The 115,343-nt window shown below is 71.5% G+C and carries 92 protein-coding genes, 2 tRNA genes and 1 riboswitch (2 of these 95 cut by a window edge); of the genes, 53 read left to right on the top strand and 41 right to left on the bottom strand.

Translation table 11 applies throughout. The features are described 5' to 3' along the window. Together rsmA and IE206_RS09130 are read left to right on the top strand one after the other, a co-directional pair. Positions 1-434, top strand: partial view of a 16S rRNA (adenine(1518)-N(6)/adenine(1519)-N(6))-dimethyltransferase RsmA gene (gene rsmA / locus IE206_RS09135; protein ID WP_189961546.1) — the 3' portion only. The gene continues 430 nt to the left of window position 1, outside the view; 434 of the gene's 864 nt are visible here — the last part of the coding sequence; the start codon falls outside the window, past its left edge; its stop codon occupies positions 432-434. Between the two features lie 344 nt (positions 435-778). Beyond that, positions 779-1,681, top strand: coding sequence for a 4-(cytidine 5'-diphospho)-2-C-methyl-D-erythritol kinase (locus IE206_RS09130; RefSeq protein ID WP_189961545.1), 903 nt, complete (start codon positions 779-781; stop codon positions 1,679-1,681). Positions 1,682-1,683: 2 nt separating this feature from the next. Here the strand turns inward: IE206_RS09130 and IE206_RS09125 are convergent, their stop codons facing one another. From IE206_RS09125 to IE206_RS09115, 3 genes are all read right to left on the bottom strand, one after another. Beyond that, a complete protein-coding gene (locus IE206_RS09125; protein ID WP_189961544.1) occupies positions 1,684-1,926 on the bottom strand; it encodes a DUF397 domain-containing protein in 243 nt (80 codons plus the stop codon). Beyond that, positions 1,923-2,759 (bottom strand): helix-turn-helix domain-containing protein, encoded by an 837-nt coding sequence (locus tag IE206_RS09120; protein WP_189961543.1) that lies wholly within the window; start codon positions 2,757-2,759, stop codon positions 1,923-1,925. Before IE206_RS09120 ends, IE206_RS09125 begins: the two co-directional genes overlap by 4 nt. A gap of 108 nt (positions 2,760-2,867) precedes the next feature. Then, positions 2,868-3,560 (bottom strand): lipoprotein, encoded by a 693-nt coding sequence (locus IE206_RS09115; RefSeq protein ID WP_264198160.1) that lies wholly within the window; start codon positions 3,558-3,560, stop codon positions 2,868-2,870. Between the two features lie 176 nt (positions 3,561-3,736). Between IE206_RS09115 and IE206_RS09110 the strand changes: the two genes are divergently transcribed. The 4 genes from IE206_RS09110 to IE206_RS09095 all read left to right on the top strand — a co-directional run bounded on the left by IE206_RS09110 (position 3,737) and on the right by IE206_RS09095 (position 10,499). Then, complete coding sequence (locus tag IE206_RS09110; RefSeq protein WP_189961542.1) at positions 3,737-5,542, top strand: ABC-F family ATP-binding cassette domain-containing protein; 1,806 nt, start codon at positions 3,737-3,739, stop codon at positions 5,540-5,542. Between the two features lie 347 nt (positions 5,543-5,889). Beyond that, positions 5,890-7,578: an outer membrane protein assembly factor BamB family protein gene (locus IE206_RS09105; RefSeq protein WP_226598887.1), complete on the top strand. Its 1,689-nt coding sequence runs from the start codon at positions 5,890-5,892 to the stop codon at positions 7,576-7,578. Between the two features lie 46 nt (positions 7,579-7,624). Next, positions 7,625-9,460 carry an outer membrane protein assembly factor BamB family protein gene (locus IE206_RS09100; protein WP_189961540.1) on the top strand — a complete coding sequence of 612 codons (1,836 nt, stop codon included), beginning with the start codon at positions 7,625-7,627 and terminating at the stop codon, positions 9,458-9,460. 346 nt (positions 9,461-9,806) lie between these two features. Next, positions 9,807-10,499 carry a helix-turn-helix transcriptional regulator gene (locus tag IE206_RS09095; protein WP_189961877.1) on the top strand — a complete coding sequence of 231 codons (693 nt, stop codon included), beginning with the start codon at positions 9,807-9,809 and terminating at the stop codon, positions 10,497-10,499. Between the two features lie 125 nt (positions 10,500-10,624). Here IE206_RS09095 and IE206_RS09090 read toward each other — a convergent pair whose 3' ends face one another. Continuing rightward, positions 10,625-10,897, bottom strand: a complete 273-nt coding sequence (locus IE206_RS09090) for a hypothetical protein (protein WP_189961539.1) — start codon at positions 10,895-10,897, stop codon at positions 10,625-10,627. 17 nt (positions 10,898-10,914) lie between these two features. Then, on the bottom strand, positions 10,915-12,585 hold the full coding sequence (locus tag IE206_RS09085; RefSeq protein ID WP_189961538.1) for a sodium:solute symporter family protein: 1,671 nt from the start codon (positions 12,583-12,585) through the stop codon (positions 10,915-10,917). Positions 12,586-12,830: 245 nt separating this feature from the next. Here IE206_RS09085 and galT point away from each other — a divergent pair, with 245 nt between their 5' ends. The 3 genes from galT to galK are packed head-to-tail and all read left to right on the top strand — an operon-like array spanning position 12,831 to position 15,989. After that, positions 12,831-13,886, top strand: coding sequence for a galactose-1-phosphate uridylyltransferase (gene galT, locus IE206_RS09080; protein ID WP_189961537.1), 1,056 nt, complete (start codon positions 12,831-12,833; stop codon positions 13,884-13,886). Further along, on the top strand, positions 13,883-14,851 hold the full coding sequence (gene galE / locus IE206_RS09075) for a UDP-glucose 4-epimerase GalE (protein ID WP_189961536.1): 969 nt from the start codon (positions 13,883-13,885) through the stop codon (positions 14,849-14,851). The genes galT and galE overlap by 4 nt, the downstream gene beginning before the upstream one ends. Continuing rightward, positions 14,844-15,989: a galactokinase gene (gene galK, locus IE206_RS09070; protein ID WP_189961535.1), complete on the top strand. Its 1,146-nt coding sequence runs from the start codon at positions 14,844-14,846 to the stop codon at positions 15,987-15,989. Before galE ends, galK begins: the two co-directional genes overlap by 8 nt. 261 nt (positions 15,990-16,250) lie before the next feature. Here galK and IE206_RS09065 read toward each other — a convergent pair whose 3' ends face one another. Beyond that, positions 16,251-16,742 carry a GNAT family N-acetyltransferase gene (locus IE206_RS09065; RefSeq protein ID WP_189961534.1) on the bottom strand — a complete coding sequence of 164 codons (492 nt, stop codon included), beginning with the start codon at positions 16,740-16,742 and terminating at the stop codon, positions 16,251-16,253. A 263-nt stretch (positions 16,743-17,005) separates the two neighbouring features. On the opposite strand from IE206_RS09065, the gene IE206_RS09060 reads away from it, so the two are divergent. Then, complete coding sequence (locus tag IE206_RS09060) at positions 17,006-17,770, top strand: LuxR C-terminal-related transcriptional regulator (protein ID WP_053724555.1); 765 nt, start codon at positions 17,006-17,008, stop codon at positions 17,768-17,770. Here the strand turns inward: IE206_RS09060 and tamR are convergent. Then, the gene (gene tamR / locus IE206_RS09055) at positions 17,729-18,226 is read right to left on the bottom strand and encodes a MarR family transcriptional regulator TamR (RefSeq protein WP_189961533.1); all 498 of its coding nucleotides are present in this window, start codon (positions 18,224-18,226) and stop codon (positions 17,729-17,731) included. The two genes, IE206_RS09060 and tamR, sit on opposite strands and share 42 nt — an antisense overlap. Before the next feature lie 131 nt (positions 18,227-18,357). Here tamR and IE206_RS09050 point away from each other — a divergent pair, with 131 nt between their 5' ends. Further along, positions 18,358-19,209: a trans-aconitate 2-methyltransferase gene (locus tag IE206_RS09050; protein WP_189961532.1), complete on the top strand. Its 852-nt coding sequence runs from the start codon at positions 18,358-18,360 to the stop codon at positions 19,207-19,209. A gap of 13 nt (positions 19,210-19,222) precedes the next feature. Beyond that, positions 19,223-19,594 carry a VOC family protein gene (locus IE206_RS09045; RefSeq protein WP_189961531.1) on the top strand — a complete coding sequence of 124 codons (372 nt, stop codon included), beginning with the start codon at positions 19,223-19,225 and terminating at the stop codon, positions 19,592-19,594. Between the two features lie 56 nt (positions 19,595-19,650). On the opposite strand, the gene IE206_RS09040 is transcribed toward IE206_RS09045, so the two are convergent. The 3 genes from IE206_RS09040 to IE206_RS09030 all read right to left on the bottom strand — a co-directional run bounded on the left by IE206_RS09040 (position 19,651) and on the right by IE206_RS09030 (position 23,397). Beyond that, complete coding sequence (locus IE206_RS09040; protein WP_226598886.1) at positions 19,651-21,381, bottom strand: FG-GAP repeat domain-containing protein; 1,731 nt, start codon at positions 21,379-21,381, stop codon at positions 19,651-19,653. A gap of 298 nt (positions 21,382-21,679) precedes the next feature. After that, complete coding sequence (locus tag IE206_RS09035; protein ID WP_189961530.1) at positions 21,680-22,402, bottom strand: TetR/AcrR family transcriptional regulator; 723 nt, start codon at positions 22,400-22,402, stop codon at positions 21,680-21,682. Continuing rightward, complete coding sequence (locus tag IE206_RS09030) at positions 22,399-23,397, bottom strand: acyl-CoA desaturase (RefSeq protein ID WP_189961529.1); 999 nt, start codon at positions 23,395-23,397, stop codon at positions 22,399-22,401. Before IE206_RS09030 ends, IE206_RS09035 begins: the two co-directional genes overlap by 4 nt. 217 nt (positions 23,398-23,614) lie before the next feature. On the opposite strand from IE206_RS09030, the gene ppc reads away from it, so the two are divergent. Continuing rightward, complete coding sequence (ppc, locus tag IE206_RS09025) at positions 23,615-26,344, top strand: phosphoenolpyruvate carboxylase (RefSeq protein ID WP_189961528.1); 2,730 nt, start codon at positions 23,615-23,617, stop codon at positions 26,342-26,344. Positions 26,345-26,478: 134 nt separating this feature from the next. Here the strand turns inward: ppc and IE206_RS09020 are convergent, their stop codons facing one another. The 3 genes from IE206_RS09020 to IE206_RS09010 form a co-directional block, all read right to left on the bottom strand. Continuing rightward, positions 26,479-26,946 (bottom strand): hypothetical protein, encoded by a 468-nt coding sequence (locus tag IE206_RS09020; RefSeq protein ID WP_189961527.1) that lies wholly within the window; start codon positions 26,944-26,946, stop codon positions 26,479-26,481. 76 nt (positions 26,947-27,022) lie between these two features. Then, complete coding sequence (gene pth / locus IE206_RS09015; RefSeq protein ID WP_189961526.1) at positions 27,023-27,619, bottom strand: aminoacyl-tRNA hydrolase; 597 nt, start codon at positions 27,617-27,619, stop codon at positions 27,023-27,025. Positions 27,620-27,734: 115 nt separating this feature from the next. Continuing rightward, the gene (locus tag IE206_RS09010; RefSeq protein WP_189961525.1) at positions 27,735-28,319 is read right to left on the bottom strand and encodes a 50S ribosomal protein L25/general stress protein Ctc; all 585 of its coding nucleotides are present in this window, start codon (positions 28,317-28,319) and stop codon (positions 27,735-27,737) included. Positions 28,320-28,544: 225 nt separating this feature from the next. Here IE206_RS09010 and IE206_RS09005 point away from each other — a divergent pair, with 225 nt between their 5' ends. Together IE206_RS09005 and IE206_RS09000 are read left to right on the top strand one after the other, a co-directional pair. After that, positions 28,545-29,495 carry a LysR family transcriptional regulator gene (locus IE206_RS09005; RefSeq protein WP_189961524.1) on the top strand — a complete coding sequence of 317 codons (951 nt, stop codon included), beginning with the start codon at positions 28,545-28,547 and terminating at the stop codon, positions 29,493-29,495. Then, a complete protein-coding gene (locus tag IE206_RS09000) occupies positions 29,492-30,370 on the top strand; it encodes a serine hydrolase (RefSeq protein WP_189961523.1) in 879 nt (292 codons plus the stop codon). The genes IE206_RS09005 and IE206_RS09000 overlap by 4 nt, the downstream gene beginning before the upstream one ends. 76 nt (positions 30,371-30,446) lie before the next feature. Here IE206_RS09000 and IE206_RS08995 read toward each other — a convergent pair whose 3' ends face one another. From IE206_RS08995 to IE206_RS08980, 4 genes are all read right to left on the bottom strand, one after another. After that, positions 30,447-31,421 (bottom strand): ribose-phosphate diphosphokinase, encoded by a 975-nt coding sequence (locus IE206_RS08995; RefSeq protein ID WP_053725021.1) that lies wholly within the window; start codon positions 31,419-31,421, stop codon positions 30,447-30,449. 127 nt (positions 31,422-31,548) lie between these two features. Continuing rightward, positions 31,549-32,997: a bifunctional UDP-N-acetylglucosamine diphosphorylase/glucosamine-1-phosphate N-acetyltransferase GlmU gene (gene glmU, locus IE206_RS08990; protein ID WP_189961522.1), complete on the bottom strand. Its 1,449-nt coding sequence runs from the start codon at positions 32,995-32,997 to the stop codon at positions 31,549-31,551. A gap of 131 nt (positions 32,998-33,128) precedes the next feature. Then, a tRNA-Gln gene (locus IE206_RS08985) sits at positions 33,129-33,200 on the bottom strand. Positions 33,201-33,229: 29 nt separating this feature from the next. After that, positions 33,230-34,090 (bottom strand): hypothetical protein, encoded by an 861-nt coding sequence (locus tag IE206_RS08980; RefSeq protein ID WP_189961521.1) that lies wholly within the window; start codon positions 34,088-34,090, stop codon positions 33,230-33,232. Between the two features lie 154 nt (positions 34,091-34,244). On the opposite strand from IE206_RS08980, the gene IE206_RS08975 reads away from it, so the two are divergent. Beyond that, entirely contained in the window at positions 34,245-35,564 is a 1,320-nt protein-coding gene (locus IE206_RS08975) for a sensor histidine kinase (protein ID WP_189961520.1), read from the top strand. A gap of 190 nt (positions 35,565-35,754) precedes the next feature. On the opposite strand, the gene IE206_RS08970 is transcribed toward IE206_RS08975, so the two are convergent. Continuing rightward, the gene (locus IE206_RS08970; protein WP_189961519.1) at positions 35,755-36,243 is read right to left on the bottom strand and encodes an SUKH-3 domain-containing protein; all 489 of its coding nucleotides are present in this window, start codon (positions 36,241-36,243) and stop codon (positions 35,755-35,757) included. Between the two features lie 40 nt (positions 36,244-36,283). Continuing rightward, positions 36,284-36,799, bottom strand: coding sequence for a YwqJ-related putative deaminase (locus IE206_RS08965; protein ID WP_189961518.1), 516 nt, complete (start codon positions 36,797-36,799; stop codon positions 36,284-36,286). Between the two features lie 249 nt (positions 36,800-37,048). Between IE206_RS08965 and IE206_RS08960 the strand changes: the two genes are divergently transcribed. From IE206_RS08960 to IE206_RS08950, 3 genes are all read left to right on the top strand, one after another. Next, a complete protein-coding gene (locus tag IE206_RS08960; protein WP_189961517.1) occupies positions 37,049-38,035 on the top strand; it encodes an SMI1/KNR4 family protein in 987 nt (328 codons plus the stop codon). A gap of 8 nt (positions 38,036-38,043) precedes the next feature. Further along, positions 38,044-40,722 (top strand): SUKH-4 family immunity protein, encoded by a 2,679-nt coding sequence (locus IE206_RS08955; RefSeq protein ID WP_189961516.1) that lies wholly within the window; start codon positions 38,044-38,046, stop codon positions 40,720-40,722. A 249-nt stretch (positions 40,723-40,971) separates the two neighbouring features. Continuing rightward, positions 40,972-41,913 (top strand): coiled-coil domain-containing protein, encoded by a 942-nt coding sequence (locus tag IE206_RS08950; RefSeq protein WP_226598885.1) that lies wholly within the window; start codon positions 40,972-40,974, stop codon positions 41,911-41,913. On the opposite strand, the gene IE206_RS08945 is transcribed toward IE206_RS08950, so the two are convergent. Further along, a complete protein-coding gene (locus IE206_RS08945) occupies positions 41,910-43,508 on the bottom strand; it encodes an MFS transporter (RefSeq protein WP_189961515.1) in 1,599 nt (532 codons plus the stop codon). The two genes, IE206_RS08950 and IE206_RS08945, sit on opposite strands and share 4 nt — an antisense overlap. Positions 43,509-43,823: 315 nt before the next feature. On the opposite strand from IE206_RS08945, the gene IE206_RS08940 reads away from it, so the two are divergent. Together IE206_RS08940 and IE206_RS08935 are read left to right on the top strand one after the other, a co-directional pair. Then, positions 43,824-44,612, top strand: coding sequence for an ABC transporter ATP-binding protein (locus IE206_RS08940; RefSeq protein ID WP_189961514.1), 789 nt, complete (start codon positions 43,824-43,826; stop codon positions 44,610-44,612). Further along, a complete protein-coding gene (locus IE206_RS08935) occupies positions 44,609-47,188 on the top strand; it encodes an ABC transporter permease (protein WP_189961513.1) in 2,580 nt (859 codons plus the stop codon). The genes IE206_RS08940 and IE206_RS08935 overlap by 4 nt, the downstream gene beginning before the upstream one ends. A 6-nt stretch (positions 47,189-47,194) precedes the next feature. Here IE206_RS08935 and IE206_RS08930 read toward each other — a convergent pair whose 3' ends face one another. Genes IE206_RS08930 through IE206_RS08920 form a run of 3 tightly spaced genes read right to left on the bottom strand, consistent with a single transcriptional unit; the run spans position 47,195 to position 49,569 of the window. Next, entirely contained in the window at positions 47,195-48,634 is a 1,440-nt protein-coding gene (locus IE206_RS08930) for a DUF2079 domain-containing protein (protein WP_373300892.1), read from the bottom strand. 16 nt (positions 48,635-48,650) lie between these two features. Beyond that, on the bottom strand, positions 48,651-49,085 hold the full coding sequence (locus tag IE206_RS08925) for a hypothetical protein (RefSeq protein ID WP_189961512.1): 435 nt from the start codon (positions 49,083-49,085) through the stop codon (positions 48,651-48,653). Continuing rightward, positions 49,078-49,569 (bottom strand): SigE family RNA polymerase sigma factor, encoded by a 492-nt coding sequence (locus tag IE206_RS08920; RefSeq protein WP_189961511.1) that lies wholly within the window; start codon positions 49,567-49,569, stop codon positions 49,078-49,080. The genes IE206_RS08925 and IE206_RS08920 overlap by 8 nt, the downstream gene beginning before the upstream one ends. 437 nt (positions 49,570-50,006) lie before the next feature. Here IE206_RS08920 and mfd point away from each other — a divergent pair, with 437 nt between their 5' ends. Continuing rightward, positions 50,007-53,540, top strand: coding sequence for a transcription-repair coupling factor (mfd, locus tag IE206_RS08915; RefSeq protein ID WP_189961510.1), 3,534 nt, complete (start codon positions 50,007-50,009; stop codon positions 53,538-53,540). 118 nt (positions 53,541-53,658) lie between these two features. Here the strand turns inward: mfd and IE206_RS08910 are convergent, their stop codons facing one another. After that, positions 53,659-54,438: a hypothetical protein gene (locus tag IE206_RS08910; protein ID WP_189961509.1), complete on the bottom strand. Its 780-nt coding sequence runs from the start codon at positions 54,436-54,438 to the stop codon at positions 53,659-53,661. Positions 54,439-54,563: 125 nt separating this feature from the next. On the opposite strand from IE206_RS08910, the gene IE206_RS08905 reads away from it, so the two are divergent. From IE206_RS08905 to IE206_RS08895, 3 genes are all read left to right on the top strand, one after another. Further along, on the top strand, positions 54,564-56,633 hold the full coding sequence (locus tag IE206_RS08905) for an N-6 DNA methylase (RefSeq protein WP_189961508.1): 2,070 nt from the start codon (positions 54,564-54,566) through the stop codon (positions 56,631-56,633). 110 nt (positions 56,634-56,743) lie between these two features. After that, positions 56,744-57,340: a hypothetical protein gene (locus IE206_RS08900; protein ID WP_189961507.1), complete on the top strand. Its 597-nt coding sequence runs from the start codon at positions 56,744-56,746 to the stop codon at positions 57,338-57,340. Then, positions 57,337-58,881: a serine/threonine-protein kinase gene (locus IE206_RS08895; protein WP_226598883.1), complete on the top strand. Its 1,545-nt coding sequence runs from the start codon at positions 57,337-57,339 to the stop codon at positions 58,879-58,881. Before IE206_RS08900 ends, IE206_RS08895 begins: the two co-directional genes overlap by 4 nt. A gap of 107 nt (positions 58,882-58,988) precedes the next feature. Here IE206_RS08895 and IE206_RS08890 read toward each other — a convergent pair whose 3' ends face one another. Continuing rightward, positions 58,989-61,448: a YfhO family protein gene (locus IE206_RS08890; RefSeq protein ID WP_189961506.1), complete on the bottom strand. Its 2,460-nt coding sequence runs from the start codon at positions 61,446-61,448 to the stop codon at positions 58,989-58,991. 248 nt (positions 61,449-61,696) lie between these two features. Here IE206_RS08890 and IE206_RS08885 point away from each other — a divergent pair, with 248 nt between their 5' ends. Next, complete coding sequence (locus tag IE206_RS08885) at positions 61,697-62,374, top strand: SurA N-terminal domain-containing protein (RefSeq protein WP_189961505.1); 678 nt, start codon at positions 61,697-61,699, stop codon at positions 62,372-62,374. A gap of 21 nt (positions 62,375-62,395) precedes the next feature. Beyond that, complete coding sequence (locus IE206_RS08880) at positions 62,396-63,355, top strand: nucleoside triphosphate pyrophosphohydrolase (protein WP_189961504.1); 960 nt, start codon at positions 62,396-62,398, stop codon at positions 63,353-63,355. Positions 63,356-63,705: 350 nt separating this feature from the next. On the opposite strand, the gene IE206_RS08875 is transcribed toward IE206_RS08880, so the two are convergent. Next, positions 63,706-64,923 carry a globin domain-containing protein gene (locus tag IE206_RS08875; RefSeq protein WP_226598882.1) on the bottom strand — a complete coding sequence of 406 codons (1,218 nt, stop codon included), beginning with the start codon at positions 64,921-64,923 and terminating at the stop codon, positions 63,706-63,708. Positions 64,924-64,962: 39 nt separating this feature from the next. Here IE206_RS08875 and IE206_RS08870 point away from each other — a divergent pair, with 39 nt between their 5' ends. From IE206_RS08870 to IE206_RS08830, 9 genes are all read left to right on the top strand, one after another. Continuing rightward, positions 64,963-66,222, top strand: a complete 1,260-nt coding sequence (locus IE206_RS08870; RefSeq protein ID WP_189961503.1) for a cytochrome P450 family protein — start codon at positions 64,963-64,965, stop codon at positions 66,220-66,222. Positions 66,223-66,354: 132 nt separating this feature from the next. Next, on the top strand, positions 66,355-67,371 hold the full coding sequence (locus IE206_RS08865) for a LysM peptidoglycan-binding domain-containing protein (protein WP_189961502.1): 1,017 nt from the start codon (positions 66,355-66,357) through the stop codon (positions 67,369-67,371). Between the two features lie 257 nt (positions 67,372-67,628). Then, a riboswitch (cyclic di-AMP (ydaO/yuaA leader) is annotated at positions 67,629-67,797 on the top strand. Between the two features lie 3 nt (positions 67,798-67,800). Then, entirely contained in the window at positions 67,801-68,505 is a 705-nt protein-coding gene (locus tag IE206_RS08860) for a LysM peptidoglycan-binding domain-containing protein (RefSeq protein WP_189961501.1), read from the top strand. A gap of 270 nt (positions 68,506-68,775) precedes the next feature. Further along, positions 68,776-70,062: a phosphopyruvate hydratase gene (eno, locus tag IE206_RS08855; RefSeq protein ID WP_189961500.1), complete on the top strand. Its 1,287-nt coding sequence runs from the start codon at positions 68,776-68,778 to the stop codon at positions 70,060-70,062. An 85-nt stretch (positions 70,063-70,147) separates the two neighbouring features. After that, on the top strand, positions 70,148-70,636 hold the full coding sequence (locus IE206_RS08850) for an FtsB family cell division protein (RefSeq protein WP_189961499.1): 489 nt from the start codon (positions 70,148-70,150) through the stop codon (positions 70,634-70,636). A 31-nt stretch (positions 70,637-70,667) separates the two neighbouring features. Further along, positions 70,668-71,201, top strand: coding sequence for a DUF501 domain-containing protein (locus tag IE206_RS08845; protein ID WP_189961498.1), 534 nt, complete (start codon positions 70,668-70,670; stop codon positions 71,199-71,201). Next, positions 71,198-72,112 (top strand): Ppx/GppA phosphatase family protein, encoded by a 915-nt coding sequence (locus IE206_RS08840; RefSeq protein ID WP_189961497.1) that lies wholly within the window; start codon positions 71,198-71,200, stop codon positions 72,110-72,112. Before IE206_RS08845 ends, IE206_RS08840 begins: the two co-directional genes overlap by 4 nt. A gap of 369 nt (positions 72,113-72,481) precedes the next feature. Next, positions 72,482-73,879, top strand: a complete 1,398-nt coding sequence (locus IE206_RS08835; RefSeq protein WP_189961496.1) for an NAD(P)/FAD-dependent oxidoreductase — start codon at positions 72,482-72,484, stop codon at positions 73,877-73,879. A gap of 218 nt (positions 73,880-74,097) precedes the next feature. Then, positions 74,098-75,390, top strand: coding sequence for a class I SAM-dependent methyltransferase (locus IE206_RS08830; RefSeq protein ID WP_189961495.1), 1,293 nt, complete (start codon positions 74,098-74,100; stop codon positions 75,388-75,390). Positions 75,391-75,476: 86 nt separating this feature from the next. Here IE206_RS08830 and IE206_RS08825 read toward each other — a convergent pair whose 3' ends face one another. After that, positions 75,477-78,008: an ABC transporter permease gene (locus tag IE206_RS08825; protein WP_189961494.1), complete on the bottom strand. Its 2,532-nt coding sequence runs from the start codon at positions 78,006-78,008 to the stop codon at positions 75,477-75,479. 210 nt (positions 78,009-78,218) lie between these two features. Beyond that, positions 78,219-78,989, bottom strand: a complete 771-nt coding sequence (locus IE206_RS08820; protein WP_189961493.1) for an ABC transporter ATP-binding protein — start codon at positions 78,987-78,989, stop codon at positions 78,219-78,221. Between the two features lie 444 nt (positions 78,990-79,433). Between IE206_RS08820 and IE206_RS08815 the strand changes: the two genes are divergently transcribed. Together IE206_RS08815 and IE206_RS08810 are read left to right on the top strand one after the other, a co-directional pair. Next, positions 79,434-79,515: transfer RNA gene (locus IE206_RS08815), tRNA-Leu, on the top strand. Between the two features lie 155 nt (positions 79,516-79,670). Beyond that, a complete protein-coding gene (locus tag IE206_RS08810) occupies positions 79,671-80,546 on the top strand; it encodes a Bax inhibitor-1/YccA family protein (protein WP_189961492.1) in 876 nt (291 codons plus the stop codon). Positions 80,547-80,674: 128 nt separating this feature from the next. Here the strand turns inward: IE206_RS08810 and IE206_RS08805 are convergent, their stop codons facing one another. Together IE206_RS08805 and IE206_RS08800 are read right to left on the bottom strand one after the other, a co-directional pair. Then, positions 80,675-82,063 (bottom strand): glycoside hydrolase family 16 protein, encoded by a 1,389-nt coding sequence (locus tag IE206_RS08805; protein WP_189961491.1) that lies wholly within the window; start codon positions 82,061-82,063, stop codon positions 80,675-80,677. A gap of 287 nt (positions 82,064-82,350) precedes the next feature. After that, positions 82,351-82,581: a DUF4287 domain-containing protein gene (locus IE206_RS08800; RefSeq protein WP_053725101.1), complete on the bottom strand. Its 231-nt coding sequence runs from the start codon at positions 82,579-82,581 to the stop codon at positions 82,351-82,353. 100 nt (positions 82,582-82,681) lie between these two features. Between IE206_RS08800 and IE206_RS08795 the strand changes: the two genes are divergently transcribed. Next, the gene (locus tag IE206_RS08795; RefSeq protein ID WP_189961490.1) at positions 82,682-83,008 is read left to right on the top strand and encodes a hypothetical protein; all 327 of its coding nucleotides are present in this window, start codon (positions 82,682-82,684) and stop codon (positions 83,006-83,008) included. Positions 83,009-83,043: 35 nt separating this feature from the next. Here the strand turns inward: IE206_RS08795 and IE206_RS08790 are convergent, their stop codons facing one another. The 3 genes from IE206_RS08790 to IE206_RS08780 all read right to left on the bottom strand — a co-directional run bounded on the left by IE206_RS08790 (position 83,044) and on the right by IE206_RS08780 (position 86,608). Continuing rightward, a complete protein-coding gene (locus tag IE206_RS08790) occupies positions 83,044-83,847 on the bottom strand; it encodes a hypothetical protein (protein ID WP_189961871.1) in 804 nt (267 codons plus the stop codon). 423 nt (positions 83,848-84,270) lie between these two features. Further along, on the bottom strand, positions 84,271-85,491 hold the full coding sequence (locus IE206_RS08785) for an acetyl-CoA C-acetyltransferase (protein WP_189961489.1): 1,221 nt from the start codon (positions 85,489-85,491) through the stop codon (positions 84,271-84,273). A gap of 130 nt (positions 85,492-85,621) precedes the next feature. Continuing rightward, positions 85,622-86,608, bottom strand: a complete 987-nt coding sequence (locus IE206_RS08780; RefSeq protein WP_189961870.1) for an SGNH/GDSL hydrolase family protein — start codon at positions 86,606-86,608, stop codon at positions 85,622-85,624. A 164-nt stretch (positions 86,609-86,772) separates the two neighbouring features. On the opposite strand from IE206_RS08780, the gene IE206_RS08775 reads away from it, so the two are divergent. Next, positions 86,773-88,161, top strand: coding sequence for a cystathionine beta-synthase (locus IE206_RS08775; protein WP_189961488.1), 1,389 nt, complete (start codon positions 86,773-86,775; stop codon positions 88,159-88,161). A gap of 407 nt (positions 88,162-88,568) precedes the next feature. On the opposite strand, the gene IE206_RS08770 is transcribed toward IE206_RS08775, so the two are convergent. Beyond that, positions 88,569-89,012, bottom strand: coding sequence for a hypothetical protein (locus IE206_RS08770; RefSeq protein ID WP_189961487.1), 444 nt, complete (start codon positions 89,010-89,012; stop codon positions 88,569-88,571). Then, positions 88,999-90,444 carry a purine-cytosine permease family protein gene (locus tag IE206_RS08765; RefSeq protein WP_189961486.1) on the bottom strand — a complete coding sequence of 482 codons (1,446 nt, stop codon included), beginning with the start codon at positions 90,442-90,444 and terminating at the stop codon, positions 88,999-89,001. Before IE206_RS08765 ends, IE206_RS08770 begins: the two co-directional genes overlap by 14 nt. A 142-nt stretch (positions 90,445-90,586) precedes the next feature. Here IE206_RS08765 and IE206_RS08760 point away from each other — a divergent pair, with 142 nt between their 5' ends. The 3 genes from IE206_RS08760 to IE206_RS08750 all read left to right on the top strand — a co-directional run bounded on the left by IE206_RS08760 (position 90,587) and on the right by IE206_RS08750 (position 93,608). Continuing rightward, on the top strand, positions 90,587-92,086 hold the full coding sequence (locus IE206_RS08760) for an aromatic amino acid ammonia-lyase (RefSeq protein ID WP_189961485.1): 1,500 nt from the start codon (positions 90,587-90,589) through the stop codon (positions 92,084-92,086). Between the two features lie 31 nt (positions 92,087-92,117). Continuing rightward, positions 92,118-92,957, top strand: coding sequence for a MurR/RpiR family transcriptional regulator (locus IE206_RS08755; RefSeq protein WP_189961484.1), 840 nt, complete (start codon positions 92,118-92,120; stop codon positions 92,955-92,957). 84 nt (positions 92,958-93,041) lie between these two features. Beyond that, complete coding sequence (locus IE206_RS08750) at positions 93,042-93,608, top strand: hypothetical protein (RefSeq protein WP_189961483.1); 567 nt, start codon at positions 93,042-93,044, stop codon at positions 93,606-93,608. A gap of 18 nt (positions 93,609-93,626) precedes the next feature. Here IE206_RS08750 and IE206_RS08745 read toward each other — a convergent pair whose 3' ends face one another. Then, on the bottom strand, positions 93,627-95,006 hold the full coding sequence (locus IE206_RS08745; protein WP_189961482.1) for a type III PLP-dependent enzyme domain-containing protein: 1,380 nt from the start codon (positions 95,004-95,006) through the stop codon (positions 93,627-93,629). Positions 95,007-95,121: 115 nt separating this feature from the next. Here IE206_RS08745 and hutU point away from each other — a divergent pair, with 115 nt between their 5' ends. The 4 genes from hutU to hutI all read left to right on the top strand — a co-directional run bounded on the left by hutU (position 95,122) and on the right by hutI (position 101,221). Beyond that, complete coding sequence (gene hutU, locus IE206_RS08740) at positions 95,122-96,780, top strand: urocanate hydratase (RefSeq protein ID WP_189961481.1); 1,659 nt, start codon at positions 95,122-95,124, stop codon at positions 96,778-96,780. Between the two features lie 326 nt (positions 96,781-97,106). Then, the gene (locus IE206_RS08735; RefSeq protein WP_189961869.1) at positions 97,107-98,297 is read left to right on the top strand and encodes an allantoate amidohydrolase; all 1,191 of its coding nucleotides are present in this window, start codon (positions 97,107-97,109) and stop codon (positions 98,295-98,297) included. After that, entirely contained in the window at positions 98,288-99,625 is a 1,338-nt protein-coding gene (locus IE206_RS08730) for a formimidoylglutamate deiminase (RefSeq protein ID WP_189961480.1), read from the top strand. Before IE206_RS08735 ends, IE206_RS08730 begins: the two co-directional genes overlap by 10 nt. Positions 99,626-100,054: 429 nt before the next feature. Then, on the top strand, positions 100,055-101,221 hold the full coding sequence (gene hutI / locus IE206_RS08725) for an imidazolonepropionase (protein ID WP_189961479.1): 1,167 nt from the start codon (positions 100,055-100,057) through the stop codon (positions 101,219-101,221). Positions 101,222-101,233: 12 nt separating this feature from the next. On the opposite strand, the gene IE206_RS08720 is transcribed toward hutI, so the two are convergent. Together IE206_RS08720 and IE206_RS08715 are read right to left on the bottom strand one after the other, a co-directional pair. Beyond that, a complete protein-coding gene (locus IE206_RS08720; RefSeq protein ID WP_189961478.1) occupies positions 101,234-103,387 on the bottom strand; it encodes an FGLLP motif-containing membrane protein in 2,154 nt (717 codons plus the stop codon). A 161-nt stretch (positions 103,388-103,548) separates the two neighbouring features. Beyond that, positions 103,549-103,860 (bottom strand): hypothetical protein, encoded by a 312-nt coding sequence (locus IE206_RS08715; RefSeq protein WP_189961477.1) that lies wholly within the window; start codon positions 103,858-103,860, stop codon positions 103,549-103,551. A 258-nt stretch (positions 103,861-104,118) separates the two neighbouring features. Between IE206_RS08715 and IE206_RS08710 the strand changes: the two genes are divergently transcribed. The 6 genes from IE206_RS08710 (at position 104,119) to IE206_RS08685 (ending at position 111,171) form a co-directional block, all read left to right on the top strand. Then, a complete protein-coding gene (locus IE206_RS08710; protein ID WP_373300902.1) occupies positions 104,119-105,195 on the top strand; it encodes a GNAT family N-acetyltransferase in 1,077 nt (358 codons plus the stop codon). Between the two features lie 131 nt (positions 105,196-105,326). Then, on the top strand, positions 105,327-106,580 hold the full coding sequence (locus IE206_RS08705; RefSeq protein WP_373300901.1) for a glycosyltransferase family 2 protein: 1,254 nt from the start codon (positions 105,327-105,329) through the stop codon (positions 106,578-106,580). After that, complete coding sequence (locus tag IE206_RS08700; protein ID WP_226599032.1) at positions 106,577-107,389, top strand: polysaccharide deacetylase family protein; 813 nt, start codon at positions 106,577-106,579, stop codon at positions 107,387-107,389. Before IE206_RS08705 ends, IE206_RS08700 begins: the two co-directional genes overlap by 4 nt. A gap of 151 nt (positions 107,390-107,540) precedes the next feature. Beyond that, entirely contained in the window at positions 107,541-109,457 is a 1,917-nt protein-coding gene (locus IE206_RS08695) for a hypothetical protein (RefSeq protein ID WP_226599031.1), read from the top strand. A gap of 233 nt (positions 109,458-109,690) precedes the next feature. Then, a complete protein-coding gene (locus tag IE206_RS08690; RefSeq protein WP_189961475.1) occupies positions 109,691-110,092 on the top strand; it encodes a hypothetical protein in 402 nt (133 codons plus the stop codon). Continuing rightward, positions 110,089-111,171, top strand: a complete 1,083-nt coding sequence (locus tag IE206_RS08685; protein ID WP_226599030.1) for a glycoside hydrolase family 26 protein — start codon at positions 110,089-110,091, stop codon at positions 111,169-111,171. Before IE206_RS08690 ends, IE206_RS08685 begins: the two co-directional genes overlap by 4 nt. On the opposite strand, the gene IE206_RS08680 is transcribed toward IE206_RS08685, so the two are convergent. From IE206_RS08680 to IE206_RS08670, 3 genes are all read right to left on the bottom strand, one after another. Continuing rightward, a complete protein-coding gene (locus IE206_RS08680) occupies positions 111,146-113,230 on the bottom strand; it encodes a lipopolysaccharide biosynthesis protein (RefSeq protein WP_189961864.1) in 2,085 nt (694 codons plus the stop codon). The two genes, IE206_RS08685 and IE206_RS08680, sit on opposite strands and share 26 nt — an antisense overlap. Before the next feature lie 91 nt (positions 113,231-113,321). Then, complete coding sequence (locus IE206_RS08675; RefSeq protein WP_189961474.1) at positions 113,322-114,494, bottom strand: DegT/DnrJ/EryC1/StrS family aminotransferase; 1,173 nt, start codon at positions 114,492-114,494, stop codon at positions 113,322-113,324. Positions 114,495-114,618: 124 nt separating this feature from the next. Beyond that, positions 114,619-115,343 carry the 3' portion of an RNA polymerase sigma factor SigF gene (locus IE206_RS08670; protein ID WP_189961473.1) on the bottom strand. It continues 178 nt past the right edge of the window, so the window shows 725 of its 903 coding nt (coding positions 179-903); its start codon lies off the right edge, out of view — the gene reads right to left on this strand; it ends in the stop codon at positions 114,619-114,621.

Below are 115,343 nucleotides of genomic sequence, written 5' to 3'. Positions count from 1 at the left end.
ACCGCTTCCCGAGCATCGAGCGCACGCTGGTGATGGTCCAGGCGGAGGTGGCGGACCGCCTCGCGGCGAAGCCGGGCAACAAGGTGTACGGGGTGCCTTCGGTGAAGGCGAACTGGTACGCGGACGTGAAGCGGGCGGGCTCGATCGGCCGCAACGTGTTCTGGCCGGCGCCGAACGTGGACTCGGGTCTCGTGTCACTGGTGCGGCGCACCGTGCCGGTGGACACGACGGCCTCCAAGGCGGAGGTGTTCGCGGTCGTGGACGCGGCGTTCGCGCAGCGCCGCAAGACGTTGCGGGCGGCGCTGTCGGGCTGGGCGGGCTCGCCCGCCGCCGCGGAGGCGGCCCTGGTCGCGGCGGGAGTCTCCCCCCAGGCGCGCGGCGAGGCGCTGACGGTGGAGGAGTTCGCGTCGATCGCGGAGAACCGGCCGGCTTAGCGCCCGCCTGGTCAGGGTGCGCCGGGGCTCCGCCCCAGACCCCGGGAGGCCCCTCCCCGCCCCTTCCCGAAACCCGCCGGGGGCGCTTCGCGCTCATGGTTCGACTGCGGACCGTGCGTGGCTGGTCGCGCAGTTCCCCGCGCCCCTAACAGGGTCGTCCTTGGCAGGGTGCCCATGCAGGCACCTCCAGCCCGTCCGGCGTTTGAGGACGAGCGCCCTTCAGGCGCGATACGGGGTCTGGGGCGGAGCCCCAGGGGTCCAGCTCAGCACACCCCCACCCCCGGCGGGTCTCGGGAAGGGGCGGGGTGGGGGAAAATGAAGCCGCCCGCACCTGAAGGAGCCACGTGACCCCCCGCACCGTCACCGTCCGCGTCCCCGCCAAGGTCAACGCCCAGCTGGCCGTGGGCCCCGCCCGCCCCGACGGGTTCCACGACCTGGCCAACGTCTTCCTCGCCGTCGCCCTCTACGACACCGTCACGGTGACCCCCGCCGACGAGCTCCGCATCACCTGCACGGGCCCGGACGCGGCACAGGTCCCCCTGGACCGTACGAACCTGGCCGCCCGCGCGGCGGAACTCCTCGCGGCCCGCCACGGCATCGAGCCCAACGTCCACATCCACATCGACAAGGACATCCCCGTCGCGGGCGGCATGGCAGGCGGCAGCGCGGACGGCGCGGGCGCGCTCCTCGCCTGCGACGCGCTCTGGGGCACGGACGCCTCTCAGTCCCAACTCCTCGACATCTGCGCCGAGTTGGGCAGCGACGTGCCCTTCAGTCTGGTCGGCGGAGCAGCCCTCGGAACGGGACGCGGCGAGAAACTCACCCCGCTGGAAGTGGGCGGCACCTTCCACTGGGTGTTCGCGGTGGCGGACGGCGGCCTCTCCACCCCGGCGGTGTACCGCGAGTTCGACCGCCTCACCCCGGACGCCTCCGAACCCGTCGCCTCCCCGGCCCTCCTTGACGCACTGCGCACCGGCGACCCGAAGGCCCTCGCGGCCGCCCTCACCAACGACCTCCAGCCCGCCGCGCTCTCCCTGCGCCCCTCCCTCGCGGACACCCTGGAAACGGGCAGGCAGGCGGGCGCCCTGGCCACCCTGGTCTCGGGCTCGGGCCCGACGACGGCCTTCCTGTGCGCCGACCCGGAGTCGGCCCAGCAGGTAGCGGCAGCCCTCACCGCCTCCGGCACCTGCCGCACCGCCAGGATCACCTCGTCACCGGCCCCGGGGGCCACGGTGCTGCCTGTCTGAGTTCAGACGCCGCACGCAGTGACGAACGCGGTCCACGCCTCCGCCGAGACGGCGAACTGCGGACCCTGCTTGTCCTTGGAGTCGCGTACGTGGACGGTGGCGGGGCAGACGGCGACCTCTACGCAGTTGTCGCCCTGGCCGCTGCTGTAGCTCGACTTGTGCCAGGCGAGGGCGACTTCTACGCAGCTGTCGCCCTGGGGGCTGCTGTAACTGGACTTGAACCAGGCGAGTTCACTGGCGCTCATAGGGCTCCTCGGATTCGCTCCAGCAGGCCCCTTGACTTAGCAGGGGTGAGAGCCTGCGAGCGCAGTGTCGCATACAGGCGGTAGAGCAGCGCCACCTCATTTGGGTCGGAGATCAGGCGGCCGTTCAACTGGCCCTCGGAATAAGCGTGTCGACGGCCGTCGGGTAGCTCCACCAGCTGCACTGGGCCCGCGAGCCCGGCGTGCTCCGTGGATTCCAACGGCATGATCTGCAACACCACATTGCGAGGCTCGGTGAGAGTCAGCACATGGTCCAACAGGCCGCGTGTGATCTCCGGTCCGCCGAGGCCGCGTCGGAAGACGTGCTCCTCGACGACGAAGCTGTACGAGGCGTGGGGGCGGGCGCACAGGAGCCGCTGTCGCTCCATGCGGGCCACCACCTTGGCCTCCAACTCCTCGTCGGTCAGCGGGGGAAGGGCGCTGCCGAAGGTTACGCGCGCGTACGCCTCCGACTGCAACAGGCCTGGCACCAACCGACACTCGTACGTGTCCAGGCTGTCCGCGAGCCGCTCATACCTCGCCCACTGCCGGAACCACGCCGCCAACCCAGGATGCCGGGTCAGATGCCGGTACGCCCTCCTCAGCGCCCCCGTCCCGCCCAGCGCAGGCTCCGCCCGGTCCACGAAGTCCAGGTCCGGCATGCGGCGGCCCAACTCGATTGATTCCACGGTGTGTTTGGAGAAGCGGACCACCGCTGCGAGTTCCTCGCGGGTGAGGCCGGCGTGTTCGCGCAGGCCCTGGACGAACGCCCCGAACGTCTTCAGGCTGTCGGACGAAACGGGCTCGCCCGCGCCGTACTCCCAGTCCTCGGTCATGTGCGGCCACCTTCCGGTGAGTTGATCTCCCCGCTCAACTCACCCAGGGTGACCGCTCGCGACCGTACCGTCCACCCTCCGTGTCCGTACGCTCGCTCAGCGTACGGATTACGAGGTGGCCCGCATGCTGGTCTTCGCCAGCTCGTACGCCGGGAGCATCTCCTGGTGTTCCTCGGTGTCCCAGCCGCCCAGGTGCAGGACGAGCGTGCCCTTCGGGGTGACGACCGCCAGGGCGGTCTCGCGCTTCGACCTGTCAAGGAGCTTGCTGTACGTCTCGTAAGTGACCTCGGCGGCGGGAAGCGTGCCCGCCTTGATCTCCTTGTACGTCGCCTTGCTCGCCGTCTTGTCGGCGCCCACGTATGCCTCCAGGGCCGCGCGGGGCGTGCCGGACTTGGCGTCCTCGGTCCAGGCGCGCAGGAAGCCGATGTTCCCCGCGGGCTTCGCGTCGATCTCGCAGGCCATCGTGAACGGGCCCTTCTTGGCGAGCCCGGCCACGGGCGAGTCCGCCTCGACGTGGACCGGCTTCGGCTTCCACTGGGGCGCCAGGTCGAAGGACGCGGGCAGGGTGCAGGCCGAACCCGCCGCCCCCACCTTGCCGTCCTTCGCTGTCGAGTCCCCGCCCTGAGAGGGGGACGGTTTTTCGGACGGCTTCGCCGAGGCCGACGGGCTCTGCGACGGGACCTGCGCCGGGCTCTGTGACGGGCCCTGCGCTGCCGTCGACTCCTTCTCCTCCCCGCACCCCGTCAATACCGCCGCCACCAGCGCCGCCGCGACCGCGCCCCGCACCGCATTCCGCATCATGAGCCCCCGCCCCTTTTAATCTTCGTAAACGTAGCAATCCGCGCAAAGCGTGGATTTGACCATCGTATTACCTCTCGCGCGCCCCCTTGATCGGACCCTCGCTCACCACCGATCGCCGTCCGGCCCCCCGCGGCGACTACCCTGGACGACGATCCATCCCCCTGCTCAGGAGTGAAATGGCCGTCAACCTGGTCAATGTCGAGGCAGTCAGCAAGGTGTACGGGACCCGTGCCCTGCTCGACGGTGTTTCCCTCGGCGTCTCCGAAGGGGACCGGATCGGTGTCGTCGGGCGCAACGGCGACGGCAAGACCACCCTCATCCGGATGCTCGCCCAGCTGGAGGAGCCGGACACCGGGCGCGTCACGCACGTGGGCGGGCTGCGCCTCGGCGTGCTCACCCAGCACGACTCGCTCGACCCCCAGGCCACCATCCGCCACGAGGTCATCGGCGACCTCGCCGACCACGAGTGGGCCGGCAACGCCAAGATCCGCGACGTACTGACGGGCCTGTTCGGCGGGCTCGACCTGCCCGGCTTCGCCCAGGGCCTCGACACCGTCATCGCGCCCCTCTCCGGCGGCGAGCGGCGCCGCATCGCGCTCGCCAAGCTGCTCATCGGCGAGCCGGACCTGATCGTGCTCGACGAGCCGACCAACCATCTGGATGTCGAGGGCATCTCGTGGCTGGCCCGGCACCTCCAGGCCCGGCGGTCCGCGCTCGTCTGCGTCACCCACGACCGCTGGTTCCTCGACCAGGTCTGCACCCGCATGTGGGACGTCCAGCGGGGTTCCGTCTTCGAGTACGAGGGCGGCTACTCCGACTACGTCTTCGCGCGGGCCGAGCGCGAGCGCATCGCCGCCACCGAAGAGGTCAAGCGGCAGAACCTCATGCGCAAGGAGCTCGCCTGGCTGCGCCGCGGCGCCCCGGCCCGCACCTCCAAGCCGCGCTACCGCATCGAGGCCGCCAACGAGCTCATCGCCGACGTGCCGCCGCCGCGCGACACCAGCGAGCTGATGAAGTTCGCCAATGCCCGGCTCGGCAAGACCGTCTTCGACCTGGAGGACGTGACCGTCCAGGCGGGCGAGAAGCTGCTGCTCAAGCACCTCACCTGGCAGCTCGGCCCCGGCGACCGCATCGGCCTGGTCGGCGTGAACGGCGCGGGCAAGACCTCGCTCCTTCGCGCCCTCACCGAGGCCTGGCGCACCGCGGGCGAGGCGCAGCCCGCCGCGGGCAAGGTCGTCGTCGGCAAGACCGTGAAGCTCGCCTACCTCTCCCAGGACGTCGCCGAACTCCCGCCCGCCCTGCGGGTGCTGGAGGCCGTCCAGCAGATCCGCGACCGCGTCGACCTCGGCAAGGGCCGCGAGATGACCGCCGGCCAGCTCTGCGAGCAGTTCGGATTCTCCAAGGAGAAGCAGTGGACGCCGGTCGGCGACCTCTCCGGTGGTGAGCGGCGGCGGCTCCAGCTGCTCCGGCTCCTCATGGACGAGCCCAACGTCCTCTTCCTCGACGAGCCCACCAACGACCTCGACATCGAGACCCTGACCCAGCTCGAAGACCTCCTCGACGGCTGGCCCGGCTCCATGGTCGTCATCTCCCACGACCGGTTCTTCATCGAGCGCACCACCGACCACGTGTGGGCGCTGCTCGGCGACGCCACGCTGCGGATGCTGCCGCGCGGCATCGACGAGTACCTGGAGCGCAGGCAGCGGATGATCGAGTCCGCGCCGGCCCCGGTCGCGGCCCCCGCCGCCAGGCCCGCGAACGCGGTGTCGGCCCAGGACGCCCGCGCCGCGAAGAAGGAACTCCAGAAGGTCGAGCGGCAGCTCAACAAGATCTCCGACCGCGAGACCAATCTGCATGCGCAAATCGCCGATAACGCCACGGATTTCGGGAAGGTGGCGAAACTGGATGCCGAACTGCGTGAACTGATCGTCGAGCGCGACGAGTTGGAGATGCGCTGGCTCGAACTGGCCGAAGAGGCCTGAGGCAGACGCGTACGAACGTCTTGCGGCGCTTGCGTAGAGACCGCGTACAGAGTCAGTAACGGCGGCATTACGGGCCGGTTCTCCCTTGGGAACAGGGGCGACCGGCCCGTGGCGTGTACTGCTCCGAGTGATAGAAAGTAGCTTCGTTCGACTGGCGTAAAGACGCAAAGACGCAAATTCGGGGGTATCTCGCTGTGACTCAGCCGCCCAGTTCGCAGCCGCCGCAGGGGGGCTTCGGAGCACCGCAGGACAAGCCGCAGGGACCGCCTGCCCAGCCGCAGGGGCCGCCGCCCCAGCCGCCGCAGATGCCGGCCGCTCCGCCCTCCCCGCCCGCGCAGCCGCCGCAGATGCCTCCCACGCCGCCGGCCGGAGCACCCGGCTACGGCTACCCGCAGGCGGCCCCGCAGCAGCCGGGTTACGGCTATCCGCAAACCCCTGGGCAGCAGCCCGGCTACGGCTACCCGGGCCAGCCCCCGACGGGCCCCAACCCGTATGCGCAGACCCAGCAGGGCGGCTACGGCTACCCCGGTCAGCCGCAGTACCCGGGCGCCCCGGTTCCTTCGCAGGGCAGCGGCAAGAACCCGTTCAAGGGCAAGCCCGCAATGATCGTGGCCGCGGCGGTCGCGGGCCTCCTGGTCATCGGCGGCGGCGCGTACTTCATGTTCAGCGGCAGCGGCGACGACGACAAGAAGCCCGTCGCCGACAAGAGCCACGGCGCACTTCCCTCCGGCTCGCCCTCCGTCGACAAGGGCGACGGCAAGGGCAACGGCGGCAGCGACTCCAACGACATCAACGCCGGGATCAAGGACGGCGAGGCGCGGGTCTGGCTGCACGAGAACGAGACCCCGCTGACCCAGAACGGCGCCGAGCAGCACGGCCCCTGGCGCCTGGGCGACGTCGTCGTCAAGGCCATGTACAAGGAGGTCGTCGGCTACGCCGTGGCGGACGGCAAGGAGAAGTGGAAGGTGTCCCTGGACACCCCCATCTGCGGCGCCCCGCACGACACCACCGCGGACGGAAAGATCGTCTTCGGCGTCCAGGAGAACAACACCAAGGACGCCAAGTGCAACCAGCTCCAGATGGTCGACCTGTCCGCGGGCAAGGCGGGCTGGAAGGCTCCGGTGCCGTCGGAGGGCCTCTTCGACAGCATGGTCGGCGCCGACATGGCGATCAGCGGTAACACCGTGACGCTGGCCCGCATGGGCGGCGCGAGCGGCTTCTCCATCGCCGACGGCAAGAAGCTGTACGGCACCCCGAAGACCGGCAACTGCAGCTCCGACGCGTTCGCGGGCGGCCCCAAGCTGATCTCCGTGGGCACCTGCAGCGACCCGAACAACACCAGCATGGACGCCCCGCAGTCGGAGCTCCTGCAGGAGCTGGACCCGGCCACCGGCAAGCCCAAGTGGAACTACCAGTACGACAAGGGCTGGTCGATCCGACGCGTCTACTCGATGGACCCGCTGGTCGTCTACGCCACCAACAAGGACAAGAAGACGTGGAACATCTCCACCTTCAACCCTGACGGCAAGATCCGCTCGCAGGTCGACTCCAAGTCGCAGCTCACCGCGAACTGCAGTGGCTTCGGCATCGTCGACCGCCAGCTCCAGGACTGCTCGGGCACGGCCGCCGACGCCAACACCCTCTACATCTCCACCGAAGGCAAGGACAGCGGCGACCTCGGGGTCGGCCGCAGCAACGACGTGGTCGCCATCGACCTCGGCACCGGCAAGGAGAAGTGGCACGCGGCCGCGCCCAAGGGCCGCATGATGCAGCCGCTGGCCGTCGAGGGCGGCAAGGTCGTGGTCTACATCGAGCCCGGCATCGACGACGAGGGGGCCGCGATCGCGACCCTGCCGCCGACCGGCGGCACCCCGACGATCACCCTGCAGAGCCCGTCGGCCGCCGCCAGCACCGAGGAAGCCTTCTTCAGCCCCCGCATCGCGTACGCGGGCGGGCGCGTCTTCCTGCTCAACGGGCGAGTGAACAGCCCCAAGGCCGACAAGAAGGACAACTCGATCCTGTCCTTCGGCAAGTGACGCCCCAACTCCCTGTTCCCGCCTTCCAGTCAGAGGTCCCTCCGGCATGAGCCAGCCACCCCAGCAGCCCCCGCAGCCCGAGGACGCGCCGAAGGGCTTCGGCGCCCCGCAGCAGCCCCCGGCCTCCGGCTTCGGCGCGCCCCAGGAGCCGGCCGCGCCCGGCTTCGGCGCGCCCACCCCGCCGCCGCCCGCCGGTCCGCCGAGCACCCCGCCGCCCGCGACCCCGCCCGGCTACGGCTACCCGCAGACGCCCGGCACCCCGCCGCCCGCGGCGTACGGCTATCCGCAGGCCCCGCCTCCGCAGCAGCCGGGCTACGGCTACCCGGGCCAGCCGCAGCAGCCCGGCTACGGATACCCGACGCCGCAGCCCGCCACCCAGCCGATGCAGCCGCAGTACGGAACGCCCGGCGCGCCCGTCCCCGGCGGCCAGGGCGGCGGCAAGAAGCTCAACACCCAGATGACGATCATCATCGCGGCGGTCGTCGCGGTGGGCCTGATCGTCGGCGGCGGCATCTGGTACGCCGGCAAGGACGACGGCAAGAGCGACGCCAAGCAGGGCGACACCGGCGGCGCCCAGGGCGGCGGCAGCGCGACCGGAGGCGGCGGCAAGGAGAAGGCCCCTGCCAACACTTCCGCCAAGGTGCTCTTCCAGACCCCCCAGCCCAAGGTCACCGACCTCACCGCGGTGCACGGCTCCTGGCTCACCGACAAGGTGTACGTCAAGTCCGGCGTCAAGGAGATCGTCGGCTACGACCCCGCCAAGGGCACCCAGCTCTGGAAGCTCCCGCTGACCGGCAACGTCTGCGAGTCGACCACGCACGTCTCGGCCGACGGCAAGACCGCGTTCGCCTTCGAGAGCCAGGAGAACGGCGCCAAGATCGCCTCCTGCACGGAGGTCGCCGGCCTCGACCTGAACACCGGCAAGCTCCTGTGGCAGGCGAACGTCAAGGGCGCCAGCGGCGACCGCAAGACCCGCTTCGACGAGGTCACCCTGGGCGCGGGGACCGTCGCCGCGGGCGGCCTCGACGGCGGCGCCGCCTGGGACCTGAACACCGGCAAGGAACTCTGGAAGCCCACCACCACCGCCGACCAGTGCAAGGACGTCGGCTACGGCGGCGGTGACGCACTCGTGGCGGTCCGCAAGTGCGGCGACTACGACAAGCCCACCGTCAACATCCAGACCCTCGACCCCAAGACGGGCCAGCCGACCTCGACGTACAAGATGCTGCCCGGCATCCAGTACGCCCACATCGTCTCCACCAGCCCGCTGGTGCTCGCCGCCGACGTCGGCGAGAGCGCGGGCGACGGCAGCGGCATCTCGGACTTCTTCTCCGTCGACGCCAAGACGGGCAAGCTGCTCGCCCGCATCCCGGCGCCCGGCGACAAGTACGCGGCCAGCTGCGACAGCACCTCCGTCGAGAAGTGCAAGATGGTCACGGCCGGCAACGGCAGGCTGTACGTGCCGACCGAGCAGCACGAGAACGCCGCGAGCGGCCAGAGCTCGCTCGGCCGCACCAACGAGATCGTCGCCTTCGACCTCGCCACCGGCCAGCCCGTGCCCGGCAAGGTGGACGCGGGCGACGGCTACACGCTGTACCCGATGCGCATGGACGGCAACAACGTCATCGCGTACAAGGACGCCCCGTACGACAAGGGCACGCAGGTCGTCAGCATCGACGGCGGCAGCCTCAAGTCGACGCTGCTCCTGGAGAACCCGGCCGACCGCGCGGTCCGCGACGCGATCACGTCGTTCTCGCCGAAGTACTCCGAGATGCTCTACGGCAGTGGCCGCCTGTACCTGGGTGCGGTGCTCCTGAGCAAGCCGTACTCGGCGAGCGACGCCGACAAGAAGTTCCTGTTCATGGCGACCGGCACGAGCTGAGGCGCGGATGAGGGGAAGGCCCCGGCGGCGGAGTACGAACTCCGCCGCCGGGGCCTTTCGCCTTTTCCCGCACACTCTTTCGGCCACCTGTTCCCTCGCAGGTCGGGGGCGTGCGGGGTGTTCGGAACGGGCCGAGTTCGCTCCTTCTGTGTCCCCTCCTTCTTCCTCAACCGGGCCTGAATGCCGGAGAATTCGGCATTCTGGGGGCTTCTTACCGGTAAGGGGCGCGCGGCGTCGAACAAGCGTGTAGCTTGCCGGGGCAAGAGGGGCCGGGGACCGGGGGGTCCGAGTGGGCTGCCCTCAGCTCGTAGAGCTGGGGAGGGCCCAGGGGATGGGGGGTAGCTCGATGGGCGTGCGGCTCATGGTGGTCGACGACCACCGGCTGCTCGCCGAGGCACTCGCCTCGGCGCTGAAACTGCGGGGCCACCGGGTGCTCGCCGCGGCGGCTCCGGTCGCCGGGGCCGCCGAACTGGTGGTGAGCCGGGCGCCCGAGGTGTGCCTGCTCGGCACGGCCTCGCCCGCCGAACCGGGGGTGTTCGACCCGATCGTACGGATCAAACGAGAGCGGCCGCAGGTGGCCGTGGTGGTGCTCGGCCCGGTGCCGAGCCCGCGCGGAATCGCGGCGGCGTTCGCGGCGGGCGCGTCGGGCTACGTGCGCCACGACGAGCGCATCGAGGGTGTCGAGCGGGCGATGGTGAAGGCCCGGGCGGGGGAGGCGGCGGTGGCCCCGCAGCTGTTGCAGGGTGCGTTCGCCGAACTCCTCAACCCGGCGGCCCAGCCCGACGACGAGGGCCAGAGGCTGTTGCAACTGCTGACCCCGCGCGAGGTGGAGGTGCTGGTCAGGGTGGCGGACGGCGAGGACACCCGGCTGATCGCGGCGGGCATGGGGATAGCTCCCTCGACGGCCCGGACCCACGTCCAGCGAGTCCTGATGAAACTGGGCGTCGGCTCCCGCCTGGAGGCGGCGGCCCTGGCCGCGCGAACGGGCCTCCTGGACCGCGCGGCTTCCGGGGGCGGGGTGCCGGTCCCGCCGACCTGACAGGCCGAAGATGCTCGCCCCGGCCGGCACCGACGCTGTCCGGGGCGCGGGGAACTGCGCGGCCAGCCACGCACACAGCCGCACCCAACCCACCGGCACCCAACCCACCCGCACCCCCAGACCCCTTACTCCCCAGGCGTAGGCGGAGCCGTGGGCCGCAGCTTCAGCCAGACCAGGAAGAACAGCCCCAGGGCCAGCATCCCCAACCCCGTCCAGAGGTTGATGTTCACACCCTGCGCCTTCTTCAGATCCGCGGAGGACGCGAAAACCCCCGCCCCGCCCACAATCACCCCGTACAGGGTGAACAGCCCCCCGATGATCCGGCGGATGTCGAACAACCGGGCCGCCGACGCCGACTTGCGCTCCAACTCGGTTACTTCTCGCTGCAGTTCGGACATGTGAGGTGACCTCCGAGTCAGAAGGAGTAGGGGACGTAGCAGAGCGCGGCCAGTGCGATCGCGCCCCAGCCGAGGAGGGCGGGCCGGCGGTACCAGGCCGCGTCACCCTCGGCGGGCGGCTCCTCGACGCCGGGGGACTTCGTCCCGTAGACGAGGCCCGCGAGCTCGGAGGCCGGCTTCGGCGCTGTGAACAGGGTGACCAGCACCATCACCACCGCACCCGCCACGAAGCCCACGATCGCCGAGACGAAGTTCGCGCCCTGGTCGGTCGGGATGGACACGACACCCTGCTTGTAGATCCAGAAGTAGTTGACCATCGCCGCCGTGGTGCCCGCGAAGAGACCCCACACCCCCGACTTCACCGACGCCCGCTTCCAGAACATCCCGATCACGAACACCACGAACATCGGCACGTTGAAGAAGGAGAACAGGGTCTGGAGGTAGCCCATGATGTTGGAGAAGGAGGAGGCGATGAACGCCGTACCGATCGAGGCGAGCACCCCGATCGCGGTGATCAGACGGCCGAACTTCAGGTAGTAGCCGTCCGGCTGGTCCTTCTTCACGTACTTGGCCCAGATGTCGTACGTGAACACGGTGTTGAAGGACGACACGTTCGCCGCCATGCCCGCCATGAACGCCGCGAGCAGACCGGTCACCGCGATGCCGAGCACGCCGTTGGGCAGCAGCTCCTGCATGAGCATCGGGATCGCGTCGTTGTACGTCAGGTCCGAGCCCGGCGTGCCGATCTTGGGCACGAGCACGGCCGCGACCAGGCCCGGGATCATCACCAGGAACACGATGAACATCTTCGGGAACGCGGCGATCAGCGGCGTGCGCCGGGCCGCGCTGAGGTTCTTCGCGGACAGCGCCCGCTGCACCTCGGCGAAGTTGGTCGTCCAGTACCCGAAGGACAGCACGAAGCCGAGCCCGAGCACGATGGTCAGCCAGTTCGCGCCCAGCGGGTTGGCCTGGCCGATGCCGGTGCCGCCCCACGCGGACAGGAAGTTGTCACCGTGGCTGGTCTTGAGCGAGCTCGTCAGGCCGTCCCAGCCGCCGACCCGCTTCAGACCCAGGATGGTCAGCGGTATGAGCGCGGCCAGGATCACGAAGAACTGGAGCACCTCGTTGTAGATCGCCGAGGACAGGCCGCCGATGGTGATGTACGCGAGCACGAAGAGCCCGGCGACGACGATCGCCACCCACTGCGGCCACCCGAGCAGCGCCTCCACGACGATCGACAGGGCGTACAGGTTGACCCCCGCGATCAGCACCGCGGCGAACGCGAAGAGCACCGAGGCCAGCAGGTGCGCCGATTTGTCGAAGCGCTGGAGCAGGAATTCCGGTACGGAGCGGACCTTCGAGCCGTAGTAGAAGGGCATCATCACGAGCCCGAGGAAGACCATCGCCGGGATCGCGCCGATCCAGTACCAGTGCACGACCGCGACGCCGTACTGGGCGCCCGTCGCGGACATGCCCAGGATCTCGGTGGCGCCGAGGTTGGCGGCGACGAAGGCGAGCCCGGTCACCCAGGCCGGCAGCGACCGGCCCGACAGGAAGAAGTCGAGGCTGGTCTTCACGCTGGCGCGGGCGGCGAAGCCGATGCCCAGTACGACGATGAAGTAGATCGCCAGAATCGTGTAGTCGAGCCCGTTGGTGGGGAGCCGAAGCCCCGCGGCCAGGTATTGCATGCGTACTCGCTTCGTCGCGCTTACTGATCCGGGACGGGAACCTACGCCTCCATGTTCAGAAACTGAACAGTTTTGATGAGATTGTTTGTTTGATTGTGATCGAGCCTGGATCCCGGCCGGCCTGCCTTCCCACTTCGGCGCCGTACTTGATCAACCATGGCAACCGCTTGCATGCCCATTGACGGAGCCTGTTGGCTTGTGGTTTGTTGTGTGCGGTTCTGTTGGATGGTGGAGGTTGGTTGCAGGTGAAGAAGACGTCGACCCGGCTCGCCGACGGTCGTGAGCTGCTCTACTACGACTCGCGGGACGACCTCGTACGGGACGAGACGGACCGCCGCCCCCTCGACCCGGTCTCGACCGCGTCCGAGATCCGCCGCGACCCGCTGCTCGGCGACGCCGTCGCCATCGCCTCCCACCGCCAGGCCCGCACCTACCACCCGCCGGCCGACGAATGCCCGCTCTGCCCGTCCCGCGACGGGCGCCTCAGCGAGATCCCGGCCGCCGACTACGACGTCGTCGTCTTCGAGAACCGCTTCCCCTCGCTCGCCGGCGACTCCGGCCGCTGCGAGGTCGTCTGCTTCACCTCCGACCACGACGCGTCCTTCGCCGACCTCACCGAGGAACAGGCCGCGCTCGTCCTGGAGGCCTGGACCGACCGCACCGCCGAAGTCGCCGAACTCCCGCAGGTCCAGCAGGTGTTCTGCTTCGAGAACCGGGGCGCCGAGATAGGCGTCACCCTCGGCCACCCGCACGGCCAGATCTACGGCTACCCCTTCACCACCCCGCGCACCGCCCTCATGCTCCGCTCGCTCGCCGAGCACCGCGAGCGCACCGGCGGCCGCAACCTCTTCGACGACGTGGTCGAGCGGGAGCTCGCCGACGGCGACCGGGTGGTCATCGAAAGCGAACACTGGGTGGCGTTCGTGCCGTACGCGGCCCACTGGCCGTACGAGGTCCATCTGCACCCCAAGCGGCGCGTCCCGGACCTGCGGGCGCTCGACGACGGCGCGCGCACAGAGTTCCCACGGATCTATCTGGAACTCTTGAGGCGCTTCGACCGGATCTTCGGCCCCGACGAGCCGCCCACCCCCTACATCGCCGCCTGGCACCAGGCGCCGTTCCGGGGCGAGGGCGCCGTCGACCGCGCGGAGTTCGGGCTCCATCTCGAGCTTTTCACCATCCGACGCACTTCCGGCAAGCTGAAGTACCTCGCGGGTTCCGAGTCCGGCATGAGCGTGTTCATCAACGACGTGCCGCCGGAGGCCGCGGCCGAACGACTGCGAGAGGTGGCCAGTAAGTGAGCAAGTACCTGGTGACGGGCGGTGCGGGGTACGTGGGCAGCGTGGTGGCGGCCCACCTGGTCGAGGCCGGCCACGAGGTGACCGTCCTGGACGACCTCTCCACGGGCTTTCGCGAGGCGGTCCCGGCCGGCGCCGAGTTCATCGAGGGCCGCATCCAGGACGCGGCCGAATGGCTCAACCCTTCCTTCGACGCCGTCCTCCATTTCGCGGCGTTCTCGCAGGTGGGCGAGTCGGTGGTGAACCCCGAGAAGTACTGGTCGAACAACGTGGGCGGCACGATGGCCCTGCTCGCGGCGATGCGGGACGCGGACGTCCGCACCCTGGTCTTCTCCTCCACGGCCGCGACCTACGGCGAACCGGTCTCGACCCCGATCACCGAGACCGACCCGACGGCCCCGACCAGCCCGTACGGCGCCTCCAAGCTGGCGGTCGACCACATGATCGCGGGCGAGTGCGCGGCCCACGGCCTGGCCGCGGTGTCGCTGCGCTACTTCAACGTGGCGGGCGCGTACGGAAACCGCGGCGAACGCCACGACCCGGAGTCGCACCTGATCCCGCTGGTCCTCCAAGTGGCGCTGGGGGAGCGGGAGTTCATCTCGGTCTACGGCGACGACTACCCGACGCCGGACGGCACCTGCGTACGGGACTACATCCACGTGGCCGACCTGGCGGAGGCACACCTGCTCGCGCTGGATGCGGCGACGGCGGGCGAGCACCTGGTGTGCAACCTGGGCAACGGCAACGGGTTCTCGGTCCGCGAGGTCGTGGAGACCGTGCGCAAGGTGACCGGACACCCGATCCCCGAGGTGATCGCGGCCCGGCGCGGCGGCGACCCGGCGGTCCTGGTGGCCTCCGCGGCGCGCGCCCACGAGCGCCTGGGCTGGCAGCCCTCACGCGCCGACCTCGCCGGAATCGTGGCGGACGCCTGGGCGTTCGCGCGGCGGACGGAGCACGCGGGTGAGTGAAGTGGCCGCCGCCTTCCGGGAGTTGTACGGGCACGAGCCCGACGGGGTGTGGGCGGCGCCGGGCCGGGTCAACCTGATCGGCGAGTACACCGACTTCAACGAGGGCTTCGTCATGCCGCTCGCCCTGCCGCACACGGCGGTGGCGGCGGTGTCCCGGCGCACGGACGGGGTCCTGCGCATCCACTCGGCGGACATCGGGGGCCCGGTCGTGGAACTCCGGGCGGACGACCTGGAGCCGCTGTCCGGCGCGGGCTGGGCGGCATACCCGGCGGGCGTGGTGTGGGCACTGCGACAGGCGGGCCACGAGGTGCCGGGCGCCGACATCCACCTGACGTCGACGGTGCCGACGGGCGCGGGCCTGTCGTCGTCGGCGGCGCTGGAGGTGGTGACGGGCCTTGCGCTGCGTGACATATTCCAACTCCCCTTGTCCATGGAGGAGTTGGCGTCGATCGCACAACGGGCGGAGAACGATTTCGTAGGCGTCCCGTGCGGAATCATGGACCAGACGGCGTCGGCGTGCTGCACGGAGGGGCATGTGCTGCACCTGGACGCCCGGGACCTGAGCAGACGCCAGATCCCCTTCGATCTGCCGGCGCACGGTCTGCGACTCCTGGTCGTGGACACCCGCGTGAAGCACGCGCTGGGGGACGGCGCGTACGCCGAACGGCGCGCCGGCTGCGAGCAGGGCGCGCGGGAGCTGGGTGTACGGACCCTGCGCGAGGTCCCGTTCGCACAACTCCACTCTGCGCTGGGTCGGTTGTCGTCCCCGACCGTACGGGACTACGTACGGCATGTGGTGAGCGACAACGAGCGGGTGGAGCGGGTGGCGGCGCTGCTGTCGGCGGGGGGCGTCCGGGGTGTCGGCCCCGTCCTGACCGAGGGCCACGCCTCCCTGCGGGACGATCTGCGGGTGTCCTGCGCGGAGCTGGACCTGGTGGTGTCGACAGCGGTGTCCTCGGGGGCGCTGGGCGCGCGCATGACGGGCGGGGGTTTCGGCGGCTCGGCGATCGTGCTGGTGGAGGAGGCGGGGGTGGACCCCGTGACGAAGGCCCTGATGACGGCCTTCGAGGAAGCCGGCCTGGCCCGCCCGAGGGTGTTCGAGGCGGTGCCGTCGCAGGGGGCGCGGCGGGTGGGGTGAGGGGGGCGGTGGGGTGCGCTGGGGCTCCGCCCCAGACCCCGTCGGTTCCTCCCCGAGGGCGGTGTGTGGTGGGTGGTCATTCGGCTGCGGACCGTGGGTGGCCGGTCGCGCAGTTCCCCGCGCCCCTGGCAGGGCTGATCCCGGCCGGGGCGACATCTTCAGCCCGTCCGGCGTTTGAGGACGAGCGCCCTTCAGGCGCGATCGGGGGTCAGGGGGCGGAGCCCCCGCAGGGGTCCGGGGCTCAGCCCCGGGCATGCCGGGTCAGCTCGCATCCCGGACCACGTCCCCGCTCGCACCCCCGTCCGCGGCGCAGCCCAGCCGCTTGGTCAGGGTGTACTCCGTCACCCCCGGCGGATAGTCGGGGATCGCGCACACCACCTCGTACCCTCGCTTGCGGTAGAACCCGGGCGCCTGGAAGTCCCACGTCTCCACCCGGGCGAAGCCGCAACCTCGTTCGGAGCGCGCCAACTCCTCCGCCGCGGTGAGGAGTTGAGAGCCCAGGCCCCCCGAGCGGAGCCCCTCGTCGATCCAGAGGAGGTCCACGTGCAGCCACCCCGCCCACGTGCGCCCCACCAGGCCCCCCGCAAGCAGCCCCTCCTCGTTCAACCCCCAGACGTGCAAAGGGACTTCCTTCTCCGACGGCGTTCCGCGCAGGGCGCGCAGCACCGGGGACCGCTCCGTATTCGTGTCCCGCAGCCGCCGATGCAGCTGCACCTGCCGGTCCTTGTCCACTTCTGTCTCGATACGAAACATGGAACCCACCCTAAACATTCGCGCACGCCAAGTAGCCGTACGGGTTCAATCAGTTCTGCAAAGTGCCTTCCGCTCACAGCTCACGGCCCTACGCTGATGCACAACACCGGTGGGGGCCGGTGTTGATCAGGGGGCGAGACAGTCGGGTACGTCGCCCGGGGTGGGGTAGTGCTCAGTGCACGGCGGCGGCCGTGCGACTGCGGTGAACCCGGCTCCGGGCGCCGTACCCGTACCGGTCCGTCCCCCGACCCTGGGGGTGTCACTTGGTACGTATCCGAGTTCTGGTGGTGGACGACCATCGCATCTTCGCCGAGTCGCTCGCCGCGGCCCTGGCGGCGGAGCCCGACGTGGACGTCGCCGCCGCAGGCAGCGGTCCCGCGGCGCTGCGCTGCCTGGAGCGGGGCGCCGCCGAGGGCCGCAGATTCGATGTGATGCTCGTCGACGCGGACTTGGGCACATCGGCGACGGTCCCGGTGGCCCGCGCGGTGCCCGACAGCGGCGCCGACGGCCTGGTGGACGGCATCTCCCTGGTCGCGGGCGTGCGTTCGGGCCAGCCCGCGGTGCGCACCGTCGTACTCGCGGAGAAGGACGACCCGCGCCGGGCCGCCCTCGCCCTGCAGGCCGGCGCCTGCGGCTGGGTCGCCAAGGACTGCTCCCTGCAACGGCTGCTCGCCGTGATCCGGGGCGTCCTGCGCGACGAGACGCATCTGCCGCCCGCCTTGCTCACGGGCGTCCTGCGCGAGCTGACCGCCGCCCGCAAGCACCGCACCGAGTCCGAGCGGCTCGTCGAGTCGCTCACCCCGCGCGAGCGCGAGGTGCTGCGCTGCATGGTGGCCGGGCTCGGCCGCAAGGCGGTCGCCGAGCGCCTGTTCCTGTCCCCGCACACGGTGCGCACCCACATGCAGAACGTGCTCGGCAAGCTCGGCGTGCACTCCACGCTCGCGGCCGTCGCCCTGGCCCGCCGGGCGGGCGTCGGCCCGGTCGACCTAGCCGGGGATGTTGTCGAACGGGGCGGTCAACTGGCGTAGCAGGGCCGCCAGTTCGCCCCGCTGGCCCCGGCTGAGTTCGCCGAGGATGGCCCGCTCCTGCTCAAGGAGCCCGGCGAGCGCCTGGTCGGCCCGGTCGCGACCCTCGGGCGTGAGCCGCACCAGGACCCCGCGCCGGTCGCTGGGGTCGGGCAGCCGCTCGACCAGGCCCTTCTTGGCGAGCCGGTCGATCCGGTTGGTCATCGTGCCCGAGGTGACAAGGGTCTGCGTCAGAAGCTGCCCGGGCGAGAGCTGGTAGGGGGCGCCCGCGCGGCGCAGCGACGTCAGTACGTCGAACTCCCAGGGCTCCAGGCTGTGCTCGGCGAACGCGAGCCTGCGGGCCCGGTCGAGATGGCGGGCCAGCCTGCTGACCCGGCTGAGCACCTCGAGTGGTTCCACGTCGAGGTCCGGGCGCTCTCGGCGCCATGCTGCGACCAGTCGGTCGACCTCGTCCTCCATGGCGATCAGTGTAGAGGGTCTGTCGACGTGAAGTCTCTTGACGTCAAGATATATATCGAGCCACCATTGGGCATGGAGGGGCCGGGACCCTGTTCCGCTTCGGCCAGCCGTACCTGCAAGGGGGCTCGAACATGCATTCCGATTCATCGACGACCACCACACAGACCGAGCCACCGGTCTGGGATCCGCAGCAGTATCTGCGTCACGCCGGGCACCGCACCCGCCCGTTCCTCGACCTGCTCAGCCGCATTCCGGAACTCCCCGCGATCGGCGGCCTCTCGCCGCGGATCGCCGACCTCGGCTGCGGCCCCGGCAATGTCACCGCCCGCCTCGCCGACCGCTGGCCCGACGCCCGCATCACCGGCTTCGACCTGTCGCCGCAGATGCTCGCCCAGGCCGACAAGGACCACGCCGGAACCACCGCCGGCGGCGGCTGGCTCGACTTCCAGATCGCCGACGCCGCGCACTGGGTACCGGGCGAACCGTACGACCTGATCGTCTCCAACGCGGCCCTGCAGTGGGTCCCCAACCACCCCGAGTCGTTCCCCGCCTGGATCGACGGCCTGAGCCCCGGTGGCACCTTCGCCTTCCAGGTGCCCGGCAATTTCACCTCGCCCAGCCATGCGATCCTCGCCGAACTCTGCGAGTCCCCGCGATGGCGCCGACGCCTCGATGATCACGGCCGCCGCTACGTCCATATCCTCGAACCCGCCGACTACCTGACCCGCCTCGCCGACCTCGGCTGCGTGGCCGATGTCTGGGAAACCGTCTACTGCCAGCTGCTCACCGGCACCGACCCCGTACTCGACTGGGTGAAGGGCACCGCCCTGCGCCCCGTGCTCACCGCCCTCGACGGGGACCAGAAAGCCATGGACGCCCTGCTCACCGAATACCGCGACCGGCTCCGCGAGGCCTACCCGCCGGGCCCGCACGGCACGGTCTTCCCGTTCCGCCGCATTTTCGCCGTGGCCAGGAAGAAATAGGGGAATCCCGCCGATGCTCGCCGCCGTCGACCATGTGCAACTCGCCGCCCCGCCGGGCAGCGAGCCGCAGTTGAGGACGTACTACGCAGACATACTCGGCATGACCGAAATCCCCAAGCCCCCGGCCCTCGCGGCCCGCGGCGGCTGCTGGTTCCAGTACGGGCCGGTCCAGCTCCACCTCGGCATCGAGGAGGACTTCCGCCCCGCGAGGAAGGCCCACCCGGGGCTGCGCGTCACCTCGATCGAGGCGTACGCGCGCCGCCTGGAGGAGCGCGGCGCGAAGGTCGTCCGGGACGACACCCTGCCGGGCCACCGGCGCTTCTACTCCGAGGACCCGGTGGGCAACCGCCTGGAATTCCTGGAGCCGGTCCCCGCTTCCGGATGAACGCGGAATGCCCCGCCCCTCCATCGACCGAAGGGGCGGGGCACTCGCGTATCGGCCTAGTAGATGCCGTTGTACGTGTTCCAGCCGGCGCCCAGGCCCACGCGCTCCTTGAAGGTGCCCGTGCCGTTGGCGTCGTAGCGCCAGGCCTTGCCGGAGCTGTCGACGCCGATCACGTCGGCACGGCCGTCACCGGTCATGTCGCCCGGGGTGGCCAGCTTGTTGTAGCCGTTCCAGCCGCCGCCGAGGTCGATGCGGTTGCCGAAGCCGGGGGTGGACTTGCCCGGGTACATGAACAGGTGGCCGTTGCCGTCACGGGCCAGCAGGTCCGCGATGCCGTCACCGTTGACGTCACCGGCACCGATGAGCTTGTTGAACCCGTTCCAGCCGGCGCCGAGGTCGACCCGGTTGTAGAACCCGGTCCCCTGGCCGTTGCCCGGGTAGAGGTACATGTGCCCGTTGTTGCCCCGCGCGAGCAGGTCGCCGTTGCCCTCACCCGTGAGGTCCCCGACCCCGGCGAGCCCGTTGAACGCGTCCCAGCCGGCGCCGAGGTCGTTCTGCCCGACGTGCAGGTGGCCGTCGGGGAAGACCGCGATCAGGTCGCCCCAGCGGCTGTTGCTGGACAGCGAGGACGTGTACGCCAGTGCGTTGGCCGGCGCACCTGCCCAGCCGCCCGGGTCGCCGACCTGCTGCCGGTCGGAGAGGGTGCCGTCGCCCTTGGCCCAGTAGTAGTAGAGCGAACCCTGGCCGTCCAGGGCCATCAGGTCGGCCTTGCCGAAGGTGGGGTTGCCGCCGGTGTTGGCCAGGGTGACGGCGCTCCAGCCCGTCCCCATCTGCGAGCGCGCACCGAGGCCGCCCGTACCGTTGGGCGCGTAGAACCAGAACGTGCCCGCGGCGTCGCGTGCCATCAGGTCGCCGTAGCCGGTGGTGTCGTCCTGGCCGAGGATCTGGTTGTAGATCCCCCAACCGGTGCCGATCTTGACCCGGTCCTTCAGCGGGGCCGCGGCGTTGCCGGAACCCGGGTAGAAGAACAGGTCGCCGCCCGGCGTGCGCGCCACGACGTCGGCGTTGCCGTCGGCGTCCATGTCGCTGGCGCCCACGAGCTGGTCGTAGATGCCCCAGCCGCTGCCGACCTTGATCCGGTCGCCGTACGGGCTGCCGGTGACCGAGCCGGTGCCCGGGTACAGGTACAGGTCGCCGGAGGGCGTGCGTGCCATCAGGTCGGTCTTGCCGTCACCGGTGACGTCGCCGGGCGAGAACAGCTTGTTGTAGGCGTTCCAGCCGTTGCTCGACCAGGACAGCGAGCCGCTGTTGACGGAGAGCTGGTCCTTGCCGGCCGAGTCCGTGTAGTGCGTGGCGGACAGGCCGGTGTACAGCGAGAGCTTGCCGGTCGCGGACAGGACGAGCAGCTCGGGGTTGGTGTCGCCGTCGATGTCGCCGGGCTCGATCAGGTCCTTGAAGGCGCCGTAGCTGTTCGCGACCGTCGGGTTCGGGACGTTCTTCCCGGTCTCCAGGGTGAGCGAGTCGTCCGGCTCCCGGACGAGGAGGTCGCTCCTGCCGTCCTTGTCCAGGTCGAAGCGGGGCTTCGAGGGGACGCCCGTCGTGGCGGCGTACGCCGACTTGCGCTGCGGGATCTGCAGCGAAGGCTGGGCGAACTTCTTCGCCGGCTTCGCGGCGGCATGCGGACCCGCCGGGTTGCTGTCGGCCGAGGCCGGGCCGGCGAGGAGCATGCCCGCCGACAGGACGATGGCGGTGCAGGCCGCGAGGCGGCTCGCGCGCTTGGTGCGCACAGAGGACAAAATTCCCCCCATGGGAATAAACGGGTAGATCCGGGGGGAATGGGAATCGCTGCGTATTCGTCGTCGCATGGGCGCGCGGAAAAAGGCGCGGCACGCACGCCGTGGCGGCACTGCAGGGCAGTCACGGGTGATTGCACGCGAGGAATGGCGAAAATCCCCCCCGGGATTGTGCGTGAAGACTACAGCGGATTCTTGTGTAGTTGAAGTGAAAATTGTGGCCGATGTTGTCCGCTGTTGCCCGGAGGGAGTCCGGAGGAGTCCGCTGTTGGCCGGAGGGAGGGAGGGAGGATCAGTTTTTGCGGTGTCCTATCAGGCGCGGTTTCGGTTCAAGGCCGTCCAAACCGTGCCAGGCCAGATTCACCAGATGCGCGGCGACTTCCGCCTTCTTGGGCTTGCGCACGTCCAGCCACCACTGCCCGGTGAGGGCCACCATGCCGACCAGCGCCTGCGCGTACAGCGGCGCCAGTTTCGCGTCGAAACCGCGGGCCTTGAACTCCAGGCCCAGAATGTCCTCGACCTGGGTCGCGATGTCGGAGATCAGCGAGGCGAACGTTCCGGTCGACTGGGCGACGGGGGAGTCGCGCACCAGAATGCGGAATCCGTCCGTGTACGTCTCGATGTAGTCGAGCAGGGCGAATGCGGCCTGCTCCAGGAGTTCCCGCGGATGCCCCGCGGTCAGCGCGCCCGTCACGCCGTCGAGCAGTGAGCGCATTTCCCGGTCCACGACGACCGCGTACAGGCCTTCCTTGCCGCCGAAGTGCTCGTACACCACCGGCTTGGACACGCCCGCCTTCGCCGCGATCTCCTCGACCGAGGTGCCCTCGAAGCCCTTCTCCGCGAAGAGTGTGCGACCGATGTCCAGCAGTTGCTCCCGGCGCTCGGCGCCGGTCATCCGGGTCCGGCGGGTGCGCCGGGGCTTGTCTGCGGAGCCTGGGGCCCCGGCCGAGCGGGAGGAGCCAGAGGTGCTGGTGGTACGGGTGGTGCTGGAGTCGGTCGCCACGTCGTCCATCATGCCGCCTCGGCGGCCTTTTCCTTGCGCCGGGACCGGCCGCCGTCCTCGTTCCGCTTGGAGTCGATACGGGCCGCACTCGGCCAGCGCACGTCATGGGCCAGGCCCAGCTGCTCGCACCAGCGGATGATCCGGGCACTGGAGTCGATCTGCCCGCGCATCACACCGTGCCGCGCCGACGTCGGGTCCGCGTGGTGCAGGTTGTGCCACGACTCGCCGCACGAGAGCACCGCCAGCCACCACACGTTGCCGCTGCGGTCACGTGACTTGAAGGGCCGCTTGCCCACCGCGTGACAGATCGAGTTGATCGACCACGTCACATGGTGCAGCAGCGCGACCCGCACCAGGGAACCCCAGAAGAACGCCGTGAACGCGCCCCACCACGACATCGTCACCAGACCGCCCACCAGCGGCGGAATCGCGAGCGACAGCGCCGTCCAGAACACGAAGTCGCGCGAGATGCGGCGGATCGCCGGGTCGGCGAGCAGATCCGGGGCGTACTTCTCCTGCGAGGTCTGCTCCTCGTCGAACATCCAGGCGATGTGCGCCCACCACAGGCCCTTCAGCAGCGCCGGCAGCGTCTCGCCGAACCGCCACGGCGAATGCGGATCGCCCTGAGCGTCCGAGAACTTGTGGTGCCTGCGATGGTCGGCCACCCAGCGCACCAGCGGCCCTTCCACCGCCATCGAGCCCGCGACCGCGAGCGCGATCCGCAGCGGCCGCTTCGCCTTGAACGAGCCGTGCGTGAAATAGCGGTGGAAACCGATCGTCACGCCATGGCAGCCCAGGTAGTACATGAAGACCAGGAGGCCGAGATCGAGCCAGCTCACCCCCCAGCCCCAGGCGAGCGGCACCGCCGCGAGGAGCGCCACGAAGGGCACCGTGATGAAGAGCAGCAGAGCGACCTGCTCGATGGAGCGTTTGCTCTCGCCGCCCAGCGTCGCGGACGGCATCGGAGGCTCGTCCGGGGACTTGAGCAGATCGGGACTGGTGGTCATGGGGAGTACCCCCGGCAGGGTGAGGAATTCGAGAGGGATTGCCTGGCTACGGTTGCGTAACCTACGGCAACGTAAGTATGGCAGTGCCGTGGCCGGGGACAAGAGCCCGTGACGGCGGGGCGGAACGGGACACCTATCCTGTGTCTCGTCGGACAGCGCGGTCCGCAAGCCTCCAGAACCCTCCAGACGTGCTCAAACACTGCAAGGAGCCGCACCTGTGAGCAGTGCCGACCAGACCCCCTCCGCCAGCCACGAGCTGCGCGCCGACATCCGCCGACTGGGTGACCTCCTGGGCGAGACCCTCGTCCGACAGGAGGGCCCCGAGCTCCTTGAGCTCGTCGAGCGGGTCCGGGCGCTGACCCGGAGCGACGGCGAAGCCGCCGCCGAACTCCTCGGCGGCACCGAAGTCGAGACCGCCGCCAAGCTGGTGCGCGCGTTCTCCACCTATTTCCACCTCGCGAACGTGACCGAGCAGGTCCACCGCGGCCGTGAGCTGCGCGCCCACCGCGCCGCCGAGGGCAGCCTCCTCGCCCGCACCGCCGACATGCTCAAGGACGGCGACCCCGAGCACGTCCGCGAGAGCGTCAAGAACCTCAACGTGCGGCCGGTCTTCACCGCCCACCCCACCGAGGCCGCGCGCCGCTCCGTCCTCAACAAGCTGCGCCGCATCGCCGAGCTCCTGGAAACCCCGGTCGTCGACTCCGACCGGCGCCGTCACGACCTGCGCCTGGCCGAGAACATCGACCTGATCTGGCAGACCGACGAGCTCCGCGTCGTACGCCCCGAACCGGCCGACGAGGCCCGCAACGCCATCTACTACCTCGACGAGCTGCACGCCGGCGCCGTCGGGGACGTCCTGGAGGACCTCGCGGCAGAACTGGAGCGCGTCGGCGTCGAGCTGCCCCCGGGCACCCGGCCGCTCACCTTCGGCACCTGGATCGGCGGCGACCGCGACGGCAACCCCAACGTGACCCCCAAGGTCACCTGGGACGTGCTGATCCTCCAGCACGAGCACGGCATCAACGACGCGCTCGAAATGATCGACTTCCTGCGCGGGCTGCTCTCCAACTCCATCCGCTACGCCGGAGCCACCGAAGAGCTGCTCTCCTCCCTCCAGGCCGACCTCGAAGCCCTGCCCGAGATCAGCCCCCGCTACAAGCGGCTCAACGCCGAGGAGCCCTACCGGCTCAAGGCCACCGCGATCCGCCAGAAGCTCGTCCACACCAAGGACCGGCTCGCCAAGGGCACCCCGCACCAGCCGGGCCGCGACTACCTCGGCACCGCCGAGCTCATCGCCGACCTCACCCTCATCCAGACCTCCCTGCGCGACCACCGCGGCGCCCTGTTCGCCGACGGCCGCATGGACCGTACGATCCGCACCCTCGCGGCGTTCGGCCTCCAGCTCGCCACCATGGACGTACGCGAACACGCGGATGCCCACCACCACGCGCTCGGCCAGCTCTTCGACCGGCTCGGCGAGGAGTCCTGGCGCTACGCCGACATGCCGCGCGACTACCGGCAGAAGCTCCTCGCCAAGGAGCTGAGGTCCCGGCGCCCGCTCGCGCCCACCCCGGCCCCGCTGGACGCGGCCGGACAGAAGACCCTCGGCGTCTTCGGCACCATCAAGGAAGCCTTCGAGCGGTTCGGCCCCGAGGTCATCGAGTCGTACATCATTTCGATGTGCCAGGGCGCCGACGACGTCTTCGCCGCCGCCGTCCTCGCCCGCGAGGCCGGCCTCATCGACCTGCACGGCGGCTGGGCCAAGATCGGCATCGTGCCGCTCCTGGAGACCACGGACGAGCTGCGCGCCGCCGACGTCATCCTCGACGAGATGCTGGCCGACCCGTCCTACCGGCGGCTCGTCTCGCTGCGCGGGGACGTCCAGGAGGTCATGCTCGGCTACTCGGACTCCTCCAAGTTCGGCGGCATCACCACCTCCCAGTGGGAGATCCACCGCGCCCAGCGCCGGCTGCGCGACGTCGCACACCGGTACGGGGTGCGGCTCCGCCTCTTCCACGGCCGCGGCGGCACCGTCGGCCGCGGCGGCGGCCCCTCGCACGACGCCATCCTCGCCCAGCCCTGGGGCACCCTGGAGGGCGAGATCAAGGTGACCGAGCAGGGCGAGGTCATCTCCGACAAGTACCTCATCCCGTCGCTGGCCAGGGAGAACCTGGAGCTCACGGTGGCGGCCACCCTCCAGGCGTCCGCCCTGCACACCGCGCCCCGCCAGTCCGACGAGGCGCTCGCCCGCTGGGACGCGGCCATGGACACGGTGTCCGACGCGGCGCACTCGGCCTATCGCAAGCTGGTCGAGGACCCGGACCTGCCTGCCTACTTCTTCGCCTCCACCCCCGTCGACCAGCTCGCCGAGCTGCACCTGGGCTCGCGCCCCTCGCGCCGGCCCGACTCGGGGGCGGGCCTCGACGGTCTTCGCGCGATCCCGTGGGTGTTCGGCTGGACCCAGTCCCGGCAGATCGTGCCCGGCTGGTACGGCGTCGGCTCGGGCCTCAAGGCGCTGCGCGAGGCCGGGCTCGACACGGTGCTCGACGAGATGAGCGAGCAGTGGCACTTCTTCCGCAACTTCCTCTCCAACGTGGAGATGACGCTCGCGAAGACGGACCTCAGGATCGCCCGGCACTACGTCGACACGCTCGTGCCGGACGAGCTGAAGCACGTGTTCGCGGCGATCGAGGCGGAGCACGAGCTGACGGTGCGGGAGGTCCTGCGGATCACCGGGGGTGAGGAACTGCTCGGTGCGAACCCGGTGCTGCAGCAGACCTTCGCGATCCGGGACGCGTATCTGGACCCGATCTCCTACCTTCAGGTCGCCCTGCTGGCCCGCCAGCGGGCGGCCGCCGACCGGGGCGAGGCCCCGGATCCCCTGCTGTCCCGTGCCCTTCTCCTCACGGTGAACGGAGTAGCAGCGGGCCTGCGCAACACGGGCTGATCCTTTCCCCACCCCGCCCCTTCCCTCTGTGGCACTCTGCGGCTCCGCCGCGTGGGCTCAGGGGGGGCGGGGTGCCGGGAACGGCGCGAGCGGGCGTTCACCCGCTGCGGGGTCGGGGGCACAGCCCCCGGGAGTCACAGGGCGATGAATGCCGCGGCCATCGTCGCCGCGCCCAGCACCCCCGCCACCCACCCCGTCCGCGGCATCCGCAACCCCCCACCGATCACCAGCGCCGCGAGCAGCAGCGCTCCCGCCAGGGGGAGCCAGGCGTACAGGAGGCCCGCCGGCCCGCTGCGTACCGCCTGGGTCGTGCCCGGTTTCACGACCACCGGTATCCGGGCGCCCCGACGGACCGCCACCGACTCGGCGATCGTCATGCCGGGGTGTGCCGACGAGCCCGCCGAGGGCCGGTACGGGCCGGTGCACACGTCGTCCGCGCACTTCGTCACCGTCAGCGTGCCGTGGTCGCGGCCCTTGGCCAGGACCACGTGCTGGGCGGTGCCCCAGGACGACCAGAACCCGGCGACCAGGAGCAGCGCGGCGACCAGGGCCATCGCGGCCCGCCGCACGTACAGCAGGAAGGTACGGCTCCGTTTCGTCATGGGGCGCGATCCTGGCGGGTGACGATACGTTCGGTCAACCTCTCCCCAGGGAAGCGACGGTGCTTCGCCGCCCTTGTCAGGAGTTGTACGTCGACTGGGCCCGCTCCAGGCCCTCGATGACCAGGGCCTCCGCCGCGTCCGCCGCGCGGTCCACGAAGTAACCCAGCTCCTTGCGCTCCGTCGAGGAGAAGTCCTTCAGGACGAAGTCCGCCACCTGCATCCGGCCCGGCGGCCGCCCGATCCCGAACCGCACCCGGTGATAGTCCGCCCCCAGCGACTTCGTGATCGACTTCAGGCCGTTGTGCCCGTTGTCCCCGCCGCCCAGCTTCAGCCGCAGCACCCCGTAATCGATGTCCAACTCGTCATGAATCGCAACGATATTGGCCACCGGAACCTTGTAGAAGTCGCGCAGCGCCGTCACCGGGCCACCCGAAAGGTTCATGTACGACAGCGGCTTGGCCAGCACCACGCGGCGGTTCAGCGGACCCGGCGGACCGATCCGCCCCTCCACGACCTGCGCCCGCGCCTTGTGCGCCTTGAACCGGCCCCCCATCCGCTCGGCGAGCAGATCGACGGTCATGAACCCGACGTTGTGCCGGTTCGCGGCGTACTCCGGACCCGGATTGCCCAGGCCCACGATCAGCCAGGGTGCGTTCGCGTCGTCGGTCGTCATGCGGGCTGCGTCTCCTCACGTACGTAGAGCAAGAAAAAACGGGGCGGCGGGCCATTGTGGCCCGCCGCCCCGTCGGAGTCCGTGCCCGGCACGGATCTCAGGCAGAGCGTGCGGCTCAGGCCTCGGCGCCTTCGGCCTCGGTCTCGGCGGCCGGCTCCTCGGCCTGCGCGGCCAGGATCTGGATGACGACGGCCTCGGGGTCGGTGGCCAGGGTGGTGCCGGCCGGGAGCTTGATGTCCTTGGCGTGGATGGCCGCGCCGGCCTCAAGACCCTCGATGGAGACCGAGACGGAGGTCGGGATGTGGGTGGCCTCGGCCTCGACGGAGAGCGTGTTCAGCACGTTCTCGACCAGGAAGCTGCCCGGGGCCAGGTTGCCCTCGGTCTCGACCGCGATCTCGACCGTGACCTTCTCGCCCTTCTTGACGAGCAGCAGGTCGACGTGGACCAGGTAGCCCTTGATGGCGTCGCGCTGGACGGCCTTCGGGATGGCGAGCTCGGTCTTGCCGTCGATGTCCAGGGACAGCAGGACGTTCGGCGTACGCAGCGCGAGCAGCAGGTCGTGGCCCGGCAGGGTCACGTGGACCGGCTCGGTGCCGTGACCGTAGATGACACCGGGAACCTTGTTCTCACGGCGGATGCTGCGGGCGGCGCCCTTGCCGAAGCTGGTACGGACGTCGGCGGCGAGCTTGACCTCGGACATGTGCACTCCTCGTAGAAGGTGAACCAAAAACTGGCGGTCACCCGGCCACGACTGGCCTGCTACGAAGAGCGCGTCGATAACGGACCGCCGTACCTCAGGTACGGCCTCCCTCGCCGAGCAACTTCCCCAGACTACCCGGCCACCCCCCACCCGCCCAATTGGATCAATGGGAGCTGCCCGGCTATCGGATCGCGCTCCATAGGCGTTCGCCTATTCTTGCTGCTCATGGACCTGCTGCTGCACCTCAGGTACTTCCGCACCGTCGCCGAAGAAGAACACTTCGGCCGCGCCGCCGAACGCCTGCGCGTCGCCCAGCCCTCCCTCTCCCAGCGCATCCAGCGCCTCGAACGCGAACTCGGCGTCCGCCTCCTCGACCGCGGCCGCACCGGCGCCACCCTCACCCCCGCCGGACGCCTCGTCCTCGCCGAGGCCGACACCCTCCTCGACGCCGCCGACCGCCTGCGCACCCTCGTCGGCCGCGTCCAGGGAGGCGCCGCCGGCACCCTGCGCGCCGCCGTCCCGCCCCAGCTCGGCGGCGCCACCGTCGCCGCCCTCCTCACCGCCTACCGCGAACGCAGCCCCGGCGGCGAACTCGACCTCCGCGAACTCGACACCGCCGACCAGACCGCCGAACTCACCGCGGGCACCCTCGACGCCGGCATCGTCCGCCACCCCTGCCCCACGACCGGCCTCGGCTTCGGCCCCCAGCTCCACCAGCCCCTCGGCGCCCTCCTCGCCGACCAGGACCCCCTCGCCGCCCACCCCGAGATCGACGTACGCGAACTCGACGGCCGCGAACTCGTCCTCTTCCCCCGCGCCGGCGCCCCCGCCCTCCACGACGAAACCCTCACCGCCTGCGCCCGCCACGGCTGCACCCCCAGCGCCGTCCGCGAAGTCGCCGGCATCGAATTCACCCGCGCCCTCATCCTGTCCGGCACCCAGGTCGTCGCCCTCCTGCCCCGGCCCGCCCCCGAACCCGGCACCACCTGGCGCCCCCTGCGCGCCAACCCCCTCACCTGGCGCACCTCCACCGCCTGGCCCGCCGGACGCGACGGCCCCGCCGTCCGCCTCTTCACCGAAGCCGCCCACGACGTCCTGCGCGAAACCGCGGGCCTCGTCCCCACCGCCCCCCAACGGCGCCTCTTCCCCCGCCCCGCATCGGAGTTCCCGCTGTGAACACCCCCGTACGCAGCCGCATCACCGCCGCCTTCACCGACGCCGGCACCACCGGATCCCTCTGCGCCACCGACATCGACACCGGCGCCGCCATCACCCTGGGCGCCGACACCCCCGTCTCCACCGCCAGCGTCCACAAGCTGTGCCTCGTCGCCACCCTCTACCGCGAAGCCGCCGCCGGACGCATCGACCCCACCACCCCCCTCGACATCCCCGCAGGCGGGCGCGCCCCCGGCCCCACCGGCCTCGCCGTCATGCGCGACGCGGCCCGCCTCTCCCTGCGCGACCTCGCCTCCCTCGCCATCGCCGTCAGCGACAACGCCGCCGCCGACGTCCTCTGGGACCACCTCGGCCTCGACACCGTCAACGCCACCATGAAGGCCCTCGGACTGACCCGCACCATCGCCGTCCACAACCAGGCCGGCCTCTACGCCACGATGGTCACCGACACCGGCCGCAGCGGCCCCGCAGCCCTCGTCGACCCCGCCGCCGTCGCCCGCCTCACCGTCCTCGACCCCACCCGCACCAACCGCTCCACCCCCCGCGACATGGCCGCCCTCCTCGCCGCCATCTGGCGCGACGAAGTCTGCGAAGGCCCCTGGGCCGACGAACTCCGCGCCGTCCTCGGCGTCCAGGCCTGGAGCCACCGCCTCGCCTCCGGCTTCCCCTTCGACGACGTCCACGTCAGCGGAAAAACCGGCACACTGCCCACGCTCCGCCACGAAGCCGGCGTCGTCGAATACCCCGACGGCGGCCGCTACGCCGTCGCCGTCTTCACCCGCGCCGCCTCCACCGCCGCCACCCTGCCCGCCGCCGACGCCGCCATCGGACGCGCCGCCAGAATCGCCGTCGACGCACTGAGGGCCGGCACATGAGTCCTGTCCGGCCCCGGGCATGAAGAAGGGGCCGCGCCCGAAACCGGACGCGGCCCCAACTCCGTACAGCTACAAGCTAGTTCTCCTCGAAGAGACTCGTCACCGAGCCGTCCTCGAAGACCTCACGCACCGCGCGGGCGATCGACGGAGCGATCGAAAGCACCGTGATCTTGTCGAGCTCCAGATCCGACGGATCCGGCAGCGTGTTCGTGAACACGAACTCGCTCACCTTGGAGTTCTTCAGACGGTCCGCCGCCGGACCCGACAGGATGCCGTGCGTCGCCGTCACGATGACGTCCTCCGCACCGTGCGCGAACAGCGCATCGGCGGCGGCGCAGATCGTGCCACCCGTGTCGATCATGTCGTCCACCAGGACACAGACGCGGCCCTTGACGTCACCGACGACCTCATGGACGGTCACCGTGTTCGCGACGTCCTTGTCACGGCGCTTGTGCACGATGGCCAGCGGCGCGTCCAGACGGTCGCACCAGCGGTCGGCGACGCGCACGCGGCCCGCGTCCGGAGACACGATCGTCAGCTTCGAGCGGTCGACCTTCGCACCCACGTAGTCCGCAAGGACCGGCAGCGCCGTGAGGTGGTCCACCGGGCCGTCGAAGAAGCCCTGGATCTGGTCCGTGTGCAGGTCGACGGTGAGAATGCGGTCCGCGCCCGCCGTCTTCAGCAGATCGGCCACCAGACGCGCCGAGATCGGCTCGCGGCCCTTGTGCTTCTTGTCCTGACGGGCATAGCCGTAGGACGGAACGATCACGGTGATGGATCGCGCCGACGCCCGCTTCAGGGCGTCGATCATGATCAGCTGCTCCATGATCCACTTATTGATCGGAGCCGTGTGGCTCTGGATCAGGAAGCAGTCCGCACCACGCGCCGACTCCTGGAAACGAACGTAGATCTCACCGTTCGCGAAGTCGAAGGCCTTCGTCGGCACGAGGCCCACACCCAACTGGTGCGCAACCTCCTCGGCCAGCTCGGGGTGGGCGCGGCCGGAGAAGAGCATCAGCTTCTTCTCGCCGGTCGTCTTGATCCCGGTCACAGCACAGTCTCCTCAGACGTGTTCGATGCCGCCGAACCCACCGCGGTCCCTGTCGCGGCGAGCCGGCCGAATATGTGCACCTGTCGCATCTATCACGGTACGCCGTGAAAGACGCCCCCGAATCCGGTCAGTTCTCCCCGCCCGACTGCTCGGCCGCAGCCTGAGCAGCCTGCGCGGCAGCACTTCCCGGACGCTTGCGCTCCACCCAACCCTCGATATTCCGCTGCTGGCCACGGGCGACGGCCAACGAACCCGGCGGCACATCCTTCGTGATCACCGAACCCGCAGCGGTGTAAGCACCGTCCCCCACTGTGACAGGAGCAACAAACATGTTGTCCGAACCCGTCTTGCAGTGTGAGCCGATCGTCGTGTGGTGCTTGGCCTCACCGTCGTAATTCACGAACACACTGGCCGCGCCGATGTTCGTGAACTCACCGATCGTCGCGTCCCCCACGTACGACAGATGCGGAACCTTCGTCCCCTCACCGATCGTCGCGTTCTTCGTCTCGACGTACGTACCGATCTTGGCCTTCACACCGAGCCGCGTACCCGGCCGCAGATAGGCGTACGGGCCGACCGTCGCCCCCTCACCCACCTCGGAGTCGTACGACACCGCATTGTCGACCCGGGCATCCCGGCCCACGATCGTGTTCGTCAGACGCGAATGGGGACCCACCTCGGCACCCGAAGACAAGTGCGTCGAACCGAGCAGCTGAGTGCCGGGCAACACCACGGCATCCTGCTCGAACGTCACCTGAACATCGACGAACGTCGTCGCCGGATCCACCACCGTCACACCGGCCAGCATCGCCCGCTCAAGGAGACGGTCATTCAGCAGACGACGCGCCTCGGCCAACTGCACCCGATTGTTGATCCCCAGAATCTCCCGGAAATCCCCCGCCAACGACGCACCGACCCGATGCCCCGCCTCACGCAGAATTCCCAGCACATCAGTCAGGTACTCCTCACCCTGACTGTTGTCCGTCCGCACCTTGCCCAACGCATCCGCCAGCAACGCGCCGTCGAACGCGAACACACCGGAATTGATCTCGCGAATCGCGCGCTGCGCCTCGCTCGCGTCCTTGTGCTCGACGATCGCGGTCACCGCACCCGAGACGTTGTCCCGCACGATGCGGCCGTAGCCGGTGGAGTCGGCGACCTCGGCGGTCAGCACGGTGACCGCGTTGCGGTCCGCCTCGTGCGTACGGGTCAGCTCCGCCAGCGTCGCGCCGGTCAGCAGCGGGGTGTCGCCGCACACCACGACGACCGTGCCCTCGATGGTCTGGCCCAGCTCCTCCAGCGCCATCCGGACGGCGTGGCCGGTGCCGTTCTGCTCGTACTGGACCGCGGTGCGCACACCGGCGTCGATGGCGCCGAGGTGGGCGGACACCTGCTCGCGGGCATGGCCCACGACCACGACGAGGTGCTCGGGCTCCAGCTCACGAGCGGCCGCCACGACATGGCCGACGAGCGAGCGCCCGCAGATCTCGTGCAGAACCTTGGGAGTGGCCGACTTCATGCGGGTGCCCTCACCCGCGGCGAGGACGACGACGGCGGCCGGGCGGGTTGCGCTCACGGAGGTGCCCTTCGGCTTCGGGGGGTGGACACCCGAAGGATACCGGGGGGTTTCGCGGATGAAATCGGGGTGGGGGCGGGGGAAAACACGGCGGGTCCTGACTGGGACAGTCAGGACCCGAACCCAATAAGCTCCCCTGCCAGGACTCGAACCTGGAACAAAGCATCCAAAGTGCCACGTGTTGCCGATTACACCACAGGGGATGGCTAACTGGGCCAAAACGGACAATTTCCTAGTTGGTTCCAGCTGCGGCCCCTACTATGCCGCACCACCACCCTTCGATGCGACGGTAGAGATCAGCACTTTGCTGGATATCGATGACGAGGCAACCCCGGTACGTTTCGCCCACGTTCTTGCGGACCGTCTTCGGGTTGTGCCGCTTCAGGGTTGTCTTGCCGAAGAGGGCCACGTCGGCCCGGACGAGATCCGCCCAGTACTGCTCGGCTCCTCGGATGTCGGCCGACTCGTGGATCATGAGGCGGAACTTCAGGTGGTGGGCCTCGACGCCGACCAGGCGCAGCCAGCGCAGGTAGACGGTGATCATGTTGGGGTCGCTGTTCACGAAGGTCACCCGCTCCCTGCGGGCGTGCGGCTTGTCCTTGGTGCCCTCCGCCCAGTAGAGGCCGACGCCGAACAGGAACAATTCGCGGTCGGTCATGGTGCCGATGTCGGCTGCGGCGTCCTGCTTCGTCATTCGGCGCTCTTCCTCGCGGCGCTGAAGTGTGACCTCCCAGCCGCGCTTGGCGATGGCCGACGCCTCCTCCGGGGTGCGGGTGCGGTCCGGCTTCGGCAGATCTCGTATCCAGAGGGATATCGAGCTCTTCGAGCAGCCCAGCTCGACCTGGATCTGGTCGTACGTCATGCCCTGCGAGCGGAGCTCCCGCGCGCGGTCGCGGAGGTCGTCCTTGGCGTTGGGGCGTTTGGTCCACTCCGGGGGCGGCTCGCCCTTCACCAGCCGGTGGAGGAGGTCGTTGTTGTCGACGTGCAGTCGGTCGCGGATCTGGCGCAGGCTGAGCCCCTCGCGGCGCAGAGCGATCGCCTGCTCGCGCAGGCCCTCGAAGTCGGCGTATTTGCCGGGTGTGGCTGATGTCATACGGACACGCTCGTCCGGAATGCGGATGTCCGCTCGAATAAGCGGTCGATTCACTGCATCGAGGGATGATCCCCGATTTCTGGCGTGTTCGATGCGATTTCGTGCTGCGTATGCCGACGGAAAAACGTTCGCGCCCGCCCGTAGTCTGGGAGCTATGACCGCAACGGGGGCTTACCAGGAAGCCACGGGGTTGACCTCCCGTGGCTGGTGGTGGTGGGAACGCAGGCGCAGCGCGGTGCTGGATGTGCTGCTCGGGGTGATCTCCGCGCTGGAGTGTGCGCTGGAGGGTGTGAGTTTCGCGGGGGCCTCGGGGCTGCCCGTGCCGGCCGGGGTGTTGCTCGGCCTTGTCGCGGGGGCGTCGTTGGTGCTGCGGCGCCGGTGGCCGATCGCCGTGGTGCTGGTGTCGGTGGCGGTGACGCCGGCCAGCATGGGCTTCGTCCTGAGCGTGGTGGGTCTTTACACGCTGGCCGCGTCGGATGTGCCGCGCCGGATCACGGCGGCGCTGGCGGGGATGTCGGTGGCGGGGACGTTCATCGTCACGTTCGTACGGATGCATCAGAGTGTGGAGCGGGGTGATTACGACCCGGGGCGCTGGTATGTGCCGCTGCTGTCGGTGGTGATGTCGCTCGGGATCGCGGGCCCGCCGCTGTTGTACGGGCTGTATATAGGGGCGCGGCGGCGGTTGATGGAGTCGTTGCGGGAGCGGGCGGATTCGCTGGAGCGGGAGTTGTCGCTGCTCGCGGACCGGGCCGAGGAGCGGGCGGAGTGGGCGCGTACGGAGGAGCGGACGCGGATCGCCCGGGAGATGCATGACGTGGTGGCGCACCGGGTGTCGTTGATGGTGGTGCACGCTGCGGCGTTGCAGGCGGTGGCCCGTAAGGATCCGGAGAAGGCGGTCAAGAACGCGGCGCTGGTCGGTGACATGGGCCGGCAGGCGTTGACGGAGTTGCGGGAGATGCTCGGGGTGTTGCGGGCCGCTGATCAGCAGCCGGTGGCGGTGCGGGTGGATCCGGTGCCGTTGGCTGCGGTGGGGGTGGCTGCCGCGGTGGCCGCCGCGGCAGCGGAGGAGGGGCCCTGTCTGGCGGACATCGAGGCTCTGGTGGGGCAGTCCCGGGAGGCCGGGATGGTGGTGGAGCTGATGGTGCAGGGGGAGGTGCGGGGGTATGACGCGCTGGTGGAGCAGACGGCGTACCGGGTGATCCAGGAGGCGCTGACCAATGTGCACAAGCATGCGGCGGGCGCGAAGGTGATGGTGCGGCTCGCCCGTCGGGAGGCCGAGGTGGCGATGCAGGTGGAGAACGGTCCTGCGGACGGGGTCACGGCCGATGCGGGGTTGCCGTCCGGTGGTAATGGGCTGGTGGGGATGCGGGAGCGGGTGACGGCGCTGGGTGGGGTGTTTGTGTCGGGGGCGACGGACGCGGGTGGGTTCCGGGTGTCGGCGGTGCTGCCGGACCGGGCTCCGGTGGTGTCGTAGCGTCCCTGGCGCTCCGCCCCCAGACCCCATCAAACGCTGGACAGGCTGGGTATGCCTGCAGGGGGCGCCCTGCCAAGGACGGCCCTGCCAGGGGCGCGGGGAACCGCGTGACCGGCCATGCACGGTCCGCAGCCGAGAACCCGCAGCGTACGTACGGCCCGTGGGCATGGGCGGGGTTGAGGGGTTCGGGTCAGCCCGAGGTCAGGCGGATGGGCTGGGTGCCGGTGATCAGGGTGTTCAGGGCGGTGTCGATGTCGGGGCCGAGGTACCAGTCGCCGGTGTGGTCCAGGGCGTAGACGCGGCCGTGCGTGTCGATGGCGAGTACGGCCTGCTGGTCGCCTTCTTCGCCGAGGGGGGCGATGTCGGTTTCGAGGGCGCGGCCGAGGTCGGCGAGGGTGCGGGCGAGGTGGAGCCCGGCGAGCGGGTCGAAGCGCAGGGCCGCGGGGGCGTTGCGGCGGCCGGGGCCGGTTGCGGTGAGGGTGAGGCCGCCGAATTCGGCCCAGGCTTCGACGGCGGCGGGGAAGACGGTGTGGCGGTGTCCTGCGGGTGAGGTGTGGCCGCGCAGGACGTCGGCCCAGGCTTCGGCCTGGCGGATGTCCCAGCGGCCGGGCTGCCAGCCGGCGGTGCGCAGGGCGGCGTCGACGGGGACGGGGAAGCGGGTGGTGGAGATGTCCGGCATCGGCCGCGGCCTTTCCGTGCGGATGGGGTGTGGGGTCGGCTCAGGGTTCGACGCTGCGGACGCCGAAGTGGTCGAGCAGGGCGGTGCAGGAGCGGCAGGGGGGCGCGTAGCTGCCGTGGAGGGGGTCGCCGTCCTCGCGTATGCGGCGGGCGGTGAGTTTGGCGTGCTTGAGGGCGCGGCGGGCCTCGCCGTGGGTGAGGGGTTTGCGCTGGGCGCGTTTGGAGCGTCCTGCTTCGACGGCGGTCAGGTGTCTGGAGAGCAGGATCGCTTCGGGGCAGCGGCCGGTGAAGCGTTCGCGCTGGCCGCTGGTGAGGGTGTCGAGGTAATCCTGTACGAGGGTGTGCAGGACTGGTGGCTGTTCGCCTTTGCCTGCGGTGCAGGTGAGGGTTTCGCCGCGCACGGAGAGGGCGGCGGCGATGGCGGGGAGGATGCCGTCGCGGCGGTGGCGGAGTAAGGGTGTGGCGGTGGTGGCCGTGGCGCTCCACCCCAGGCGTGGGTCGCCCGGTGTCTCATTTATCGCGCTTGTTGCCGATGTTTCGCCTGGTGCGGTGTGCATGGTGCTGTGTTCCTCCCACTGGCCGCGGCTTCAGCCGCACGTGTCAGCGCCCCCGAGTTGCGGGGACAGCCTGCCAAATGTGCGTACTGGTACGGAAGCTGGGGCGTGATAAGCCGCGCGTCGCGGGCGCAGGGTGATGCGGGTGTGACGGTTGGTGACCGAAGTGCGGGGCCGGGGCCCGGTATTGCCTCACCGCATAGTCTGGTCCTCACCAGCCAGACGCAGAGCACGCAGCAGGGGGCAACCGCCATGACGACAGGTCGGCTCGGGCAGCATGCCGCGCCACCGAACGCGGCCTATGCCGGGCAGGTCGTGCAGTTCCCGGATCCGGTCCGGGCCTCCCGGCATCCCAGAGGGGTGCGGGTGGACGAGAACGGCTTCCCGGTGTTCTCGGCGTACGCCCGTGCGGCGGCGGAGATCGCGGATCCGCCCGAGGGTTTCGGGGTGGACGAGCTCCGCCTGACCGACTACGTGTCGGCGAACGCGGCGCTGGCCGCGGCGGGTCACGAGCTGTGGGACACGATCGCTCCGGTGGCGACGCCGCACGGCTGGACGTGGCATCACGTGCCGGGCGGCCGCCGTCTGGAGCTGGTGCCGGTCGAGGTGAAGGCGCTGCTGCGGCATTACGGCGGTCTTGCGACGGCGCAGGTCGAGCACGGCAAGCGGGGTACGCGGCCGTTGCAGGAGACGCGGCCCGCGCATTTCGGTCTGCCGAAGGGCTCGGTGTCGGTGACGGAGTCCCAACTCCTCGGTGTCGAGGAGGACTTGGGGTACCGGCTGCCGGGTTCCTACCGGTCGTTCCTGAAGGCGGCGGGGGGTTGTGCCCCGGTGGGCGCGGCGCTCGACGCCGAGCTGGGGCTCCTGGTGGACCAGCCGTTCTTCACGGTGCGGGACGAGGCCGGGGTCAATGACCTGGTGTACATCAACAAGTGTCTGCGGGATCACCTCACCAAGGACTATCTGGGCGTCGCGTTCGTCCAGGGCGGGATTCTCGCGGTGAAGGTGAAGGGTTCGGCGGTCGGTTCGGTGTGGTTCTGCGCGTACGACGACGCGCGGGACCGGGACGGGCTGAGCGTGCAGGAGCGGGTGGAGCAGCTGCTGCTGCCCTGCGGGGACGATTTCGACGCGTTCCTGGCGCGGCTCGCGGGCAATCCGCCGGAGCTGGAGACCGTGGCGAACCTGATGGTGGACGGCGGCTTCGCGCGCGCCGTCGAGACGACCTCGGTAGGGGAGTGAGCCGGCCGATGGTGACTTTCGCTCAGGCGCAGGAGCGCGCGGAAGAGTGGATCAACGGCGATGTGCCCGCGTATCAGCACCGTGAGGTGCGGGTGCGGGAGTTCGAGCTGGGTTTCGTGGTGTGGGCCGAGGACCGTGAGAACGGGCCGTCCGGCGGTGGCGGCGCGCAGCGCCTGGTGATCGCCCGGGACAGCGGCGAGGCGTCGCTGTGGCCGGCCCTGCCGGTGGGTGAGGTGATCCGCCGGTACGAGGAGGAGTACGGGGTGCCCGAGGACGCGCCGCCCGCGCCGGAGCCCCCGGCGCGGATCGATCTGAACCAGACGTCGTTCCTGCTGAGCCCGCCGGAGTGGCTGCAGGAGGCCGCGGACAAGCTGGGGATTCCGGACCGGCGGGGCGAGGGCTCCGCCTCGGGTGCCTCTCAGGGGGCTGGTTCCGGTGCGTCGCAGGGTGCCGGTGTGCCGGGTGCCGGCGCGTCTCATGGCGCCCCCGCCCCCGCTCCGGCCGCCCCCGAGCCTTCCGCGCCCGCGTGGCCGGCGCCCGCCGCCCCCTCGCAGGGCGATGCGGCGTCCGGGACTCCTACCGGGGGTACGCCCTGGGCGGGGACGGACACCAACGCGGGTTCGGACGACGGTTCGGTGCCGCTGCCCGCGACGGTGTTCGCGCCCTCCCTTTCCGGTACGGACGGTGAGGACGCGGCGGCGCCGAGGGTGCTGCCCGAGGCGAAGACGGCGCTGATGGCGGGGGGCAGCCAGCTTCCGCCGACGGCGCTTGCGCCGGCGCTCGACCCGCAGGCCGCGCCGCCGGGGTCGACCCCGCCGCCGGTCGCGCCCGCGCCCGTCCGGCCCACCGGTCCCGCCGCCGCTTCGGGTGCCGGGGACATCGCGGATGCCGCCACCAGCAAGGCAGTCGGTCCGCCGCCGGGTGCGCGCGCTGCGCGGGGCGGGATCTCGGCGACTCCGCCGCCGCCCGGTGCGCCGGGTACTCCGGGTGCCCGTCCGGGTCCGCCGGCGCCGCCGCCAGCACCGGGTTCGACGCCGCCGCCGGGTGCGCCCGCCGGTGGTTACCTGCCGACGCAGCTGGTCTCGCACCTCGGCCCCGAGGGCGCGCAGCCGCCCGCGGTTCCGGGTGCGCCCGGTGCTCCCGGTGGCGGTGTGCACCAGGCCGCCACGATGTTCGCGGACCCGAGCCAGATGGGCCCGCCCAGCCAGGGTGGCCAGGGCGCGCCGATGCCTCCGGGCCCGCCCGGAGCGCCGGGTGGTCCCGGCGCCCCGATGCCGCCCGGTCCTCCCGGCGCTCCGCCCGGCGGGGTGCACTATGCCGCGACGATGTTCGCCGACCCGAGCCAGATGGGCCCCGGCGGTCCCGGTGGCCCGGGTGCTCCGGCGCCGCCCGGTCCTCCTGGCGCGCCCGGCGCTCCTGGTGCGCCGATGCCGCCCGGTCCGCCCGGAGCCCCGGGTGGTCCCGGCGCGCCCATGCCGCCCGGTCCGCCCGGAGCCCCGCAGCCGCCCGCGGTTCCGGGTGCGCCCGGTGCCCCCGGTGGCGGTGTGCACCAGGCGGCGACGATGCTGGCGGGTCCCGCGCAGATGGGTCCCGGCAGCCAGGGTGGTCCGGGTGTCCCGATGCCGCCCGGCCCGCCCGGCATGCCGCCGGGTGGTCCCGTGCCGCAGGCGCCGCCCGCGTACGGCTATCCGCAGCAGCCCCCGGCGGGGCTGCCGACGGTCGGCCCGGGGTATCAGGCGGTGCTGCGCTACCGCGCGCCCGACGGTTCCGAGCAGCAGCTCATCCGCCGTTCGGCGCCGGGCATTCCGCACCCGGAGTGGCAGATCTTCCATGAGCTGCGGGCGATGAACGTGCCCGCCGACCATGTGCTCGAACTGCACACGGAGCTGGAGTCGTGCGAGCTGCCGGGTGGTTACTGTGCGCGGATGATCCGCGAGCAGTGGCCGCAGGTGCGGATCACGCATGTGGCTCCGTACGGCAAGGACCACGGCTCGCGCCGGCAGGGTGTGCAGCATCTGCTCACCCACCAGGGCGAGTTGGCGCAGGTCGCGGACGGTCCGGCCAGGCCGCAGCCGGTGCGGGCGCCGATTCCGGCGGTGCAGCCGGTGCCGCCGCTGCCGCCGGAGGGTGTGGCGCACGAGCTGGCGGGCGCGTTCGGTCCGCAGGGCGTGTTCCGCTTCGACCAGCGCGCGGTGTCGCGTCAGGGTGTGCCGGAGGTCGTCGCGGTCACGCTGGTGTGGGCGGGCCTTCCGGTGGACTTCGGGCCGTTCTTCTGGGCGCAGGCCGCGCCCGGGCAGCCGGTGCCGACGCTGGCGGAGCTCGCGCAGCAGCGTGGTGTGCAGCCGGCCGCGGACGCGGGTTCGTACCTGGTGATGGGCTCGGACTTCGGGCGGGCGATCTGTGTCCAGTACGGGACCGCGAACATCGTGGCGGTGCCGGTGGAGGCGGGGCCCGGCGGGCAGTCGGTGCCGCCGCAGTTCGTGAACTCGGGGCTGCCCGAGTTCGTACGCTCCCTGGCGCTGCTCGGCCGGATGTGGCGGCTGCGGTTCGGGCTCAACCCCGAGCAGGCGGGCCGCTGGACGGTCGACTTCCAGGCGCAGCTCGCGGCCCTTGACCCGGCGGCGCTCGCGTCGCCGGAGAGCTGGTGGTCGGTGCTCCTGGAGCAGATGTGGGACGGGCTGCTCTGACCGCTGCTTTTTGCCGCTCCGAGGCGCTCACCGTGCGGGTCGCGGTGGGCGCCTCTGGCATGTGCCACCTGGGGGATTCCGGCTTCTGACGCCAATTGGCGCATCCTTGAGCGGGCGATGTGGGCGGAGTGTCGCGTTATGACCGCTTCGCTTCGATCGGTCAGGATGCGATCGGTCAGGGTGAGTGAGCGCCGGCCAGCCAGGACGGGCACGCCGGGCCGCCCGTGGGTGCCAAGGAGAGGCTTCAGGATGAGCGCAGCATCGATGTCACCACCGCCGCGGCCGACGGTGGAGCCGTTCGGTTTCGGCTGGGGCCGTGGCTACCGTCCCGATCAGGTCGACCGGACGCTGGCCGTGATCTCGCAGGAGCGGGACGCGGCCTGGGAGCGGGCGGCGCGGCTCACCGTGCTCGCCAAGGAGATGTCCGCCCGGGCGGCCGTCCTCGCCGAGCGGGTCGCGGCCCTCGGCCCGCAGACGTACGACGCGCTCGGCGGGCGCGCCGGGGTGCTGTTCGCGCTGACCGTCGAGGAGGCGGATGCCATGCGGGCCGGCGCCGAGGAGGCGGCGGCCGAGACGGCACGGGCCGCCGAGGAGGCGGGCCGGGCGATCCGGGACGCGGCGCGGGCGCACAGCGAGGAGGTGCTCGCGGCGGCCGAGGCGCACGTGCAGCAGACGCTGCTCGCGGCCCGTACCGAGGCGGACGAGATGCGGCTCGCGGCCCGTACCGAGGCCAAGGAGCAGCGCGAGGAGGCGGCCGCCTCCCTCGACGAGATGCGCCGGCGCTGCGAGGCGTTCCTGGCCGGGCAGGAGCAGCAGCGGACCGAGGCGTTCGAGGCCGCCGAGCGTGAACAGGCCCTGAGGGAGGCCGAGTTGGACACCAGCGTCGCCGAGCTGACGGCGGCCGCGGAGGAGTCTTTGGAGGAGGCGCGGCGCGCGTTCGCCGGGGTCGAGGAGGAGGCGCGCCGTGCCCAGCAGGACGCGGAGGCGCGGGCGGCCGAACTGCTGGCCGGGGCGCGGGCCGCCGCGGAGCGGATCGCGGCGGAGTCGGAGCGGCTGCTGCGCGAGCACGCCGGGGCCCGTGAGGAGCTGCAGGCACACATGGCACATGTACGCAACAGCCTGGCGACGTTGACGGGCCGGCCGGCGGAGGAGGACTCGCCGGACAACTCCCCGTCGGAGCAAGGGAGTTAGGGGGTTTCCTCTTGGCCCTTGCTGTGCTCGGCGAGGACCGGGAAGCGGCGCGGGGCCAGGAGGAGCAGGACGAGCAGGGACAGGACGGCGGCGATCGCGGCGCCGATGTAGACGTGGCCGACCGCGCTCGCCACGGCTCGGCGCAGGTAGTCGGCGGCGTCGGCGGTCAGGGCCGCCGGGTGTTGCAGGGCGTGCGACACGGAGTCGAGGTCGCCGGGCAGGCCCGGCATCGGGGCGTGGGTGAGGCGTGCTGCGAGGGTGGCGTTGGCGATGGCGCCGAACAGGGCGGCGCCGACCGACTGGCCGACCTGGCGGCAGAACAGGACGGACGCGGTCGTGGTGCCGCGCTCGGCCCAGCCGACCGTCGACTGGACGCCGATGATCAGCGGAAGCTGGAACAGGCCGAGCGCGCCGCCGAGCAGCAGCATGAGCAGCGCGGGCTGCCAGGCCTGGCCGGGGAAGGGCAGCAGCGGGAAGACGGCGAGGATCAGCGCCGCGAGCGCGATGCCGGTGATGGCGCTGTTGCGGAAGCCGATGCGGGTGTAGACGTGGCTGGAGAGTGCGGCCGACAGGGGCCAGCTCAGCGTCATCACGGACAGGACGAATCCGGCGGCGGTGGGGTTGAGGCCGAGGACGGACTGGGCGTACGTGGGCAGGAACACGGTCGGGGCGACCATGAGCAGGCCGAGTCCGCCGAGCGCGAGGTTGACCGCGGCGATGGTGCGCCGGCGCCACACCCAGCCGGGTATGACGGGTTCGGCGGCCCGGCGCTCCACGTACACGGTGAGGGCCGCGAGTGCGGCGCTGCCCGCGAGCAGGGCGAGTGAGGGCGCCGAGAGCCAGGGCCAGGCGACACCGCCCTGGACGAGCGCGGTGAGCAGCAGGGCGCCGGTGGCGAAGACGCACAGCGCGCCGGCCCAGTCGATGCGGGGCCGGGTGGCGGGCTCGGGGCGGGCGGGTTCGGTGAAGTGCCGGACGACGAGGTACAGGGCGACCGCGCCGACCGGCACGTTGATGAGGAAGATCCAGCGCCAGTCCGCGTAGGTGGCGAGGAGGCCGCCCAGTGCGGGGCCGGCGACCGCGGAGACCGCCCACACGGTCGACAACTTGGCCTGGATCTTGGGGCGTTCCTTGAGCGGGTAGAGGTCGGCGGCGATCGTCTGGACGGTGCCCTGGAGGGCGCCGCCGCCCAGGCCCTGCACGATGCGGAAGGCGATGAGCGCGGCCATGTTCCAGGCGAACGCGCAGAGCACGGAGCCGGTGAGGAAGACGATGACGCCGGCGACGAGGACGGGCTTGCGGCCGAAGGTGTCGGAGAGCTTGCCGTAGACGGGCAGGGTGACGGTCACGGCGAGCAGATAGCCGGAGAACAGCCAGGAGAAGACGGCGAATCCGCCGAGGTCGCCGACGATCTGGGGGACGGCGGTCGACACGATGGTGCCGTCGAGGGCGGCGAGGGCCATGCCCATCATGAGGGCCGCGACGACCGGGCCGCGCCCGCGCGTGGGGGCGGTGTCCGGGGTCGCGCCGGGTATCGCGGCTTCGGTGCCGGGTGCTTCGTCGGAGACGCTCACCGAGATCCCTTCACTGTGCATGCATCTGGGGGACTCACCTTCTCACCCTGGCCTGGAGTCGCGGCAGGGGTGGAGGCGTCCCCGAGACGTCCTCCGCCCGCGGGTGGAGACCCCTAAGGGGCGGTCCCTACTTGGGGGCAGGGGGTGTTCGTCCCGGCGGAGGAGGTGGCGGCATCCCATCGGTCCTTACCGTGGTTTTACGTCGAGGAGCGCGGCCGGGGGTGGGGAAAGCCCCACCTCAAGACTGCGCCTGGCACCAGGGCGCGGGGGCCCTGCCGTGCCGGACACTCGACGGGTACGTCAGCGACTGGCTGAAATTGACCTAGGAGAATTACCGTGACAACGGCTGTGACCATTCCCAGGCACGGGGACACTGGAGGGCGTACGGCGGTCGCGGCCCGGGCGCGGCAGGTCGTGAAGGCGTACGGATCGGGTGAGACCCGGGTGGTGGCCCTCGACCATGTCGATGTCGACATAGCCCGCGGCCGGTTCACCGCGATCATGGGCCCCTCGGGTTCCGGCAAGTCCACGCTGATGCACTGCCTGGCGGGGCTCGACACGGTGACCGGCGGCCAGATCTATCTGGACGAGACCGAGATCACCGGGCTCAAGGACAAGAAGCTGACCCAGCTGCGCCGGGACCGGATCGGGTTCATCTTCCAGGCGTTCAACCTGCTGCCGACGCTGAACGCGCTGGAGAACATCACGCTGCCGATGGACATCGCGGGCCGCAAGCCGGACGCGAAGTGGCTGGAGCGCGTGGTGGAGACGGTGGGCCTGGCGGGGCGGTTGAGGCACCGGCCGACGCAGCTCTCCGGCGGCCAGCAGCAACGCGTCGCCGTCGCGCGGGCGTTGGCGGCCCGGCCGGAGATCATCTTCGGTGACGAGCCGACCGGAAACCTGGACTCCCGGGCGGGCGCCGAAGTGCTGGGCTTCCTGCGCCAGTCGGTCGACGAGCTGGGCCAGACCATCGTGATGGTCACCCACGACCCGGTCGCCGCCTCCTACGCGGACCGGGTGCTCTACCTCGCGGACGGCCGCATCGTGGACGAGATGTTCCGCCCGACCGCGGACGCCGTCCTGGACCGTATGAAGGACTTCGACGCGCGGGGGCGGACCTCGTGAGCGTGCTCAGGACCTCGATGCGCAACTTCCTCGCGCACAAGGGACGGATGGCGCTCTCCGCCGTCGCGGTCCTGCTGTCGGTGGCGTTCGTGTGCGGCACGCTCGTCTTCACCGACACCATGAACACCACCTTCGACAAGCTGTTCGCGGCGACCTCGTCGGACGTGACCGTCAGCCCCAAGTCGGCCTCCGCCGACGGCGCGCCCTCCCGGACCGGCAAGCCCGACGCGCTGCCCGCCTCCCTGATCCAGCGGGTCGAGAAGGCGCCCGGCGTGGGCAGGGCCGAGGGCGGCGTCGGCAGCACCAGCGTCACGGTCGTCAACGCCGAGAACGAGAACATGGGCTCCTCCACCGGCGCCCCGACCATCGCCGGCAACTGGACGGACAACGACCTCAAGGCGATGGAGATCACCTCCGGGCACGCCCCGCGCGGGCCGACCGAGATGATGGTCGACGCCGACACCGCCGACAAGCACCACCTCAAGATCGGCGACTCGCTGCGCACCATCGCCGTCACCGGCGACTTCACCGCCAAGATCACCGGCATCGCCACCTTCAAGGTGACCAACCCGGGCGCGGCCGTCGTCTACTTCGACACCGCGACCGCCCAGAAGGAACTCCTGGGCGCCACCGGCCGGTTCACCCAGATCAACGTCACCGCCGCGAGCGGGGTGAGCGACACCCAGCTCAAGCAGAACGTGGCGGCCGCGCTCGGCTCGGGCCCGTACAAGCTCCAGACGGCGAAGGAAGCCGCGGACGCCGGCCGGGACAGCGTCGGCTCGTTCCTCGACGTGATGAAGTACGCGATGCTCGGCTTCGCCGGGATCGCCTTCCTCGTCGGCATCTTCCTGATCATCAACACGTTCTCGATGCTGGTCGCCCAGCGCACCCGCGAGATCGGCCTGATGCGCGCCATCGGTTCCAGCCGCAAGCAGGTCAACCGCTCGGTGCTCCTGGAGGCGCTGCTGCTCGGCGTGTTCGGCTCGATCCTCGGCGTGGGCGCGGGAGTCGGCCTCGCGGTCGGCCTGATGAAGCTGATGGGCTCCATCGGGATGGAGCTGTCCACCGGTGACCTCACCGTCAGGTGGACGACGCCCGTGACCGGCCTGGTCCTCGGTGTCGTGGTGACCGTCGTCGCCGCCTACGTCCCGGCCCGGCGGGCCGGGAAGATCTCGCCGATGGCCGCGCTGCGCGACGCCGGCACCCCGGCCGACGGCAAGGCCGGCGTCATCCGGGCCGTCATCGGCCTGGTCCTGACCGGCGCGGGCACCGCGGCCCTGTTCGCCAGCGCCAACTCCTCGAAGGCGGCATCCGGTTCGGGCCTGCTCGGCCTCGGCGTCGTCCTCACCCTGATCGGCTTCGTCGTCGTCGGCCCGCTGCTCGCGGGCGGTGTGGTGCGGGTGATCAGCGCCCTGGTGCTGCGGATGTTCGGCCCCGTGGGGCGGATGGCCGAGCGCAACGCGCTGCGCAACCCGCGGCGTACGGGGGCGACCGGCGCGGCCCTCATGATCGGCCTCGCCCTGGTGGCGTGCCTCTCGGTGGTCGGCTCCTCGATGGTCGCCTCGGCCACCAGCGAGCTCGACAAGTCGGTCGGCGCGGACTTCATCGTCTCCTCCGGCACCGGCCAGCCGATCGTGCCGCAGGCCGCCGACGCCCTGAAGAAGACCCCGGGGATCGCGCACGTCACCAACTACAAGGACATGGACGCGAAGGTGACCGCCCCCGACGGCGGCACCTCCAAGAACGAGAACCTGATCGCCGCCGACCCGACGTACCAGCAGGACCTACGGCGCAAGGTGGTCTCCGGCGACCTGGCCGCCGCGTACGGCAAGAACGCGATGTCGGTCGGCGAGACCTACGCCACCGCGCACCACGTCAAGGTCGGCGACTCGATGACCGTCGCCTTCAAGGACGGCGGGACCGCCCGGCTGAAGGTCGCGGCGATCACCTCGGACGACACCAACGTCGACAAGGCCGCGATGTACACCAACATCACGACGGCCGCGAGCTACGTCCCCGCCGACCGGATGCCCAAGAACATGATCATGTTCGCGAAGGCGGACGACGGCAAGGCCAAGGAGGCGTACGCGTCCCTGAAGGACTCGCTGAAGCCGTACCCGCAGTACAAGGTGCAGAACCAGGCCGACTTCAAGCAGGACCTGAAGGACCAGATCGGCCAGCTACTGAACATCGTGTACGGCCTGCTCGCCCTCGCGATCATCGTGGCGGTGCTCGGCGTGGTGAACACGCTGGCCCTGTCGGTGGTCGAGCGGACCCGGGAGATCGGCCTGATGCGGGCGATCGGCCTCTCGCGCCGTCAGCTGCGCCGGATGATCCGCCTGGAGTCGGTGGTGATCGCCCTGTTCGGCGCGCTGCTCGGCCTCGGGCTCGGCATGGGCTGGGGCACGACCGCGCAGAAGCTGCTCGCCCTGGAGGGCATGGGCGTCCTGGAAATCCCCTGGCCGACCATCATCACGGTATTCGTGGCCTCGGCCTTCGTGGGCCTGTTCGCGGCGCTGATCCCGGCGTACAGGGCGGGCCGGATGAACGTCCTGAACGCGATCGCCACGGACTGACTCCCTTTATTCCAGGCCCAGTTGGAGCAGTACGTAACCCCCTGCCACCCCGGTGACCGTGTAGACGGCGCCGGGGTGCAGCGCTGTGGCGTACTGGACGGGGTCGCCCGCCCAGCCGTCGGAGTTGTCGAGCGCGATGTAGCGCGGGATGACGGGGCGCGCCGCGCCGACCCAGAAGACCCGGCAGCGGGAGGTGAGCCGGGCGATGGGCCCGATGTTCGCCTCGACGGTCGCCCCGTCCGGGATCCGCCCCAACAGCCGCTCGTGGGCCTCGACCTGGGGGCTCTTGCGGTACGTGGCCGGGTCGGTCAGCGCGGCCAGCGGCAGCGAGGGGGTGAGGGCGAGGGCCGCCGCGGCCGCGCAGAACGGCACGTTGCGGGCGTACGAGCGCAGCCGGCGGCGGGGGCTGTGCTTGGCGGTGGCCACCGCGTCGGCGAGGGCGAGCGCGAGGACCGGCATCAGGACCGCGCTGTAGTGCCAGTCCGTCGACCAGTAGTGGTCGTCCGAGGACAGGAAGCGCCAGCCGAGGGTGGGCAGCGCGGCGAGCAGCAGCGGGGAGCGCAGCGCGAGGAGCCCGGTGGTGGGCAGCAGGACCCACAGGACGGTCCGGACCTTGACGCCCCAGCCGGCCAGGGGACCCGGACCGCCCATCTTCCCCCAGTAGTCGTACGTGCCCGAGGAGTTGAAGGCAGGGATGACGACGGTGAGGGTGACCAGGGCGGCGACCGCCCCGAACGCGGCCACGGCGACGGCGTACCGCACGGCGCGGGGCGAGGTGCGGCGGGCGCGGAACGCGACGACGGCGGCGAGCGCGGCCGTCGTCAGGCCGAGGTCCTCCTTCACGAGGACGAGCGGCAGCGCGTACAGGAGGGCCGCGCGCCACCGTCCGCGCAGCACGGCCTCCAGGGCGAAGGCGATCAGCGGGACGGCGAAGCAGATCTCGTGGAAGTCGAAGTCGGCGGCCCGCTGGATCCCCCACGAAAGCCCGAACGCGACTCCGACCGCGAGCCCCGGCCCCCGCCCCAGCAGCCGGGCCGAGGCGCGGGTCACCGGGACCGCGGCCAGCGCGAACAGGGCGGACTGGGCGACGAGCAGGGTGACGGGGGTGGGGAACAGCCGGTAGGCGGGGGCGAGCAGCGCGGTCACCGGACTGAAGTGATCCCCGAGGATGTCGGCGCCGGGCCCCTTGAGATCGGCGACGGGCGCCTGGAAGTGGGCGTAGGCGCGTACGACCTGCTCGAAGATCCCGAGATCCCAGGAGAGGGTCTCCATCCGCCGGTAGCGCAGGACGCCGACGGTCGCGTAGGCGAGGAAGAGGGCGGCGGCGAGGAGGTGGGGGTCGGCGGCGGGGGGCGGGGGTATTCGGCGCGGAGGTTTGTCTTGATCATGATGCTTTGTTGCCTTTCGGTTCCTGTTTTCGGGCAGGGCGAGGAGAGCTCCGGACACGGTGGGGTTCCTTGGATCAGTGGGGGCGGGCGGTCGGGGTGACGGATCCGGAGGCTTCGGGCGGGGAGAAGGAGGGGGACGAGGGCGGGGACGGTGAGCCGAAGGGCGGCGAGGGGGTGGCGGAGGCGGTCGGCGGCGGGGCGGGGTAGGAGGGGCTGGGCCGCTCGGACGGCGTGCCCGAGCCCTGCGGGACGGAGGACGTGCGGGTGTCCGGGGTGGATGCGGGCAGCGCCGGCGGGCTCTGCTGGAGGCGCAGGCCGAGCGCGGCGCCGGACCCGGCGAGCAGGCACACCGCGCAGGCGGCGAGCGCGGCCGTGGTGCGGCGCCGGCGCCGCAGACCGCGTGCGGCGACGCGTTCGGCGGGCTCGGGGACGATGCCGCGGCCGCCCGCGTCGGCGGCCCGCTTCAGGGCGCGGGCCAGGGACTCCTCGTCCCGGTCGAAGTCAGACACCGTGTTCTTCCTCCAGGAGGCGGGGCGCGAGGGCGGCCCGGGCGCGCGAAAGGTGGGTCTTGACGGTGCCGGCGGTGATGCCGGTCTCGTGGGCGACCTGGTCCACGCTCAGATCGCACACGTAATGCAGTACGGCGACTCGGCGCTGGCGGTCGGAGAGGCCGCGCAGGGCGTCGATGAGGGCGACGGTGCCGGGGTCGGGTTCGGGGGCCTCGGTGCTGTGCACCTGGTTGTGGCGGCGCCACGCCTCCGCGGCTCTGCGGCCGCGGCGCCAGCGGCTCACCGCGAGCCGCCAGGCCACGGTCCGCACCCAGGCCTCGGGGCCGGCCCCCGCGTCGAGGCGGTTGCGGCGGCCCCAGGCCCGCACGAACGCCTCCTGGACCACGTCCTGGGCCTCGTGGAGGTCGCCGGTCATCAGGTAGACCTGGCCGACCAGCGGTTTCACGGAGTGAGCGTAGAACTCCTCGAACTCCTCGTCGGTCAAGGCGGCGCTCCTGTGGGGGTGGGTAGGTCTCACGGGGTATACGCGCCGGGGGGTGCGGCCGGTTGACACGCGGGGCCGACTTTTTCGCGCGGCGGGGCGGGGTGTACCGGGGCTCCGCCCCGGACCCCGTTCAGCCGGATCCTGCTCAGGGGCGCGGGGAACCGCGCGACCAGCCGCCCGCGGTCCGCAGGGTGAAAGGGGGGAGGTTCGGGGCGCAGCCCAGGGATGCCCTGTACCGGATCCTGCCAGGGGCGCGGGGAACCGCGCGACCAGCCCTCCACGGTCCGCAGGGTGAAAGGGGGGGTGGGGCGCGGCCCCAGGGGGCTGGGGGTGCGGCGGGCGGCGGGTGTCGGTGGGGCGTCGTACGCTGGAAGCCCCCGGCCCGTAACACGTGTCGGGCGGTTCGCGTTGCCCACTCCCCGGGATGGATGCCCTTCATGAGCCTGCACGGTCTGCTGGACGCCGTTGTACGAGACCCCGCGCTCGCCGAAGCGGTGAAGGCCGCCACCGACGGCCACCGGATGCACGTCGACCTGGTCGGCCCCCCGGCCGCCCGCCCCTTCGCCATCGCGGGCCTCGCGCGCGAGGCGGGGCGCCCCGTGCTCGCCGTGACCGCCACCGGCCGGGAGGCCGAGGACCTGGCGGCGGCGCTCCGCTCCATGCTGCCCGCCGAGGAGGTCGTCGAGTATCCGTCGTGGGAGACGCTGCCGCACGAGCGGCTCTCGCCCCGCAGCGACACCGTGGGCCGAAGGCTCGCCGTCCTGCGCCGCCTCGCCCACCCCAGCAAGGACGATCCCTCCGCCGGCCCCGTCAGCGTCGTCGTCGCGCCCATCAGGTCCGTACTGCAGCCCCAGGTCAAGGGGCTGGGGGATCTGGAGCCCGTCGCGCTGCGTATCGGGCAGGCCGCCGATCTCGCCGAGATCGTGGAGGGGCTCGCCGCCGCCGCTTACGCCCGCGTCGAACTCGTCGAGAAGCGCGGGGAGTTCGCCGTACGGGGTGGCATTCTCGATGTCTTCCCGCCTACCGAGGAACACCCTCTCCGCGTCGAGTTCTGGGGCGACGACGTCGAGGAGATCCGGTACTTCAAGGTCGCCGACCAGCGCTCGCTCGAAATCGCCGAGCACGGACTCTGGGCGCCGCCCTGCCGCGAGCTGCTGCTCACCGACGACGTACGTACCCGCGCCGCCGCCCTCGCCGAGGAACACCCCGAGCTCGGCGAGCTGCTCGGGAAGATCGCCGAGGGGATCGCGGTGGAGGGCATGGAGTCCCTCGCGCCGGTCCTCGTCGACGACATGGAGCTGCTCATCGACGTCCTGCCCAAGGGCTCGATGGCGGTCGTGTGCGACCCGGAGCGGGTGCGGACCAGAGCCGCCGACCTGGTCGCCACCAGCCAGGAGTTCCTCCAGGCGTCCTGGGCGGCGAGCGCCGGCGGAGGTCAGGCGCCCATCGACGTCGACGCCGCCTCCCTGTGGGGCATCGCGGACGTCCGCGACCGGGCGCGCGAGCTCGGCATGATGTGGTGGTCGGTGTCCCCGTTCGCCGCCGACGAGGCGGACTCCGACCCTGACACCCTCAAGCTCGGCATGCACGCTCCCGAGACGTACCGCGGCGACACCCAGCGCGCGCTCGCCGACACCAAGCAGTGGCTCGCCGACGGCTGGCGCACCGTGTACGTGACGGAGGGCCACGGCCCGGCCTCGCGCACCGTAGAGGTCCTCGGCGGCGAAGGCATCGCGGCCCGACTGGCCGTGGACCTGGCCGAGTTGACGCCGTCCGTCGTGCAGGTGGCCTGCGGCGCCATCGACTACGGCTTCATCGATCCGGCGCTCAAGCTCGCCGTCCTGACCGAGACCGACCTCACCGGCCAGCGCACCGCCACCAAGGACCTGGGCCGCATGCCGGCCCGCCGCCGCAAGACCATCGACCCGCTCACCCTGGAGGTGGGCGACTACATCGTGCACGAGCAGCACGGCGTGGGCCGCTACATCGAGATGGTGCAGCGCACCGTGCAGAACGCGACCCGCGAGTACCTGCTCGTCGAGTACGCGCCCGCCAAGCGCGGCCAGCCCGGCGACCGGCTCTACATTCCCACCGATCAGCTGGAGCAGGTCACCAAGTACGTCGGTGGCGAGGCCCCGACGCTGCACCGGCTCGGCGGCGCCGACTGGACCAAGACCAAGGCGCGGGCCAAGAAGGCCGTCAAGGAGATCGCCGCCGACCTCATCAGGCTGTACAGCGCGCGCATGGCCGCGCCCGGGCACGCCTTCGGTGCCGACACGCCCTGGCAGCGCGAGCTGGAGGACGCGTTCCCGTACGCGGAGACTCCCGACCAGCTGTCCACGATCGCCGAGGTCAAGGAGGACATGGAGAAGACGGTCCCGATGGACCGGCTGATCTGCGGCGACGTCGGCTACGGCAAGACCGAGATCGCGGTACGGGCCGCCTTCAAGGCAGTCCAGGACGGCAAGCAGGTCGCCGTCCTCGTTCCCACCACGCTCCTCGTCCAGCAGCACTTCGGCACCTTCACCGAGCGGTACGCCCAATTCCCGGTCAACGTACGGGCGTTGAGCCGATTCCAGACCGACGCCGAGGCCAAGGCCACGCTCGAAGGGCTCAAGGACGGCTCCGTCGACCTCGTCATCGGCACGCACCGGCTGTTCTCGTCCGAGACCAAGTTCAAGGACCTGGGCCTGGTCATCGTGGACGAGGAACAGCGCTTCGGCGTCGAGCACAAGGAGCAGCTGAAGAAGCTCCGTGCCAACGTGGACGTCCTGACCATGTCCGCCACGCCCATTCCCCGTACGCTCGAAATGGCGGTCACCGGCATCCGCGAGATGTCGACGATCACCACGCCCCCCGAGGAGCGCCACCCCGTCCTCACCTTCGTCGGGCCGTACGAGGAGAAGCAGATCGGCGCCGCCATCCGGCGCGAGCTGCTGCGCGAGGGGCAGGTCTTCTACATCCACAACCGGGTCGAGTCCATCGACCGGGCGGCCGCCCGGCTGCGCGAGATCGTTCCCGAGGCGCGCATCCAGACCGCGCACGGGCAGATGGGCGAGAGCCAGCTCGAACAGGTCGTGGTCGACTTCTGGGAGAAGAAGTTCGACGTGCTGGTCTCCACGACGATCGTCGAGTCGGGCATCGACATCTCGAACGCCAACACCCTGATCGTCGAGCGCGGCGACAACTTCGGCCTCTCCCAGCTGCACCAGCTGCGCGGCCGGGTGGGCCGTGGCCGCGAGCGCGGCTACTCCTACTTCCTGTACCCGCCGGAGAAGCCGCTGACCGAGACCGCGCACGAGCGGCTCGCCACCATCGCCCAGCACACCGAGATGGGCGCGGGCATGTACGTGGCGATGAAGGACCTCGAAATCCGCGGCGCGGGCAACCTGCTCGGCGGCGAGCAGTCCGGGCACATCGCGGGCGTCGGCTTCGACCTGTACGTCCGCATGGTCGGCGAGGCCGTCGCCGACTACCGGGCGCAGATGGAGGGCGGCGAGCAGGAGGAGGCCCCGCTCGAAGTCAAGATCGAGCTGCCGGTCGACGCCCACGTCCCGCACGACTACGCGCCGGGCGAGCGGCTGCGCCTCCAGGCCTACCGCGCGATCGCCTCGGCCAACTCCGAGGACGACATCAAGGCCGTACGCGAGGAGCTCACCGACCGGTACGGCAAGCTGCCCGAGCCCGTCGAGAACCTGCTCCTGGTGGCCGGCCTGCGCATGCTGGCCCGGGCCTGCGGCGTCGGCGAGATCGTGCTGCAAGGAGCCAACATCCGCTTCGCACCGGTGGAGTTGCGGGAGTCCCAGGAGCTCCGCCTCAAGCGGCTCTACCCCCGTACGGTCATCAAGGCGCCCACCCGGCAGATCCTGGTGCCCCGCCCGACCGCCGGGAAGATCGGCGGGAAGCCGGTGGTGGGGCGGGAACTGCTCGCGTGGACGGGCGAGTTCCTGACCACGATCCTGGGGTCCTGAGCCGTAGGGGACACGGGTGAGGGCGGGCGGTGCCACGCGGCGCCGCCCGCCCTTTTTGTCGGTCCTGGCCGAATGCCCGGACAGGAGCTCCCAGCCGCACGGGAGCTGTGACGATGCGTCAGGCCGCGATCGAGGTCCGCGTCGGGGCGACCGCGTGGACCGGCTCGCCGAAGTGCGAGAAGGAGAGCGTGCCGGGGCTGTCGCCGCCCACGGTGACCATCTTCAGGAGGTACGGCTTGCCCGAGGTGGCCACGTCCATCGTGTAGCTCTCGGCGCCGTCCTTCTCGGTCAGGACGATCGCGGGGCGACCGTCGACCTTGGTGGTCGCACCCTTCTTGGCCTCGGTGTCCTCGCCCTGGAAGCCGCCGAGGAAGTTGTTCAGGTCGCAGACCGAGGCGAGGTCCTTGCCGTCGGCGGAGTCGGTGTTCGTCTTCGTCCACTTGCTGGTGCCCTGCGGCCGCAGGTAGACGGTCTTGCCGATCTTGATGATGCCGATGGTGTCCTTGCCCTGCGCGATGGTGCCGGTGCAGTCGCCCTTGGCGTCCAGGAGAGGTCCAGCTTGCTGGCGCCCTCCTTGGGGTCGGAGACGTCCGCCTTGAGGTGCAGCGAGGTGGCGTGGCGGGTGGCCTTGAGCGAGTTGGTGAGTATCTGACCGCCGGTCAGATCCGCGTCCGGGCCCTTCGGCGCGGCCGCGGCCGGGCTCACGGCGGCGGGCGTCTGGGGCGCGGCCGAGTCCTTGGCGGCCGTGGCGGAGCCGGAGCCCGAACAGGCCGTCAGGGCCGTGGTGGCGCAGACGAAGAGGACGGTGCTGGTGGCGATGGTGCGGCGGCGCATGGCGTGAACTCCCCCTGAGGGTGATGGCGCGGGGCGGGACGGCGGGTGTGGCAGGGCCGGGCACATCAGAGCAGGTGACTGTGAACCGAGTCAACACGAGAACATGAATCGTGATTGTTCACGGCGTGTATGGAGTGCCGCGGTGCCCTTCGGTAGGGTCGGTACTTCGCGGACGAGGGGAGCGATCAGGTGCCGGAGCACGCAGCGGAGGTGACCGCGGCCACCATCGCCCGGCTCGCGGGAGTGGGCCGTGCGGCCGTCAGCAACTGGCGCCGCCGGCATGCCGACTTCCCCAAACCGGTCGGCGGCACCGAGACCAGCCCCTCCTTCGCGCTCCACGAAGTCGAGCAATGGCTGCGCGCCCAGGGCAAGTTGGCCGAGGTCCCGCTGCGCGAACGCGTCTGGCAGCAGCTCTCGGCCCACCCCGCGGGCGCGGTCACGGCCCTGGTCCACGCGGGCTGCGCCCTGCTGGCCGTACGGGACCACCCCGCCAAGTGGCGCAAGCTGGCCGCGCTTTCGGACGCGGGACTCGCCGAGGGGCTGCCGGGACTTCTCGGGGAGGTGCTGGGGGAGCGGTTCAAAGAGGCGGACCCCGCGCATGCTGGTCACGGCCGCTCTGTGAACCCCCCCGACGCCGCCGAGCTCGCCCCCTCCCTGCCCCTGCTGCGCGGGGTCGCCGAGCTCGCCGCCGAAGCCGGAGCCCGGGAGGCCTTCGAGTTTCTGCTCGGGCGGCATCTCGACGCCAACCCCCGTCAGTACACGCTCACTCCGCAGGGGCCCGCGGAGCTCATGGCCGCGCTCGCCGGGCCCGCGGGCAGCGTTCTGGACCCGGCCTGCGGCACCGGCACCCTGCTGTGCGCGCTGCCGGACGCCGTCGCCCTGCACGGCCAGGACGCCGACCCCGACCTCGCCGCGCTCACCGGGCTCCGGCTCGCCCTCGCCGGGTCCGCCGCCATCCGTACCGCGGCCGCCGACTCGCTGCGCGCGGACGCCTTCGGGTCCCTCGCCGCCGACGCCGTGCTGTGCCACCCGCCGTTCAACGAGCGGGCCTGGGGTCACGACGAACTCGCCTACGACCCGCGCTGGGAGTACGGCCTCCCGGCCCGTACCGAGTCCGAACTCGCCTGGGTGCAGCATGCGTTGGCCCGGCTGCGCGAGGGCGGCACCGCCGTGCTTCTGATGCCGCCCGCCGCCGCCTCGCGCCGCTCCGGACGCCGGATCCGCGCCGACCTGCTGCGCCGCGGCGCCCTGCGCGCGGTCGTCGCGCTGCCCGCCGGGGCCGCGCCGCCCTACGGCATCCCGCTGCACCTGTGGGTGCTGCGCAGGCCGGACGGCGCCACCCGGCCCGCGCCCGAGCTGCTCCTCGTCGACACCGGCGGGGTCGAGGGCGTGGCGGTGGACGGCGGCCGCGACCGGCTGCCCTGGCCCGCACTCCAGTCCGCGGTGCTCGACGCCTGGACCCCCTTCGACCGCGACGGCACGGCCGTCGAACAGCCCGGGGTCAGCCGGTCGGTGCCGGTCATCGAACTCCTCGACGACGACGTCGACCTCGCACCGGCCCGCCATCTGCCGCCGCCCGCGGCCGAAGGCGGCACCGCCGCGCTCGACGGGGTACGCGAACGCCTCGACGCCGCTCTGCGCCTCGCCGCCGAACTTACGCCGCCGCCCGCCGCACCCGCCCCCGCACAGGGCGCCCGCTGGTCGCCCACCACCGTCGGCGAACTCGCCCGCGCGGGCGCCCTGGTGCTGCGTGCGGGCGGCGCCGGAAGCGGGCCGGACGGGCCCGCCGTCCTCACCGAGCACGACGTACTGGCCGGCACCGCCCCTTCGGGCACCCTGCCCGAAGGGCCCGCAGAAGAGCCGGTGCTGACCCGGCCCGGCGACGTCGTGGTGCCCGTGCTCGGCGGCGGCACCGCCGCCCGGGTCGTCGACGAGGCGAGCGCGGGCGCCGCCCTCGGCCGCAACCTCCAGCTCCTGCGGCCCGAACCGGCCGCCCTGGACCCCTGGTTCCTCGCCGGATTCCTGCGCGGCACCGCCAACAACCGCCAGGCCAGCAGCTACGCCACCACCGCGTCCCGGCTCGACGTCCGCAGGCTGCACCTGCCCCGGCTCCCGCTCGCCGAACAGCGGCGCTACGGAGAGCGGTTCCGGGCCCTGGCCGCGTTCGAGGACACGCTGCGGCTCGCGGGCCGGCTCGGCGAGCAGCTCGTACAGGGCCTGCACGACGGCCTGACGGACGGTTCCGTCGGGCCCGGGTGACGGTTGGATACCGGCCGGGGGATCGCCCGGGCCGTTGTCAGTGGCGGTGTATACGCTCGTATCCCTGACCCGTCCCGGTCCTCGTACCCGTCCCAGTTCCAGGAGCAGCGATGCACGGCCCCGGCTATGGACCGCCGCAGCCCCGCCCCTCGGGCGCGGGGGCGATCGCGCTGCGCGTGCTGTTCGCGCTGCTGCCGCTGCTCAGCATCGGGATGCTGTCGTGGACCGCGCTGCTGCGGCTCGCGATCGTGACCCGGCGTGGGGCGCACTGGGCGCTGTTCTGGGTCCAACTGGCCGTGTTCGTCTTCTTCTTCACCTTCATCGTGGCCGCGCCCGACGAGAACGACTGGCGGATGGACGTCGGGATGATCGGCCTGCTCGCGCTCGCCGTGGCCACCACCGCGTACTTCCTGTACGCCGACATCCGCCACGCGGCGCAGGCACCGTTCGTCGTGCACCCGTTCGGCCAGTACGGGGCGCCCGCCGGTTACGGGCCGCCGCACCTACCGGGAACGCACATACCGGGCACCACGGCCCCGCAGTTCGGCCCGTACGTGAACCCGTACGCCGACACCCCCGTGCCCAGCGGGCCCCCGGCCCCCGTGCCCCCGCACCTTCCGGCCGCGCCCAGGATCGAGCAGGTCAGAGCCGAGCTCGACGAGCTGTCGCAGTACCTGCGCAAGGGGACCGAGGGCGAGGCCAGGTGACCGAGGGGCGGGTCGTCGCCGGGCGCTACGAGCTGGCGGCGCTCCTCGGCCAGGGCGGCATGGGCCAGGTGTGGACGGCGTACGACCAGCGCCTGGACCGCCGGGTCGCGGTGAAGCTGCTCCGGCCGGACCGGGTCGCGGCCGTCGGGTCGGCCGAGGACGTCGACGAGCTGCGGCGCCGGTTCGTGCGCGAGTGCCGGGTGACCGCGCAGGTCGACCACACCGGGCTCGTCACGGTGCACGACGCGGGCAGCGACGGCGACGACCTGTACCTCGTCATGCAGTACGTCGAGGGCGCCGACCTCGCCGACCACCTCGCCGAGCACGAGCCGTACCCCTGGCGGTGGGCGGTGGCGGTCGCCGCGCAGCTGTGCGCGGTGCTCTCGGCCGTGCACGCCGTGCCGATCGTCCACCGCGACCTCAAGCCGCGCAATGTGATGGTGCGTCCCGACGGCACGGTGACCGTGCTCGACCTGGGCGTCGCCTCCGTCCTCGACTCCGACACGACCCGGCTCACACACACCGGTTCACCCATCGGCTCGCCCGCCTACATGGCGCCCGAGCAGGCGATGGGCGGCGCGGTCGGCCCGTACACCGATCTGTACGCGCTCGGGGTGCTGCTGCACGAACTGCTCAGCGGGGACGTCCCGTTCGCGGGGTCCACCGCGCTGGGTGTCCTGCACCGCCACCTGTACGAACCGCCGGTCCCGGTCCGGCGACTGCGCCCCGAGGTCCCCGAACCCCTGGAAGCCCTGGTCCTGCGCCTCCTCGCCAAGGACCCGCAATCCAGGCCGAGGTGTGCGCAGGAGGTGTACGAGGCGCTGGTGCCGCTGCTTCCGGTGCCGGGCGGTCCTGGACCTGCGGGGCCCCTGGACCCGACCCGGCCGTTCCTGCGTCCGCACGCGCCCTGGCCGGACCGGGCCACGGCCCCCGCGTCCGGGCCGGTCGTCCCGCCGGTGCCGCCGGTACCCCCGCGGCCCGATGTGGCGGGCGCGGTCGACGAGGTCAAGCGGCTGCTCGGCGAGGGCCGCATCACCCAGGCCGTCGACATCCTCGGCTCGATCCTGCCCGCCGCGGCGGCCGAACACGGCGAACGCTCGCCGGTGGTGCGCATCCTGCGCAAGCAGTACGCGGCGACGCTGATGGACGACGGGCAGTACCGGCGAGCCCTGCCCGAACTGCGCCAGCTCGCCGCCGACCGCGCGGCCGAGGCGAGCCCCGCCGACCCGCAGGCCCTGGACTTCCGGCACGACGTGGCCCAGTGCCTGGAGGAACTGGGCGAGGCGGGCGCGGCGCTGGCGGAGTACAGGGCGGTGCTGCCCGGCTTCGAGGCGCGGTACGGGGCCGCCGACCCGTCCCGGGTGTTCGCCATCCGGCATCGGATCGGGCACCTGCTGCTTGCGGTGGGCGACCACGGGGCGGGGCATCAGCAGTTGCAGGCACTGCTGTGGGATGCGGAACGGGTGTACGGCGTGCAGCACCCCTACCCCGCGGAGCTGCGCCGCGCCCTCGCCCACCAGCGGGAACTCCGGGGAGGCTGAACTGCCCGCCCCGGGCATTTCAGCCTGTCCGGCGTTTGAGGACGAGCGACCTCAAGGCGCGAACGGGGTCTGGGGCGGAGCCCCAGTGCACCCTGCCGCACCCCCAGCTACACCCCGCGGACGCGGAACCGGCGGCGCGCCGGCCCCCACGCCCCCACCCCCACCAGCGCGAGCAGCGCCCCCACCCCCACCGCCGAACCCGACCGCAGGCCCGGCGGGCGGAAGTCGCAGGACACCGAGTGCGCCCCGGCCGGCAGCGGCACGGCGACCAGGCCCAAGTAGTCGCCCGCGGGAGCGGCGCCCGCACCGTTCACCGCACAGGTCCACCCCGAGATCCGCGGCACCGCGAACACCGCCGTTCCGCTCGCCCCCGCCGGGAGCTCCGCGTGCACCGAGCTCGACGACACCGAGACCGAGGCGGCCCCCGTCGCCCGCAGACGGTCCACCGCCCGCGCCAGCGCCCCCCGGTCCAGACAGCCCAGCTCCGCGTGGCGATCCGCGGGAGTCAGGGTGATGTGGGAGGCGCGGCCCGGCCCCGCCGAGGGGCCGAAGGGGATCAGCGGCGCCCGCCGGCTGGGCGCGCCGCCGCGCATGTCGACGACCGGGCCGTCGTCGAGGCGCGCGGACCCGAAGTGTTCGGGCGCCCAGAGGAAGATGTCGGTCCCGGCCGGACAGCCCTGAGCCAGGGTGCGGGTCGTATAGACCCGGGCGCCGAGCAGGAGCTCCTGGTTGCGGAACGGGTTGCTGCCGTACACCGGCGGGGGCCCGGCCGGCCGCAAGGTGACCAGCGGCGGAGTCGCGGCGGCCCTGATCAGGACGGGGTCGCCGCCCTTCTGGGCGACCCGCACCCGCGCGCCGACGGAGAAGATCGCGTCGGTCACCGGGTTGTCGAGGCTCTGGATCGCCCGCCCCCGAGAGGTCCAGCCGCCGCCGAGCGCGGTCATCGTACGGTTCAGGACCTCCGGGGTGAGGCTGGAGTAGTAGGCGCCGCCCTCGCCGCCGAGCAGCAGCGGGTCGTTGTTGGTGATCTGGCGCTGGCCGGGATCGGTGCGGTAGCCGGGCCAGCCCGAGGCGTCCGACTCCAGGGCGGCGCGGGCCGAGTGCTCGGCGCCCCAGGCGGGATAGCCGTCCATGCGGGCCGCCCGCTGCTGGTCCCCGTACGCCGTCGTCACGCCCGCCTGCGCGATCTGCGCCCCGGCCAGCAGGGCGAGCGCGAGGAGGGAAAGTCCCCGCCGGCCCCGGCGGGCCAGGAGCAGGCCGCCGACCATGGCCGCCAGACCCAGGGCGAACAGCGGATACGTCCAGGCCGAGATCAGCTCGCTGAAGGCCGCGCCCGCCGCGACCAGGGCGAGTACGCCGCCCCCGCCGAGCAGCGCGCGGCGCCCGGGAATCCCGTACGACAGGGAGATCCAGGCGGCGATCACGAGGATGCCGCACAGGACGAAGGTCTGCCGGTAGGGGCTGCCGTTGGGGGTGACGAAGGCGTGCCAGGCCAGATGGGTCGGCTTCCACTGGAAGGACAGCGCGACGGCGAGCGCGAGCCCGCTCCACGCGTACCGCTCGCGGCGCGGGACCGCGCGGTGGAAGGCGAGGGTGCAGGCGAGCAGCAGCGCGCCGGTGCCGAGGAAGACGGCGGGGGAGGAGAAGGAGTACGTGCCGGGCAGGGTGCGGGCCAGATAGTCCGGCCAGGACACCGGCGCGAACTCCCGCACCCAGCCCGGATGCGCGTGCTTCGTGCCCAGATAGATGGTGAACAGGAGCGGCGCCGAGAGGCCGATGCCGATCACGAACGAGCGCGTGGCGAGCAGAACCGCCCGTACCCGGCCGCGCCGGTCCGTGTCGCGGTCCACGTGGAGAAGGAGGAGCAGGACGAGTCCGGCGCCGATCGTCGCCATGTAGGCGGTGTAGAAGTTGGCGATCCAGGCGAGCGCCACGACCAGCGGGCCGAGCACCGCCCGCCGACCGGTCCTGGCCCAGTGGCCGGCCAGGCAGAGCAGCGGGAAGGCGATCAGGCCGTCCAGCCACATCGGGTTGTAGATCGACTCCAGGACCGACCAGCCGCACAGCGCGTACGAGGCCCCGAGCACCCCCGCCACCCAGCGGTGCCGGGCCGCCGGGCGCAGCGCGAGAAGCAGCACCGTCATGGCGACGGCGGCGGCCGCCATCTTCAGGACGGTGATCACATACACCGCGAGGTCGATCCGGTCGCGCGGGAAGAGAGCGACGAGCAGTGCGAACGGGCTGCTGAGGTACGTACCGAGGTCGGGCAGGAACGAAGTCCCGTACCCCGACTGCCAGTTGAGGAGGAGGCCGCCCTCGGCCCGCCCGTGCAGCAGGTCCCACAGGTGCTCGTGGAAGGGGACGAACTGGTTGCCCAGGTCGTTGATGCTGCGGGTGTGCCGCTGGAGCGGGCCGAGCGGGACGACCCCGGCGACCGCGTCCGCGCCGCACACCGCGATCAGGGTGATCAGTGCGGAGAGGGCGGCGGGCCGGGCGGCCGGGCGTCGGCCGGCAGCGATCCGCACCGGGGCCACCGGTGGGGCGGGGGCGGCTTCGAGGGTCGGCATCGAGGTCCTTTGCTGTGCGCTGCCGTCGAATATGCCGGACCCTTCGGGACAACGCAGTGGGCCGGGACCTCAGTTCACGCAATGGACGGCGCGGCTTCACCCGGCTTCACCCCCGCGACCGATGGGGGTCGCGAATCGTTGGGCGAATCAGTGGCCCCGGCCACGCCGACTGCCTAACATCGATCACCGCAAGGTCTTAGCAAGGTTCGTCGCCACGCCGCACGTATCTGCTCCGCCGGGAGGCTCCTTTGCACCGCCGCCGTCGTACCGCGCTCTCCGTCTCCGTCGTCCTGCTCGCCGCGGGCCCGCTCCTCGCGGCCTGCGGCAGTACGGCCCACCCGGGGGCCGCGGCCGTCGTCGGGGGGCAGCGGATCGAGGTGTCCGCACTCCAGGCCGAGGTCAAGGACGTACGGACGGCGCAGGAGAAGTCCCCGCAGTCCGCGCAGCTGATCAAGGACTCGGGGCAGCTCGGCAAGGTGAAGCTGAGCAACATGATCTTCGACCGGGTCCTCGCGCGCGCCGCCGAACAGGCCGGGGTGAGCGTCAGCCGCAAGGAGATCGAGGCCGCGCGGGCCGCGATGGTCCAGCAGGCCGGGGGCGAGGACCAGCTGCGCGAGCAGGCCCTCACCAACGGCGGGCTCGCCCCGAACCAGATCGACGCCTACGTCCAGCGACAGGTCACCGAGCAGAAGCTGGCCGCCGCGATCGGCGCCCGCACCCAGCAGGACCTGCTGCCCGCGCTGGTCAAGGCGTCCAAGACCCTCGACGTGGACGTGAACCCGCGCTACGGAACCTGGAACGCGAGCCAGATCCAGCTCGCCGACTACCAGGCCCCCTGGCTCGCCAAGCCCAAGCAGCCCGCGGCCCCGCAGGCCGCCCCCGAGGACCAGCAGGGCGACCCCGGGGACTCCGTCTCGACCGGCTGAGCCAGCGGGTAGGTTCGACGGGTGACTGCTGTTGAAGAACCCGGCCGAATCGTTCTGCTCACCGCGAGCCACCGGGTCGCCCCGGGCCTGCTCTCCTGGCCCGCGTGGCAGACCCTGCGCGCCGCCGACCTCGTGCTGTGCCCCGACGCCGGGCACCCGCAGCTGCCTTATCTGCGCGAGGCCGGCGTGCCGGTGGAGATCTCGGCGCCGGACGCGCAGGAGCTGGTCGAGGCCTGTGCCGGGGGCCGGACCGTCGTCGTCCTCCCCTCCGGCGAGGGCGACCGCCGCCTCACCGACGGCCTGGCCCGCCTGGCCGGCTCCGGCCGCGTCCAGATGCCGGACCTGGAGCTGCTCCCCGGCTCCTACGACCTGCCGGGCGCCCGCCTGCTCGACCTGGTCCAGGTCATGGACCGCATCCGCCGCGAATGCCCGTGGTCCTCGCAGCAGACCCACAAGGGCCTGGCCAAGTACGCCCTTGAGGAGGCGTACGAGCTGGTCGAGGCGGTGGAGGAGGGGGACCGGGACGAGCTGCGCGAGGAGCTGGGGGACGTGCTGCTGCAAGTCGTCTTCCATGCCCGTATCGCGGAGGAGGACGCGGAGGCTCCCTTCTCGGTGGACGAGGTGGCGGGCGGGATCGTCGAGAAGCTGATCCACCGCCACCCGCACGTGTTCGGCTCCGAGACGGCCTCGACGCCGGAGGAAGTGAAATCGCACTGGCTGCGGATGAAGGCGGTCGAGAAGCAGCGTTCCTCCGTGACGGACGGGGTGCCGCTGGGCCAGCCGGCCCTGGCCCTGGCCGCCAAGCTGTCCGCGCGCGCCCGGACGGCGGGCCTGTCGGTGCCGCTGCCCTCCGGGGAGGGCATGGGGTATCGGCTCCTCGCGCTGGCGGTGGAGGCGGAGTCGGCGGGGGTCGACCCGGAGGCGGCGCTGCGGGCCGCGGCGCGCGCCTACCGGGAGGCGATCCGCTCGGCGGAGGCCTGATTCCCCACCCGGGCTTCCTCCGGGGGCGCCGCCCCCGGGCCCCCGCTCCTCAAACGCCGGAGGGGCTGGATAGGAGTACGGCTGCGGACCGGTGGGGGCTGGTCGCGCAGTTCCCCGCGCCCCTAGCAGGGGTGATGCTGGCCCGTACCGGGGCATTTCAGCCCGTCCGGTGGCTCGCAGATGACAGCCCGCATCAGGCACCTCCAGCCCGTCCGGCGTTTGAGGACGAGCGCCCTTAAGGCGCGAACGGGGTCTGGGGCGGAGCCCCAGGGTCCTTCAACCCCCGGCGGGTTTCGGGAAGGGGTGGGGTGGGGGCGCCTCCGGGGTCTGGGGCGGAGCCCCAGGTGTGCTCAGGCGTTGCGGGCCGCCGGGTTGTGCCATCGCGGGACCGGGCGGTTCAGCAGCCACTCCGCCGAGCCGAGGGGACGGGGGCCCGGCCCCACCGGCGGGACCGCATCGCACGAGATGCGGGACTCGGCCGCCCCCAGGCCCACCAGAACCTCCCGCACCTCCGCCATGAACCCCGGCGGCCCGGCCAGAAAGACCGAATGGTGGGGCCAGTGGCTGCGATGACCCAGGGCAGTCATCAGACGCTCCGTGGCCTGGAGGGGGTCGCGCCCCGGCGCCGGAGTGATGAACGTCGTGTGCAGGCAAGGGAGTCGGGAGCCCAGCGCCTCCAGGGCCGGCCGGTCGTACAGGTACGCCGCATCCCGGGCGACGACGAACAGCCGTACCTCGTCGGCGTACCGCGCCCCCGCCAGCTGCTCCAGAAGCGCCTTCATGGGGGCCCAGCCCGTACCCGCGGCTATGAAGGTGAGAGGGCCGGACGGGGACGCCCCCAGGGATAAGGAGCCGGCCGGTGGGCTCAGCCGCAGCGCGTCCCCCGGGTGCGTCCGCTCGACCAGAGCCGTCGACATCGGCCCGCCGGAGACCCGGCTGACGTGGAGGTCGACCGTGCCGTCCGCGCGCGGCGCGTTCCCGATCGAGTACGTCCGCCACACCCCCGCCGCCCTGGGATGCGCCACACTCACGTACTGCCCCGCGGTGTAAGGGAGTTGGGGCGACGGGCGCAGGGTGAGGACCGCCAGGTCGGGGCCGTACCGGGCATGGCGGACGACGTCCGCGCCCCACCACGCCGGTTCCCCCGCCGCGGCCGCCCCGGCCGCGCCCTCCAGCATCGTCTCGGCCATCACCGAGTACGCCTGGCACCACGCCTTCTCCACCTCCGCCGTCCACGCCCCGCCCGCCGCCCGGGCGAACGCGGCGAGCAGGCTCGCGCCGACCGCCGCGTAGTGCTCCGGCGCCGCCAGGAACTTGCGGTGGTCGCGGCCGAGCGCGCGCAGATAGGCGGGGAGGGACGGGTCGCCGAGCCGGTCCATGACCTCCGTGACCGCGGCGAACAGCCGGTCGCGCTGGCGCTCCATGGCCTCAGGCCCGGACGGGAACAGCGCCCGCAGGCCCGGGTTGTGCCAGAAGAGGTGGGAATAGAAATATTTGGCCGCATGCTCGGCCCGCCGCTCCACCACCGCGAAGCCGGCCCTCAGCACCTCTTGATCCGCTTGATCCACCGCGTGAATGTAGGGGAGAGGGCGGGATACGGTCGAGAGGTGCAGGACAACAACCCCATTCCGCCCGCCCCGCCCGCCCCCGAACTCTTCACCTGGGAGTTCGCCACCGACCCGTACCCGGCCTACGCCTGGCTGCGCGAGCACGCCCCCGTGCACCGCACCCGGCTGCCGAGCGGCGTCGAGGCGTGGCTGGTCACGCGGTACGGGGACGCCAGGCAGGCCCTCGCCGACCAGCGGCTCTCCAAGAACCCCGCACACCACGACGAGCCCGCCCACGCCAAGGGCAAAACCGGCATCCCGGGTGAGCGCAAGGCCGAGCTGATGACGCATCTGCTCAACATCGATCCGCCGGACCACACCCGGCTGCGGCGTCTCGTGTCGAAGGCGTTCACTCCGCGTACCGTCGCCCAATTCGCGCCGCGGGTGCAGGAGTTGACCGACCGGCTCATCGACGCGTTCGAGGCCGAGGGGTCGGCCGACCTCATTCACGAGTTCGCCTTCCCGCTTCCCATTTATGCCATCTGCGATCTGCTCGGCGTACCCCGTGAGGACCAGGACGACTTCCGCGACTGGGCGGGCATGATGATCCGCCATGGGGGCGGCCCCCGGGGCGGCGTCGCCCGCTCCGTCAAGAAGATGCGCAACTACCTCGCCGAGCTCATCCACAAGAAGCGCGAGAACCCCGGCGACGACCTCATCTCGCGGCTCATCGAGGCCAGCGACCACGGCGAGCACCTCACCGAGAACGAAGCCGCCGCCATGGCCTTCATCCTGCTCTTCGCCGGATTCGAGACCACCGTCAATCTGATCGGGAACGGGATGTATGCGCTGCTTCGCAATCCCGGGCAGCGCGAGCGGCTTCAGGAGTCCCTCGCGGCGGGGGAGACCGGTCTTCTCGAAACCGGCGTCGAGGAGCTTCTCCGCTACGACGGGCCCGTCGAGATGGCCACCTGGCGGTTCGCCACCCAGCCGCTGACGCTCGGCGGGCAGGACATCGCGGCCGGCGACCCCGTGCTCGTGGTGCTCGCCGCCGCCGACCGCGACCCCGCGCGCTTCTCCGGGCCGGACACGCTCGACCTCGGCCGCAAGGACAACCAGCACCTCGGGTACGGGCACGGGATCCACTACTGCCTCGGTGCGCCGCTCGCCCGGCTCGAAGGGCAGACCGCGCTCGCCACCCTGCTGCGGCGCCTCCCTGACCTGCGGCTCGCGGTGGAACCTGACGATTTGCGCTGGCGCGGCGGGCTCATCATGCGCGGACTGCGCACCCTGCCGGTCGAGTTCACGGCCTCACCGTGAAGGCCCAGATCTGACGGACCGTCAAGACTGTGACTTTTATGTGATCCCGGCTGCATCGACTTGTGACAAGCGTTCGAGTACGGCTACGTTCACCGTTCATTCGGCTCAGCAGTCACACGGAAGGCCTTATTCATGCGCTCCGGGAATGGACGGCATCGTCGACCTCGCCAGGCACCCGCTCTCGTCGTCGCGGCAGGAGTGACCGGATCGGCCATCGCCCTTCCCCTGCTCGCCGCGACCGGCGCGAACGCCGCCGACGCGACCACCTGGAACCAGGTGGCCGCCTGCGAGTCCGGCGGAATGTGGAGCGCCGACTTCGGCAACGGCCTGTACGGCGGTCTTCAGTTCTCGCAGGCCACCTGGGAGGCGTACGGCGGCACGGACTACGCGCAGCGCGCGGACCTGGCCAGCCGCGCCCAGCAGATAGCCGTCGCCGAACGGGTGCTCGCGGCCAAGGGTCCGGGAGCCTTCGCGAACTGCGGCACCGGCGCCGGGCTCACCAAGGGCGGCGGCTCGGCGGACGTCGACCCGGGCGCGCCCGACACGTCGACCGGGACGCCCGCGCCCGTTCCCGCGACGCCCACCGCCCCGGCGACCAAGGCGCCCGACGCCACCTCGACGCCAAGCGGCTCCACGCCCGCCACGCCGGCCCCGGGTGCCACGAAGCCGAGCGACCCGGCCAAGTCCCCGACGCCGTCCGCTTCCACCCCGGCGAGCCCCGGCAAGCACCGCGGGGCACCCTCGCCGGACGAGAGCGCGGGCTCGACGCCGGGCGGCACGTCCCCGTCCGCCCCGACGACCGGTCAGGCGGACCCGGCCACGCCGCCGGCCGGTACGAGTGGTTCGAACAATTCGGGCAACTCAACCGATAGCCGTGATTCCGGACGGCACGCCTCGCGAGGTGACGATGCCTCACGTGAGTCCGGTAACACCCCTGCCGCGAACGGCGACTACACGGTCCGCCCGGGCGACAACCTGTCGGTCATCGCCGAGGCGAACAAGATCCAGGGCGGCTGGCCCGCGCTGTACCACGCCAACGAGAAGCTGATCGGCACCGACCCCAACCTCATCCTGCCTGGCCAGAGCCTGGACCTGAAGAGTGCGGCAGCGGCCGTGGCGAACCCGAAGTCGGCGCCGAAGCAGGGTTAGTTCGCCGCCCTATGTCCGGTTCGCGCAAGTGAGAGATGGGTCTCTTCGCCTCAACTGGCGTGTCCCGTCTGCCCGGTCCATTCGCCCCGCCCCTCACCTGCGGAAACGTCCCTTCTGTGACGGCAAGCAGGGGGGATTTCTCCCCGATGTGCGTCTTTGAACATTGGTGGGGCGTGTGTTTTCGTCGGACTCGCTCGTCACCACGAGCCCCGTCGACCGAGCACGCCGAATCCTGCCGTCGGCCGACGGGAACAGTCGACGCTTATGCGCCGTAGGCAGGAGCGGGGGACCCAAGGTAAGTGCCGGGCCCGGCAGTTCACGTGACTGCCGCAACGGCTTGGGGTGAAGACGGGCGCATCGACGCTCGGCCGGGCAGCTCACGCCCGAACCCGACAGCTCACCTCGCAGGCGTCGGTGAGGAGAACCTCCATGCTGCTTTCCGGCAAGGGCAAGCACCGTCGCCCGTCCAAGGCCGTCCGTGTCGTCACGCTCGCCGGTGTCACCGGTGCCGCCGTGGCCGCCCCGCTGATGGCGGCGGGCAACGCCTCCGCCGCCTCCGTCCAGACCTGGGACGCCGTCGCCCAGTGCGAGTCCGGCGGCAACTGGTCCATCAACACCGGCAACGGCTACTACGGCGGCCTGCAGTTCTCGCAGTCCTCCTGGGCCGCCGCCGGCGGCACCCAGTACGCCCCGCGCGCCGACCTCGCCACCAAGGGCCAGCAGATAGCCACCGCCGAGAAGCTGCTCGCGATCCAGGGCCCGGGTGCCTGGGGCTGCGCGGGCGCCGGCAACCTGACCTCCGGCGGCAGCAAGGCCGACGTGGACACCTCCGGTTCGTCCTCCTCGAAGCCGAAGGCCTCGAAGCCCGCGGCGCCCAAGCAGCAGGCCCAGCCGCAGCCGAAGGCGAAGAAGGCCGAGCGCACCGAGTCCGCTCCGGCCAGCCGCGACGAGCAGCGCACCGAGCCGGTCAAGCAGGGCAACGGCGAATACACCGTCAAGTCCGGCGACACCCTCGGCAACATCGCCGCCGCCAACGGCGTCAAGGGCGGCTGGCAGAAGCTGTTCGAGCTGAACAAGGACATCGTCAAGGACGCGGACCTGATCTTCCCGGGCCAGAAGCTGCACCTCGGCTGAAGCTGACCCACCCCCCAGGTCGCCCCGGCCCGGCGCGCATTCCCCCGTACGCGCCGGGCCGGGGTTTTCGTTGTCCCCCGCTATTACCCGGCAGTAGTGTTGTGGTCCTTTGCCCGGGATTAGGGGTCCTTGGGCCCTTTTTCGTCCCAGGAGGCGGGCACTCGGCTGGCTGGAGCTCCAGAGCCGGTTAGGCTCTTGTCGCAAGGCGAACGCGACCCCGCACGACCTTGCACTGCTTGCGTCACATCTAGCGTCACATCCCAGAAGGAGATGCTCGTGCCGTCCATCGACGTCGTCGTAGCCCGGGAAATCCTGGACTCCCGAGGCAACCCCACGGTCGAGGTCGAGGTCGGCCTCGACGACGGCAGCACCGGTCGTGCTGCAGTCCCGTCCGGCGCCTCCACCGGTGCCTTCGAGGCCATCGAGCTTCGCGACGGCGACCCCAACCGCTACGGCGGCAAGGGTGTCGAGAAGGCCGTTCTCGCCGTCATCGAGCAGATCGGCCCGGAGCTCGTCGGCTACGACGCCACCGAGCAGCGCCTGATCGACCAGGCCATGTTCGACCTGGACGCCACGGACAACAAGGGCTCGCTCGGCGCCAACGCCATCCTCGGCGTCTCCCTCGCCGTCGCGCACGCCGCCTCCGAGGCCAGCGACCTGCCGCTGTTCCGCTACCTGGGCGGCCCCAACGCGCACCTGCTGCCCGTCCCGATGATGAACATCCTCAACGGTGGGTCGCACGCCGACTCCAACGTCGACATCCAGGAGTTCATGATCGCCCCGATCGGCGCGGAGTCCTTCTCCGAGGCCCTTCGCTGGGGTGCCGAGGTCTACCACACGCTCAAGGGCGTCCTGAAGCGCAAGGGCCTGTCCACCGGCCTCGGCGACGAGGGCGGCTTCGCGCCGAACCTGGAGTCCAACCGCGCCGCCCTGGACCTCATCCTCGAGGCCATCAAGGAAGCCGGCTACGCCCCGGGCAAGGACATCGCGCTCGCGCTCGACGTCGCCGCGTCCGAGTTCTACAAGGACGGCAAGTACGAGTTCGAGGGCAAGTCCCGCTCGGCCGCCGAGATGACCGAGTACTACGAGGAGCTCGTCTCCGCGTACCCGCTGGTCTCCATCGAGGACCCGCTGTTCGAGGACGACTGGGCCGGCTGGAACACCATCACCTCGCGCCTGGGCTCCAAGGTCCAGATCGTCGGCGACGACCTGTTCGTCACCAACCCCGAGCGCCTCTCGCGCGGCATCGAGGAGGGCTCCGCCAACGCCCTGCTCGTCAAGGTCAACCAGATCGGTTCGCTGACCGAGACCCTGGACGCCGTCGAGATGGCCCAGCGCAACGGCTTCAAGTGCATGATGTCCCACCGCTCCGGCGAGACCGAGGACGTCACCATCGCCGACCTCGCCGTCGCGGTGAACTGCGGCCAGATCAAGACCGGCGCCCCGGCCCGCTCGGACCGCGTCGCCAAGTACAACCAGCTGCTGCGCATCGAGGAGATCCTCGACGACGCCGCGGTCTACGCCGGCCGCTCCGCCTTCCCGCGGTTCAAGGGCTGACGCCTAGCCAGTCGTACGTACGTCCCCGGCCGCGGTCCCGTACCGTGTCCGGGGACGTACGTGTGTAAGGGGAGGCGGGAGAGCGATGGGCAAGAACGCCAAGACCGCGGACCGTGAGCGGTTTTCCACCGCGGCCCGGCTCAAGGTGCTCGGCGAGCAGACCGCTGCCCGCGTCTACCGTTCGCAGACCAAACGGCAGGCCCGCCGCTCCCGGCTCACCGGCCGGGCGGCGCTGCTCGCCCTGGTCATGTGCTCGCTGATCGTGGCGCTCGCCTACCCGATGCGGCAGTTCGTCTCGCAGCGCGCCGACATCTCCGACCAGAAGCGCAGGGCCGCCGACGCCCAGAAGGAGGTCGAGCAGCTGCGCGACGAGAAGGCGCGCCTCCAGGACGACGCGTACATCGAGAAGCTGGCCCGCGAGCATCTGCACATGCAGTTCCCGGGCGAGACCAGCTTCACCGTCGTCGACCCGGGCACCGTGAACAAGCACCGCGAGGACAAGGCCGCGACCAGCCGCGCCTGGCACTACAACCTCTGGGACGGCGTCGACAACGCCGACCGCCCCGCCAACTGACCACCTGCTAGCGATAGAGACTGACCCAGGCATGGAAACGCCCCCGCCCCAGACCGAACGCACCGAGCCCACCGACGCGGACATCGCCGCCTTCAAGCAGCAGCTGGGCCGCCCGCCGCGCGGGCTGCGCGCGATCGCGCACCGCTGTCCCTGCGGCAACCCGGACGTCGTCGAGACGGCCCCGCGCCTGGAGGACGGCACGCCCTTCCCGACGACGTACTACCTGACGTGCCCGCGTGCGGCCTCCGCGATCGGCACCCTGGAAGCGAACGGCGTCATGAAGGAGATGACGGAGCGCCTCGCGAGCGATCCGGAGCTCGCCGCCGCCTACCGTGCCGCGCACGAGGACTACATCGCGCGCCGTGACGCCATCGAGGTCCTGGACGGCTTCCCGAGCGCGGGCGGCATGCCGGACCGGGTCAAGTGCCTGCACGTGCTCGTCGGCCACTCGCTGGCCGCGGGCCCGGGCGTGAACCCGCTCGGCGACGAGGCGATCGCGATGCTGCCCGAGTGGTGGGCGAAGGGCCCGTGCGTGACGCCGTGCGGCGGGGAGGACGACAAGTGACGCGCGTCGCCGCGATCGACTGCGGTACGAACTCGATCCGCCTCCTGGTGGCCGATGCCGACCCTGCCACCGGGGAGATCACCGATCTCGACCGGCGCATGACGATCGTCCGGCTCGGCCAGGGCGTGGACCGCACCGGGCGGCTCGCTCCCGAGGCCCTGGAGCGGACGTTCGCGGCGTGCCGCGAGTACGCCGCGGTGATCAAGGAGCTGGGTGCCGAGCGCATCCGGTTCGTGGCGACCTCGGCCTCGCGCGACGCCGAGAACCGGGACGACTTCGTCCGCGGCGTCCTCGACATCCTGGGCGTCGAGCCCGAGGTGATCTCCGGCGACCAGGAGGCCGAGTTCTCCTTCACCGGCGCCACCAAGGAACTGCACGCCGACGGCAAGTATCTGGTCGTCGACATCGGCGGCGGCTCCACCGAGTTCGTGGTCGGCTCGCGGACCGTGGAGGCCGCCCGCTCGGTCGACATCGGCTGTGTGCGGATGACCGAGCGCCACCACCCCGGCGACCCGGCCGCGCCCGAACAGATCGCCGCGATCCGCGCCGACATCGAGGCCGCCCTCGACCTCGCCGAGCAGACCGTGCCGCTGCGCGAGCCGCGCACCCTGGTGGGCCTCGCGGGCTCGGTCACCACCGTCGCCGCGATCGCGCTCGGCCTCACCGCCTACGACTCGGCCGCCATCCATCATTCACGTATCTCTCACGACCAGGTCGCCGCGGTCACCGAGCGCCTGCTCGCCTCCACCCACGAGGAGCGCACCCGCATCCCCGTCCTGCACCCGGGCCGGATCGACGTCATCGCGGCCGGTGCGCTGGTGCTGCTCGCCGTCATGGAGCGGACCGGGGCCCGTGAGGTCGTGGTGAGCGAGCACGACATTCTGGACGGAATCGCCTGGTCGGTCGCCTGATCGCGGTCCTGGGAGGCCCTTGGGGCCGGGCCGCGCGAGAAAGTTCGTGAAGTTCTTCACAAGGAAATGGGCCCCCCGGGCCGAGGTTTGTGGTCCCAGGACCGCTTTCCGAGGCTCAGGGGGCCTTTCCGTGCGCATTCCAGACGGTGGTTGACGCGTTACGCCTGTGTTTCATACGGCAGTGGTCCAGCGGGCCCGGTGCCGTGCGGGCCAGTTCAGGAGGGGTGAACAACGTTCTCCCCTATACCGTGGTTCCCTCATCGCGCCATGACCTCGGTCACGTGGGCCGCGCAGTGTAGCAGAGCCCCTGTCAGACCTTGTGAAGGGGCGCACGAGCGGGGGCCCATCGGCGGGTGGATACTCGATGGCATGAGCACCACGGAGCGTCCCAGGATCCTCGTAGTAGGTGGCGGGTACGTAGGCCTGTACGCAGCGCGACGCATTCTGAAGAAGATGCGTTACGCGGAAGCGACCGTCACGGTCGTCGACCCGCGCTCGTACATGACGTACCAGCCCTTCCTCCCCGAAGCCGCCGCAGGCAGCATCTCGCCGCGTCACGTCGTCGTCCCGCTGCGACGCGTCGTGCGCGGAGCCGAGGTGCTCACCGGCCGGGTCACCAGCATCGACCAGGACCGCAAGGTCGCCACGGTCGCGCCGCTCGTCGGCGAGGCCTACGAGCTGCCCTTCGACTACCTGGTCATCGCGATGGGTGCGGTCTCCCGCACCTTCCCGATCCCCGGTCTCGCCGAGCAGGGCATCGGCATGAAGGGCGTGGAAGAGGCCATCGGCCTGCGCAACCACGTTCTGGAGCAGCTCGACAAGGCCGACTCCACCACCGACGAGGACGTCCGCCGCAAGGCGCTGACCTTCGTCTTCGTGGGCGGCGGGTTCGCCGGCGCGGAGACCATCGGCGAGGTGGAGGACATGGCGCGCGACGCGGCCAAGTACTACACCAACGTCAAGCGCGAGGACATGCGCTTCGTCCTGGTCGACGCCGCCGACAAGATCCTTCCCGAGGTCGGCCCGGAGCTCGGCCGCTGGGGCAAGGAGCACCTCGAAGGCCGTGGCATCGAGATCTACCTCTCGACCTCCATGGACTCCTGCGTGGACGGCCACGTGGTGCTGAAGAACGGCCTCGAGGTCGACTCCAACACCATCGTGTGGACCGCGGGCGTCAAGCCCAACCCGGCGCTGTCCCGCTTCGGCCTCCCGCTCGGCCCGCGCGGCCACGTGGACGCCCAGCCGACCCTCCAGGTCACCGGCACCGACTACATCTGGGCCGCGGGCGACAACGCCCAGGTCCCGGACCTCGCCTCGATCAAGGCCGGCGTCCCGGCCGAGCGCGCCTGGTGCCCGCCGAACGCCCAGCACGCGCTGCGTCAGGCCAAGGTCCTCGGCGACAACGTGGTCTCCGGCATGCGGGGCTTCCCGCAGAAGGAGTACTCGCACTCCAACAAGGGTGCGGTGGCGGGCCTCGGCCTCCACAAGGGCGTCGCGATGATCGTCATGGGCAAGATGAAGATCAAGCTCAAGGGCCGTCTCGCGTGGTACATGCACCGTGGCTACCACGGTCTGGCCGTGCCGACCTGGAACCGCAAGATCCGCGTCTTCGCCGACTGGACGCTCGCGATGTTCCTCAAGCGCGAGGTCGTCTCCCTCGGTGCGATGGAGAGCCCGCGCGAGGAGTTCTACGAGGCGGCCAAGCCCGCCCCGGCCCCCGCGGCCAAGGTCGAGGACAAGGCCGACGCGAAGGCCAAGGCCTCCTAGCCTCAGCAGCGTTACCCCGAAGGGGCCGTCCGCCATCCGTGGTGCGGGCGGCCCCTTCGGCGCGCCCGGCCCGGTTTCGTCCATGATCGGTTTCCGGCCAAGAAGATGGTGTATACAGACACCCTGTCACTCCCCTGCGCGGTAGCGGGATTGCTCCGCGCCCGGGCACTGTTGACCGGGGTGCTGAGACATTTCTGCGAGGTACGGAGGTGTGCACCATGGCCGACGCGGCACTGCGGCTGACCACTCTTGCCGAGGAATTGCTGGGGGAGGCCCTCCCGGTACGTATCCGGGCGTGGGACGGCAGCGAGGCGGGCCCGCCCGGTGCTCCGGTTCTCGTCGTACGCCACCGGCGCGCGCTGCGCCGGCTGCTGTGGAAGCCGGGCGAACTGGGCCTGGCCCGCGCCTGGGTGGCGGGCGAGATCGACGTCGAGGGCGACCTGTACGCGGCCCTCGGCCTGCTGTCGGGGCTGATCTGGGAGCGCGGCGGCGAGCCCAAGGACACCCTCCACCCGGTGCGCGACCCGAGGCTGCGGGCCGCCGCCAAGGCGCTGGTGAAGCTGGGCGGCGCGCTGCCCCCGCCGGCCCCGCCCGCCGAGGAGATGCGCCGCCGCACCGGCCCGCTGCACACCAGGCGCCGCGACAAAGAGGCGATCAGCCACCACTACGACGTCGGCAACGACTTCTACCGGCTGGTGCTCGGCCCGTCGATGGTCTACTCGTGCGCCTACTGGGAGAGTCCCGAGGCCACCCTCGAAGACGCCCAGCGCGACAAACTCGACCTGGTCTGCCGCAAGTTGGCCCTGAAGGAGGGCGACCGGCTGCTCGACGTCGGCTGCGGCTGGGGCTCCATGGCCATCCACGCGGCCCGCGAGTACGGCGCCCACGTCGTCGGCATCACGCTGTCGCGCGAACAGGCCGCGTTCGCCCGCAAGCGGATCGCCGAGGAGGGGCTCACCGACCGGATAGAGATCCGCGTCCAGGACTACCGCGACGTCAAGGACGGCCCGTTCGACGCGATCTCCTCCATCGGCATGGCCGAGCACGTCGGCTCGGTGCGGTACGCGGAGTACGCCGGCATCCTGCACGCGCTGCTCAAGGAGGGCGGGCGGCTGCTCAACCACCAGATCGCCCGGCGCCCCGAGCGGGACGAATCGGCCTACCAGGTGGACGAGTTCATCGACAAGTACGTCTTCCCCGACGGCGAGCTCGCCCCGGTCGGCCGCACCCTGGCCGCCCTGGAGGAGGCCGGGTTCGAGGCCCGCGACGTCGAGCCGATCCGGGAGCACTACGCCCTGACGCTGCGTCACTGGGTGGCGAACCTGGAGTCCGACTGGGCGCGTGCCGTGCGGTACACCAGCCCCGGCCGGGCCCGGATCTGGCGGCTCTACATGGCCGCCTCGGCGATCTCCTTCGAGCGCAACCGGATCGGCGTCAACCAGATCCTCGCGGTGAAGACCCCGGTGAGCGGCGCCTCGGGAATGCCGCTGAGGGCCCGTACCTGGAACTGAGCGACCTGTGACCCGACGACGAAGGGGCCCGGGAGTCGAACTCCCGGACCCCTTCAACTGCCCTGTGCATCAAGGCAGTTGCTGGCCTACTCGGTCTTGATGGCGGTCAGCATGTTGAGCTTCGCGGCGCTGCGGGCCGGCCACATGGCGGCGAGCACGCCCACCAGACCGGCGAGCAGCAGGAAGATGCCGATGCGGTCCCACGGGATGACCAGCGCGTAGTTCGGGATGGACTTCTTGATGGTCTGGCCGATGGCCCAGGCGAGGAAGGAGCCGAGGCCGATGCCGACCACCGCGCCGAACATCGAGATGACGACGGCCTCCAGGCGGATCATGCGCTTGACCTTGCGGCGGTCCAGGCCGATCGCCCGCAGCATGCCGATCTCCTGCTGGCGCTCGAACACCGACATCGCGAGGGTGTTGACGACACCGAGGACCGCGATGATCAGGGCCATAGCGAGCAGCCCGTACATGATGTTGAGCAGCGTGTTGATCATGCCGCCGAACTCGTTGCGGATGTCCTGCTGGTCCATGATGCTGATCGCCGGGTTGTCACCGAGCGCGCTGACCAGGGCCTTCTCGTTGGCGCTTGTGGCACCGCCGTCCGTCTTGACGAAGATCTGCGGGATGTAGGGCTTGGTGTCGTGCGGGTCGAGTACGGAGGTCGGGGCGAGCACCGAGCCCAGGAACTCGTTCTCCTTGAACGTCGCCCCGATCGTGAGCTCGCCCTTCTTCTTGTCGGCGAACTCGACGGCGACCTTGGAGCCGGGCTTCCAGTTGTGCTTGGCGGCGGTCTTGTCGTCGACGGCTATCCGGCCCTGGCCGAGGGTGGCGAGGGAGCCGGACACCGGCTCGACCTTGATGACCTTCTCGATGTCGCCGGGGGTGACACCGGCCACCGACTGGCCGTCACCGTCGATCTTCAGGTAGGTGGACTCCTTGGGCGAGACCGCCGAGACGCCGGGGGCCTTGCGCAGCGCCGAGAGGACGTCCTTGTCGAGGCCGGAGCCGTTGGCCGCCATCTGGACCATGTAGTCGGCCTTGATGTTGTCGGTCGTCATCTTGTCGATGGCGGTGCCGAGCGTGACGCCGAGCACGGACAGGCCGGTGACCAGGGTGAGGCCGATGGCGAGCGCGGAGGCGGTGGCGCCGGTGCGGCGCGGGTTGCGCACCGCGTTCTGGCTGGCGAGCTTGCCGGAGACGCCGAACGCCTTGCTGAGCGCGGGGCGTACGAGGGCGATGACCGGGCGGGACAGGAGCGGGATCAGGATGATGATGCCGACCAGGGCGAGGAAGGCGCCGAGGCCGATGAGCATCTTGCCGTCCTTGCCGGCGGCGGCACCGGCCATGACGGCGGCCGCGCCGGCGAGGGTGATCACGCCGCCGATGGAGTTCCGTACGACCAGGGACTTGGTGGTGGCCACGCCGTGCACGCTGTTCATGGCGGCGACCGGCGGGATCTTGGCGGCGCGCCAGGCGGGCAGCAGGGCGGCGATCAGGGTGACGAAGACGCCGACGGCGAGGGCGGCGATCACCGGGGTCGCCGAGACGATCAGCGGGCCGTCGGGCAGCTTGGCGCCGAAGGCACCCATCGCGGACCGCAGCCCGGTCGCGAGGCCGAGACCGAGGGCGAAGCCGATGGCGGAGGCGATCGTGCCGACCACCAGGGCCTCGGCGAGCACCGAGCGGCGGACCTGGCCGCGCGAGGCGCCGACGGCACGCATCAGGGCCAGCTCACGGGTGCGCTGGGCGACCAGCATGGTGAAGGTGTTGGAGATCAGGAAGATGCCGACGAACAGCGCGATCGCGGCGAAGGCGAGCAGCGTCTGGTTGAGGCCGCTGAGGCCCTTCTCGATGTCCTTGGCCTCCTGGTCGGCGAGCGCCTGGCCGGTCTTGGCGTCGGCGTCCTTGGGGAGCAGGGGCTCGACCTCGGTGAGGATCTTCTGGGCGTCGGCGCCGGGAGTGGCGGCAACGCTCACGTTCTGGAAGTAGCCCGGCTTGAGGTAGAGCTGCTGTGCGACGGCGGTGTCGAACAGGACGAGGCTGCCGCCCGCGTTGACCGCGCCGTCCTCGGTGGTGAAGACACCGGCGAGCTTGTAGGTCTTGACCGGCCCGTTGGTGGCGACGCGCACGCTGTCGCCCACGCTGTACTCGCCCTTGTCGGCGGTGTCCTTGTCGAGGGCGATCTGGTCGTCCTTCACCGGGCCCGAGCCCTGGGCGAAGGTGTACGCCGGGTCCTTGCCGTCCTTGCCGGGGGCGAAGTTGCCGCCCTTGTTGGCCCAGCCCTGGCCGATCAGCTTGCCGTCGGTGCCGGCCACACCGGCGAAGCCGTCCACCCGGCCGGTGGCCGACGCGACCCCGTCGAGCTTCTCGATCTTCTGAAGGGTCTGCTTGCTGACACCGGGCTCGCGCTCGGCGTCGTCACGGCTGCCGTACGTGGTGACGGCGACGGCCACCTTGTCGTAGCTCTTGGACGACTGGTTGCGGAAGGCGTTGCCGAGGGTGTCGGTGAAGACGAGGGTGCCGGAGACGAAGGCGACGCCGAGCATGACGGCGAGCACCGTCATCAACAGCCGGGCCTTGTGCGCGAGCACGTTGCGCAGGGCGGTACGGAACATGGGTTTCTTCTCAGTCCTGGGTGATCGAGGGCCAGTCGGCAAGCATCGGGCGGCCAGCCCTTCCGACTCCGGACGCCGGAAAATCAGCCCCTCCGGCGTTTGAGGAGCGGGGGTCTGGGGGCGGAGCCCCCAGCGGTACCGGGCGAGGGCGCGGGGACCCGGCGACAAGGGGCTGGGGGCCTGGGGGGCAAAGCCCCCAGCGGCTCGGGGTCAGCTGGTGCGGCCCTTCGCGTCGAAGGCCTTCATCCGGTCGAGCACCCCGTCCGCGCTGGGCCGGAGCATCTCGTCCACGATCCGCCCGTCGGCGAGGAATATGACCCGGTCCGCATAGGACGCGGCGACGGGGTCGTGCGTCACCATGACGACGGTCTGCCCGAGCTCGCGCACCGAGTTGCGCAGGAAGCCGAGGACCTCGGCGCCGGAGCGCGAGTCCAGGTTTCCGGTCGGCTCGTCACCGAAGATGATCTCCGGCTGGGAGGCGAGCGCGCGGGCCACGGCGACGCGCTGCTGCTGGCCGCCGGAGAGCTGGGTGGGCCGGTGGCCGAGCCGGTCGGAGAGGCCGACCATGGCGATGACCTGGTCGAGCCACTGCTTGTTGGGCTTGCGGCCCGCGATGTCCATGGGGAGGGTGATGTTCTCCAGGGCGGTCAGCGTGGGCAGCAGGTTGAACGCCTGGAAGATGAAGCCGATCTTGTCGCGGCGCAGCTGCGTGAGCTGCTTGTCCTTGAGCGAGCCGAGCTCGGTCTCGCCGATGCGGACGGAGCCGGAGCTGAAGGAGTCGAGGCCCGCGACGCAGTGCATCAGCGTGGACTTGCCGGAGCCCGACGGGCCCATGATCGCGGTGAACTCGCCCTGCCGGAAGTCGACCGTGACCTGGTCCAGGGCGACCACCTGGGTCTCGCCCGTGCCGTAGACCTTCGACAGCTCGATGGCGCGGGCGGCCACCGCGGTCGCGCGGTGTGCGGTGGGGATGGTGGTCACGGAGGTACTCCTGTCGAACGGCTTTCGGGGACTTCTCCATCCTTGCGGCCGCACGGCGCCGGATCGTCAGTCCCTGTGCCCGTTCGCTGGCCCTCTTGAGTCGGACGGAAGAACCCCCCGGGTCCTCCTGAGGTATGACGGCACCCCTGAGAGGCGCGCGGGATCGACGCGGACTCCGCCACCGCTCCAGCCGCGCTCCCGCGAACTGTGCCAGCGTCAGGTGCGGGGCCGAACCGGGCATCGACTTTCCGTCATTCCGGACCCGTATTCCGGGCACCCCGGACGCCCCTGCCAACCGCCTCCGGCATGTGCCAACACCGCCCCGAGCTGTGCTGACGCACCCTCAGGCGTCAATAAAATAAGACAACATCGGGTGGTTGTTCCGCTGTTCGGGGGATGCGTCGGGCTAGGCTCGTCCCGCGAAACGCGGAGCCGCGCGCCCTTGCCCGGATGGTGGAACGCAGACACGGCGAGCTTAAACCTCGCTGGCCTTCGGGCCGTGCCGGTTCGAGTCCGGCTCCGGGCACTCACGCAGATTCCGGCTTCCCGCGCGTCGGGTCGTCGGACCCTTGCACCCCCCTCCTTCACGCGTGAAGATCCTCCCTAGGCATTACGTCGGTTTCTTTGCGAGCCCATTACTCTGGACGACAAGGCCGCGCACGGTGGCCATGGAGGAGTGAGATGAGGAGCAGCAACCCGGTCTTCTCGCGACGGGGCTTCAGCCGCGACAACGGCTACGCCGGTTTCAACACCGCGCAGCAGCCGCAGGCCGGGGGCAACCCGTACGCGCAGGCGCCCACGAACCCGTACGCGACGAATCCGTACGCCCAGCAGGACACGCAGCAGGGTGTGCCGCAGGCACCGGCCCGCTCCGGTGTGATGACGATCGACGACGTGGTCACGCGTACCGCGATCACGCTCGGCACGGTCGTCGCCGGCGCGGTCGTGGCGTGGCTGGCGCTGCCGGTCGACACGGCGAACATCGGCAAGTCGTACGGCATCGCGATCGGTGCCGCGCTGATCGCGTTCATCCTCGCCATGGTCCAGTCCTTCAAGCGCAGGCCGACGCCCGCGCTGATCCTCGGGTACGCGGCCTTCGAGGGCATCTTCCTCGGCGTGATCAGCTCGGCCGTCACGACGTATGTGTCGGCGGGCGCGGTCCCGCAGGCGGTGCTCGGCACGATGGCGGTCTTCGCCGGTGTGCTCATCGCCTACAAGACCCGGCTGATCCGGGTCAACCGCCGCTTCACCGGCTTCGTCATGGCCGCGGCCATCGGCTTCATGCTGCTGATGCTGGTCAACCTGCTGTTCTCGGCGATCGGCGGGGGTGACGGTCTCGGCTTCCGCAGCGGTGGCCTCGGCATCCTCTTCGGAATCATCGGCATCGTCCTCGGCGCGTGCTTCCTGGCCATCGACTTCAAGCAGGTCGAGGACGGGGTCACCTACGGCGCTCCGCGCGAGGAGTCCTGGCTGGCGGCCTTCGGCCTGACCATGACCCTGGTCTGGATCTACATGGAGGCGCTGCGGCTGATCTCCATCCTGCAGGGCAACGACTGACGCCCGCGCCGCCGTTTCGTACCGAGGGGCCCCGCCCCGGGCATGACGCCCGGGGCGGGGCCCCTCGCCGTTGATCCCCACGCCCGCGGGGTCCGGGGCGGAGCCCCGGGGCATGGGGCTGGGGCCCCTCAGTGGGCGAAGGTGAACCAGTTCAGGTTGACGAAATCCGCGGGCTGGCCGCTGCTGAAGGTCACATACACATCATGCGTTCCCGTCACCCCGCTGATATTCGCCGGCACCGTACGCCAGCTCTGCCAGCCTCCCGTGTTGGCCACGGCGAAGCTGCCCACGGGCGCGGCGGCCGGGCTGTCCAGGCGTACCTCCACCAGGCCGCTGACGCCGCCCGCCGCCCCGCTGGCCACCCTCGCGGAGAACTGTCTGGCCGCCGTCGTACCGAAGTTCACGCCCTTGTAGAGCGCCCAGTCGCCGTTCGCGGCCGAGCCGAGGTCCTGGCCGCCGCCGCTGTCGGTGGTGGTCTCCTTCGTCAGTCCGGACTGCTGGTCGTACGACTCGGCCTGGACGGTGCTGTAGGCGTCCCGGTTTCCGGCGGGCGGCGTGGTGGAGCCGGAGCCCGCCGACTGCTGCACGGTGACGTAGTCGACGACCAGGGAGTGGCCCGGCTGGGTGCCCGCGTCGGGGCCGCCGCCGAACGCGTCGGGGAAGCCGCCGCCCATGGCGACGTTCAGGATGACGAAGTAGCCGTGGTTCGTGGCGTTCGCCCAGGTCGTCGCGTCCACCTGGTTCTGGTTCACGGTGTGGAAGCCGACGCCGTCCAGGGAGAAGCGCATCTGCTCGGTGGGGCCCGAGCGGTCCCATTCGACGGCGTACGTGTGGAAGCCGTCCTGGCAGGTCGTGCCGTCGCAGGCCTTCTGGCCGCCGATGCCGGTGGTCTCGTTGCAGGGGCCGCCGGGACTGGTGCCGCAGTGCATGGTGGACCAGTTGTTGTTGAGGCCCTGGACGTTCTCCATGACGTCGAGTTCGCCGATGCCGGGCCAGTTCCACCAGTTGCCGCGGAAGGGCGCGCCAAGGGCCCAGAAGGCCGGCCAGTAGCCCTTGGCTGCGGGGCCCGTCACGTCCGGCATCCGCAGGCGCGCCTCGATGCGGAGCCTGCCGCCGGCCGGGGGCTGGAAGTCGGAGCGTTTGGTCTCGATGCGGCCGGACGTCCAGTGGCCCGAGGCGTCGCGCTGCGGGGTGATGCGCAGGTTCCCGGCGCCGTCGAGCGAGACGTTGCTGGTGGACGAGGTCATCGTCTCGACCTCGCCGGTGCCGAAGTTGGCGGGGCCGCCGGGGTAGCTGGTGCCGGTCGTGTACTGCCAGTCGGCGGTGTTCACGCCGGACCCGGCCGGCCCGTCGAAGTCGTCGGAGAAGACCGTGGACCAGCCCGCCGGGGGCGGCGGGGCAGAGGCGTCGGCGGGCAGGGCGACCAGCGCGGCGGAGGCCGCTGCGAGGCCGAGGGTGGAGAGCACGGCGATCACGGCTCGCCTGGCCGGGCTGCGTCTGTGGGACGTCGGGCGCATGTGGGGGGTGCCTCTCTCGGAAAGAGAGCGCTCTGAGAGCGCTCTCAGCGACGGGCTGCGCGGTCACTGTGCTCCCCGTCGTCCGGAGCGTCAAGAGGTAAAGCGGTGAAAGCCCTTGTGGGGATGGGGAGTTCACCTACTGAAGGCACGCGAGGTGTCGTGCGCGCCCCGGCCGCACTTCGCCCCGCCGGCCTGGTCGTCGGCGGGGCGAAGGGGCGGTGCGCTTCCCCTCGGGAAGCCTGGAAGCCGAGTGGATCGTCTCGGCAGCGGAACATTTCCTCCCGGAGCTAGAGCAGGCGGCGCGCGGCCCGCCTCAGGTCGTACTCATGGATGATCGCCTTGGCGTGCCCATAGGCGAGATCGTGCTCGCTCCGGAGCCAGCTGACCTTCTCCTCGAAACGGAAGAGGGAGGGGCCTTCCTCGACGGTGCGGAGCCAGTCGGACACTTCACGACCGGTGCAATGGGGGATGCGGGAGAGCAGGTTGCGATGGGTCTCTTCGGAGAAGACTTGGGACATCGGCGCCTCCGGAGGCATTGCGCTTACTGGTCCTTCACTGCACCGTGCCTGAGGGTTCGCGTATTGGCAACAGTGCGGGGGAGGCGCGTAGGGTCGCGGCGTGCTCGATGTGAACCCGTTGATCTTGGCCGTGGACCGCTTCGCCGACCGGCTGCGTGCCGCTCCCGAGAGCCGGCTGCGGCGCGGGGCCGCGGCCGAAGGGCTCGCGCTCGCCCGGGAGTTGGCCGTCCGCGCGCAGCGCGTCGAGGATGCCGGGCGCGAGCCGCGGATCATGCCGGACGCGGGCGTGTTCGCCGTGGCGGACCAAGTCATGGTCGCCGGACGGGATTTGGCGCAGGCGCTCCGCACGGCGAAGACCCCGCCCGGCGGGGAGCCGGACGGGGCCGTGGAGCTGGTGGAAGCCGCGGGGAAACGGGCCTTCGGTTAGGGGGACACCCCTTGGGTCCCGCCTCCGCAGGAGGGTCAGCGCGAGGCGATGACCCGGTCCGCGAGGATGTAGACGCTCTCCTCGCCGCACGAGAAGGTCAGCGCGTACGCGCCGGACACTCCAGAGCCGCCGAGCAGCACCGGGGCGTCGCCGTCGCGCAGGGCGTCCGCGAGGCGCTCCGCGGTCTCGCGGTGGCCCGGGGTCATGCAGAGCGTGGTGCCGTCGGCGAAGACGTACACGTCGAGCGTGCCGAGGGGCCCGGGGCGTACGTCCGCGAGCGCGGTACGGGACTCGGCGAGCTCCTCCAGGCGGGAGACCGTGGCCTCGTGGTCGGCGACGACGGGCGTCTGGACCGGTACGAAGTCGGGGTGCGAGGGGTGGCGGCGGCGGGCCGCGGCCAGCTCCGGGGAGTCCTCGGGGAACTCCTCCGCGGTCTCCAGCGCCTCGGCCATCTCCAGGGCCTCGGCCTCCAGGCCCACGAAGTCCGCCTGGCGGGGCAGGAAGAACGCGGCGTCCTCACCGAGGCCCGCGAGCCCGCCCAGCATCGGCGAGGGCGCGTCGGCGGCGTCCCTGGCCTCCTGGGCGGCCCAGAAGGCGCGCGCCTCGGCCAGCTCGCGCTCCCGCTCCTCGGCGAGGGCCTCGGCGACGGCGGCACGTATTTCGGCGGCCGGGGTCGCGTCGGCGCGGGCCTGCTGGGGCAGGGAGACGCTGTGTTCGGCGCGGGTTTCGGCACGGGCGGCTGCCAGGTCTTCGCGCAGAGCCACGACCTGCTTGCGCAGCCCGTGGGCGGCGTGCAGGGCAGCGGCGCCCACGGCCGTGGCAGCGGCCGTGGTCAGCAGCAGGGCAAGAGGCATGGCGCTCACTGACTTACTCCCGGATTCAAACGATTCCCCGACTTCCTACATCAGCTTGTCGTGAGCCCGTGCCCGGTGTCAGTGCATTACGTCACGAAATGGACAGGTCTTTGGGCCTGGGGTTTAGCGCCGCACCGACGCTGACCTGGGAAAATATCCTTCCCGCGGGAGATACGTCACATCCTGGGGGAGATTCGGTCACGGTTAGGACGCGGAACGATTGGCTGTGAGCGACCTGTGGGACGCGGGAGCCCAGGTCAGGGGGCCGAGGGTCGCCCTGTGCGTTCAACCTGTGGCGGCCGGAGCGTCAACACTGCGTCGACCATGCGTCAACGCAGCGCTCCGGCCGCCCGGGACCTCTTTTGGCCGAGGCCGGGGCCTAGGATCTGCCCGAGGTCGGCTGCGGTCTCAGCTGAGGCGCTCGATGACCATGGCCATGCCCTGGCCGCCGCCGACGCACATGGTCTCCAGACCGAACTGCTTGTCGTGGAACTGGAGGCTGTTGATCAGCGTGCCGGTGATGCGGGCGCCCGTCATGCCGAAGGGGTGGCCGACCGCGATGGCGCCGCCGTTGACGTTCAGCTTGTCCAGCGGGATGCCGAGGTCCTGGTAGGACGGGATCACCTGGGCGGCGAAGGCCTCGTTGATCTCGAAGAGGTCGATGTCGTCGACGGTGAGCCCGGCGCGCTTCAGCGCCTGGCGGGACGCCTCGACCGGACCCAGGCCCATGATCTCGGGCGACAGGCCCGTGACGCCGGTGGAGACGATGCGGGCCAGCGGGGTCAGACCGAGCTCGCGCGCCTTGGTGTCGCTCATGATCACGAGGGCCGCGGCGCCGTCGTTCAGCGGGCAGCAGTTGCCGGCGGTGACGAGTCCGTCCGGACGGAAGACGGGCTTGAGGCCCTGGACGCCCTCGACGGTGACGCCCGCGCGCGGGCCGTCGTCCTTGCTGACCACGGTGCCGTCCGGCGTCGTGACCGGGGTGATCTCGCGCTCCCAGAAGCCGTTCTTGATGGCTTCCTCGGCGAGGTTCTGCGAGCGCACGCCGAACTCGTCCATCTCGCGCCGCGAGATGCCCTTGAGGCGGGCGAGGTTCTCGGCCGTCTGGCCCATCGCGATGTACGCGTCCGGGACCAGGCCGTCCTCGCGCGGGTCGTGCCAGCTCGCGCCCTCGGACTGCGCGACGGCGGCGGTGCGCGCCTCGGCGTCGGCGAAGAACGGGTTGTGGGTGTCGGGCAGGCCGTCGCTGCTGCCCTTGACCGAGCGGGACACCATCTCGACACCGGCCGAGATGAACACGTCGCCCTCGCCCGCCTTGATGGCGTGCAGCGCCATCCGGGAGGTCTGGAGCGAGGACGAGCAGTACCGGGTGATCGTGCAGCCCGGCAGGTGGTCCATGCCCATCTGCACGGACACGATGCGGCCCAGGTTGTGGCCCTGCTCGCCGCCGGGGAGACCGCAGCCGAGCATCAGGTCGTCGATGTCGCGCGGGTCGAGCTCGGGGACCTTGGCGAGGGCGGCCTGGATGATCGTGGCCGTGAGGTCGTCGGGGCGGAGGTCCTTGAGCGACCCCTTGAAGGCGCGGCCGATGGGGGAGCGGGCGGTCGAGACGATCACGGCTTCGGGCATCACGGCTCCAGGGGATGGGAAGGCAGGACTCCCTGGGAAGTTACCCGTACGTACTGGATTGGTCATCCGGCGTGGCGTGTGATGCGGGACTCTTTTCTAAGCGGTTGCTCAGGGGGCTGCCCGGGAGCCATCAGCGTTTCGTGTGCGAGCCGTTGCGGGTCGGCTCCACCGGGGCCGGAAGCCGCCGCCGACGCCGGTGCTTGAGCAGGGCCCAGGGCGCGCGGGCCGCCGTGACCTCGGTGCCCGCCTGGGCCGCCGCGGCCGAGGCCGCCTTCGCCACCGGCAGGATGTCCTCGTCGCGCGAGGCGTCGGGGTGGTCGGACTCGGGCCACAGGCCGAGGGCTGCGCACAGCGTGGGCAGCACCGCCATCGCGGCGGTCGCGTACCCCTCGGCCGAGGGGTGGTAGTTGTCGGGCCCGAACAGCTCCCGGGGGTTCGCCTCGAACTCCGGGCCGAGCAGATGGCCGAGCGACACCGTGCGGCCGCCCTGCTCCACCACCACGATCGTCTGCGCCGCGGCGAGCTGGCGCGAGACACGACGGGCCAGCCAGCGCAGCGGCTGGTAGACGGGCTCGATGGTGCCGAGGTCGGGGCAGGTCCCGACGACCACTTCGGCCCCGGCGGTACGCAGACGGCGTACGGCGGTGGACAGGTAGCGCACCGAGGTCGTGGGCGCCATCCGGGTGGTGACGTCGTTCGCGCCGATCATGATCACGCAGACGTCGGGGACGCGGGCGGGGTCGTCGAGCAGCAGGGACACCTGGCGTTCGAGGTCGTCCGAGCGGGCTCCGGGCAGTGCCACGTTCCGCAGCGTCACCATGCGCTCGGCGACCGCCGCGAGGCCCGAGGCGAGCAGCGCGGCCGGGGTCTGGCCCGCTCTTCGCACCCCCTGTCCGGCCGCCGTGGAGTCGCCCAGCATGCCGAGCCTGAGCGGCTGCGTACCGTTGGCGAAGGCCGTTCCGTACAGCCCGTCCGCGTTCGGGGCCTGCGGGGAGCCGCTGCCCACCGAGCGTTTCGCGAGCGCCACCTCGGCCAGGACGACGCCGACCGCGGCCCCGGCGAGCAGCCCGATGCCGCCGCCGCCGAACGCCGCGCCCGTCGCGATCCGCCGTGCCACCCTGGCTCTCGACAGAGTCCCGGCCACCGCCACCTCCCTGGAGCTTGCCGTCGTACACCAGCTAACTGCCCGGTAGCGGGTGTCGCTCAATCCAGCGCAAAGGTGAACACCCCGTCGTGGTCCGCATACGCTGGCGGTACCTAATCGGAGACCCGGAGACAACGGTGCGATTCCACGACTCGATGATCAGCCTCGTAGGCAACACCCCGCTGGTGAGGCTCAACAGTGTGACCCAGGGCATTCAGGCGACAGTCCTGGCCAAGGTCGAGTACTTCAACCCGGGCGGCTCGGTGAAGGACCGGATCGCCGTCCGCATGATCGAGGCGGCCGAGCAGTCCGGCGCGCTCAAGCCCGGCGGCACGATCGTGGAGCCGACCAGCGGCAACACGGGCGTCGGCCTGGCCATCGTGGCCCAGCAGAAGGGCTACAAGTGCATCTTCGTCTGCCCTGACAAGGTCTCCACGGACAAGATCAACGTACTGCGGGCGTACGGCGCCGAGGTCGTGGTCTGCCCGACGGCGGTCGACCCGGAGCACCCGGACTCGTACTACAACGTCTCGGACCGCCTGGTGCGCGAGACGCCGGGGGCCTGGAAGCCGGACCAGTACAGCAACCCGAACAACCCCCGTTCGCACTACGAGACCACCGGTCCCGAGCTGTGGGAGCAGACGGAGGGGAAGATCACCCACTTCGTCGCGGGCGTCGGCACCGGCGGCACCATCTCCGGCACCGGCCGCTACCTCAAGGAGGCCAGCGACGGGAAGGTGCGGATCGTCGGCGCGGACCCGGAGGGCTCCGTCTACAGCGGCGGCTCCGGGCGTCCGTACCTCGTGGAGGGAGTCGGCGAGGACTTCTGGCCGACCGCCTACGACCAGGACGTCACCGACGAGATCGTCGCGGTGTCCGACAAGGACTCCTTCCAGATGACCCGGCGGCTGGCCAAGGAGGAGGGTCTCCTGGTCGGCGGCTCCTGCGGCATGGCCGTCGTGGCCGCGCTCAAGGTCGCCGAGGGCCTCGGCCCCGACGACGTGGTGGTCGTGCTCCTGCCGGACTCCGGCCGCGGCTATCTGTCGAAGATCTTCAACGACGAGTGGATGGCGGACTACGGCTTCCTGGAGGAGGCCGGTCCCTCGGCGCGCGTCTCCGACGTGCTGGGCTTCAAGGAGGCCGGCCACCTGCCCTCGCTGGTGCACATGCACCCCGAGGAGACGGTCGGCGAGGCCATCGAGGTGCTCCGCGAGTACGGCGTCTCGCAGATGCCCATCGTGAAGCCGGGCGCGGGTCACCCCGATGTGATGGCCGCCGAGGTCATCGGCTCGGTCGTCGAACGCGAGCTGCTCGACGCCCTGTTCACCCAGCGCGCCTCGCTCGACGACGCGCTGGAGAAGCACATGAGCGCGCCGCTGCCGCAGGTCGGTTCGGGCGAGCCGGTCGGCGACCTGATGTCCGTGCTCGGCAAGGCCGACGCGGCGATCGTGATCGTCGAGGGCAAGCCGACGGGTGTGGTCAGCCGCCAGGACCTGCTGGCCTTCCTGGCCCGCACCCCGCAGTAGTCGGGGGGCTGCCGCCGCTCCCGTGACTCCCGTGCGGGAGGCGGGAGTCGGCGAAGCAGCCGAAGTCGCGCAACTGGTACGAGCGCGACATGTGCGCGCAGCACCCGCTTAACACGGCTCGTGCACAGTGATGGATGTCGGCAGGGGGCCCGGGCAGGGTCCCCGGCCGACGCCACCAGCGGCGTCGAGGAACCTCCGGAGCGGCTCCCGGACTTTCCCCCGTACGCCCAGGACGCGGAGGCCGGACCTGACCCGGACCGTGTCCCTCGCGGGGACCGCCGTCGTCCCGCCCCCCGGGCGACCGGGGGTGCGGCGGTCCCCGCGATCACCCTTCCGAGGCTGACGGCCCCTCTGGCCTCCGGGGGCGGCGGGGACTCAACCCGACGTTCCTGTACGGCAGTTGTGGCTCAGTCGTCCTCGCGGGAGCGCCGGATGCGCTGCCACGGCCAGCGGTGCGCCGCATGCACGGCGTTCACGGCGACGATGCCGAGCCAGGTCACCACCAGGCCCTTGAAGCCGGCGTTGACCCCGCCGATCGCGGACAGCGGTACGGCGAGGATCAGCGAGATCATCGCGAAGCCGAAGCGCTCGCCGAAGTTGCTCTCGGGACCGCTCCGGTCCGGGCGGCCGCCGCGGGCCACGACCATCTGCTGCTCCGCCAGCTGCCGCCGCACCCGCCGGTCCACCGAGCCGTCGACCCGCTGCTCCACCTTCTCCAGGAAGGAGTCGACGAGCGCGGACTCGTACTCGGGGCCGAGGTCCCTGCGGGCGTGCAGGGTGGCGTCGAGTTCCTTCTTGAGCTCGGCGTCCTTCAGGAGGCTGGGCCTGGGCTCGGTGTCACGGACATCCATGCACTTGACGGTACGGAGCGCAGGCCTCGTCCGCACGGGGGGTACCCCCCGTATTTCTTCCTCGTGCCAGCACGAAGAAGAGCGCCGCCGGTACGGCGAGCCCCACGATCCACGAGATGTCGGCGCCGCCGAGCCGCTCCACCAGCGGGCCCGTGTAGAAGCCCGTGGCCAGGAACGGGAGCTGGGCGAGCACCCCGATCACGTACACGGACAGCGCGTCCCAGCGGCAGGCGCCGTAGCGGCCCCGGGGATCGAAGAGGGCCGGGATGTCGTAGCGCTCGCGGGAGATCAGGTAGTAGTCGACCAGGTTGATCGCCGACCACGGGGTGAAGAAGGTCAGCAGGAAGAGCAGGAAGTCCTTGAACGAGGCCAGGAACGTGTCCTTGCCCGCGAGCGCCACCGCCGTGCCGGCCAGCATGATGCCGCCGATGTAGAGCGCGCGGGCGCGCGGCCCGATCGTCTTCTGGGCGCGGAAGCCGCTCACGCCGGTCACCATCGACATGAACCCGCCGTAGGTGTTGAGCACGTTGATCGTGAGCTTGCCCAGCGCGATCGTGAAGTACAGGAACGAGGCGGTCAGGCCGGTGCCGCCGAGCCCGACGACGTACCCGACCTGGTTGGCGAGGAAGGCGTCGCCCGCGGTGGCCGCGACCAGGACGCCGAAGGTCATCGACCACTGGGAGCCGAGCGCCGAGCCCGCCAGCGTCCACCAGAAGGTGGCGCGGGTGCTGGTCGTGCGGGGCAGGTAGCGCGAGTAGTCCGCGACGTACGGGCCGAACGCGAGCTGCCAGGACGCGGAGAGGGAGACCGCGAGCAGGAACATCGGGAGGTGGAAGGCGCGGTCGTGCAGGACGGCCGTCAGGTCGATCCCGTCGAGCAGGCGTATGCCCAGGTAGACGAAGGCCAGCGCGCAGATCACGCTCGCCACCCGGCCGAGCGCGTGGATCACCCGGTAGCCGATCGTCGCCGTCACGGCGGTGACCAGGGCGAAGATCACGATGCCGGGGGTCTCGCCGAGGTGGGTGAGTTCGCCGGTCGCCTGGCCCGCGAGCACGCTGCCACTGGCGAAGAAGCCGACGTACATGACGATCACCAGGAGCAGCGGCACCACCGCCCCGCGCACGCCGAACTGGGCCCGGGAGGAGATCATCTGCGGCAGCCCCAGGCGCGGGCCCTGCGCCGAGTGCAGGGCCATCACGGCGCCGCCGAGGAGGTTGCCGGCGAGGAGGCCGATCAGCGACCAGAACGCGCCGCCGCCGAAGACCACCGCGAGGGCGCCGGTCACGACGGCGGTGATCTGGAGGTTGGCGCCGAGCCACAGGGTGAACTGGCTGAAGGCACTGCCGTGGCGCTCGTCGTCCGGGACGACGTCGATGGAACGGCGCTCGACGAGAAAGGCGCCCGGCCCAGGGGGTTCGGGGGATGCGGTCATGGGGGTGCTCCTTCGCGACGAGGAGGCGGTGAAGGCTTGCCCGGCTGTATATCGTCATGCAGAGTTCTGGGTGTCTGAATAACTTGTCAATGGCTCACGCCCGGGCCGTTGATGCCGCGTCCGGAAATGGTGGTGTTCGCGCATGTTGTCGTCCCACGTCGTGGACGCCTCACAGGATTCGCCGACGGGGATCGTCGTGCTCGACGGCGAGACCCTGCCCGTCGCCGACGTCGTACGCCTCGCCGACGGAGCCGCGAGGCCCGTGCCCGGCACCGAGGCGATGCGGCGCGTCGAGCACGCCTGGCACACCGCGCGCGAACTCGCCGCGTCCGGGCGGGTGTACGGCCGCTCCACCGGCGTCGGCGCCAACCGCAGCGAGGCCGTGCCCACCGAGGCCGCCGCGAGCCACGGGCTCCGCCTGCTGCGCAGCCACGCGGGGGCGATCGGCAAGGAGCTGCCCGCCCGCGAGGTCCGCGCGATGCTCGCGGTGCGGGCCAACCAGCTGCTCGCGGGCGGCGCCGGCCTTCGCCCGACCGTCGTCACCGCCCTGTGCGAGGCGCTCGAGGCCGGGGCACAGCCGGTGGTCAACGAGTTCGGCTCGGTCGGCACCGGCGACATCGCCGCCCTCGCCCAGGTCGGCCTCGCGCTCGCCGGGGAACACCCCTGGCGGGGCGGCCCCGAGCCCGAGGCGCAGCCCCTGGACAACAACGACGCGCTGGCCCTGATCAGCTCCAACGCCCTCACCCTCGGCCAGTCCGCGCTCGCCCTCGACGAGCTGCGCCGCCTGGTGTCGGCCACCGAGATCGTGGGCGCCTTCTCGCTGCTCGCCGTCGACGGCTCCTACGAGGCCTACGCGGAGCCCGTGCACGCGGCGCGCCCGCACCCCGGCTCGTACGCCACCGCAGCCCGCATGCGTGCGCTGCTCGGGGCGCCCGAGCGGCCCACCCCTCCGCTCGGCCGCATCCAGGACCCGTACGGCTTCCGCTGTCTGCCGCAGATCCACGGGCCCGCGCACGACGCCGCCGACGCCCTGGAGCGGGTCCTCGCGATCGAGATCAACGCGGCCGCCGAGAACCCTCTGATCTCGCCCGACGACCTCGCGGCCTACCACCACGGCGGCTTCTACCTGGCCCAACTCGCCCTGGCACTCGACCACTTCAGGCTCGCCGTCACCCAGGTCGCCCGCCTGTCCACCTCGCGCCTGTCCGCCCTCAACGAGCCCGCCTACACCCGCCTGAAGCCGTTCCTGGCGGACGCCGAGCCCGCCTCGTCGGGCGTGATGATCCTGGAGTACGCGGCCGGCGCCGCCCTCGGTGATCTGCGGGCCTTCGCCGCCCCGGCCTCGCTGGGCCACGCTGTACTCTCTCGGGGCGTCGAGGAGCAGGCCAGCTTCGCCTCGCTCGCGGCCCGCCAGACACTGCGGCTTGCCGGGGCGCTGCGGCTGGTGGTGGGGTGCGAACTCGTCGCGGCGGTAAGGGCGTTGCGCCAGCGCGACCTGCGCCCTGACCCGGAACTTCCGGTCGGGCGCGCGTTCGCGCTCGCCGAGTCCGTGCTCGACGAGGACGTCACCGACCGGCCGCTGACCGCGGACGTCGACCGGGCGGCCGCACTGCTCGACCGGTTCAAGGACCTGTACGCATGAAGAAGGACCTGAAGGCATGAAGGGGGACGGCATGAGCGAGGGCCCTGCCGCACGGCTGCAACAGCTCTTCGAGGGGCGCAGGCTGACCCCGACCCAGCGGCGCATCGCGCACTGCATGGTGCGCCGCGCCGCCGACGTGCCCTTCCTGTCCAGCGTCGAACTCGCCGAACTCGCCGGGGTCAGCCAGCCGTCGGTGACCCGGTTCGCGGTCGCCCTCGGCTTCGACGGCTACCCGGCGCTCCGCCGCCACCTGCGCGAAGTCGCCCCTGCCGCGACCGGCGAGGAGGCCGAGACCTCGTACAACGAGTACCAGCAGGCGGTCCTCGCCGAGATCGAGAACCTCCAGCACCTGGCCGGGCTGCTCGCCGATCCGCGCCCGGTCGAGGACGCGGGCCGCCTCCTCGCCGCCTCCCGGCCGCTGCCGGTGCTCGGCCTGCGCGCGGCCTCCTCGCAGGCCCGCGGCTTCGCCTACTTCGCGGCCAAGGTGCACCCCGACGTCCGCCTGCTCGACGAGGGCGGCACCATGCTGGCCGACCGGATCGACGCGGCGCTGCGGGCCGGGGCCTCGGCGCTGCTGTGCTTCGCGCTGCCGCGCCATCCCAAGGAGGTCGTGGAGGCGCTGGCGTACGCGCAGTCCGTCGGGCTCACCGTGGTCACGGTCGCCGACTCGGCGTTCGCGCCGGTCGCCAAGTACAGCGACCTGCTGATCCCGGCGGCCGTCGGCACCGGCCTCGCCTTCGACACGGCGTGTGCGCCGATGCTGCTCGGCCGGGTCCTCCTGGAAGCCATGTGCGACGACCTGCCGGACGCGCAGGCCCGCCTGGAGGAGTTCGACGCGAAGGCCGCGGCGCGGGGCCTGTTCGTCGAATAGCCCCTTTGGCGCGCGGCCTCTAATGAACCGCTCAGATTGCCCGGCTAACCTCCGCGCCAGTATTCGAGCGCGTGGAGGTGGGACGTGGGTCGCGGAGGGCAGGCGCTGGCGCGCGTGGCGGTGGTCGTACGGGCCGGGGCGGCCCCGCTGTGGTGGTTCGGCCTGCTGGCCGCGGGCCTCGGCGCGGTGTTCCCGGTGAGCCTGACGGGCCGCCGGATCGGGCTGCTCGCGGGCGCCGCGCTGTTCATCGTGGCCGCCGCCGTCGTGTTCCTGGCCAGGCGCCGGCGCTACACGCACTTCGCGAAGGCCGCGCCCCGTGCCGCCAAGGCCGACTTCCTCCAGGACCGATCGGTGACCGTACGCACCTGGCGGCGGGCCTGGCGCTGGTGGCTGCTGCTCGGCTTCCTCGCGGCGGCGGGCTCCTCCTTCGCGCTGCCCGGCGCGGGCGGCCTGCTGATGGCCGGCGCGGGGGCGGGCCTGTGGCTGAAGGCAGGCTGGCTGGGGCGCCTGGAGCGTACGCGTGACGCGCTGGTCTGGGTCCGCACGGACTGGGTGCCCAAGGGCGCGCCGGTGGGCAAGAAGGTGCGGGGCTTCCGGGCGACCGGGCTCGGCGCGGGTGACGCGGCACCCGGCGGCGCCCGGCGCCGCTGAGGGGCCGGGTCCGGACGCTCAGAGCAGGGCGTCCGCGTGGGCGCCGCCCGCCTCCTCGACCAGGTCCGCGAGGGACTGCGGGCTGCGCACCGTCGCGAATTCCACCCCGTCCGCCGTGGCCGTGAAGCCGTAAATCCCGGGCCGGGCAAGGGAGTTGTAGGAGTAGTGGTGGGCGAAGTAGTACGCGCCCGTGTCCAGGACTCCGGTGTAGTCGCCCTGGTCGAGCAGCGGCAGCGGGCGGTTCTCGGCGAGCAGGTCCCCGGCGAAGCAGGCGGGCCCCGCGATGTCCTGGGCGACCGTCGGGCCCCGCTTGGGGCGTCCCTTCGCGTCGTACGCCTCGATCCGCAGCGGCCAGGAGGCGGGCGCGTACACGGTGCGGGCGGCGATCTGCACCCCCGCGTGGGTGACCGCGATGGGGCGGCCGCCCGAGCTCTTCGCGTACTCGACCCGGGCGAGGACGAGACCGTGCTTGGCGAGCAGTGAGCGGCCGAACTCGGTCACCAGGCCGTACCGCCCGTCGAACAGTCCCGGCACCTCCTCTTTGAGAAGGCGTGCGTACGCGTCGTACGTAGGCGTCTCTTCGTCGGAGCCGAAGTTGACGGGGAGGCCCCCGCCGATGTCGATCGTGTCGACCTGCTGCCGGCCCACCGCCGCGTTGATCTCCTCCGCGAGCTCGTAGACGGCCCGCACGCCCCGCGCCATGAGGGAGAGCGCCACGCCCTGCGACCCGGAGTGCGTGTGCAGCCGGGTCAGCCAGGGGCGCTCGGCGTACGCCCGGACGACCCAGTCCCGGGCGCCCTCGTCGAGCAGGGCCACGCCGAACTTGGACGTGGCCGTCGCCGTGGACAGCGCGTCGATGGACCCCGCGCCGAGCTGCGGGTTGACCCGGATGCCCAGGGGCGAGGTGCTCGGCGCGATCGGGGTACCTCCCTGGCCCTCAAGGCCTTGGGGGCAGATCAGCGCGTCCAGGCGGGCCAGCTCCTGGGGGTTGTCCGCGTTGACGGCGATGCCGAGCGCCAGGGCTTCGCGCAGCTCGGCCGGGGTCTTGGCGGGGGAGTCGAGCACGGTGGCCGCGGGGCGGATCCCGGCGGCCCTGGCAAGCGCGAGCTCGCCCGGGCTCGCGACCTCGGCGCCCAGGCCCTCGGCGAGCAGCAGCCGCAGGACGGGGACGAGCGGGCAGGCCTTCACGGCGAAGGCGTGCAGCACCGGGGCGTCGGTGACGGCGGCGAAGGCGGCTTGCAGGGCGGCGGCGCCGGCGCGGATGCCGGTGGTGTCGAGGAGGGCGACGATGGGGACGTCGGGCCCGGCCAGGCCCTGCTCCACCGCGGCCCGCACGGCCTGTTCGCGGCGCTCCGCCGCGGCGGCCTTGGCGGTGCGGGACGTTGCCTGGGAAGTCATGCGATCAAGCCAATCACCGGGTGGCCCCGAGCGCAGAGGGTACGCCTCTATTGACTAGTTCTATTCAGTGACACAGGATGTGAATATCTGGATCAGGTCACGAGGAGGCATCGCCATGTCAGGACCCCGCCCCGTACGGGCACCGCGCGGCACGGAACTGAGCGCCCTGGGATGGCAGCAGGAAGCCGCGCTGCGCATGCTCCAGAACAACCTCGACCCCGAGGTCGCGGAGCACCCCGACAAGCTCGTCGTCTACGGCGGCACCGGCAAGGCCGCCCGCGACTGGCGCTCCTTCGACGCCATGGTGCGTACGCTGCGCACGCTCAAGCAGGACGAGACGATGCTGGTCCAGTCCGGCCGCCCCGTCGGTGTCATGCAGACCCACGAGTGGGCGCCGCGCGTCCTGATCGCCAACTCCAACCTGGTCGGCGACTGGGCCAACTGGGAGGAGTTCCGCCGCCTTGAGGCCCTCGGCCTCACCATGTACGGCCAGATGACGGCCGGCTCCTGGATCTACATCGGCACGCAGGGCATCCTCCAGGGCACGTACGAGACGTTCGCCGCCGTGGCCGCGAAGAAGTTCCACGGCACGCTGGCCGGGACGATCACGCTCACCGCCGGGCTCGGCGGCATGGGCGGCGCCCAGCCGCTCGCCGTGACGATGAACGACGGCGTCGCGATCTGTATCGACGTCGACCCGCGCGCCATCGAGCGCCGCATCGAGCACCGCTACCTGGACGTGAAGGCGGACTCCCTGGAGCACGCCCTCCAGCTGGCCGTAGAGGCCCGCGACGCCCGCAAGCCGCTCTCCATCGGCCTCCTTGGCAACGCCGCGGAGCTGCTCCCGCGCATGCTCGCCGAGGGCGCCCCGATCGACATCGTCACCGACCAGACCTCGGCCCACGACCCGCTCGCGTACCTCCCCGTCGGCGTGGACTTCGACGACATGGCGACGTACGCGGCGAAGGACCCGGCGGGCTTCACGACCCGGGCCCGCGAGTCGATGGCCAGGCACGTCGAGGCCATGGTCGGCTTCATGGACGCCGGCGCCGAGGTCTTCGACTACGGCAACTCCATCCGCGGCGAGGCCCAACTGGCGGGCTACGAGCGGGCGTTCGCGTTCCCCGGCTTCGTGCCGGCCTACATCCGCCCGCTGTTCTGCGAGGGCAAGGGCCCCTTCCGCTGGGCGGCCCTTTCGGGCGAGGCGTCCGACATCGCGAAGACGGACAAGGCGCTTCTGGACCTGTTCCCGGAGAACGAGTCCCTGCACCGCTGGATCAGGATGGCGGGCGAGCGGGTCCACTTCCAGGGCCTCCCGGCGCGTATCTGCTGGCTCGGCCAGGGCGAGCGCGACAAGGCGGGCGACATGTTCAACGACATGGTCGGCAACGGCACCCTCGCAGCCCCCCTCGCGATCGGCCGCGACCACCTGGACTGCGGCTCGGTCGCCTCCCCGTACCGCGAGACCGAGGCGATGCTGGACGGCTCCGACGCGATCGCCGACTGGCCGCTCCTGAACGCGATGGTGAACGTCGCCTCCGGTGCGTCCTGGGTGTCCATCCACCACGGTGGCGGCGTCGGCATGGGCCGCTCCATCCACGCGGGCCAGGTGTCCGTGGCGGACGGCACGAAGCTGGCGGGCGAGAAGATCCGGCGCGTCCTGACGAACGACCCCGGCATGGGCGTCATCCGGCATGTCGATGCCGGGTACGACATCGCGGAGCGGGTCGCGGACGAGCGCGGGGTCCGCATCCCGATGCGGGAGGGCGAGTGACCCCGCCACCCCTCACCCCGGGGGCGCCGCCCCCGGACCCCCAGCCGCGCATCGAGGGCGCCGGTCCTCAAACGCCGGACGGGCTGGAAGCGCCCGCAACCAGTGCCGCCGGGGCTGAAGACGCCGCGGTGCCCGGTGCTGCCAGGGGCGCGGGGACCTGCGCGACCGGCCAGGTGCGGTCCGCGTCCGACCGAGCCGCGAAGTCAGCCCCTCCGGCGGTTGAGGAGCGGGGTCCGGGGCGGAGCCCCGTGTCCGCCGACCCGCGGCCCGCGTACTTGCCCCCGGAGGGTCTCGGGGAGGGGCGGGGTGGGGCGTCCTTCCACGAGATGTGGCGCCAGCTCGCGCCCATCGGCCGCAACCCCGACACCCACGGCTACCGCCGCTTCGCCTGGACCGCCGCCGACGCCGACTGCCGGGACTGGTTCCGCGCGCAGGCCGAGTCCCGAGGACTCGCCTACGAGCTCGACCGCAACGGCAACCAGTGGGCCTGGGCCGGAGACCCGGAAGCCGGGGACGCCGTCGTCACGGGGTCGCACCTCGACTCCGTACCCGACGGCGGCGCCTTCGACGGCCCCCTCGGCGTCGTGTCGTCCTTCGCCGCGCTCGACGAACTCCGGCGCCGAGGCGCCCAGTTCAACAGGCCCCTCGCCATCACCAACTTCGGCGACGAAGAGGGCGCGCGGTTCGGGCTCGCCTGCGTCGGGTCGCGGCTCGCCGCGGGACAGCTCACCGTCGACGCCGCGCACCGCCTGCGCGACGCGGACGGCGTCAGCCTCCCGCAGGCCATGGAACGCGCCGGGTACGACCCGGACACCATCGGCCCCGACCCCGAACGCCTCGCCCGCATCGGCGCGTTCGTGGAACTGCACGTAGAGCAAGGGCGGGCCCTCGACCTCAGCGGCGACGCCGTCGGCATCGCCTCCGCGATCTGGCCGCACGGCCGCTGGCGGTTCGACTTCGCGGGCGAGGCCAACCACGCCGGCACCACCCGCCTGGCCGACCGCCGCGACCCGATGCTGACGTACGCCGAGACCGTCCTCGCCGCCCGCCGCGAGGCGGAACTCGCCGGCGCCGTCGCGACGTTCGGCAAGATCTCCTGCGAGCCCAACGGGGTCAACGCCATCCCCTCCCTGGTGCGCGGCTGGCTGGACTCGCGCGCCGCCGACCAGTCCACCCTGGACACGGTCGTCGCCGCGATCGAGCAGGCCGCCAAGGAGCGCGCCGAGCGGGACGGCGTGGACCTCAGCGTCGTACGCGAGTCCTTCACGCCCGTCGTGGAGTTCGAGCACGCCCTGCGCGACGAGATCGCCAAGATCCTCGGCGGTCACACTCCCGTCCTCGGGACCGGCGCGGGACACGACGCCGGAATCCTGTCCGGCTCGATCCCGACCGCCATGCTGTTCGTACGCAACCCCACCGGCGTCTCGCACTCCCCGGCCGAGTTCGCCGGCGAGGACGACTGCGTCGCCGGGGTGCTCGCACTCGCCGATGTACTGGAGGGCCTCGCGTGCAGGTGACGTACTGGCTGGAACACGCCTGGCTCGACCCCGAGGCCGAGCCGGGCGTGGTCGTGGAGGTCGCCGACGGCGGCCGAATCTCCGCCGTCCGCAAGGGAGTCGAGGCTCCGCCGCCCGGCGCCGTGGTGCTGCGCGGGTTCACGATCCCCGGGCTCGCCAACGCCCACTCGCACGCCTTCCACCGCGCCCTGCGCTCCACCGTGCAGGTCGGCTCCGGGACGTTCTGGACCTGGCGCGAGATCATGTACCAGGTCGCGTCCCGGCTCACCCCGGACACGTACCACGCCCTCGCCCGCGCCGTGTACGCGGAGATGGCGCTCGCGGGGATCACGGCGGTCGGCGAGTTCCACTACGTCCACCACGCGCCGGGCGGCGCTCCCTACGCCGACCCCAACGCGATGGGCGAGGCGCTCATCGCCGCGGCGGCCGAGGCGGGCATCCGCATCACCCTGCTCGACACGGCCTACCTCTCCTCCGGCTTCGGCGCCGCCCCCAACCAGCACCAGCTCCGCTTCTCGGACGGTACGGCCGAGGCCTGGGCGGAACGCTGCTCGGCCCTCAAGGACCGCGAGCACGCCCGGATCGGTGCGGCCATCCACTCCGTACGGGCCGTCCCCGCACGGGAGTTGGGCACGGTCGCGGGGTGGGCCGAGGCGCGGCGGGCCCCGCTGCACGTGCACCTGTCCGAGCAGACGGCGGAGAACGACGCGTGCCTCGACGCGTACGGTCTGACGCCCACCCAGCTGCTCTCGGAGCACGGGGTGCTGGGCCCGCGCACGACGGGCGTCCACAACACCCACCTCACCGACGGGGACATCTCGCTGCTCGGCTCCACCGGTACGGGCACCTGCATGTGTCCCACCACCGAGCGCGACCTCGCGGACGGCATCGGCCCCGCGCTCGCCCTCCAGCGGGCCGGGTCCCCTCTGTCGCTCGGCAGCGACAGCCACGCCGTGATCGACATCCTGGAGGAGGCGCGGGCGATGGAGCTCGACGAGCGCCTCCGTACGCGGACGCGGGGGCACTGGACGGCGGCGGCTCTGCTGCGTGCCGCCACGGCCGACGGGCATGCGGCCCTCGGCTGGGCCGAGGCGGGCCGCATCGAGGCGGGGTCTTTGGCGGACCTCACGACGATCGCGCTCGACTCCGTCCGGACGGCGGGGCCGGTTCCTCGGCTCGCCGCGGAGACGGCGGTGTTCGCGGCGACTTCGGCAGACGTCCGCCACGTGGTGGTGGGCGGCCGTCAGGTGGTGCGGGACGGGTCCCACGCCCTGATACCCGACGTGCCGACGGAACTGGCGACGGCGATCGCAGCGCTGAGATCGTAGCCCCGGCCCGGGCCCCGGAGGCCCCACCCCGCCCCTTCCCTGAACCCGCCGGGGGTGGGATGTCCGGGCGCGGCCCGTCGGCCGTCCCGGGGGCTCCGCCCCAGACCCCGTTCGCGCCTCAAGGACGCTCGTCCTCAAACTCCCCCAAGGCCTCAAGGGCCAGGGGGGACCCCCATGACGGGCTGGGGATGCACTCCGCCAGGGGCAACCCTGCTGGGGGGCGCGGGGAACTGTGCGACCAGCCCCCACCGGCCCGCAGTCGAAAGCCGACCACATCCAGCCCCTCCGGCGTTTGAGGAGCGGGGGTCCGGGCGCCGCGCCCCCGGGAACGGACCTCAGCTCACCTCCACCCCCCCCCCGGAGGCCACGCGGCGGAGCCGCAGAGTGTCCCAGCGGGAAGGGGCGGGGTCGGGAACAAGAAAGGACACCATGACCAGCACCCTCGTACACAACATCACCACCCTCGTCACCAACGACCCCACCTGGGAAACCGGCCCCCTCGGTCTCATCCAGAACGCCGCCCTCGTCATCGAGGACCAGACCATCGCCTGGGTGGGGCGCAGCCAAGACGCCCCGCCCACCGACACCGCCCACGACGCCCACGGCCGAGCCGTGATCCCCGGCTTCGTCGACTCCCACTCCCACCTGGTCTTCGCGGGCGACCGCACCCAGGAGTTCAACGCCCGCATGTCCGGCCAGGCGTACGCCGCCGGCGGCATCCGCACCACCGTCGCCGCCACCCGCGCCGCGAGCGACGAGGAGCTGGGGGACAACGTCGCCCGGTACCTCGCCGAGGCGCTGCGGCAGGGCACCACCACCCTGGAGACCAAATCCGGGTACGGGCTCACCGTCCACGACGAGGCCCGCGCGTTGCGCATCGCGGCCGAGCACACCGACGAGGTCACCTACCTCGGCGCGCACATCGTGGCCCCGGAGTACGCCGACGACCCGGCCGGGTACGTCGACCTGGTCACCGGCGAGATGCTCGACGCCTGCGCCCCGTACGCCCGTTGGGTCGATGTCTTCTGCGAGAAGGGTGCCTTCGACGGGGATCAGGCGCGCGCCGTCCTCACCGCCGGCAAGGCCAAGGGGCTCATGCCGCGTGTCCACGCCAACCAGCTGACGTACGGCCCCGGCGTGCAGCTCGCCGTCGAGCTGGAGGCCGCCTCCGCCGACCACTGCACCCACCTCACCGACGCGGACGTCGACGCCCTCGCCAACAGCCGGACCGTCGCCACCCTGCTGCCCGGCGCCGAGTTCTCCACCCGGGCCCAGTGGCCGGACGCCAGGCGGCTGTTGGACGCGGGCGCGACCGTCGCCCTGTCCACCGACTGCAACCCCGGGTCGTCCTTCACGTCCTCGATGCCGTTCTGCGTCGCACTCGCCGTACGGGACATGAAGATGACCCCGGACGAGGCGATCTGGTCCGCCACCGCGGGCGGCGCCGCCGCGCTGCGCCGCACCGACATCGGCCGTCTCGCCCCGGGTGCCCGCGCCGACCTGGCGTTCCTGGACGCGCCCTCGCACGTCCACCTCGCCTACCGGCCCGGCGTCCCGCTGGTGAGCGAGGTCTGGCGGGCGGGCCGCAGGGCCTGACCGGCCGGCCGTTCACGCTGCCGCGGCCCGCCGCTCCAGGCGGGCCACCCAGCGGCGCAGCCCCAGCGAGAACGCCCAGGCGAGTACGAAGAGACCGGTCGCGATGGCCACCGTCACCCAGCGCAGGTCCTTCGACACCAGGAGATGCGCGCCCGCACCCGGGTGCACCTGGCTCAGCAGCACGTGGAAGAAGAAGGTCAGCGCGACCAGATACAGCGCGTACCAGGCGGGCCTGTTCCACTCCTTGAGCACGCGCCCGTCCATGCCGGACAGCGGCAGCATCCCGAACACCACCACCTCGACCCCGCCCACCACCGCCAGGCCGACCGTGTACGCGAGCACGTACGACAGGCCCCCGGGATCGGCGTCGCGCCCCGCCTCGACCAGGGGCGCGCCCAGCGTCCACACCAGCAGCGAGGCCGCCAGCGTGCAGATCCCGCCGACCAGCACGGCCTGCCCCTTCGGTACGCCCCCAAAGACGCGCGGCGGAGCGCCGAGCACCAGATACACCGCGACGAGCCCGTAGACGTACGGCACGGGGGACTCCAGCCACCTCGACAGCGCCGCCATCACCACGGCGAGCGCCAACCCGGCCGGAACCACACGGAGTTCGGCCGGGACGCCGCCCCGGCCCGGCCGCAGCAGCGAGTCCTTCGTCTTCTCGTACGTCACGAGAATCAGCAGCATCCCGGCCGCCGCCCCGGCCACCTTGACGGCGGTCTGCGCGCCCCAGTGGGTGGTGGCGTCGGCCCACACCACGAGCGCCCCGCCACCGACCGCGTAGCAGCCCATCCGCAGCCAGCCGGGCATCCTGGCCGGACCGGTGTGCTGCCGCCGCCTGCGCCACCAGCGGGTCAGCGCGTTCTCGGCGATCTGCGAGGGGAACGCCTTCTCCAGGAGCAGCACCATGAACAGGAACCAGACGGCAAGCCCGGCCGATCCGGCCAAGTCCTTGAGCGCCCACGACACTTCGGCGGGCGTACGCAGACTCCCGACGAGCCCGATCCCGTGACTGCCTTTGGTGCCGCTGTCCCCCGGCGGATGCGTCCCCGGCGGGGGTGCGGAGGAGGACGAGGAGGAGGGCCCTGGGGCGCCCGAGGCCTTGTGAGAGGAGGTCGGGTCCGGCGAACCGGACTTCGTGGCCGTGCCGTCCGGTGTCGCAGGCGGGGTCAGGCTCGGGTCCGGGTCCGTATGCGTGCCGGTGCCGGTGCCCTTGTCGTGGCCGGGGGACGACTCCTGCGGGCTGTTGCCGACGGGCGTGGGTGTCGGCGATGACGGGGACGGGGACGGCGTTGTCGGTGTCGGCGTCGGTGACACAGGCGGGGTGACCGCTGTCGCGGTCACCGTGAACCGGGCCGAGGCCGTGAGCTGCCCCGCAGCCGTGGTCTGTTCCCCTGCGCCGGCGACGGGCAGCCCCTGGCAGGTCACGGTCACTGTGTGCGGGCCCGCCGCGGCCCCCGCCGGCACCGAGAAGGAGGTCCTGACCTTCCAGTCCGCCCTCGACACGGTTCCGGAGGCGACGGCCTTTCCGTCCCACAGGACACTGGCCGCTGCACCGCACTGGAACGACGTACCGAGGACGTTCACGGTGCTGCGGGCCTCACCGGATCCCGGCGTGAGCGAGACCGAGGGCGACGGTGGTGGCGGTACGACGACCTGGAAGCTTCCGCTCCGGCTCACCGAGGGGCGCGAGGCGCAGGTCGCGACCACCGTGTACGTCCCGGGCGCCGCATTCGCGGGCACGACGTACCGGTAGTGGAAGTGGCCCGATGCGTCGGTCGACCCCTTGACCGGCGGGAAGAGGCTGCTGGTCAGGGTGATCGGCCCGGCGGACCCGTCACCCTTGCCCGCACAGTCGAAGTCGTAGCCGTTCACATGGAGGGGCCCGCCGCGCTTGGCCGTCGGGTACACCGTGAACACGGGGTTCGCGGACGGCTGCGGCGCCCCGATGTGCGGCGGCTTGGGAGATGTGGGCCCGGCCAGTGGCGTGGAAGGGCCGGGCCCCGGCGTGGACGCGAAGGGGGCGGAGCCGACCGCGGCGGCCGTCGCCGCCGTGGTCACCATGCGCTCGGGCGCCGCCGGATCCGGCACCCCGGTGATGGCCGGCAGCACTGCCGCCGTACCCACCGCCACGCATAAACTCCGCTGCCACAGCCTCTTCTCCATCGGCTGTGCCCCCCTCGTCCGCGCGGCCCTCCCCGGACCGCTGCGCCTCCGGTTACGTGTCCTAGGACGCCACGACCCCGGCGAGAAGGTTCCGGCGCGTAGGCGGCGCTCGGGAGCGCGATTGCCCGATGGATATGCGCCGTGCGCCCCTCAGGCACCCCTCACGAACTGGCCAGGCGCTCGATCTCCGCGGTGTCGCCCGTCGCGAGCAGCCCGAAGAGCCGCAGTACCTCGTCCTTGGACACGCCGGACACCTGGCGCGGGGGCGCGTCCGGGTCGTCCAGGTTCTCCCAGAGGAGCCAGAGCAGCTCGCCGCTCGGGAAGGCGCTCAGCGACCAGCCGTTCTCGTGGGTCAGGGAGACGTCGGGGTGCTCGTCGTCGGCATCGGCCAGGCCGTCGAGGATCGTGCGCATCATCGCCTCGTCGGGCTCCTCGACGGAGGTGCCCGACAGGTCGGTCATGAAGTAGCTCATACGGTGCATTAGCTCACGCCGAGCGCCCCGCCCGTACGTCCGGCCCCGCCCGACCCAGGTGTCGTCCACCCAAGACGGGGCCAGAACGACGACGGCGTACCAACCTTCACAGTACGGTCACGAACTGAGGGAGGGTACCTACCGTCGGGCGAAATCGACCGGTACCGTCCAGGTTCAGCGTGGCTCAGGGGGAGACCGGGGGGTCGAAAGTTGAGCAGTCTGCGCGGGAGCGGCGCCGCCGAGGGCGCACGGGGTCGAATACGAGTGGTCAGGCCCGGCGATCTGAGCGCCGGGGAACTGGAGATCTGGCGCGAGCTGCGGGCCAAGTCGCAGGCGCCGGAGAATCCCTTCATGGAGCCGGAGTTCACTCTGGCCGTCGGCCGGGTGCGGTCCTCGGCCCGGGTGGCCGTGGTGTACGAGGACGGCGTGCCTGTGGCCTTCTTCCCGTACGAGAAGGGGAAGTTGGGCCAGGGGCGCGCCATCGGGTTCGGGGTGTCGGACTGTCAGGGGATCGTCGCTGCACCCCAACTCGCTCTGAACCAGGGTGAGTTGATCAGGGCCTGTGGTCTGTCCTCATGGGAGTTCGACAATCTGGAGGCCGGGCAGTCGCTGTTCGTGGCGGACGCCGCCGCCGAGTACGCCTCCTTCGTGATCGACGTCGGGGCCGGTTACGCCTCGTACGAAACGATCCTGCGGCAGCAGTCGCCGAAGTTCTTCAAGACGACCGCGGCCAAGGAGCGCCGCCTCGGCCGGCAGGCCGGGGAGGTCCGGTTCGTCTTCGACGAGCGGGACCCGGCGGCGCTGGCCCGGCTCATGGAGTGGAAGTCCGCGCAGTACCGCCGCACCGGGCGGCGCGACCGGTTCGCGCAGGACTGGATCAACACCCTGGTGCAGCAGCTCGCCCACACCCGCGCGCCGGGCTGCTCGGGGGTGCTCTCCGTCCTTTACGCGGGGGAGCAGCCGGTCGCGGCCCACTTCGGGCTGCGTTCGCGCACCGTCCTGGCCTGCTGGTTTCCGGCGTACGACCCGGAGTTCGCGAAGTTCTCGCCGGGTCTGGTGCTCCATCTGCGGATGGCGCAGGCCGCCGCGGCCGAGGGGATCGGGATGCTCGACCTCGGGCGGGGGGCCGCCGAGTACAAGGACGCCCTGAAGACCGGCGAGATACCGGTGTACGAGGGGGCGACCACCCGGCCCGGCGCGGGCGCGGTGCTGCACTGGATCGGCCGCGAGCCGTCCCGCCGGGCGCACGGATTCGTGCGGAAGCGGCCGAGGCTCGCCGAGTTCGCACAGCGCAGCCTCAAGCGGGCCGGGCGGTTGCGCGGCGCCGGAAAGTAGCCCCGCGGGGGCGTTGAGTACATCAGGAGACCCGGAGCACGGGGGGAAGCACAGTGTCGGACAGGTCGTCGCAGTCATCGCAGGGCCCGGAGGCCCAGAGCCTCGTGAGACCGCAGGGCATCAGGCAGGGGATCAGCGTGGGGGAGCTGGATCTCGACGGCCTGGACGGGGACGTCCTGTCGCTCACGCCCGCGCCGGGCGGGCCGCCGGTCGGGCCCGGTGAGGTGTACGTCCTGGTCAGGCTGCGGGGGCGGCCGGTCGGGACAGTGCTCGGGCAGGTCAGGGAGGGTGACGACACGGCCGAGGTGCTCGCCACGGCGGCCCGCAAGCAGCTCACCGGGTTCGTGCCCGAGGAGCGGCCCGCGCCCCCGCCCGGGCTGCCGCGCGCCAGCGTCGTCGTCGCCACGCGGGAGCGGGCCAGCCAACTCGCCCGCGCGCTGGACTCGTTGCTCGGCCAGGACCACCCCGACTACGAGATCCTCGTCGTCGACAACAACCCGGCCACCGACCAGACCCGCGAACTCGTCGAGCAGCGCTACGCCGCGCTCGGTGTGCGCTACGTCGTCGAGCCCGTGCCGGGGCTCGCCGCGGCCCACAACCGGGGCGTCGCGTCGGCGCACGGCGAGATCCTCGCGTTCACCGACGACGACGTGATCGCCGACCGGCGCTGGCTGTCCTCGCTGGCCGCGCCCTTCGCGGACGACCCCCGGCTCGGCTGCGTCACCGGGCTCATCCTGCCCGCCCGCCTCACCACCCCCGCGCAGATCCTGCTCGAAAGCCACGGCGGCTTCACCAAGGGCTTCGCGCCGCGCCACTTCGACCCGCGCAGGCCCCCGGCCGACGAGCCGCTGTTCCCGTTCACGGCGGGGCGGTTCGGATCCGGCGCCAACATGGCCTTCCGGGCGCGCGCCCTCCGCGCGGTCGGCGGCTTCGACCCGGCGACCGGCACCGGAACCCCGGCCAGGGGCGGCGACGACCTGTACGCGTTCGCCCGGGTCGTCGTCGCGGGCCACCGGCTCAGCTACACGCCGGAGGCGCTCGTCTGGCACCACCACCGCGAGACCTGGCAGGACCTGGAGAACCAGGCGTACGGATACGGTGCCGGGCTCACCGCCTACCTCACCGCGATCATCGTGCGCCGCCCCGCACTGCTGCCCGCGCTGCTCGCCCGCCTTCCGCGCGGCCTCGCGCACGCGCTGGCGATCAGCGCCCACCGCGACGCGGGCGAGCAGTCCGTGCCGGGCGAGCACGGTTCGCAGAGCTACCCGTGGCCGCGCTCGCTGTCCCGCCTGGAGCGCCGGGGCATGCTGTACGGGCCGCTCGGCTACCTCCGCGCCCGGCGCCGGGTGCGTGGCCACCGGCTGCCCTGGGAGGCGACCCGATGAGCCCGCCGGGCACCGACGCGCCCCGCATCCCGGTGCTCCTGTACCACGCGGTGATGGACGACCCGCCCGACTGGATCGCCGAATTCACCGTCACGCCGCGGGAGTTCGGGGCCCAGCTCGATGCGATCCATGACAGCGGACGTACGCCGGTGACCATCGGCACGCTCGCCGCGCACTTCGCCGGGCGGGCCCCGCTGCCGCCCCGGCCGGTCGCGCTCACCTTCGACGACGGCTTCGCCGACCTGCCGGGCCGCACCGCCGAGGCGCTCGCCGAACGCGGCATGCCCGCCACCGCCTACCTCACCACCGGCGCGATCACGCCCGGCAGGCAGAGCCTGCTGCCGCCCGCGCCGATGATGACCCTCGACCAGGCGAAGCTTCTGGAGGAGTACGGGATGGAGGTCGGCGGCCACACCGTCTCGCACCCCCAGCTCGACACGCTCACCCCGCGAGACCTGCGGCGTGAACTGACCCAATCCAAGGCCGAGTTGGAGGACGCCCTCGGTCATCGCGTCGACCACCTCGCCTACCCGCACGGCTACAACAGCCGCGCCGTGCGCCGGGCCGCGCGCGCGGCGGGGTACGAGACGGCCGTCGCGGTGCGGCACGCGCTCAGCTCGGAGCGCGACGAGGCGTACCGCATCGCCCGGCTCATCCTGCGCCGCACGCACACCGTCGCCGACATTCAGGCATGGATGCGCGGGCAGGGGGCACGGGTCGCCCCGTACAACGACTCGCCGCGAACGGTCGGCTGGCGGCTCTACCGGCGGAGCAGGGCCCTCGTGAAGGGGCCGGTCTTCGCGGGGTGACGGGAGCGGGGTGATCTGCGGTGTAGCCGTACAAACGCGAAGAGTGTTCCTATACTGCGCTCAGGCGCAGGATCTCAAGGGGACAGCCAGCGGAACAGCCAGGGGACAGCGGCGTGACGGCCGTGACCACATCTGTGGGGGGAGTCGCACTGTGCAGCAACGTGTGCCCACGCCGGTCCAGGGGAGCAAGCAGCAGCCCCCCGACGGCCCGGCCGGGGAGCAGACGGCGGACGCGCCGACGAAGGGCGCGCGACGCTGGTCGAGACCGGATCTGATACAGCCTCAAATCCTGTTCACCTGGCTCCCGTTGGTGATCGCGACCGCCTTATGGGTGTACTCGCTGCCGCACATCGACTACCGGCACATGGACGACTGGGGCCTGCTCGACCAGCTGCCCGCCGCGTTCTACCTCTCCCTCGCCGTGCTGACCGGCGGCTTCGTCGTCAGCCTGCGGCGGGCGGGCACCGCGCCCTGGTGGCCGGGCCTCTACAGCGTCGCCCTGCTCTTCGCCCTCAAGGCGCCGACCGCGATCCTGTACAACTCGGTGCGCTATCCCTGGTCCTCCAAGCACGACGCGGTGGTCAACCACCTCCTCGCCAACCAGGAGCTGCGGCCCGGCGTGCCGCTGTCCGGCAACATGGCGGCGTACGACCAGTGGCCCGGCTTCTTCACGCTCAACGCGGGCCTGGTGCGCGCCTTCGGCGTGGACACCGCGGCCTCGTACCTCAACTGGGCCTCGCTCTTCTACGGCGTCGTCCTCATCCCCGTACTGGTCCTGATCTACCGCACCTTCGCCGAGGACTGGCGCCTGGTGTGGACGGGGGTGTGGATCTTCGAGGTCGCCAACTGGGTCGGCCAGGACTACTTCTCGCCCCAGGGCATGGCGCTCATCCTGGACCTGGCCGTACTGGCCGTGGTCTTCCGGCACTTCGTACGTCCCGGGGCCGCGGGCGAGCTGCGCTCACGGGCCAACCTCGACCCGGCCGCCGCCAGCATCCCGCCGCCCACCACGGGCCGCCAGCGGGCGGTCTGCATCGCGATCCTGGCCCCGCTGATCGCCGCCATCAACTTCACCCACCAGCTCACGCCGGTGATGCTGTGTGTCGCCCTGTTCGCGCTCAACCTGACCCGGCGCTACCGCAACCCCGGGCTGCTCGTCGTCACGGCCGTGATCATGCTGATCTGGGACGTCACGATGGGCCGGCCGCTGTTCGTGGAGACGCTGGCCTCGCTGAAGGAGTCGGTGGGCAACCTCCTGAACAACTCGCGGGCGGGGTACGCGGGTGAACTCACGGGCCCAGGGCCGGTGTTGCAGGGCCGGGCGGACGTGGTGATGGTGCTGGTGATCGCCGGGTTGGCGGCGGTCGCGGTCGTCCTGCGCCGAAAACTGGTCAAGAGCGCGCTGCCGCTGCTGTTGGTGTCGATCGCGCCGGTGCCGCTGTTCGCCGTCAACGACTACGGCGGCGAAATGCTCTTCCGCGTCTACCTGTTCGGGCTGCCGGGGGCCGCGTTCTTCGCGGCGGCGGCGCTCGTGCCGGCGGCGGCCGGGCAGGGGAAGGGGCGCATCAGACCCGTGGTGCGCCGGCGGGTCGCGGCGGTCGCGCTGCCGCTGGTGCTCGTGCTCCTTGTGGCGGGGTTCATTCCCGCGTACTACGGCAAGGAGCGGATGTACTACACGCCTCCGGCCGAGACGGCGATGGTGACGAAGGTGCTCGACAACGCGCCCAAGGGGTCGATGATCCTGGCCGTCACCGGGTCCTTCCCGCAGGCGCTGCACCGGTACGACCAGCTGGAGCACTGGTATGTCGCGGAGCAGGAGGAGCCGCAGAACGCGATCATGCTGCGGGATCCTGTCGGGTATCTGGAGCCTCAGCTGCCCAAGGACGGGCGGCCCGTGTACTTCGTCCTGACGCGGACGCAGGACTTCTACACGGCGGGGGAGGGGTTGCTCCCTGCGGGGGGCTTCGCGGAGCTGAAGGCGAAGCTTGAGGCTTCGCCGAAGTTCCGGGTGATCGACGGGAATGCGTACGGAACGGTGCTGCAGTATGTGGCCCCCCGCCCGGGGTGACCTCGGGGCGCGGCCCGGCGGGGTGCGCTGGGGCTGAAATGCCCTGGTGCGGGCCAGCACCATCCTGCTGGGGGCGCGGGGAACTGCGCGAGCAACCACGTCGGCCCGCAGCCGGAAGCGGGTTTCAGGGGCGCGGGGAACTTCGCGAACCGCTGCACCCCGCCCGCTGCCCAGCCCAGCGCACCGCACCGCACAGGCACCACCCTCACCGACCCGACCCGGAGGTCACCGCAATGACCCTCAGCCAGACGCACGTCAGAGTCACCGTCGCCCTCTCGGGGTGGCTCGCGCTGGCGGCGACCGCGCTGCCCGGCGCGAGCCCGGCCCGATGGATCCCCGTGCTCCTCTTCGTCACCCTCGGCCCCGGCTTCGCGCTCCTCTACCCGCAGCCCGGCACCCTGCGACCCGGCGCCCGCCTGGAGGCACTCGCACTGGTAGCACCGCTCAGCCTCTCGTTCGGGGCGCTCATGTCCACCTGCCTCTTCCTCGTGCACGGGTTCTCCGCCACCGCCTTCCTGATCTCGCTCGCCGCGTTCTCGACCGTGGCCTGCGCCTTCCCGGGGCTGCCCCTGCCCGCCGCGACCCGGGGCGCCGTGGAGCGTACGAAACGGGCCAAACCCGGGGCCGGGCGGTGATCCGGCGTGCGGTCACCGCGGCCACCCTGCTGGTCGTGGCCGGACTCGTCGCCGGGTTCGCCGTCTGGCTCGACAAGCCCGGGAAGCGGGACGCGCTGCCCGCCGACGCCGCCTCCGGCCCCGCGCCGAGCGGACCCTGCGCCCCCGACGCCAAGCTCGCCCCGCCGTGCGGAGCCTGGTGGGGCGCGTACGTCCCGTACGCCGAGAACGGCTCCCTGAAGGACCCCGTACTCGACTTCGAGAGCAAGATCGGGCGCAGGCTCGACCTGCTGTACACGTACCACGACATGTCGGACAAGCCGCTCGACGGCGAGCTGCTCACCCCCGACGAGCAGGAGCTCGGCCGCGACCGGCTGCTCATGCTGGCCTGGGAGTCCACGGTCTGGCGCAAGCCGCACCACGAGGGGTACACGGAAGATCAGTTGGGGTGGGCGAAAGTCGCCTCGGGGGCGTACGACGCATCGATCATCGATCCGCAAGCGCTGCGCATCAAGGCCTACGGGAAGCGGGTCTTTCTCTCCTTCGACCAGGAAGTCGACGCCCGCACCCCGGACGCCGGCACGCCCGAGGAGTACGTCGCCGCCTACCGCCACCTCCACGACCGCTTCAAGCGGCTCGGCGTGGACAACGTGGTGTGGGTGTGGACCGTCTCCGGCTATCTCGCCAACGGCCAACTCTTCAAGCGCTTGTACCCGGGCGACGACTACGTCGACTGGATCGGCATGGACCAGTACAACTACTTCCTGTGTCACAGGACCACCGACTGGAAGGACTTCTCCCGCAGCCAGAAGCCCACTTACGACTGGCTGCGCGCGAACATCTCCGACCGCAAGCCGATCATGCTCTCCGAGTTCGCCACCGCCCCCGATCCCCAGCAGCCCGAGCGGGCACGGCAGTGGTACGAGCAGGTGCCTGATACGGCGAAGACCGCGCTGCCCGACGCCAAGGCCCTGGTGATGTGGAATCGGTCCGTTCCCGGGAAGGGCTGCGACCTCACCGTCAACTCCGGTTCCCCGCTTGCCGGTTACCGGGCCGCCGGTGCGGACGGGTACTTCAAGCAGCCCGTTCCCGGTCGGTGAACCAGCGGTTCACCAGGGCCGCCGCCGTCGTCGCGCACAGCCCCGCGAAGACCGGCAGCGCAGCCTCGGCGAACGCGTGCTGGGCCGCCCAGCCCGCCACCGCCAGCACCCACACCACGACCGCGGTGACCCGCCAGTGCACCCGCAGCGCCCGCAGGGTCACCGTCGCCAGGGCCAGGCAGAGAAGTTGCAGCGCGATCGGCAGCCAGCGTTCGACGCCGTTCTGCGAGGCGAGTCCGGCGGTCTCGGTGAGGAAGCGGACGAGCGGGGTGTGCCAGGGGCCGGACACCGGGTCGGGCGGTACGCCGAGGATGACCGGCGCGGTGTGCAGGCCCGCCACCGTCACCCACAGGCCGGCCACGAGCAGCCCCGGGCGCGGCCGGTACAGCGACACCGCCGCGCTGCACACCACGATGAGCAGCACCCCCGCGGTGAGGCTCACCGGCGGCAGGTAGTGCAGGAGACCGGTGCCGTTGAGGTTGCCGCCGGGGACGTCCGCGGCGCGCGACAGCGGCACCCAGAACAGGCCCGCGGCCAGGCCGAGCAGCAGCCACAGGGCGGTCGTCAGGAGCGACTCGTCGCTCTCGCGGGCCGCCGGGTCGGGCAGGGTGCGCAGGTGCAGGGTGGTCGCGGAGCCCTGTTCGGGGTGGTGGGCGCCGGGGACGTACACCGGGATGCCGAGCGCGGGGGTCGCGGTGTCCATGCCGCCGCGCAGATACGCGGTCTGGGTGGCCCAGCGGGTGCCGTACTCCTGGGCCTCCTCGGTCCGGGCCGCCTGCGCGAGCATGGCCCAGCTGGTGCCGAACTCGGCCGCCTTGGAGGGACGCGGGGGCCGGACGGCGGCGCGGCCCGCGAGGGCTGCGCGCAGCCCGGGCACGCAGCACAGCGCCATCACGGTCATGGCGCACAGCTGGGCCCAGCCGGCGCCGGAGATGCCGAACACGCCGAGCAGTACGGCGGCGCTGCCGAGGACCAGGGTGCACATCGCGCCCTGGAGGATCGCCAGCATGCCGGTGCGGCCCTGCACGCGAAGGACGCCGATGTACAGCTCGACGGCGACCCGCGGGATCGCGGCCGCGGCCAGCAACTGGAGCACCAGCGTGCCGTGCTGGGCGTAGTCGCCGCCGAACGGGCCGAGGATCTGCTGGGCGAACAGGACCAGGAACAGCACGACCGGGATCAGCAGGAGTGCCATCCGGCGCAGCGCCCCGCGCACCCCGTCGGCGAGCTTGTCGGGGCTGTGCGAGGAGTGCGCTGTGAGCGAGGAGGCCATGTTGATGGCCATGAACTCCATGGTCCCGCCGACCGTGTACGCGATGAAGAAGAAGCCGTTCTGCGCGGCCGGGAAACGTACCGCGACCATCACCGGAAGCAGATTGATCATGGCGAGCGAGAACAGCGCGCCGACCGAGTCACCGGCCAGGAAGCGGCCGATCTCGCGCAGCTCCGGGACCGGCCGGTCGCGGTCGGCGGCGGCCTGAGCGGGGATCAGCCGGCGGAAGATCAGCCAGCCGAGCGGCACGACGGAAAGCACCATCGCGGCGGCCCAGGAGATGAAGACGCCGAGCGCGAGCGCCGAGAACACGGCGAGCAGGAGCAGCTTGCCGAGCGAGAACACCGCGTTGCCGACCGGCACCCAGATCGCCTTGCGCAGGCCGGTCAGGACGCCGTCCTGGAGGGTCAGGACCGCCCAGACCACCGACGACACCGTGAAGATCGCCCCGGCGGTGAGCCCGGACAGCGGCGCGTACGAGGGCCCCCACAGCGGCAGCGTGAACAGGAAGACGACGCAGGCCACCGCCACCACGACGGTGCTGGCGATGTAGGCGCGGCGCACGAGCGGGCCGGTCGAGCGGCCGGCCCGGGGCACGTAGCGCACCACGGCGCCGATCATGGTGGTGGCGGTGATCGAGGCGAGCAGCTTCATCGCGGCGATGGCCGCCGAGCCCTGCCCGACCGCCTCCTCGCTGTAGTAGCGGGCCGCGACCAGCCAGAAGCCGAGGCCGAGGGCGGCCGAGACGGCCGTGGACAGCATGAGGGCGTAGGCGTTGCGGAACATCGAGTCGCCGCCGCCCGCGGGCGGGGGGCCGTCGGTGACGACCTGGTCGGACGGCACGGCGGCGATGTCCTCGATCTCGGATCTGGCCGTGTCAGACACCGGCGGGGCCGCCCCTCGCGGGCCGGGTGCCCGCCGCGCGCAGCACCTCGATGGTGCGCGCGGCCTTCAACGGGTCGACGGGCAGGGCGTGCCGGGCGAACCAGCGGCCCGCCTCGGGGGCGGGCGAGAGGTCGGTGAAGGCCTCGCCCGCGTAGTCGTCGAGCGGCGGGTCGTACAGATAGCCCACCGTGATCCGCTCGCGGGCAAGGGCCGCGCGGGCCGCGTCCCGGTCCTCGACGAGCAGCGGCACCCGGAACAGCGGCTGGACGGGCCCGGCTTTCGGCCGCGCCCACTCGGTGGCGAGCAACTGCTCGGCGCCCCGGCGGTGCGCGTCGAGTACGGCGTCGAGCTTGCCCAGCTTCCGCTGGATCCGGGCGAGTCGGCCCCTTCCCGGGGTGGCCCGGTAGTCGTGCATGTCGACCCGGGCCCAGGAGTGGAAGGGGGCGAGGCCCGGCGCGGACTCGATCGCGCGGCCCAGTTCGTCCGGACGCAGCGGCATCCGGATGTCCTCGCGCTCCTGCTGCCCGAGCATGCGCAGGACCGCCCAGGCGGCGGGCGCCAGACGCAGGCCGCGTACGGTCGCCTCCGCGTACGGCCGTGCCCAGTAGGCGAGTTCGGCGCCGGAGCGGCGGGGGGCGAGGAGGGCGTCGCGGGTCTTGGCGAGGGCCTCGCGCAGGCCCGGGTCGGCGATCGCGAGGAAGCCGCCGGCCTTGGCCGCGGTGTGCTTGGAGAGGCTGAACACGGAGGCCTGGCCGAAGGTGCCGACCTTGCGCCCGGCGGTCTCGCTGCCGATGGCGTGCGCCGCGTCCTCGATGAGCGGGATCCCCAACTGCCCGCATCTGGAGGCCAGTTCGGGCGCCGGGTCGGGGTTGCCGTACAGATTGGTGGTGAGGACGGCGGAGAGCCGTGGCCAGAGTCCGTCCGGTACGGCGGCCGGGTCGATGGAGCCGTCGTGCGGATCGAGCGGTGCCTGGACCGGGCGCAGGCCGGCCGCGAGCACCACGAAGAAGATGACGTCGTCGTTGACCGGCGACATCAGCACCCGGCCGCCCGGGGGGCACCAGTGTCTGAGCGCCACGTACAGGCCGAGCCGGCACGACGGCACGTAGAGGCACTCGCGCCCCAGCCGTTCGCGCATCGACGCTTCGAGCTCTTCGTACGCCATGAAGTCCCCCCAGACCCCCCGCATCCCCAGCGCTCAATGTGACCCAGTCCGCACCGCTTCGTCAACAATGCTGAAGGGCCCGCACCTTGACGGAACGGGCCCTTCGGACAGCTGTGCGGCACTCTTATTCTTCGAGTGTCAGCCCCTTGCGGAGCTTGCGCAGGGTGCGCGAGAGCAGCCGGGAGACGTGCATCTGGGAGATGCCGAGCTCCTCGCCGATCTCGGACTGCGTCATGTTGGCGACGAAGCGCAGCGAGAGGATCTTCCGGTCCCTGGCGGGGAGTTCGGCGATCAGCGGCTTCAGCGACTCGACGTACTCGACGCCTTCGAGGTCGTGGTCGTCGTAGCCGATGCGGTCGGTGAGCGCGCCTTCGGAGTCGTCCTCCTCGGGCTGCGCGTCCAGCGAGCTCGCGGTGTACGCGTTGCTCGCCGCCATGCCTTCGACGACTTCTTCCTTGGTGATGCCCAGGCGTTCGGCGAGCTCGCCCACCGTGGCCGAGCGGTCCAGCTGCTGGGCGAGTTCGTCGCCCGCCTTGGCGAGGTCCAGGCGGAGCTCCTGAAGCCTGCGCGGGACGCGCACGGACCAGGAGGTGTCGCGGAAGAAGCGCTTGATCTCGCCGACGATGGTCGGCATCGCGAAGGTGGGGAACTCCACGCCGCGGTCGAACTCGAAGCGGTCGATCGCCTTGATCAGGCCGATGGTGCCGACCTGGATGATGTCCTCCATCGGCTCGCTGCGGGAGCGGAAGCGCGATGCGGCGAACTTGACCAGGGCCAGGTTCAGTTCGACGAGGGTGTTGCGCACGTAGGCGTACTCGTGCGTGCCCTCTTCGAGGGCGTCGAGGCGGG

Origin of the sequence: Streptomyces violascens, from assembly GCF_014649955.1 — a bacterium.
GTDB lineage: Bacteria > Actinomycetota > Actinomycetes > Streptomycetales > Streptomycetaceae > Streptomyces > Streptomyces violascens.
The sequence above is the reverse complement of the archived record's forward strand: the minus strand, read 5'-3'. Positions and strand labels throughout refer to the sequence as shown.

Coding starts and splice junctions, on each gene's coding strand:
- IE206_RS09125 (WP_189961544.1), bottom strand. CDS start 1,926: ATGAGCGCCAGTGAACTCGCCTGGTTCAAGTCCAGTTACAGCAGCCCC.
- IE206_RS09120 (WP_189961543.1), bottom strand. CDS start 2,759: ATGACCGAGGACTGGGAGTACGGCGCGGGCGAGCCCGTTTCGTCCGAC.
- IE206_RS09115 (WP_264198160.1), bottom strand. CDS start 3,560: ATGATGCGGAATGCGGTGCGGGGCGCGGTCGCGGCGGCGCTGGTGGCG.
- IE206_RS09110 (WP_189961542.1), top strand. CDS start 3,737: ATGGCCGTCAACCTGGTCAATGTCGAGGCAGTCAGCAAGGTGTACGGG.
- IE206_RS09105 (WP_226598887.1), top strand. CDS start 5,890: ATGCCTCCCACGCCGCCGGCCGGAGCACCCGGCTACGGCTACCCGCAG.
- IE206_RS09100 (WP_189961540.1), top strand. CDS start 7,625: ATGAGCCAGCCACCCCAGCAGCCCCCGCAGCCCGAGGACGCGCCGAAG.
- IE206_RS09095 (WP_189961877.1), top strand. CDS start 9,807: ATGGGCGTGCGGCTCATGGTGGTCGACGACCACCGGCTGCTCGCCGAG.
- IE206_RS09090 (WP_189961539.1), bottom strand. CDS start 10,897: ATGTCCGAACTGCAGCGAGAAGTAACCGAGTTGGAGCGCAAGTCGGCG.
- IE206_RS09085 (WP_189961538.1), bottom strand. CDS start 12,585: ATGCAATACCTGGCCGCGGGGCTTCGGCTCCCCACCAACGGGCTCGAC.
- IE206_RS09065 (WP_189961534.1), bottom strand. CDS start 16,742: ATGTTTCGTATCGAGACAGAAGTGGACAAGGACCGGCAGGTGCAGCTG.
- tamR (WP_189961533.1), bottom strand. CDS start 18,226: ATGGAGGACGAGGTCGACCGACTGGTCGCAGCATGGCGCCGAGAGCGC.
- IE206_RS09050 (WP_189961532.1), top strand. CDS start 18,358: ATGCATTCCGATTCATCGACGACCACCACACAGACCGAGCCACCGGTC.
- IE206_RS09045 (WP_189961531.1), top strand. CDS start 19,223: ATGCTCGCCGCCGTCGACCATGTGCAACTCGCCGCCCCGCCGGGCAGC.
- IE206_RS09035 (WP_189961530.1), bottom strand. CDS start 22,402: ATGATGGACGACGTGGCGACCGACTCCAGCACCACCCGTACCACCAGC.
- IE206_RS09030 (WP_189961529.1), bottom strand. CDS start 23,397: ATGACCACCAGTCCCGATCTGCTCAAGTCCCCGGACGAGCCTCCGATG.
- IE206_RS09020 (WP_189961527.1), bottom strand. CDS start 26,946: ATGACGAAACGGAGCCGTACCTTCCTGCTGTACGTGCGGCGGGCCGCG.
- pth (WP_189961526.1), bottom strand. CDS start 27,619: ATGACGACCGACGACGCGAACGCACCCTGGCTGATCGTGGGCCTGGGC.
- IE206_RS09010 (WP_189961525.1), bottom strand. CDS start 28,319: ATGTCCGAGGTCAAGCTCGCCGCCGACGTCCGTACCAGCTTCGGCAAG.
- IE206_RS09005 (WP_189961524.1), top strand. CDS start 28,545: ATGGACCTGCTGCTGCACCTCAGGTACTTCCGCACCGTCGCCGAAGAA.
- IE206_RS08980 (WP_189961521.1), bottom strand. CDS start 34,090: ATGACATCAGCCACACCCGGCAAATACGCCGACTTCGAGGGCCTGCGC.
- IE206_RS08975 (WP_189961520.1), top strand. CDS start 34,245: ATGACCGCAACGGGGGCTTACCAGGAAGCCACGGGGTTGACCTCCCGT.
- IE206_RS08970 (WP_189961519.1), bottom strand. CDS start 36,243: ATGCCGGACATCTCCACCACCCGCTTCCCCGTCCCCGTCGACGCCGCC.
- IE206_RS08965 (WP_189961518.1), bottom strand. CDS start 36,799: ATGCACACCGCACCAGGCGAAACATCGGCAACAAGCGCGATAAATGAG.
- IE206_RS08960 (WP_189961517.1), top strand. CDS start 37,049: ATGACGACAGGTCGGCTCGGGCAGCATGCCGCGCCACCGAACGCGGCC.
- IE206_RS08955 (WP_189961516.1), top strand. CDS start 38,044: ATGGTGACTTTCGCTCAGGCGCAGGAGCGCGCGGAAGAGTGGATCAAC.
- IE206_RS08950 (WP_226598885.1), top strand. CDS start 40,972: ATGAGCGCAGCATCGATGTCACCACCGCCGCGGCCGACGGTGGAGCCG.
- IE206_RS08945 (WP_189961515.1), bottom strand. CDS start 43,508: ATGCACAGTGAAGGGATCTCGGTGAGCGTCTCCGACGAAGCACCCGGC.
- mfd (WP_189961510.1), top strand. CDS start 50,007: ATGAGCCTGCACGGTCTGCTGGACGCCGTTGTACGAGACCCCGCGCTC.
- IE206_RS08900 (WP_189961507.1), top strand. CDS start 56,744: ATGCACGGCCCCGGCTATGGACCGCCGCAGCCCCGCCCCTCGGGCGCG.
- IE206_RS08890 (WP_189961506.1), bottom strand. CDS start 61,448: ATGCCGACCCTCGAAGCCGCCCCCGCCCCACCGGTGGCCCCGGTGCGG.
- IE206_RS08865 (WP_189961502.1), top strand. CDS start 66,355: ATGCGCTCCGGGAATGGACGGCATCGTCGACCTCGCCAGGCACCCGCT.
- IE206_RS08860 (WP_189961501.1), top strand. CDS start 67,801: ATGCTGCTTTCCGGCAAGGGCAAGCACCGTCGCCCGTCCAAGGCCGTC.
- eno (WP_189961500.1), top strand. CDS start 68,776: ATGCTCGTGCCGTCCATCGACGTCGTCGTAGCCCGGGAAATCCTGGAC.
- IE206_RS08850 (WP_189961499.1), top strand. CDS start 70,148: ATGGGCAAGAACGCCAAGACCGCGGACCGTGAGCGGTTTTCCACCGCG.
- IE206_RS08845 (WP_189961498.1), top strand. CDS start 70,668: ATGGAAACGCCCCCGCCCCAGACCGAACGCACCGAGCCCACCGACGCG.
- IE206_RS08835 (WP_189961496.1), top strand. CDS start 72,482: ATGAGCACCACGGAGCGTCCCAGGATCCTCGTAGTAGGTGGCGGGTAC.
- IE206_RS08830 (WP_189961495.1), top strand. CDS start 74,098: ATGGCCGACGCGGCACTGCGGCTGACCACTCTTGCCGAGGAATTGCTG.
- IE206_RS08825 (WP_189961494.1), bottom strand. CDS start 78,008: ATGTTCCGTACCGCCCTGCGCAACGTGCTCGCGCACAAGGCCCGGCTG.
- IE206_RS08810 (WP_189961492.1), top strand. CDS start 79,671: ATGAGGAGCAGCAACCCGGTCTTCTCGCGACGGGGCTTCAGCCGCGAC.
- IE206_RS08805 (WP_189961491.1), bottom strand. CDS start 82,063: ATGCGCCCGACGTCCCACAGACGCAGCCCGGCCAGGCGAGCCGTGATC.
- IE206_RS08800 (WP_053725101.1), bottom strand. CDS start 82,581: ATGTCCCAAGTCTTCTCCGAAGAGACCCATCGCAACCTGCTCTCCCGC.
- IE206_RS08785 (WP_189961489.1), bottom strand. CDS start 85,491: ATGCCCGAAGCCGTGATCGTCTCGACCGCCCGCTCCCCCATCGGCCGC.
- IE206_RS08770 (WP_189961487.1), bottom strand. CDS start 89,012: ATGGATGTCCGTGACACCGAGCCCAGGCCCAGCCTCCTGAAGGACGCC.
- IE206_RS08765 (WP_189961486.1), bottom strand. CDS start 90,444: ATGACCGCATCCCCCGAACCCCCTGGGCCGGGCGCCTTTCTCGTCGAG.
- IE206_RS08760 (WP_189961485.1), top strand. CDS start 90,587: ATGTTGTCGTCCCACGTCGTGGACGCCTCACAGGATTCGCCGACGGGG.
- IE206_RS08755 (WP_189961484.1), top strand. CDS start 92,118: ATGAGCGAGGGCCCTGCCGCACGGCTGCAACAGCTCTTCGAGGGGCGC.
- IE206_RS08745 (WP_189961482.1), bottom strand. CDS start 95,006: ATGACTTCCCAGGCAACGTCCCGCACCGCCAAGGCCGCCGCGGCGGAG.
- hutU (WP_189961481.1), top strand. CDS start 95,122: ATGTCAGGACCCCGCCCCGTACGGGCACCGCGCGGCACGGAACTGAGC.
- IE206_RS08735 (WP_189961869.1), top strand. CDS start 97,107: ATGTGGCGCCAGCTCGCGCCCATCGGCCGCAACCCCGACACCCACGGC.
- hutI (WP_189961479.1), top strand. CDS start 100,055: ATGACCAGCACCCTCGTACACAACATCACCACCCTCGTCACCAACGAC.
- IE206_RS08720 (WP_189961478.1), bottom strand. CDS start 103,387: ATGGAGAAGAGGCTGTGGCAGCGGAGTTTATGCGTGGCGGTGGGTACG.
- IE206_RS08715 (WP_189961477.1), bottom strand. CDS start 103,860: ATGAGCTACTTCATGACCGACCTGTCGGGCACCTCCGTCGAGGAGCCC.
- IE206_RS08700 (WP_226599032.1), top strand. CDS start 106,577: ATGAGCCCGCCGGGCACCGACGCGCCCCGCATCCCGGTGCTCCTGTAC.
- IE206_RS08690 (WP_189961475.1), top strand. CDS start 109,691: ATGACCCTCAGCCAGACGCACGTCAGAGTCACCGTCGCCCTCTCGGGG.
- IE206_RS08680 (WP_189961864.1), bottom strand. CDS start 113,230: ATGTTCCGCAACGCCTACGCCCTCATGCTGTCCACGGCCGTCTCGGCC.
- IE206_RS08675 (WP_189961474.1), bottom strand. CDS start 114,494: ATGGCGTACGAAGAGCTCGAAGCGTCGATGCGCGAACGGCTGGGGCGC.